Genomic DNA, 115,343 nt, shown 5'->3' on the forward strand with positions numbered 1-115,343 from the left:
AGCGCGTTGTGGAACTCCACGTCCTTGGCCGCGCGGTCGGGAGGCACACCCCGGCGCTCGGTGGCCGCGGTGTACTTGCCGTAGAGGGCGAGGGCATCATCGGGCCGCAGATCGTTCAGGGCCTTGGCGGCGTCGTTGAAGTAGGTCTTGCTCAGGAAATCGTACGCCTGCGCAGCGTTCTCGGTGTAGGCGCCGCTCCGGTCGTGGACCAGGCAGCGGTCAAGGCTGATCAGTGCGCTGTCCCGGTCGGCCTCCCCTTCCGGCGTTCCCGCCTTGGCCTTGTAGAGGTCCTTGAGGATGAAGCCACGCAACAGCCAGGCCTCGGGGTCGTGCTGGTGCGCCGTGTCCAGCACCGCCTCATCCACCAGGGCACGGGCCTCATTGAGGGCCCCGGCCTGGTACTTGCGCAGCGCTTCGGGCAGCAGGTCGGTCTGCGCCGCACCCATGAGGGGCAGTGCGAGCAGCAGAAGGGCTGTGTGGAGGCGGCCGCTCATGTCATTCCACCACGCGGTGGGCCAGTTGTTTGAGGGTCAGGGCCACTTCCAGCTTGTGCTTGCGCGCATTGGTCACGCTCAGCTCGTACTTCAGGGTGCTGGTCACCTTCACGAAGTTGGCCACCGCGCCGTCCTCCAGGGCGTCCGCATACTCGGTGACGATGAGGGTGGGCTTGTTGGCCAGATTGCGGTAGATCTCCGGCATCAAGGCCAGCTCTGACTGGCCGACGAAGAGGATATGGCAGCGATCGATGCTCGCCGAGCGAGGCAGCTTCCGCACTTCGATGGGCTGCTTCCCGATGGCCTTCGTGCTGTACTTCTTGATCAGCTCCTGGTACAGGTTGGCACCGCCGATCACGCCGATCACGAAGGTGCCGGAGCTCATGCCCGGGTCCTTCCATTCCACCAGCTTGGCGATGTTGTAGATGTAGCTGGCCTGCACGATGGCCGTGGTGTCCTTCTCCACGTCAAGCTGGGGCGGGGCCGCCGCCAGCACAGGACCCACCAGCAGGAGCATCAGCGCGCGCCACGCCCAGGTCGGCATCGTCCGCGGGCTACCTTTGCCCGTCGCGTCCCACATGGCCATGATCGTCCCCAACAGCGGGCAAAGTAGGCGCCTTTGGAAGGCTTGTCCGGTGCTGGCCCTCGGCATCTTTGCACACGGCGTTGTTCACGGACAGCACACCGATCTGACCCGGTTCGAGGTGGAGGCCCGTGAGAACGCACGGGGGTACGAATGGCTCGCCTGGAGCACCTCCGCCATCGGACATCGCCTCACCGGCAGTCCGCAGGGCGTGCGCGCCCAGGAGGCGGCCGACAGCCTCTTCCGCCTGGGCGGTGCGGGGCGGGTCTCACAGCATCCCTTCACGGCCCAGGCCTGGGCCCGCGGATCGGTGATGCTGAGGCTCAGCGATGGGGCCGGCGCCGAGCACCTGGCGGCCGTGGCCCTGGCACAGACACCGGACAGCGCCGATGTGGAGGGCGAGCTTCTGGACCTGGGCAACGGCCTGGCGGAACAGTACGCCCGGCTGAAGGACCGGGTGGCCGGTCGCGTGGTGCTGATGAACATCGGGCTCGTGGATGCGCCGCAGGGGACGGGGAACCTGCACCGCAGTGAGAAGGCCGCACTGGCCATCCGCCATGGCGCCGTCGGCATCGTGTTCGTCAACAACGTCGACGGCGGCGTGCTGCTCACCGGCACTGCGTCCATCGACGGGGCCACCATCCCCGTGCCCGCTGCCTGCATCGCATCGGAGGATGGCCTTCGGATCCGTGAGCGCCTCAAGGCCGGCACACCCCTGCGCATCGGCCTGCGCATGACCAACCGCATCGGCACCGTGCAGGCACGCAACGTGGTGGCGGAGATCCCGGGATCGGACCTCGCCCATGAGGTGGTCGTGGTGGGTGGCCACCTGGACAGCTGGGACCTGGCCACGGGCGCCACGGACAACGGACTGGGCGCCTTCTCCATCCTGGACATGGCCCGGGCCGTGGTGGCCAGCGGGCAGCGCCCGCGCCGCACCCTGCGCTTCGTGCTCTTCATGGGCGAGGAACAGGGCCTGCTCGGCTCCGAAGCCCTGGTCGCCGACCTCAAGGCCGGCGGCGAACTGGACCGCGTGCGGTGCATGATCAACATGGACATGACCGGCGATCCCTTCGGGTTCGGCGTGGTGGGACCGGACGGCTGGGGCCCGCTGGTGGACACCCTGATGACATCCATCCATGCGCTGGACACGACGTTCCGGATGGAACTGAAGGAGCAGGCCTGGCTGCACAGCGATCACCAGTCCTTCCTGCTGGCCGGCGTGCCGGTGATCAACCCGCTCTGCGATCTGGGCGGGCATGTGTACGGCTGCTACCACAGCAGCTGCGACGATGTGCACCTGGTCGACCCGCGGGACATGGTGAACAACGTGCGCTTCGTGGGTGCGTTGCTGCTGTTGCTGGCCGATGCGGACACGCTGCCGCGTCGCTTCACGGAGGAGGAGCTCGGCGTGCGGCTCCGCGCCGACGGGCTGGAGGAGAAGCTCCGGATGGCCGGGCAGTGGCGCTGGTAGGGGGCCGGTGGGATCAGGCCTTGCCCTCGCCCTTTTCCGGCGCGATCATGCCCTCCAGGTCGCGGTCGAAGAGGTAGAGCCCGCCCTTGTCGTTGCCGATCAGGTTCAGCTTGTCGATGAGGGTGCGGGCCAGCGCCTCCTCCTCGATCTGCTCGCTCACGTACCACTGCATGAAGTTGTGCGTGGTGTAGTCCTTCTCCTTCAGGCAGGTGTCCACCACCTGGTTGATGGTGGCCGTCACGTGCGTTTCGTGCTCCAGCAGGCTGCGGAAGATGTCGGTGATGCTCTTGAAGTCCGTGGAGGGCTGCTTGAGGGCCGGCACCACGGCGCGGCCGCCGCGCTCGTTCACGAACTTGATCAGCTTCAGCATGTGCATGCGTTCCTCGTCGCTGTGGCGGTAGAGGAAGGCGGCCGTTCCGCTGAGGCCCTGGTTCTCGGCCCAGCTGGCCATGGCAAGGTAGGCCTGGCTGCTGCTGGCCTCAATGGCGATCTGCCCGTTGAGGGCGCTCTCGATCTTCTTGGATAGCATGGGGCAAAGGTAGCGGGCCGATCAGCGGTTGTTGAAGTGGCCCATGGCCTGGGCGATGCCCAGCAGGCCCACCTGCACCACGGCCTTGGCGGCCAGTTCCACCCGCTCGGGCAGCAGGGCCTGTTCCTCCGGCGTCCAGCGGCCCAGCACGTATTCGCTCTGCCTGCCGCGGGGGAAGGCGCTGCCAATGCCGAAGCGCAGCCTCGGGAAGGCCTCCGTGCCGAGCACCTCGATGATGTGGCTGAGGCCGTTGTGGCCACCAGCCCCTCCACTGGACCGAAGCCGCACTTTGCCGAACGGCAGGGCCAGGTCATCGCTCACCACCAGCACACGCTCGGCCGGCACGTCCTCCTGGTCCATCCAGTAGCGCACGGCCTTGCCGCTGAGGTTCATGAAGGTCTGTGGTTTGAGCAGGATGAAGCTTCGGCCCTTATGGCGGAATTCGGCACGATCGGCGTAGCGCGCCGGCGCGAACCGCACCTCGAAGGCCCGGGCCAGATGGTCCACGACGTCGGATCCGATGTTGTGGCGGGTGCCGACATATTCCGGGCCGGGGTTGCCGAGGCCCACGATCAGGTGCTTCATGGGGTGCAATGCGCACGGACCCCGTGGGTGCGGGGTCCGTGCAGGGGGTGTGCGGCCCTGGGGGCCGGGTCATCACTTCTTGGCGGCGGGCTTGGCCTCGGCCTTCTTGGCATCCGCGGCCGGAGCGGCAGCGGCGGCCGGAGCGGCGGCGGCAGGGGCGGCTTCGGCCTCCTTCTTGGGCACGCTCACCTTCAGCACCACTTCCTCGGGCTTGTTCAACACCTCGATGCCGGCGAACTTCAGGTCGCGCACGCGCACGTTCTGGCCGATCTCCACATGGTCCACATCGTATTCCAGGTGTTCGGGCAGCTGGCTTGGCAGGCCCTTCACCTCCAGCTTGCGCAGGGTCTGGTTCAGCTTGCCGCCCTTGCGCACGCCGGTGGGCTGTCCCTTCAGGCGCAGGCTGAGGGTCACGCGGGCGGGCTTGTCCTCGGCCAGCTCGATGAAGTCGGCGTGGAGGATCTTGTCGGACACCGGGTGGAACTGCGTTTCCTGCAGCTTGGCCATCACCTTGCGGCCTTCCAGGTCGAGCTCGATGCGATAGGCGTCAGGGGTGTGCACCACTTTCCCCAGGGCCGCCTCGTCCGTGGCGAAGTGGGTGACACTGCCACCGCCGTAGAGGACGCAGGGCACCTGCTTCTCGCGGCGAAGCTGGTCGGCGTTCTTGGTGCCGGTGGTGGTGCGCACGGCGCCGGTGAGTTCTACCTTCTTCATGGGTCGGGGGGTTAGGCGATGATGAAATGGCTGCTGATGCTCTCGTGGCTGCGGACGCGCTTGATGACGTCGGCGAACAACTGGGCCACGGTGAGCTGCTTGATCTTGGTGGTGCGGGCCAGCTTCTCGGGCCCGATGGGAATGGTGTCGGTGACGATGAGCTCCGCCAGGCTGGAGCGCTGCAGCCGGTCGCAGGCGTCGCCGCTGAGCACGGCGTGCGTACACACGGCGCGCACGCTCTTGGCCCCCAGGTCGGTCATCATGTCGGCGGCCTTGGTCAGGGTGCCGGCCGTGTCCACCATGTCGTCGATCAGCACAACGTCCTTGTCCTTGACGTCACCGATCACGGTCATCTTCTCGATCTGGTTGGCCACCTTGCGCTGCTTGTAGCAGATGGCCATGTCGCAGCCCAGGTGCTTGCTGTAGGCATTGGCCCGCTTGGTGCCGCCGGTGTCCGGCGCGGCCATCACCAGGTCCTTCAGACCGAGCTCCTTGATGTAGGGCAGGAAGATGCTGCTGGCGAACAGGTGGTCCACCGGCACCTCGAAGAAGCCCTGGATCTGATCGGCGTGAAGGTCCATGGTCATCACGCGGTCCACACCGGCGGCCGTCAGCATGTTGGCCACCAGCTTGGCGCCGATGCTCACGCGCGGCTTGTCCTTGCGGTCCTGCCGGGCGAAGCCGAAATAGGGGATCACGGCCACGATGCGTTTGGCGCTCGCCCGCTTGGCGGCATCCACCATCATCAGCAGCTCGAACAGGTTGTCGCTGGGCGGAAAGGTGCTCTGCACGATGAAGACCAGTTCGCCGCGGACCGTCTCCTCGAAACTGGGCTGGAACTCCCCGTCGCTGAAGCGGCTGACGGAGACCTCCCCGAGCCGCTCGCCGGAAAAGGCGGCGATCTTCTCGGCCAGATACCGCGTGGCGGTACCGCTGAAGATCTTGGCGGACTCGTACATGGCTTCCCGCGAAAGGGCTGCAAAGGTAGTTATCTCCGGGAGGTTATCAACGATCGTTGGTGGACCCCGGGAAACAGGGAGGGCGCGGCTTTGAGCGACCTTCGTGGCCCACCCCGCCCCGGATGCCTTCCAGACGCCCCTCCCCCACTGACGGCCACCTGGCCCCCCGCGTGCTGGCGGCCGTGCAGCGCGCCGGCCATGCCGGTGTCACCAGCCAGCAACTGGCCCTGCAGTTGGGCTTCCGCGACAAGGGGCAGCGCTACCTGCTGTACGATGCCCTGGAGGCCCTGTTGGACGAGGGGCGCATCCGCAGCGGCAAGAAGGGACGGTACATCGCGTCCGGCGGGGCCGACACCCTGGAGGGCACCATCGACATCATCGGCAGCGGGGGCGGGTACGTGCGGCCCGATCCGGCGGGCGACACAGGCCGCGGCGATGTGTTCGTGCATCCCCGCAACGTGGGGACCGCCCTGCATGGCGACACCGTGCGGGTGAAGCTCACCGGCGGACGCGGCCAGCGACCCGAAGGCCGGGTGGTGGACGTGCTGCGCCGACGCCGGACGGAGTTCGTGGGCACGGTGCACATCCGCCAGGGCCGGCTGATGCTGGTGGCCGACGACCAGCGCGTGCAACGTCCCTTCCTGATCCCGGCCAACGAGGCCCGTGGCGCACGCGAGGGCGACAAGGCCATCATCGCTCTGGGCGAATGGAAGGACGCCCGCGACCTGCCGCGCGGCAGCGTGGTGCGCGTGCTGGGCCGCGCCGGCGAGCACCAGGTGGAGATGCACGCGATCCTCGCGGAGTTCGGCCTGCCGCTGGAGTTCCCCGAGAGCGTGCTCGCCGCGGCCTCCACGATCCCCGATGGATGCACGCCCCAGGAGATCGCACGGCGCCGCGACATCCGCAGCATCCCCACCCTCACCATCGATCCGGAGGATGCCAAGGACCTGGACGATGCCCTGAGCGTTCGGCAACTGGACAACGGCCATTGGGAGGTGGGCGTGCACATCGCCGACGTGAGCCACTACGTACACCCCGGCTCGGTGATCGACCTGGAGGGGTCGGCCCGCGCCACCAGCGTGTACCTGGTGGACCGCGTGGTGCCCATGCTGCCCGAACGGCTCAGCAACGACCTGTGCTCCCTGAACCCCCACACCGACAAGCTGAGCTTCAGCGCCATCTTCGAACTGGACGATCGCGCCCGGGTGAAGGCCGAGTGGTTCGGGCGCACGGTGATGCGCAGCCAGCGGCGCTTCGCCTATGCCGAGGCCCAGGCCATCATCGACGGGGCCACGGGTGAGTTCGGGGCCGAGGTGCTCACCCTGCACAAGCTGGCGCAGGTGCTGCGCAGCGAGCGCATCGCCAACGGGGCGCTGGAGATCGGCGGCAACGAGGTGAAGTTCCGGTTGGACGAGAAGGGGCGGCCGATCGAGGTGTACGAGAAGGTGATGGGGCCGGCCAACTGGTTGATCGAAGAGTTCATGCTGCTGGCCAACAAGCGGGTGGCCGCCTGGGTGGGCAAGCAGCGCAAGGGCGGTGTTCCGCCCTTCGTCTACCGGGTCCACGACCTGCCCGATACCGAGAAAGTGGAACAGCTGCGCGCTCTGGCCCGCAGCTTCGGGCACGAGCTCAGCATCGGCAAGGGCGAGGACCTGCCCCATGCGATCAACCGGTTGCTGCGGGCCGTGAAGGGTCGCGAGGAGGAGAACATCATCAAGCAGGTGGCCATCCGCAGCATGGCCAAGGCCATCTACAGCACCGACAACATCGGCCACTACGGCCTGGCCTTCGAGCACTACACGCACTTCACCAGCCCCATCCGCCGGTACCCGGACCTGCTGGTGCACCGGGCCCTGGCGCACTACCTGGGCGGTGGCCGCCACCTGGACAAGGAGGCGCTGGAGCTGAGCTGCCGGCACAGCAGCAACATGGAGAAGCGGGCGGCCGATGCCGAACGGGCCAGCATCCGGTACAAGCAGGCCGAGTACCTCCTGGCCCGGGTGGGCGAGCGGTTCGAGGGGACCATCAGCGGCCTCACCAACTGGGGCGTGTACGTGGAGCTGAAGGCCAACCGCTGCGAGGGCATGATCCCCCTGCGCGAACTGCCCGGCGACGCCTACCGCTTCGATGCCGAACGCTACCAGGTGGCCGGGCTGCGCACGGGCCGGCGCTTAAGGCTGGGTGATGAGGTGGCCGTCCGCATCAAGGCGGTGGACATGGACCGCCGCACGGTGGACCTGGTGCTGGACGAGGCGCGTGGGTCAAGGCCCCCCGCGAAAGGACGCACTAAACGAGCTTGAGGCGACGCGAAAGGTCGTCCTTGTAGCTGCCGCCGATCGGGATCACCTTCTTGTCGTTCTCCAGGATCAGGTTGGGCTGCTCGATGGCCACGATCTTGTCGATGCGCACGATGAAGGAGCGGTGCACCCGGGCGAACTCGCTCTCGGGCAGCTTGCCCTCGATGTCCTTCATGGTGCTGTGCACCGTGTAGCGTGCGTTGAGGGTGTTGATCACCACGTAATCCTTGAGCGCCTCGATGTAGTAGATGTCGCTGATGCGCAGCTTCACCAGGCGGCTGTTGCTCTTCACGAAGAGCAGGTCGTTGGCGCTGCCCTGGCTTTCCACCAGGTTGAACAACAGGTCGCGCTCCTTGAGCACCTCGGCCTCCTTCTTGTGCTTGTACAGCGCCATCTCGATCGACGTGTGGATGTCGATCTCCTTGAAGGGCTTGATGATGTAACCGTAAGGCTGGGTCACCTTGGCCTTGTTCAGGGTGCTTTCGTCGGCATAGGCCGTCAGGAAGATCACCGGGATGTTGGTCTCCTGGCGGATCTGCGTGGCGGCCTCGATGCCGTTCATCTCCCCCTTGAGCATGATGTCCATGAGGATGATGTCGGGCTGGGCCTCCACAGCGAGCTTCACGGCCTGTTCGCCCGTGGCGGCGGCACCCACGACATGGTAGCCCAGCTTCTTCAGGCTGTGCTGGATGTCCTTGCTCACGATGCTCTCGTCCTCAACGACCAGGACATTGGTCTGGGCCATGTGCGCGCGCTACTTGATGCGATCAAAAGTAAGGAAATACCGCACCCCCGGGCCGCTTTCGCGTTCCAGCCGGGCATCGAGCTGTTCGCTGAGGGTCGCCACCAGTTGCAGGCCCAGATTGGCATCGCGCTCGGCGTCGAAGCCTTCGGGCAGGCCGATGCCATCGTCGGCCACCTCCACGGTGACGCGCCCGTCCCGGCAGGAGAGGGCGATGGTGATGATGCCCGCCGCGCCGTCCGGATAGCCGTGCTTGAGGGCGTTGCTGATCAGCTCGTTGAGGATGAGGCCGCAGGGGATGGCCTGGTCCAGCACGAGCTCCACCCGCTCCAGGTCGGTGCGCAGCTCCACCTTGCCGCTGAGGCTGTAGCTCAGCACCAGGTTGCGGGCCAGGCGATCGATGTAGGACGACAGGTCGACGCTGCTGAAGGTCTTGTTCTGGTACAGGCTCTCATGGATGAAGCTCATCGAGCGGATGCGGTCCTGGCTCTCGCGGATCAGGTCGAGCATGCGCTGGTCGTGCCCCACATAGGCGGTCTGCAGATTGAGGATGCTGCTGATGATCTGCAGGTTGTTCTTCACGCGGTGATGCACTTCTTTGAGCAGCACCTCATTCTCGCGCAGGCGTTCGATCAGCTGGCGTTCGGCCTCCTTCTTGTCGGTGATGCCATAGGCCAGGCAGCTGATCTCGGCCACGCGCCCGTCCACGCGGATGGGGTTCAGGAAGTTCTCCACCCACCGGGTGCGGCCGTCGGTGTCGTGCATCTCCACCTCGAACTGGCGGGGCCGGCCCTTCATGGCGGCCTCGTAGTGGGTGCGGATGGACCGGCGTTCGGCCGGGGCCACGCGCTCCAGCATGTGCTCCAGGAAGGCATCGCCCACCCGCGGGGTGTAGCCGAAGGCCTCCGTGCTGCTGTCCCGGAAATGGTCGTTCAACGAGGTGATGCGGAACTCCTGGTCCAGGGTCCACACCATCATGTTGGCGCTGTTCTCGAAGATGGCCGTCAGGCGCGCGGCCTGCTCGCGCACGGTACGCTCGGCGAGCTTCTGCTCGGTGATCTCATGGCCCACGCCGAAGACCTCGCGCACCCGGCCATCCGCGCTGAACACCGGGCTCAGGAAGACCTCGTTGCTCACGTACCGGCCCCGGGCATCGGTGAGCTCGGTCTCGAACCGCAGCGGGCGGCCCGTGAAGGCCTCCCGGTATTTCTCCTCCCAGAACGCATGGTAGGTCTCGCTGGCGAAGCGTTTGCGCGGGATGTTACCATCCCGGTTGATCTCCGGGCGCGTGCCGTACAGGCGTTCGATCATCCGGGCGTAGCCCTGGTTGAAGCTCGTGAGGGCGATGCGCTCATCCACGCTCCAGAACATGTGCTCGCTGCTCTCGAAGAGGGCGCGCAAGGTGGCCTCCTGCTTCACCACCAGCCCGCGGGCCTCATGCTCCCGGGTGACGTCGCGGAAGATGCCGCGCGTGGCCACCGGACGGCCATCCACCCGGCGCACGTTGCGGTTGCCCTCCACGGTGATGCTGCGGCCGTCCTTGGCCAGCAGCACGGTGGTGATGGGCCCGCCCGGCTCGCCGGCGAAGGCGCCCTCGAACTGGGCACGAAAAGCCTCCCGGTGATCGGGATGCACCACGTCCCACACCGTGATGTGCGCGACCTCTTCGGAGGTGTAGCCGAGCGTGTCGCGCCAGGCCCTGTTCACGTACTCGAAGCGGCCATCGGGCGTCACGCTCTGGATCAGGTCCATCGCGTTCTCGAAAAGGTCGCGGTACCGCTCCTCACTGGCCCGCAACGCCTCCTGGTCACGCTTGGCGTGGGTGATGTCGCGGCTCACGCCCATGCTGCCCAGGAGCGAGCCCTGCTCGTCGTACAACCGGGAGGCGGCCAGGAAGGTGAGGAACACCTCCCCCTTGTGATCGACGTTGTGCACTTCGCCGGCGAAGGCCCCGTGCGCGTTCAGTTCCCCCTGGATGCGGGCGTGCTCCTCCCCGTGCGCGTAGAGCATGCGGGCGGGACGGCCCAGCACCTCATCCGCCTCGTAACCGAAGCGCACCATGGCCGCCGGGTTGAACTCGGTGATGAGCCCGGCCTCGTCCACGGCGATGATCATGTCCAGGGAGCTGTCCACCAGGCTGCGCGCGAAGCGCTTCGCGCGGCGCAGTTCCTCCTGTGTGCGGCGGTGGTCCATGATCTCCTGGCGCAGCACACGGTTCACTTCCTCGGCCATCTGGGCCCGCAGACCGGCCTCCATGGTGGCCCGCATGCGCCCGACGTCGCGCAGGTGCACCTGCACGGCGGGCGCACCTTCATGGAACGTGCGTGAGGCGGAAAGGAGCACACGCCCGCCGGAACCGTCGGCACGCCGCAGGGCCAGCTCCACGGGGGCGCCCTCACCCTCGCGGCGGGCTTCCTCCAGGCACGCGGCCAGCACCGGCCGATGCGTGGGTTCCACGGCATCGGCCAGGACGGTCCCGGTACTGGGCGCACCCATCAGCAGGTCGGCGGTGGGATTGCCGTACCGCACAAGGCCATCCTGCACGATGAGGATCCCCTCCGGGGCATGCTCCACGAGCCGGCGGTAGTTCTCCAGCAGCGCCTGCTGCTCCAGTTCGGCCTGCACCTGGGGCGACCGGTCGATCAGCGTGCCCGCGATGGTGGTGATCCCATCCTCGGAGCGGTCCAGGTAGACGTTCTCGAGCACATGCACCGTGCGACCGCTGAAATGGCGCAGGCGGATGGTGTGGTTGATGAGGTGCCCGCGTTCGGTGAGCTCCTTCAGGTACTCCGTGCGGTCCTCCTCGTTCAGGTAGAGCACCTTGGCGTTCACCTGCATCAAGGCATCCCGGTCCGGATAGCCCAGGATACGGGCCATGGAGGCGTTGCACTCCAGGAAACGCCCGTCCAGCGTGGTGCGGAACACGCCGGCCATGTTGCGGTCCACCAGGTCCTCGTACTGCCGGCGCAGCTCCAGATAAGCCCTGGCCAGCTCCTGGGTGCGTGACCCTTCCGCATCGGCCGTTCCGCTCATCGGGTCGAACTTACACAGGTGGTCGGTGACCGCAGCTGCGCTGGATCATGGGGCATCGCCACCGCTCTCGAACGGCGGGGGCACGCGGGTGCCATCGATCTTCACCTCCTGGCCGTCCTTGTAGCGGATGGTGATCAGCAGCTGTCCCTCGGGCGACCAGTGTTCGAAATCGCCCTGCTGCAGGCCCATGGCGTACCGGCCTTCCAGCCGCAACTGCCCGTTGGGCCACCACCACCGATGCCTGCCGTTGGGCTCACCGCCCACGAAGGAGCCCTCGAAACTGCGCTTGCCGCTCTCAAAGGTGTGACGCCACTCCCCCTCCTTCTGCCCGTCCTGGTAGGCACCCTCCTCGGTGTGGTCGCCCACGCGATAGAACCATTTGCCTTCGCGCTTGCCATCGATGTACTCGCCCTGCGTGATCACGTTGCCCTCCTCATCATACTCCACGGAAGCGCCGTCCTCCCGGCCCTTGCGGTAGTTCTCCTCGCGGTGCAGCTTGCCGCTCTCATAGAACCATTTCCAGAGGTTCTGCGCCTGCCCCGCCTGGTAGCGTCCCTTCTGCTCCACCGCGCCGCTGCGGTGGAAAAAGGTCCACTCCCCTTCCCGCTTGCCGTCCTTGTACTCGCCCTCCGCCCGCTTCTCGCCGGTCACGTAATACTCCGTCCAGCGGCCCTGCGGCACACCGCGCTCATCCACCGGTCCTTCCCGCATCAGGCGGTCGTCGGTGTAAATGGCCGCTGAGCGCACCTGGCCCTGCTCATCGTACTCGCGGAAAAGCCCTTCACGCATGCCTTGCTTGCTGTAGCTGCCGATGCTGGCCACCCGGCCGTTGGAGTGATAGGTGTTCTTGATGGTCAGCGTCATCGCCGCACGCGAACCGGTGTCCACCTGGTCCTGGTCGTACTTCACCATCTGCTTCAGGCTGCCGGCCGCATCATACTCCTTGTAGATGCCCTGCCGCTTGTCGTCCACATAGGTGCACTCCCACTTCACCTTGCCGTTGGCGTGGAATTCCTTCCAGGGTCCCTGCTTGAGCCCGGCCGCATCGATCCGGTTGATGGGCTCGCGCTTGCGGAGCATGCCGCCCCCGTAGCTCAACAGCGCCACGAGCCGGCCGTCCTCGGCGTATTCACCCCCCCTGCCCTCCTCCTTGCCCGCCACGAAGGGCACCACCTTGTGCACCTGACCGTTCGGGTGGTAGTAGGTGCTGTTGCCCTCGCGCACATCGGCCGCGTAGCGCTCCTCGCTCACCAGTGCGCCCGAGGCGTCGAACTTGCGCTGTGCCCCGTTCTTGCGGCCATCGGTGTATTCGATCGTGGAACTGAGCCATCCTTCCGGGGCGTAGAACTTCCACAGGCTGTCGAGCTGGAACCGGGTGCGTGCGCCCTCGGACCGCAGCACGCCGTTCTCGTAGTAGGTCTTCCAGATCCCCTCGGGCTTGCCGTCCACCAGCATGCCCTCGCTGCTCACCGTGCCGTTGGGATGGCGGTACTGGGTGAAACCGTCCTGACCGGCCGCCACAAAGGTGCAGCACAGGACGGCGGCCACCACGATCATCCGATGCCCTGCACGTATCCCATGAATACTTTCTTTAAAGAGAATAGATGATATAGTAAGGGCTGTGGACACGGTGGATGATCGGTGGGCCGCCCGCTTGCACGAACGGGTTATCAAAAGTAGTTCACCACGGCGGGCCGTCCTGTGGATAACGTGCAGAACGCTGACCCGCGGTGGACGTGGACCGGGCATCGGTCATCCACGATCGTGGATGATCACCGTTCCCTGGACCGGTTGAAAACCTGGAGCCGGTTGCCGACCCTTGGGCGGTGGGATCCCCCGTGCACAACCCGGTAGAAGATGCGCTTGCTGTTGACGATCCCCTGGCGTATGGCACGGTGGACAACTCGCAGGGCGGAAAAGTTGTTGATCGATCATCCACAGGGATCGACCGTGATCGACGATCGGATCGTGGACAACGGGGCCGGGGTATCTTTGAGGCATGGCACAACACATCGCCGTGGGCAGTGATCATGCGGGTTTGGACCTGAAGCACGCCGTGAAGGAACACCTGCGGGCACGCGGGGTGGAGGTGACCGACAAGGGCACCCATGTGCGGGAGAGCGTGGACTATCCGGACCATGCCCATGCGGTGGCCGCGGCGGTGGCCGCCCACCAGGCCGAGCTCGGCATCCTCATCTGCGGCAGCGGCAACGGCGTGGCCATCACCGCCAACAAGCACCGCGGGGTGCGGGCAGCCCTGGCCTGGCTGCCCGAGCTGGGCCGGTTGGCGCGCGAGCACAACGACGCGAACGTGCTGGCCCTTCCGGCACGGTTCATCAGTGTGGAGCAGGCCCTTGCCGTGGTGGATGCCTTCCTTGATGCCCGCTTCGAAGGAGGCCGCCATCAGGCGCGGGTGGAGAAGATCGAACAGGCATGAAGGGCCGCTTCGGTACGTTGATCGTCGTGCTGCTCGTGGTGCTGGGAAAGGTCCCGGCCCAGGTGGACAGCACGGCCCTGCGGTATGCGTCCACCATCACCGCGGCCGACCTCATGCAGCACCTGGGCATCCTGGCCAGCGATGCCTATGAGGGCCGTGAGGCCGGCCAGCGCGGGCAGAAGATGGCCGCGGAATACCTGCGCGAGCAGTTCCAGGCCTTCGGGATCCCCGAGGTGCCCGGCGGGGCCGAACGCGGCATCACACAGGGCTATTTCCAGCCCTTCGTGCTGGAGGTGCGGCGCCCCGGAGGCATCGTGGTGAAGGTGTCCGGCAAGCCGTACCGCTACCTGGAGGGGATGTTCTACTTCAATGAACGGTTGGAACAGGACCTGCGGGTGGAACAGGCGCTGGTGGTGTGTGCTCCCGCCGCGATGCGGCCCGATACCGTGCTGCGCGGCCGCGACCTCAAGGGCATGGCCCTGCTGGTGGTGGAGCGCGCACCAACAGGAGCCTCCCCACTGTCCGCCGTGAGCGCATGGACCACCGCGGCCGAACAGGCCGGAGCCGCGGTGCTGTTCTACGCCACACCGACATACGGGGAGCTGCGCAGCACCTACCAGCATCACCTGTCCAGTGCGCGTATGCGGCTGGCGGGCGATCGGGACGCGCGCGGGGGAAAGCGGCCGGAGCGGGCAGGTGCCTTGCAGGTGATCCTGGCGGGGCCCGACCTCCGCGATGCACTGCTGGCCGGTGCCGGATGGACGGAGGCCCGCCTGGTGAAACGCGCCCGGAAACGTCCGGTCACCGTTCCGTTCGCACCGGACCTGGTGCTGAGCGCCACTCCGTTGAAAAGCGAGCTCATCAGCGAGAACGTGTTGGCTTATGTGGAGGGCGGCGACCTCAAGGACGAACTGGTAGTGGTGACCGCGCATTACGACCACATCGGCAAGGAGGGCAGCGAGGTGTACAACGGGGCGGATGATGATGGCAGCGGCACGGTGGCGCTACTGGAAATGGCCGAGGCGTTCGCGCGGGCGAAGGCCGATGGTCAGGGCCCGCGCCGCAGCGTGCTCTTCATGCCGGTGAGCGCCGAGGAGAAGGGCCTGCTGGGTTCGCAGTACTACAGTGAGCATCCGGTCTTCCCCCTGGACCGCACGGTGGCCGACCTCAACATCGACATGATCGGACGCCGGGACAGTGCCCACGCCACCGGCGCACCGTACGTGTATGTGATCGGCAGCGACCGGATGAGCACCGAGCTGCATGCGCTCAACGAGCAGGCCAACCGCACCTACACCGGGCTGGAGCTCGACTACACCTTCAACGCACCGGACGATCCCAACAAGTACTACTACCGCAGCGACCACTACAACTTCACGCGCAACGGGGTGCCGGCCATCTTCTACTTCAGCGGTGTGCACGAGGACTACCATGGCCCCGGCGACGAGGTGGACAAGATCCTGCCCGACCTGCTGGAGCAACGCACCCGCCTGGTGTTCCACACCGCCTGGTTGCTGGCCAACCGGCCCGAACGGATCGTGGTGGACCGCCCCGAGGGCGGCAAGTAGGCCCTGCTAGGAGGCCTGCGCCGGTTCGGCCAGCAGGTCCTGCAGGAAGCGCTCGAGGTTGCGCTTGTAGTGCGTGTAGTGCTCGCCGGTGCCCGGCCCATAGAAGCCCGTGCGGATGCGACGCACCTTGCCCTGCCGGTCGATGATGATGCAGGTCGGGTAGCTCATCACGTGGTCCAGGAAGGGCAGCTTGGCGCTGGCCACCTCCTTGTTGGCGTTGCCGGCGTACACGATGGGGTAGTTCACCTGCAGGCGGTCGCGGAAGTGCTTCAATGCGGCGATGGAGCGGGCCTCGTCCTCGTACTTCTCGAAGGCGATGGCGATCACCTCCAGCCCATTGCCGTTGTACTTCGCATAGAGCTCGTCCAGCAGCAGGGTCTCGTCCACGCAGTTGGGGCACCAGCTGCCCATCACCTGCACCATCAGCACCTTGCCGGCGAAACGCGCGTCCTTGGGGCTTACCGTGCCGCCGTCGATCCCCGGGAAGCGGAAGTCCACCATGTCGTGCCCCTCCTTCAGGAAGGTGAGCGAATCGGGGTCGCGCAGGTGGAAGTGGGGATCGCGCACGGCCACCCAGGGTTCCTGCCAATGGGTGCCGCTCCAGTAGCGGCCGATGAGGCTGTCGTGGCGCAGCTGCGCTTTGAACAGGAAGGCGTGCGAGCCGTCGAAGCACGAGAGCTTCAGCGAATCCCCGTCCACCACGCCTTCCAGGAAGCGGTAGTCGCCCGTCTCGGTACCGAAGGTGCCCGTGAGCTGTCCGTCCCGCTGGGTGAACAAGCCCAGGGCATCGTAGGCCTCCGGGGTGCCGTGGCTGAAGTGGGTGCGCCATTGCCCGGAGAGGTCATCCAGTGCGCTGCGGGTCTGCGCGAACCGGCGGGCGATGCCGGCGGACGCCGTGAACGCGATGCGGTAGTCGGGACCCTTAAGGTAGTTGTGCCAGTGGCCGGTGATGGTGCTGTCGTTCAGCACGCGGCCGCGGAACTCCGAGTCGAACAGGGGCATCCGCACGCGGATGGAGTCACCATGCAGGGCGATGTCATCCACGGCGATGCGTTCCTCGCCGTTGTGCACCACCATGTGCCAGGTGCTGTCGTGCTCCAGGTCGAAGAGGAAGGGCAGTTCCTGCCCGTTGAGGTCCAGCGCCATGCGCCAGGGGCCGGAGCGCGGGGTGGCGGGCCCGTCCGCGGTCTTCGGTGCGCAGCCACCCCATCCGCAGGCGACGATGAACAGAATGAGGGCAGCGCGCAGGGCCATGGACAAGGCCGGCAAAGCTAGAAGCCTTGGCCGAGCGGCCATGGACGCTTGCTTCGGCAGCGGGGAAACCTACAGGTCGAAGGTGATGCCCTGCGCCAGCGGCAATTTGGTGCCGTAGTTGATCGTGTTGGTCTGGCGGCGCATGTAGGCCTTCCAGGCGTCGCTGCCGCTCTCGCGGCCGCCGCCGGTCTCCTTTTCGCCGCCGAAGGCCCCACCGATCTCCGCGCCGCTGGTGCCGATGTTCACGTTGGCGATGCCGCAGTCGCTGCCGGCCGCGCTCAGGAAGCGCTCGGCCTCGCGCAGGTCCAGCGTCATGATGGCGCTGCTCAGGCCCTGCTTCACGTTGTTCTGGATGGCGATGGCCTCGTGGAGGTCTCCGCCGTACTTCAGCAGGTACAGGATGGGCGCGAAGGTCTCCTCCTGCACGATGGCCATGTCCGGCGTGGCCTCCACCACGGCGGGTTTCACGTAGCAGCCGCTCTCGAAGCCCGCGCCGCTCAGCACGCCTCCCTCCACGGCCAGCTTGCCGCCCTGGGCCTTCGCGGCCTCCAGGGCCTTCAGGTACATGTTCACCGCGGCCTTGTCGATCAGCGGGCCCACGTGGTTGCGCTCGTCCAGCGGATCGCCGATGCGCAATTGGGCGTAGGCCTTCACCAGCTTCTGCTTGAAGGTGTCGTACACCGCCTCGTGGATGATAAGGCGGCGCGTGCTGGTGCAGCGCTGCCCGGCCGTGCCCACCGCGCCGAACACGCAGCCGATGAGGGCCATGTCCAGATCGGCCTTGTCGCTGATGATGATGGCGTTGTTGCCGCCCAGTTCCAGCAGGGACCGGCCCAGGCGCTCGCCCACCGCGGCACCCACGGCCTTGCCCATGCGGGTGCTGCCGGTGGCGCTCACCAGCGGGATGCGCGCATCATGGCTCATCCATTCGCCCACCTCGCGGCCTCCATTGATGATGCTGCTCACGCCCTCGGGCACGCCGTTGCGCGTGAACACCTCGGCGGTGATGTGCTGGCACGCGATGCTGCACAGGGGCGCCTTTTCGCTGGGCTTCCACAGCGTGACATCGCCGCAGACCCAGGCCAGGGCGGTGTTCCAGCTCCACACGGCCACCGGGAAGTTGAAGGCCGTGATGATGCCCACCAGCCCCACCGGGTGCCACTGTTCGTACATGCGGTGGTCCGGGCGTTCGCTGTGCATGGTGAGGCCGTGCAACTGGCGGCTCAGGCCCACCGCGAAGTCGCAGATGTCGATCATCTCCTGCACCTCGCCCAGGCCCTCCTGGTAGCTCTTGCCCATTTCGTAGCTCACCAGCTTGCCCAGGGCGGCCTTGTGCTTCCGGAGCTCTTCACCCAGCTGGCGCACCACTTCGCCCCGCTTGGGCGCGGGCCAGGCCCGCCATTCGGCGAAGGCCTTCTGCGCCGTGGCCACCACCTCGTCGTATTCCGCCCGCGTGGCACCGCGGACCGTTCCGATCAACGCGCCATCCACCGGGCTATGGCTCTCCAGCACCTCGCCGTGGCCGGGCAGCCACAGGATTCCGGTGGACACGCCGGGGTTCTGGTCGCGGACGCCGAGGGCGCGAAGCAGGTCTCCGATCCGCTGGGTGGGCAGGGTCATGGTGCTCATGGTCGTGCAAAAGGGCCGCAAAGGTAGATCCCCGGGAGAGGGGCTTCCGGTGCGTTCGGTCACCGGAACCAGGGCTCCACCCGTGGCGCCCGCCCGGTGTTCGCATAATGGTATGGTTATCAGCGCATTAGGCGGGTGGATCATCGACCTCGCCGATCGCGCCAGGATCGCCGATCAGCCACTCCGGACAGGTGCACTACTGCCCAAGGGCCTCCGTTGCGGCAGAGCGCAGAAAAACGCCCTTCTCAGACGGCCGCCTTCCGAAAGAGGTACAAGGAGCTCGAGGTGGGTCGGTCGGAGACGGCGCTCACGAGGTTGGACCAGGTTCCGAACAGCACACCGCGGAGGAGCGCCATCACCGGACCGTGGCCGCGGTACCGTTCGCTCAGCAGGGCGATGTAGGGGGCGTCCAGCCACATGGGCCGCACCGCGATGGGCTCGAAGCCATGTTCTGTTGCCAGGCGGTGGATATCCGAACGCCGGAAGTGGGAGAAGTGGCGGGGCACATCGTAGGCCGCCCAGGCGCTCCCGTAGTGCTGCGCATCCCAGCTTTCACGATCGGGCACGGCGATCACCAACAGGCCATCATCGGCGGTGAGGGCATAGAGGTGTTTCAAGGTGCCGCGCAGGTCGGGCAGGTGCTCCAACACATGCCACAGGGAGACCACATGGAACTGTTCCCGGCTTGGCACCTGGTCCAAGTGGGGCAGAACAGGGATGGCGTGGTGGGCGATGGCTTGTTCGCGGGCCTTCAGGGCGGGTTCCACGCCGGTGACGAGGTAGCCTTTCTGCTTGAGGTGACCGAGGAATTCGCCGGTACCGCAGCCCACATCCAAGACCCGGCCGTTGGTGCGGTGGGCGGCCACGAGGGCGTGTTTGCGCCTCAGGGCCCAGCGACGGGCCAGCTGGTACAGGCGGTCGGACAGCGTCCTGCGCGTGTTGCTGTGGCTGATGTAGTCGTCGCTCTCGTAGTAGCGGCCGATGGCCTGTGGGCCGGGTCTCGGGTTGGTGAACCGGAATCCACAGGTGCCACAGTCCATCAACTGGAAGCGCTCGTGCGAAATGGAGTGATCCTCGACCTGCACGGAAGGACGGGGGGCATCAGCCCCGCAAAGGGGGCAGCGGTCCAGGGTTTCGGTGGCGTGCTGTTCCACGTGGAACGATCGATCGGTCAACGGCCCATGTACACGAGCAGAACACTGATGTCGGCAGGGGAGACCCCGCTGATCCGGCTCGCCTGACCCAGGGTGGTGGGTCGCACCCGGTCGAGCTTCTGCCGTGCCTCCATGCTCAGGGAGGTCAGCTTCAGGTAGTCGAGATCCACGTCGAGCGGCACATGGTCCAGGCGGCTCATGCGCGAGGCGAGGTCACGCTCCCGCTCCAGATAGCCCTCGTACTTCACCTGGATCTCCACCTGTTCGATGGCCTCTTCCGCGAGGTCGCCAGCCTCCGCGCGCCAGGCCTCCCGACGCTCGAACAGGGGCTCCAGATCGGCGTAGCCGAGTTGGGGTCGGGTGAGCAGGTCGAAGAGGCGGGTGCGCTGTTTCACGGGGGTGGTTCCACGTGGAACGATCAGCGCATTCGAGGCCTCTGCGGCCGGGCTTTCCGCCTTGAGGCCGTCCACCAAGGCCCGGCTGAGCTGTTGCTTGCGCTCCACCCGCCGCATGCGCGCGTCGTCGGCCAGCCCCAGGGCATGGCTGCGCGGGGTCAACCGAAGGTCCGCGTTGTCTTGCCGCAGCAGGATGCGGAACTCGGCCCGGCTGGTGAACATGCGGTACGGCTCCTCTGTGCCCTTGGTGATCAGGTCATCCACCAGCACCCCGATGTAGGCCTCGTCCCGGCCCAGCACGAAGGGGTCCTTCTCCTGCAGCTTCAGGTGGGCATTGATGCCGGCCATCAGGCCCTGGCAGGCGGCCTCCTCGTAGCCGGTGGTGCCGTTGATCTGCCCGGCGAAGTAGAGCCCCTCCACCAGTTTGGTCTCCAACGTGTGCCGCAGCTGGGTGGGGGGGAAGTAGTCGTACTCCACGGCATAGCCGGGACGGAACATCCGGGCGTGGGCGAAGCCCGGGATCTTGCGCAGGGCCGCCAGCTGCACCTCCTCGGGCAGGCTGGTGGAGAAGCCGTTGATGTAGGTCTCCACCGTGTCCCAGCCCTCGGGCTCCACGAAGATCTGGTGCCGGTCCTTGTCCGCGAAGCGGTCGATCTTGTCCTCGATGCTGGGGCAGTAGCGCGGGCCGATGCCCCGGATGCGGCCGTTGAACATCGGGCTGCGGTCGAAGCCGGTGCGCAGGATGTCGTGCACCTCGGGGCTGGTGTAGGTCATCCAGCAGCTCAGCTGGCGGGCAAGCGGTGCCGTGGCGGGGGAGTAGCAGAACTTCCCGGGCCGTTCATCCCCGGGCTGCTCTTCCATCACGCTGTGGTCGATGCTGCGGCCGTCCACCCGGGGCGGGGTGCCGGTCTTCATCCGCCCGGCCTCGAAGCCGAGCTCCACCAGCTGTTCGGTGATGCCGTGGCTGGCCTTCTCGCCGGCCCGACCGCCCCCGATCTGGCGCTCGCCGATGTGCATCACCCCGTTCATGAAGGTGCCGCTGGTGAGCACCACGGCGCGGCAGGCGATGTCCATGCCGAGCCCGGTACGCACCCCGGTCACCCTTCCGCCCTCCACCGCGATGCGCACCACGCTGTCCTGCCAGAAGTGGACCTTCGGGGTCTGTTCCAGCAGGCGGCGCCATTCGGCGGCGAAGAGGTTGCGGTCGTTCTGGGTGCGGGGGCTCCACATGGCGGGGCCCTTGCTGCGGTTCAGCATGCGGAACTGCACGGCGCTGCGGTCACTCACCAGTCCGCTGTAGCCCCCCAGGGCGTCGATCTCGCGGACGATCTGGCCCTTGGCCACACCGCCCATGGCGGGGTTGCAGCTCATCTGCCCGATCACGCCCATGTTCATGGTCACCAGCAGCACGCGCGAGCCCAGGTTGGCCGCCGCCGCAGCGGCCTCGCAGCCGGCATGGCCGCCGCCCACCACCACCACGTCATAGGTGCCCAGGGTGCTCATGCGGCGATCGTGGAAAACCCGGTGTGTTCCACGTGGAACGATCGTGGAAAACCAAGACCCATCCTGCCCGGTCCGCGCCACGACGGAAGAGCTTGAGGAGGAGGTGCTAGCCGGTGGATCAACGGCTGTGGTAGAAAAGGAGGCTGGCCTTGGCCAGGGTGTTCGCGTTCAGCGTGTAGCCCACCAGGGCGGGACTGGCCTGGGCGTCCAGCCCCAGCTTCTCCACCCCCAGGGCATGCACCGTCACCACATACCGGTGGGCACCATGGCCCACGGGCGGACACGGACCCCCGTAGCCCTGGCCCCCGAAGTCGGTGCGGCTCTGCACGGCCACCTCGGGCATGCCGGGCATCCCCGGGGTGCCGGCGCCGGTTGGCAGGCCGGTGGTGCCGGCGGGCAGGTCGAAGACCACCCAGTGCCACCACCCGCTGCCGGTGGGCGCATCAGGGTCGTACATCGTCACGGCGAAGCTCTTGGTGCCGGTCGGAGCGTTCGTCCAGCTCAGCTGCGGGCTCTGGTTCTTCCCGGTGCAGCCGAAGCCGTTGTACACCTGCTGGTCGGTGGCCTGGCCGCCCACATCGGTGCTGCTGAGGGTGAAGGTCTGGGCCGCCAGGGTGCCGCTCAGCAGCAGCGGGGCCAGGCCGATCAGGGTGCGCATGGGGATGGAATGGATCCCCGAAGGTAACCCGCCGCGCGACAGCCTCAGGGGTTGTCCATGCGCCACCAGGTGATGCGGCGCGGGTGCAGCGCCACGCTGTACACGAAGGCGCCGATGAGGCTGCCCATGGCGATGCCGGTCATGGCGAAGAGCAGGGTGAACACATCGGTGACCGCCCCGGCGCCGGTGGCCAGGCCGGTGACGCTGCGCAGGCCGAAGCTGCCCGGGGCCAGCAGCCAGAAGGCGGGGAGCAGGGTGACGATGGCCGGTGGGCCGGCGAAGCGGAACTCGATCACCAGCGCCGTGATGGTCATGGCCGCCGCGCCGAAGAAGGCCGTGCTGGCCCCGTCGATCAGCTGCCCGCTGATGGACTGCGCGGCGTAGGCCGCCACCGCCGTCACCAGCATCCACCCGAAGGAGCGGCGCTTGCTGCTCTGGTGCACGTGCAGGCCCACGGCGAAGAGCAGCACCCCCAGCCAGGGCAGTGCCGCGTTGATGCGTCCGGGCCACGCCGGCAGGTCCACCGGGTCCGTGGGATGCTCGAACAGGCCGATGCCGCCCAGCACCCCGAAGGCCAGCAGCACCAGCTGGGCGAAGCCGGCCACCAGGCGGCTGGCCCCGCTGATGGTGTGGCTGTAGGCCAGCTCGATCACGGCCACCGTGAGGGTAAGCCCGGGCAGGAAGGTGATCAGCGGCGGGATCAGCAGGTTGGTGGCGCGCTCGGGAAAGCCCAGGTGCAGGGCATAGGCCACCACGGCGCTGAGGGCGAAGGAGGCCACCACGGGGGCCACCACGGCCCAGGCGGGCCGCTTGCGCACCGCGTGCATCAGCAGGGCGCAGGCCAGCGCCAGCGCGGTGCTCAACGCCAGGCCGTGCAGCGTGGGGCGCAGCAGCACGGCCACACCGAGGCTGGTGAGCAGGTAGCCGCCGATGGTGCCCCAGGCGCCGTACTTGTGCGGCCAACGCCACACCGCCTCCAGGCGCTCCAGCCCGGCCGCCGGGCCGTTCACCAGCTGACGCGCCTCGCGGGCGATCACCAGCACCTCCTCGATCTGGTCGAAGCGCAGCGTGCCGATGCGGTAGGGCCCCGTGGCCAGGTCCACCTTGTGCTGGCCACCCTCATCCAGCTCCAGGAAGAGCACCGTCGGCAGCACGAAGGCCGTGAAGCCCTGCACGCCATGGGCGCGGGCGATCAGCCCCAGGTCGCGCTCCACGAAGGGCGCCGCGTTGCCGGCCGCCAGCTCCGCCTGACCCAGCCGCGCCAGAAAGCGCAGCAGCACCTCCCGGTCCACCGGGGCAGCAGGCGTGTCCACGGGTCGAAAGTAGGGGAGGGGCGGTGCGTGATCGGCGCTGGGGTGACCAACCCCGGATGGACGCGGACCTTGCTTCGCGAAGGCGGAGTGCACACGCATGGGGTTCCGCGGTGGACCGGGTGGCGGCCGTGTCAACGACGAAGGGCCGCACCGGGCGGCCCTTCGGGGATGGACGCGGCGTGGCTCACTCCACGGGCAGGTCCTGCTCGCCGTGCAGGCGCACGGGATCTTCCAGCGGGTCGCCGGGGCCGGTCCCTCCGGCGCCGCTCTGCGCGGTGGAGAGGTCGGGCACCTGCTGCTGGGCCACGTTCGGCAGGCTGCTGCTGGTGCTGCTCACCGGCGTGTCGTTGCTCACGGCCACGTCCGTGCTGGAGAGGCCGGTGTTCGCGGCGGTCAGGTCGGCGCCCAGGCCCTGGGCATCGTTCACCAGCGCGGTGGGTGCGGCGCCTGCGGGGCGGTTGGGCTGCAGGGGCTCCTCTTTGGAGCAGCTGGCCAGCGTGGCGCAGAGGGTGAGGGCGATGAGGCTGCGGAGGGTGATGGCGGTGTTCATGGTCGTGTGGTGGTTGGTGTGGGTCCGTCGTTGATGACGGCACAAACGTTCACCGCCGCGGACCGCTTCCCATGCGGCGCCGCGCAGGTGGCGGGGGGCGGTGAGCAAGTGGTGGGGAACGACCAGCTGAACCGCCTCCGCCACATGCGCACCCGCGCCGGGCTTGACGATGCGACGAACGATTGGACCACACTGCCCACGCCCACCGGGCCGGATGCCGAGAAGTACCGCAGCAGCTACACCTACGACGCCAACGGCAACATCCGCACGGCCGAGCGCTGGGACCAGGCCGGAGCGCCCTACGACGCGCTGGCCTACGGCTACAAGGAAGCCACCGGGGCCAAGCTGCTGCGCAACCGCCTGTACCAGGTGGATGACCTGGCCGACCCGACCAACGCGCTGGTGAACGCCGGCCCCGGGGAGCAGGCCGTGGACATCCTCCACACCGGGCCCTCGGGCTTCGATCCGCAGGACCAGAGCATCGAGACGGCCTACAATTACCGCTACGACGAGCTGGGTAATTTGATCCAGGACCTGGAGGAGGAGATCGCCGGCATCGATTGGACGGTGGCCGGCAAGGTGAGGACGGTGACGCGACCGGGCGGCAGTACCTTGCAAGCCATGGAGTTCGCCTATGGGGCCGGTGGCCAGCGCACGGAGAAGACCGTGGGCGCCGGAGCCGATCTGCACCGCGAACACTATGTGCGAGATGCGCAGGGGAATGTGATGGCCATCTATCGCCACCAACCTGGCGGCGGCAGCTTTACGCTGAAGGAGCGTGCGCTCTATGGGAGCAGCCGCCTGGGCCGATACGTGGAGGAGGTGGAGTTCATCCCGGCACCCACCATCCCCCAGACCCAGGCCGCGGACGATCGCAGACTGCAGTACGAGCTGACGGACCATCTGGGGAACGTCAGCACAGTGGTCACCGGCCGGCTGCTGGTGGGCGACGGTGCCCCGCACGAGGCGCAGGTGCTGAGTGCGCAGGGGAATGAGCCCTTCGGGTCACTGCTGCCTGGGAGGAATTACAGCAGCGACGCGTACAGGTTCGGGTTCCAAGGACAAGAGAAGGATAATGAGCTCTTTGGAGCCGAAGGGACAGCGCTCAGCTTCGAGTACCGCGTGCATGATGCACGGTTGGGGAGGTTCCTGAGCATCGATCCGCTCGCGTTCTCGTTCCCATGGAACTCACCTTATGCATTCAGCGAGAACCGCGTCCTGGACATGGTGGAGTTGGAAGGGCTCGAAGCGGCACCGACGCCGGACAAGGTTGAATCGGAAGATCCCAAATGGGGACTTCCGGACGGTGGTGAAGGGTGGTCAGAGAGAAATTCGTACGACGACGGGAAAGGATTTTCTTTCAAGAGCTTCAGAGGTTCCGTTCCTGATGCTGGTGGTACGGATCCCCCGTCTTCGGCTTCTGCGGGGAATTCGCCAAGTCTGTTCCCTGGTGGAAAACCGCCCGTTCTCAAGCCTGGGGGAGGCGCAGGACTTCGTGGGCCAACAATCTCGCAAGGGAGACGAAATTATGCTCTCAACTATGAACGACCTAAGACTTCAGTTTCGACCAATGTGCAAAGCCGTTTCTCTATCGCTGGGGAGCTCGCCGGTGGCTTTGGTTTGTTGATGGAAGGAGCCGACAAGGCTCTCAGAGTCTCGGCCGCGAACACTCAATTCAAGTATGCTGTTCGGACGCCCACAGGAGTGCTTAACGCAGCACAGGCAACCAAAGCAGCGAAGATTGAGCTTCAAACTGCATCCAAGATTGCAAAAACGGCTGGACGTGGTTTTGGATTATTGGGCGCAGGGATAACAGCTATAGAAGCCTTTGAGGACGGGAATGTCACACTCGAAGAGGGTGCCAAAATTGGGATTGGAGTTCTCACGACTTTCACCCCTGTGGGATGGGTCTATGGAGCCGCAGATTTAGGATTCTCATTGTTCACGGGTAAAAGCCTTACTGACAGAGCAGGAGAAATGATTGACAATTGGTGATCCGTGAAGGTGTTCGACTACGTCTTCTATCGAGCGTCAACATTCTTCTTCAAGAATGACGGCCAGGATGCAGATCGCGCCATCTGGTTGGTGACGGCAATCCAGATTTTCTTCATTTTAGACGTATACCTGTCCATCGCCTTCTTTGCTTTTGAAGATCATGGAAAGCACTATCATCAACTTGTTGTAGCTTGCTGGATGGCATTGCTGGTAATAGTTTATATTATGAATCGGTTGCGTTATCGTGGCCGTTATGACGAACTTCAGGGCCGCTTTCAAGAGAGCGCTGCACGCAAAATCTTCTTTGGTGTATTGATAGTCAGTACTATGCTTTTCCTCTTCTTCTACCCCGTCTTCTTCCTGTCGCTGTTCGGCAAGTCCAAACCCTGACTCGCGCGAGCGTCCCGCTCGTGCGCTAGCGCTTGAAGAGCGAGAGCCAGCCGATCAGCGCGGAGAAAGCAACGGAGGACCTCAATCGCGCAACTCTACACTTGCCCATGATAAATCTCCGAAGAGGACTGAGCGGGACTGCAGGTGAACCAGATGCGCAACAGGCTCAAGGCCTACAACACTTATCGGCACTTGCGGTCCCGATCTCTGGCGCGGGAGTTCGGCGTGGGAGGGGGCGTGGGTCGTCAGGCCGTCCTCCCGTGCCATCAGTTGATGCGATCGGATCGTCCACGTCCACTGGGGACCGTCGGATGGAACCCAGGGACGATCGTTCATTCCGTTGAAGGCACGGGACACCCTCCCGTCCGCTCCGCGGCCGTGCAAAGGGTCGGCGAGCAGAGCTGGCGCGCGGGCCAGGGTCCCGACCTGGAGTTCGGTGAGGATCCACGCGCACGCTGCGACCGCCCGCCTCGGCCCGCCCCCACCCAAGCTGTGCATCCCCGGACCCTGTACATGAGCCTACCTTTACGCAACAATCCCATGCACATGGACATCGCAGCGATGAAGCTCGAACTGGTGCAGCGCATGCTTGCCGTTCGTGACACGGCCATACTCGACCGCCTGCGTGAAGTGATCGATATGGAAGTGGAAGACCGGGACATCACCGACGAGGAGGTTGCGGAACTCGAATTGCTCAGGGCAGAGCGCTTGAGCGGAGAAGGCGGCTCATATAGCTGGGAGGAAGTGCAGCGCATGGCGCGCGAGATGGTCAAGCAATGAGCCATAGGATGGCGCTGCGCGGCACGGCGGCCACGGACGTGCTCGAAGCGTTCTTCTGGTACCACACGGTCCGCCCCGTGCTTGCTGATCGGTTCATGGCCGCGTTGGGCGAGTGCTACGACTCCATCCGATCCAACCCGTACGGCTACCAACTGCGCAGGGGCAACTTCCGGCATGTGAGGCTGCGAAAGTTCCCGTACCGTGTGGTCTATGAGGTCGATGGACAGGACGTGTTCATCTATCGGGTGGTCCACACCAGCCACAGGCCCAGTAAGAAGTTCGGTCCATAGCCCTGGATCGCGTACGTGTTCGGCGGGCGGGGCTGGTGCGCGGGCAGGTCGCCTTCGCCAGGGCGCTACGGCGAAGACACCCGGACACTTGTGCGGAGGATGTCAAGAGAGCGGATGCCGGCCAGTTTGCTTGCCGCGCCGAAGCGCTTCGCGAAGGCGGTCAACGGGCCACCACGGCGAGCAGCTGGGCAACCTGACCCAGGACGCGGCGGCCTCAGCGGCAGGGCCCAGGCCGTACTACCTTTACACGACGAAGCACTCCGCCATGGACATCGCCCTGAAGAAATTGGACCTGATGCACCGCTTGATGTTGATCTGGGATGAAGCGGCGCTCGCGCGCGTGGCCAAGGCGATCGAGTCGGAGGTGCCCGAAGTGGAAGAGGATTACACGGATGAAGAGGTCGCCGAACTGGAGCGCCGTCGCGCCCGCTACCTGAGCGGGGAAAGCAAGCCTCACAGCGTGGAGGAATCCATGCGACGTGCACGAGAGGGCTCGAAGCGATGAGCTACACGGTCCTGGTGCTGCCCGAAGCCACAGAAGAGGTCGCGGAGATCTTCACCTACTATGAAGGCGAAAAGCCGGGTCTTGGGTATCGCTTCCAGGACGCATTGACCGACTGCTATCGGAGTTTGGCGCTGAACCCATCCGGGCAGAAGCGCAAAGGGGATTTTCGCCACGCCATGGTGCATCAATTCCCTTATCGCGTAGTGTATGAAGTGCGTGAGCACCTGGTGCTCATCTACCAGGTGAGGCATACACGACGGAAGCCGCATCCCCGGTTCGGGCCATAGAACGTGGCCGCCGGCCCTGGAGCGCGCACGTGTTCGGTGAGCGGGGCTGGTGCGCGGCAGGTCGCCTTCGCCAGGGCGCTGCGGCGAAGACCGCCGGTCACTTGTGCGGAGGATGCCAAGGGAGAGGATCCCGGCCAGTTTGCTTGCCGCGCCGAAGCGCTTCGCGAAGGCGGTCAACTGGCCATCACGGGAGCTAGCTCGGCAACCTGACCCAGGACGCGGCGGCCTCAGCGGCAGGGCCCAGGCCGTACTACGTTTACGCGACGAAGCACTCCGCCATGGACATCGCCACGACCAAGCTTGAACTCATGCGGCAACTCCTGTCCATCGCGGACGAAAAGACCCTGCGGAAAGTGGCCAGCTTTTTCAAGAAGGAGGTCGCGATCGAAGAGGACGAAGACCTCTCCGAGGAAGAGATGGCCGAACTGGAAGGGCGCTTCCAGGACATGGTGAGCGGGAAGGTCAAGCCCATCAGCGAGAAGGATTCCATCCGCATGATCCGATCGGCGGTGAAGCCCAAGGGATGAAGTACGCACCCCGTTAACGCTCGGGTGCATTCCCACTACACGGGTGTTGCCGCTCGCGTCGGCCGGTGCGGTGGGCTTGTGCGTCGCGAGTGGTGCAAGGTAGGGTAGGGCGTCCTCGCCCGCCTGTATTTTGCGGTCGTGTCCGAATTCCTCAAAGCCAACGAAGAGGGCGCGTGCTACTTCGTAACGCTGACCACCGTTGGCTGGGTCGATGTGTTCACGCGCAGGGAATACGTGGACATCATCTTCGACAACCTGGAATTCTGCCGCCGCAACAAAGGGCTTGAGGTATTCCACTACGTGCTGATGCCGAGCCACCTGCATATGATCGCGCGACGCGAACGGGGGCTGCTGTCGGAAGTACTGCGCGACTTCAAGAGCTACACGGCCAAACTGCTGCTCAAGGCGATCGAAGAGCATCCGCAGGAAAGTAGAAGGGAATGGATGATGAGGATCTTTCGCGAGCACGGCCAGGCATCGGCACAGAACAGCGTATTCATGTTCTGGCAGAAGACCAGCCACCCCGAACTGCTGTACAGCCCGGCGTTCTTCGAACAAAAGGCCGAGTACATTCGCAACAACCCGGTGGTAATGGGGCTGGTGACCGAGCCGGAGCACTACGCGTTGAGCAGTGCGCATGAACAGCCGATCATGAAGGTCGATGAGGAGTGAACGAGCCGGGGGAGCAGCCTTTGAGGCGGGCCGGAGGCCCTGCGAACCCCCTCACTCGGCACGCACGACCTTCCCACACGCCGAGCCGAGCGAGAACTCAACCATTGATGCCAGGGAGCATCCCGACCACGGGTGTTGCCGCTCGCGTCGGCCGGTGCGGTGGGCTTGTGCGTCGCGAGTGGTGCAAGGGCTGAGCTGATCTGACGGGCCGGAGGCCCTACGAACCCCCTCACTCGGCACGCACGACCTTCCCACAAACCGAGCCGAGCGAGAACTCAACCATTGATGCCAGGGAGCATCCCGACCACGGGTGTTGCCGCTCGCGTCGGCCGGTGCGGCGGGCTTGTGCGTCGCGAGTGGCGCATGGCCCTACGAACCCCCCCACTCGGCACGCACGACCTTCCCGTAGCCCGAGCCGAGCGCTCACCCGACCCCTGCCGACGGCCCCCGCTCCCCTACCGCTTCACCAGCACCCCGCGCAGGCCATCGGCCTCCACCACATAGAGCCCTGCGGCAAGGTCGCGCACGGGCAGTTCCACGCGCCGGTCGGTGATGGGGCGGGCGGGCAGGGCGCGCACCAGGCGACCGTGCAGGTCGGTGATCCGGATGTCGGTGCTGCCCTGTCGCGTGCCGCCCAGGTAGAGCAGGGCATCGCCGTCGGTGGGGTTGGGGTACAGCACGGCGCGGTCGTCGGTGTAGGCCAGCGAGGGCACGCGCAGCACCAGGTTCTGCCCGCTGATGAGCCAGGTGTCGGGGTCCAGCAGGGCACTGTCCGCAGGGAAGGGCAGCCAGAAGCTGAAGGCCTGGCCGCTGCTGGTGTGGTCCAGCACCATCTGGGTGTCATCCACCGCGTTCTTGAAGCGGATCGGCACGGGCATGTCGAAGAAGGCCACGCTGGGGTGCGAGCTGCTCTGGTGCAGCTGCAGGTCCACCTGTCCGCCGGCGTCCTGGGTCCATTCCACGGTGTAGGTGGGGTGCCCCTCCCCGGTGAACCAGTCGGCCATGAAGCCGTCGAGGTCCAGGCCGCTGGCGGCCTCCAGGTGGGCCTGCAGGTCGGCGGTGCGGGCGCTGCCGAAGGCCAGGGCGGGGTCGTCCAGGTAGGTGCGGCAGCCGGCGAAGAAGGCGCTGTCCCCGCAGACCCAGCGCAGCATGTGCAACACCAGGGCGCCCTTGCGGTAGGTGAGGCGGGCGCTGAAGAGCCGGGCGATGTCAGTGGTGTCGGTGACGAACACGCTGCCATCGGGCAGGGCGGTGATCAGGTCCACCTGGGCGCGCTTCCACCCGGCCCAGTACTGGGGGGCGAGGGTCTCGTAGCACAGGCCGCTGAGGTAGGTGGCGAAGCCTTCGTTGAGCCACAGGTCCTGCCAGCTGCCGCAGGTCACCTTGTCGCCGAACCACTGGTGCGCCAGCTCGTGCGCGGCCAGTTCGTAGTTCCAGCCCCCCATGAAGGTCATGGTCTGATGCTCCATGCCGCCGCCCCAGCCGAACTGGGCGTGGCCGTACTGCTCGTCGGCGAAGGGGTAGGTGCCGAAGCGCGTGCTGAAGAAGGGCATCTGCTGGGCCACATCGCCCGCCACCAGCTGGGCCATGTAGTCGTCCTGCGGGTAGGCGTAGGTCCACATGGGCACCGTGTCGTCCGGCAGGGGGATCTGGATCTGGCTCACCGCGTAGTCGCAGGTGGCCGTGGCGATCAGGTAGTAGGCGATGGGGTGGCGGTGGCGCCAGTGATGCAGGCGGTGCGTGCCGCCGTTCACCGGAGTGACGGCCACCAGCACCCCGTTGCTCACCGCGTCGTAGGCCGCCGGTACGGTGAGCAGCACGTCGATGGAATCGATCTTGTCGTTGAGGTCCTGCTTGCAGGGCCACCAGTCGCGGGCGCCGTAGGGCTGGCTCAGGGTCCACTGGGCGGTGTTGCCCTGCGGGGTGCCCACGGCGAAGGAGCCGAAGCCGCTGCCGCTGGGGGCGCCGCCGTACACCACCGTCACGCTGTCCACCGCACCGGGGGCCAGGGGCGTCGGCAGGTCGATCAGCAGCGCACCATCGGTGGTGTGCGACCAGGTGAGCGGGTCGGCGCCGTGCAGCACGGCGCTCACATGCAGGGCGGTGTCCGCATCAAAGCGCAGGGTGCTCAGCGGGGCCGTGGCGGTGAAGTGGCTGCGCACCGTGCCGCTGATGTGGTTCACCGCCGGGTCGAGCGACCACTCCATCCGGTGGTAGTGCAGGTCGTAGCCCCAGGTGGGCGTGCCGCTGCGCATCAGGAGGGCCACACCATGGCGCTCCCGCCAGGCCAGTTCGTCCAGCACGCCTTTGTCCCAGGCCACCTGGGCGGTGGCCGCGCAAGCGCACAGCAGGGTTTCGAACAGGGCGTACGGCCGCATCACCGAAAGGTACGATGATGTGCCCATCCCGCTGGGGCGGGACAGGTCGTGCTCGTGCGGCCATGTGCCCATCCCGCAGGGCGGGTCAGGTCGTGCGCATGCGAACCGATGGGCGGCGGGTCAGCGGACGGCCTTCAGGATGGCGCGGACGGCCTCGCTGCGGCCCATGGTGTAGAAGTGCAGGCAGGGCACGTTGCGCGCCATCAGCTCGCGGGCCTGCTGGATGCCCCATTCGATGCCCACACGCCTCACCTCCTCGTCGGTGCGGCACTTGGCCAGCTCGGTGCTGAAGGCCACGGGCAGGTCCAGGTGGAAGGTCTTCGGGATGAAGGCGATGTGCTTGCGGTTGGTGAGGGGCTTGAGGCCGGGGATGATGGGCACGGTGATGCCCTCGGCGCGGCAGCGGTCCACGAAGGCGAAGTACCTGGCGTTGTCGAAGAACATCTGGGTCACCAGGTACTCGGCCCCGGCCTCCACCTTCTGCTTGAGGTAGGCGATGTCGGTGTCCAGGTTGAGGGCCTCGGGATGCTTCTCGGGGTAGCAGGCGGCGCCGATGCACAGGTCGGTGGGTGCCGTCTCGGTCTCCTCCTCGTGCAGATACTGGCCGCGGTTGAGGGCGGCGATCTGGCGGATGAGGTCCACGGCATGGGCGTGGCCATCGCGCTCGGGCACGAAGTGGCCCTCGTTCTTCACGGCGTCGCCGCGCAGGGCCAGCACGTTGCCGATGCCCAGGAAGTTGAGCTCGATGAGGGCGTCCTCGGTGTCCTCCTTGCTGAAGCCGCCGCAGATCAGGTGGGGCACCGTGTCCACGCTGTACTTGGCCTTGATCATGGCGCAGATGCCCACCGTGCCGGGGCGTTTGCGCAGGCGCACCTTCTGCAGCAGGCCGTGGCCCATCTCCTTGTAGATCACCTCCTCGCGGTGGTAGGTGACGTTGATGAAGCTGGGGGCGAACTCCATCAGCGGGTCGATGCCCTCGTAGATGGAGCGGATGTCGCGGCCCTTGAGCGGCGGCAGGATCTCGAAGCTGAAGAGCGTGCCGGTGGCCTTGCGCAGGTGGTCGGTGACCTTCATGGAGGGCGGCGAAGATAGAGGAACGCCCCGCGGGGCGGGGCGCTCAGCTGAAGGGGCGGGCCTTCAGCGCAAAAGGGTCACATGTCCGGCGTATTCCTTGCCGTCGCTGCGGGTGAGCACGTAGTAGTAGGTGCCTTCGCTCACGTCCTTGGGCGACCACTGGTTGCGGTAGCTCGTGCTCTCATACACCTTCTGGCCCCAGCGGTTGAACACCTTGAGGTCCGAGTTGGGGTAGTACTCCACCCCGGTGAACTCCAGGTTGTCGTTGTCCCCGTCGCCGTTGGGGCTGAAGACGTTGGGCACGAAGATCTCCGTGGGGATCACGGTGAACAGGTAGGTCACCGTGTCCGTGCAGCCGTTGGCGGTGGTGACCAGCAGGGTGATGGGGTAGGTGCCGGGCTCGTCAAAGGTGATGCCGGCGGTGTTGGTGGTGCCCGAACCCTGCCCGGCAAGGTCCCACAGCCATTGGGTGATGGGGTCCTGGCTGGTGCTGCCGTCGCTGAAGATCACCGGCGTGTCGGGGAATACGGGCCCCGGAGGTGTGGCCACGATGCCGGCGTCCGGCACAGGGGCCGTCAGCACGTTCACCGGGGCCGAGGTGCCCTCACACCCATCGGCGCTGGTCACCGTCACCGTGTACGTGCCGGTGTTCACCGTGATGGTGGGGTCCTGCGAGCCGGTGCTCCACTGGTAGGTGGGGAAGGGCTGCGTGGTGCTCAGCACGGTGGGGTCGTCGCCGCAGGAGAAGAGGTTGCCGGCGATCACCGGCTGGGGGCTCTGGCCTTCCACCACCGTCACGGTGTTGCTGCCGAAGGTGCAGTAGCCGGCGGTGACCTCCACGCTGTAGGTGCCCGGGCCCACGAGCACGCTGTTGCCGTCGTAGCCGTTGCTCCACGAATACGTGTCGTACAGGGGCGGCACGGTGAGCACGGCGCCCTGCCCGCTGCACGCCACCGTGTCGCCGCTGATCACGGGCGCGGGCAGCGTGGTATAGAACACGTCCACCACGATGTCGATGGTGGTGGTGAGCGGCGGCGTGCCGTCGTCCGTGGCCGTGAAGGTGATGGTGTGGAAGCCGGCCTCCAGGGGCGTGGGGGTGAACTGGCCCTGCACGATCACCGAGTTGTTGCCGCTGGTGTTCAGCACCTCGACGTAGCCGGAGAGCGTGGGCGCCGAGGAGCTGGCCACGGTGACCTGCCCCTGTTCGGGCGCGATGAAGTTCATCTCGATGTCCACCAGTTCACCGGTGCACACGCGCACGGTGTCGCACAGGAAGGTGCTGCTGGCGATGGGCGGGATGTTCTGGGTGCTCACCGCGGTGGTGAACACGAAGTTCTGGTCGTCCAGCCAGTCCACCCCGTCCGGGTTGCCGAAGGGGCCATCGTAGGTGATGCCGGGCTGGTCGAAGGTGCCGAACTGGATGTAGTCCACCGCGTTGCCGCGGTTGGCGCCCACCACGGCGGGGATGCCTCCGAAGCCGTTGACGCCCTGCGAAGCGGCCCCGGTGGTCCACTGCATGTCCTTGTAGCAGAAGCTCACGTTCTTGCCCGCGCCGATCACCGGGTCGGTGCCGTCGGTGATGATCAGCTGGAAGGTGTTCTGCTTGTCCGTCTGCGAAGCGAAGTACCCCACGGCCACCCAGTTCACATACAGGGCGGTGGGGGTCACCTTGTAGAGCACCTGTCCGCCGTTCAGGCCGAGACCGTCGTCGCCGCGCGTGTCCACATCGGCCCAGAAGGGGGCCACCATGATGAACTCGTTGTTGGGGAAGGGCGAAGCGCTGAAGGTGAAGTAGGGGTTCTGGAAGGAGATGTTCCCGTTGTTGTTGATGTACAATGTGTTGTACAGGTCGCCGTACAGGTTGAACTGGAACGGGATGGTGATGGCGGCGGACGAGCCGTCGTCGTTCGGGGTCATCGCCAGCTGGTACGTGCTGTCGGGCGCCACCCAGCAATTGCAGTCACCGTTCACGCCGCCACCGCCCTTGGGGCGGGCGGGCGGGGCTTTGGACGCCTGCACGCGCGGGGTGATGGGCTCCTGGGCCGGCCGCACCAGCTCAAAGCTCCCGGGCAGCCGGCCTTCGGCCTTCAGGGCGTCGTACTCGGCCATGGTGAGCGTCACCTGGGCGCTTGCTGCGCAGTGCAGCGTCAGGGCGGTCAGCAGGAGGATCGTGGTTCGCATGTGCATGGTTCGGAGGTCACTTCAACAGGTTCACATGGCCCACCCACTCCTGCTTCTCGGCGGCGAAGACGGGCCGGCCGATCAGGCGCCAGGTGTACACGCCGGTGGGCAGGATCTCCCCGCCACCCTGTGCACGGCCGTCCCACCCCTGTTCGATGTCGTTGGTCTTGAAGATGAGCTGGCCCCAGCGGTCGTACACCTCGAAGGTGTGCTCCTCGGGCACCATGTCCGCCAGCACCGGCTGAAAGAGCTCGTTGAGGTTGTTCCCGTCCGGGGTGAAGGCGTTGGGGATGTAGATGGCGGGCACGTACACGGGCACCACCTTGCACAGGGAGTCGGTGCAGCCGTACTGGTCGGTGACGCGCAGGCACACCTCGTGGTCGTCGCCGATCACATCGCTGAATTCGTAGTAGAGCGTGCGGTCGGTGGCGGTGTCCGTGCCGTTGAAGGTCCAGGACCATTCCACGGCCTCGGGGTCATCGCTGGCGAAGTAGATGCTGGCGTTCTGCTCGGTGCCGGGGTTGGGGCTGAAGATGAAGGAGGCCACGGGGGCGGGGTCCACCGTGACGGCGCCGGGCACCAGCAGCTGGTCGGTGCAGCCCTGCGGGGTGGTGACCGTGAGGCCCACCGTGTACCAACCGGGCAGTTCGTAGAGGTGCGGCACACTGTCGCAGCTCAGCGTGGTGGCCCCATCGCCCAGGTCCCACACGCAGGTGCCGCCGAGGTAGATGCTGTCGGTGGTGTTGGTGAGGGTGGTCTGCAAGGGGTGGCAGCCACTATCGGGCTCCACGGTGAAGGAGATCACCGGCAGCGGGTTCACCGTCACCTGCACCAGCGCGGTGTCGGTGAGCAGTGAGCAGGTGCCGATGCCGTAGGCCACGTAGGCGTAGGCGCCGCTGGTGTCGGCCGCAGGGTCCAGCACCGGGGCGTGGGCCTGCAGGCCGGGATCGAACCAGTTGCCGCCCGTGTCCGGCGAGCCGCCCAGCAACGGGAACAGCTGCGTCACCGGCCCGTCGAAGCAGATGGCGAGGGTGGCGTCCTGGCCCGCATCGGGCAGCGGATCCACAGCAAGCGTCAGCGTGGCTGTTAGCGTGGGGCAGGGCGCCGTACCGGTCACCGTGTAGGTGTAGGCTCCGGGGGCGTCCGTGGCGGCCAGGAAGGTGCCGGGGAAGGGCTGCTGGTTGGGATCGTTCCACTGGCCGGTGGCGTCCGGTGTGCCGCCCAGGGTGGCGAGCATGTCCAGCGGGGGGGCATCGGCGCACAGGGTCAGGGAGGTGTCCGTGCCCGCGTCAACGGCCAGCGGGATGTCCACGGTCACGAAGGCGGTGTCGGTGGGGCAGGGGCTGGTGCCCGGCACGATGTAGCGGTACACCCCGGCGGGGTCGGCCCCGGGGTCCAGGGTGCCGGAGAACACGCTGCCGTTGGGGTATTGCCAGCCTCCGGAGGCCATGGGTCCGCCGGGGATGTTCAGGAACAGGTCGTCCTGCCCGTCGCTGCTGCAATAAGCCAGGGCCACGTCCTGCCCGGCGTTCACGCTGGCCTGGGTGGTCATGGTCACCGTGCCGCTGGCCGCGCAACTGCTGCCCTGCCCCACGGCATAGAGGTAGGCGCCGTCGATGTCCACACCGGGGTCGAAGGTGCCGCTGTGCACGTTGCCGTTGGGGTCGGTCCAATCGCCGGTGTTGGGCGGGTTGCCGCCCAGCAGGGTCAGCATGTCCACCGGGGCGTCCAGGTCGCATACGGTGAGGGAGCCGGGGGTGATCACCGCGCCCTGCTGCACCTCCACCACGATGTTGAGCGTGGAGGTCATGGAGGGCACACCGTCGTCCGTGCCCTCCACGGTGATGATGTGGTAACCCACATCGGCCGGCGTGGGCAGGATGTCGATGCTGATGGTGGCCGCCAGACCGGGCACCAGGCTGGTGATGGTGAAGTTGGTGAGGGTGGTGGAACTGGCCGAGGGTGTGGTGATCTGGTTGGGCTCCGGCGACAGGAAGGTGACGTCCAACGTGGCCAGGTCGCCCACGCACAGGATGATGGAATCGCACACGCTCTGGCCGCTGATCACCGGGGGCACGTTGGAGGTGGTGATGTCCGTGCTGAAGCTGAAGTACTGGTCGTCCAGGAAGCTCACGCCATCGTTGAGGCCGAAGGGGCCGTCGTACGCGGTGCCCGGCTGATCGAAGCGCCCGAACTGGATGTAGTCGACCCCGTTGCCCTCGTTGGCACCCACGCTGGCCGGTGTGCCGCCGAAGCCGTTGGTGCCGCCGCTGGCCGAGCCCGTGGTCCACTGCATGTCCTTGTAGCAGAAGCTCACGTTGGCGCCGTTGGGCACCACGGGGTCCGTGCCATCGGTGATGATCAGCTGGAAGGTGTTGACCTTGTCGGTCATCTGGCTGAAGTAGCCCACGTTCGTCCAGTTCACGTACATGGCCGTGGGCGTCACCTTGAACTGCACGATGTTGTTGCCCAGGCCGGGCCCGCGCAGGTCCACATCGGCCCAGAACGGTGCCACCATGGTGTAGCCGTTGAAGGGGAAACCGGTGGAGCTGAAGGTGCCGTAGTACTGGCCGAAGCTGACGTTGCCGTTGATGTTGATGTACACCGTGTTGTACAGGGTGCCGTACAGGTAGAACTGGAACGGCAGGATGATCGGCCCGTAGCTGCCGTCGTCCGCGTTGTGGAAGCCGCTGGCGTTCCACTGGGTGGTGTTGTTGATCGTGGTGTAGCTGGCGTCCGGCATCACCCAGCAGTCGCAGGTGCTGCTGCCGCCGCGCTGTACGTAAGGGTCCGGTGCGGGGGTGATGCCGGTGTTGGGAGCGGGCGGATGGTTGGCCAGCTTCCAGGCATCGTAGCTGGCCTGGTCGTGCGGAGCCTGTCCGGCGACGGTCAGTGCCGTCAGGATAGGAAGAAGGGTCGCGAGGTGCCGCATGTCCGGTTCAGCGGATGATGTTCACAGTGCTGCTGTAGGCCTTGGCCTTGCCCGCCAGGTCCTCCACCTCGATGGCGTAGAGGTAGGTGCCGCTGGGGCAGGGGTGGCCCTGCAGGTCGTTGCCGTCCCACGCACGAAGGTCGTTGGAGGTGAACACCAAAGCCCCGGTGGCCCCGCTGAAGATCCGCACGGCCACGCGTTGATAGTGGCTGCCCTGCGGCACCCACTGCTCGTTCTCCCCGTCGCCGTTCGGGGTGAACACGTTGGGGATGAAAAGCACCGGCTCGGCCACGGCATCGGCCGCGGTGGAGGGCTCCGGTTCGGCCACGGGCTCCTCATGCTGCGGCGCCTCCGTCCGCGCCGGGCGGTCCTCCGTGCGGGATAGCTCGCGCAGCACCTCCTGCACCACCTGCTGCCCATCGGGCTCGGACGCGATCGTCGTGATCGGTGCCGTTCCCGCCGTGGAGGGGACGTCCGGGTGTTCCTCCGTCCGTGCGGCTTCGGTGCCGGTGGCCGGGTCGGCCGGCTCCGGGGTGCCTGCCGGGTGCAGGTCCGGCATCCGGGCCTCGCTCGGCGGTGCGGGGTCCTCGTGCCGGGTGCGGGCGGCCGGCGGTGCGGTGGCGGTCGTCGTCGCTTCGGCCCGCGACGCCACGGTCTCCGCGGGGGCGGTGGAAACGGTCGTGCTGGCCGCCGCTGCGGCCGTGGGGGGCGCTGCCGGCACTTCGATCGTGGTGGCCGGAGCCTCGAGGGTGGCGACGGCACGCTCGCCCTCCGCGGGGGAGGGGCTGTCAGCGGTCAGGTACAGTCCGCCGGCCACCAGCAGGGCGGCGGCCCCACCGGCCACCCATCCGAGCAACGAGCTTCCGCCGGAGGCCGCCACGGCGCCCTGGCCCAGCTGGCCTTCGATCGCGGTCCACGCGGCAGGCGGCACAGGAGCCTCATGACCGGTGAAGCGGTCGCGCAAGAGGCTGTTCACCGGGTCGGCCTGGGCCACCTGGTGCTCGATGGCCTCCCACAGGCCGGGGTCCACCTCGGCCTCGTGGCCCGAGAACCGGTCGCGGAAGAGGTCGCTCACCAGGTCGGTGCTGGTGGCGGCGCCCAGGGCCAGCTGGCTGGTGATGGCGTCCCACGCACCGGGCGGCACGGCCGTCTCATGGCCGTTGAACCGGTCGCGCAGGACCTCGATCAGGTCATCCTTCCGCTCCATCACCGTAGATGTCGGCCGCCTCCTTGGGCAGCAGTTTGCGCAGGTAGGCCCGCGCCTTCATGAATTGGCTCTTCGAGGTGTTCTCGCTGATGCCCATCATCTCGCTAATCTCCTTGTGGGCGTAGCCCTCGATGGCGAACAGGTTGAACACGGCGCGGTAGCCGGGGGGCAGGGCCTGGATCAGCTCCATGAGCTCATCGGTGCTCATCTGGCCCAGCACCTGCGCGTCCTCGCTGTGCAGGTGTTCGGCCTCCGTGAGGTCCAGGCTGTGGTCGTAGGGCTTGTTGCGGCGGATGTGGTCCAGGGCGGTGTTCACCATGGTGCGGGCGATCCAGCCGCCCAAAGGACCGTCGCCGCGGTAGTGGTCCATCTTCTGGAACACCTTCACGAAGCCGTCCTGCAGGATGTCCTGGGCCTGCTCCCGTCCCGGGGCGTAGCGCATGCAGATGCTCATCATCTTGCGGGCGTAGGTGCGGTACAACTCCTTCTGGGCCAGGGGCTCACCGTTCAGGCATCCGGTCACGAGCTGTTCGTCCGTCATGGCGTCCGTGGGGAATGATGCGATCGGCGGGCAAAAGGTTGCCCGGGCCCCTGCAAGATACGGCGCGGGCGCGGGGTGGCGACCGGCAGGGCGCGCTGGGCGCGGAGTGGGTGAACGGAACGGAAGCCCACGTCCCAGGGCGACCACGCCCCGGTCGTCCGCAAGCGAGGCCCAAGTTGACCGGACCCAAGGGCTGTTCGGCCAGGGTCAATGCCCTGTTCCGGCGGACGTCGTCCGCGGGGCGCTCATCACATATTGGAAACGGCGATCCAGCGCCTCTGTGTCAAGGGTATCCAGCATCGCCTGCGTGACCCTCAACGGATACAGGCTGCGGTTCGCCGGCTGCTCCATCATCTTCAGCCACTTCGACTGTTCGATGTGCGGCGGGCGGTTGGCCTCCAGCACCGCCAAAGTGGGTGCGTTCAGAGGAGCGTGCGCGTTGGGCTGCTGCGCCCGAGATGCGCAGGGCCACGCGAGCAACAGAACGAAAAGCAGGTGCTTGATCATGGTTGAAGGATCACCCGAACTGCGGTGGACGTGCTGCCCCACCTGATCCGGAACTGGTACATCCCCGCAGCTCCGCTCAACTCCAAGCGGTGCATCTGGCTCCATGGCGGTATGCGCTCGCGGAGCACCAACTGACCGGTGAGGTCGAACACGATCAATTCACCAGCCCCGGCATGGGCGGGGTAACTCAAGGTAAACGACCCGTTGCTGGGGTTCGGGCATACCCTCAATCGCGCCTCCACCAGCGCAGCGGGCACCCCCGCGTTGATCCCCAAGCTGTCGCATACGCTGCCATCCACCGGGCCCAGGTGGTAGTTCGGGTGGTTGGGAAGGGAGTTGCTGAAGTAGCGCTGTAGATCGATCCCGTGCTGCTCGATGTTGCAGGCCAAACCCGCAGAATCCGGATCGTTGATCACATGCAGTTTGTCCGTGCTATTTCCGGTGCTGATGTAGATCTTGCCGTCCGGTGCGAGTTGCGCGATGTCAAAGAGCGTGGCGAACGGCGGGAAGGGCGAATAGAACCCGTCCCAATGCGCGATGTGTACCATGGATGCCCCGATGTCCGCAGCTTGCACATCGTATTGGTAAACATCCTCAACTGAGGAGACATAGAGGTAACGGCTGTTGGGTGAGAAGGCCACACCACCCATCTGGTCGTAGTCATCGATCAGGATATGCACCGGGTTGGTGAACAGGCCCGTGCAGCGATCGAAATCGAAGACCTCCAAGTCCTGGTTGAACTGGCCCCAGTAGTAGGCGAATTTGGATCCGTCGGGTGAGAAACAGACTTGCCCGCCATCCCGCGGCCGGATAACCCCAATGGCTTGTGTTCCATCGTTGGCTACTCCATTCGGGGTAACCAGCAAACGGTGGTAGATGTTAGTGGTCACCTTGTGGCAAAACATCCACCAATCCCGGCCGTTGGCATGCCGCACGGCGGTGATCTTGCCCACGTTCAGCGTATCACTGATCAGCACCTGGTTCTTCGTTATCACCCCACCTAGGCCACCGTCCAGGCTCATATCAATGGTGGTCAGGTAGAGGTAATTGGCTGTAGTTGTCACCTGGTCGTCTATCGTGCCATGGAAAAGATAATAGATACCCGGAGTGTCCGGCTTTGGCAGGATCAAACAGGCTTGCGAGAGATATAGTCCTTCGGGGAACATGGATGTGTAGCTGCTTGGGTTCAAACCGGTCCCATTCAGCAACGTATCACCCAAGCCGTTGGCGACGAACGACCCATTGGTACTGAATAGCAAATTCCCGTTCGCATCAGTGATGTTGGCGGAGGTCCTCCGATAGCCGATGGCGCGGGACATGGTCGAGATGACCATGCTCCCGCTTTCGAAATCCAGATCGACACCCCCAAAAGGTGGTGGGCCGTCGCTATCGAAGCCACCCACCCACAAGTTGTTCAACCCTTGAGCCTTCAACCCGACAAAACCGCAAAGGAGCAGAACGGCAAGCGCCGCAGACGCGACTCGTTCGTTGCTCGTGCGGCGGTACATGGATGCGGCGGCTGATCAGCGAACAATCGTGAGCTTCCCGACACCGATGATGCCCGACGGTCCGCGCACCTGATAGTGATAGATTGCAGGCGCCAGGGCTGCCGTGCTGAAGGAGATGCGCGGCAATTCCATAGGCATGATCTGTTGCATCACTTGCGCACCTATAGCATCGTACACTTCGAATACACCAAGTTCAACAAGCGGACGATTTAATATCAGGGTAACTTCGTCGCTTGCAGGGTTGGGTACGACCGTCATGCCGTTCACGGGCTGGACGGCCATGTCTTTAACGATGATGCCATGCGGCTGGCAGAGCAATGGATCATCGAAGTCGTAATCGTCATTGATGAGCCAGTACAGTGAACGGGCTTTGAACACGGCATTGCCACCCCTCATGGGGCACTGGTTCGCAATGGCGAAGAGATCATTCGCCTGGGTCGCAGTAAAGACGTTCAAATCCTTACCCACTGTCGCCAGGTAAATGTCGTTAACGACCTTCTCGTTCTCTTCGATCAGCTCGCTGGCTGCCACGCCAGCGTTCGCGTCCTGAATGTTATCCGCGTTCTGCGCTTTGGAATCGGCCACCACTTGCAAGGCTGTGTCATTCCATTCCGTCAGATTCTGGATGTTCTGACGGTAACCGTTCAAGCCGGCGAGGATCGCCTGTCGTTGAGCCGGGGTGAGCGTACTGTCGCCCAGATGTTCAAGACCATCATTTACCAAGGCAATTGCTTCCTCAATCTGGGCGCGGTTCGCGAGCAATTGCACCAATACCGTGCTGTTCAGATCGTATAGTGCAAGTTGATCGTCGTCGATCGTCTTGAAGGAGGCGGTGGGGCTGCCCTGCAGGTCGGCATAGAAATCCGATAGCAAGGGTAGGCTGTCCAGGAGTTCCGGCGCGTCATCGATCTTCCGGAAGAGGTCGCCCTTGAGCATCCATTTGGTCTCCTCGGTGTACGGGTCGTTCTCTAAACTGTCGCCGGCGATCTTCTCGTCCAGGTCGCGCAGACAGTCCAAGCAACGCTCACCCCCGAACTGGCTGCAATAGTCCGTTCCATGATGGTCGGCGCAATCGTAGTTCGTGCCAAAGGTGAAGTTGAACCAGTTGCTGGGCCACCACGAAGGCGGCTGAGTGGTGCCGCCGTTGATCGTAGCCGGACTGTAGTAGAAGGGATATGCAAAAGCACTGACGCTGTCCTCATACAAGGCCCCCCACACCGGCGCAGCGGCTGTTGGATCCCACAGGTTCCCCTTCAGCAACTGCGCATCGATGATCGCCGTGGCATCCAAGTGAAGGGGCCATTTGTGGTTGTGGAAGAGGTTGCCGCGCACATCGGTGCCGTAGGCCACGCCGTTGAAGAGAATACCGTTGGCCGTGCGGTCCATTTCGTTGCAACTGATGAGCGGCTGGCTGCCCATCATGCTGCGGATCGCGCTCTGTGCGGCGATGGGGTAGCCGGTGTCGCTGCTGCTGATCTGGTTGCAGCTCACCTCCGTGGCCCGGCAGCCTTCCAGTTGGATGCCCGTGCGGTTGTGGGCGTTGCTCACCAGCAGCACCGTGTTGTCGGCCACCAGCCAGGCATCGGCGGCGGTGAGGGCGATGCCGAAGCGCGAGGTGGCGGCGTTGGTGAAGTGGATGCTGTTGTTCAGGATGCGCGCGTCATGCGCCTGCTGGTTGCCCTCGGTGACCAGGATGCCCGAGTAGCCCTTGCAATTGGCGCAGGGGTGGTCGCCGAAGGTGATGTCGTTGCCTTCCACCAGGACGTGCGCCGCGCCGTCGTTGGCCCGCAGCTCCATGCCGTGCCGGTGGGCGGTGACCGCGTTGTTGCGGATGTCCACATCGCGGTAGCCGCTGCGCTCCACATGGTGGGCGGTGCCCATGTCCAGCATGCGGTTGTCGGTGCTCAGCACGTTCATGTACTCGGTGTAAACGCCCCAGTGGCAGCTGGTGAAGCTGGGGGTGCGGGCCATGCCGGCGAACATCACCGCCATCTCGACAATCGTGCGCAAAATCACCGCACAAGGATATATTGGAACCTCCTGTCCAGCAGCCGCCCATCCAGGGTATCCAAGGTGGCTGGTGTGATCCGCATCGGGTAGAGCGAGCGATTCGCCGGCTGCTCCATCATCTCCAGCCACTGGGTCTGCTCGATATGCGCCGGGCGGTTGGCCAGGAGCACGGCGAGCGTAGGCGCATTGATGGGCTTGGGTTCTTGAACAGGCTTGGAGCCTGGGCCCTGGGCCAGGGCCATGATAGGCAACACGGCCACTGCGAGGAAGGTGCTGCGCTTTCTCATGGCTCGGCGAGGATGATGCGTGTGGTAAGCGACGCTGTGCCCCAGGTAAGACGACACTGGTACATGCCTACTGCCTCCTTTAGCTGAACAGCACGCACCTGACTCCATTGCGGGATGCGCTCCCGCAGCACCAACCGCCCGCTCAGGTCGCGCACCTCCAGCTCGCCAACATGGGGTTGTGCGGGATAACTCACCGTGAACGCACCGTTGCTCGGGTTCGGATACACCTTGATGCCCGCCTCCAACAAGGCAGCGGGCACCCCCGCGTTTATACCCAAACTATCACAGATGCTCCCATCCACCGGGCCCAAATGGTAGTTGGGGTGGTTGGGAAGGGAGTTGATGAAATACCGAGGGAGTTCCAAACCATGCTGCACCATATCGCAGGCCATGCCACCTTCATCCGGGGCATTGATCACGTGTAAGTGGAACGTGCTATTGCCTGTGCCGATGTAGATCTTGCCATTGGGGGCGAGTTGTGTAATATCAAAGAGTGTCGCTAGGGGCGGGAATGGAGAATAGAATCCATCCCAATGGGCGATGTGGACCATGCTCGCTTCGATGTCCGGCGCTTCCGTGTCGTATTGATATACGTCTTCAACAGATGAGATGTAGAGGAAGCGGCTGTTGGGTGAAAAGGCCACACCGCCCATACTGTTGGCATCGCTGATGAGGATATGCACCGGGTTGGAGAAGAGGCCCGTGCAGCGATCGAAATCGAAGATCTCCAGGTCCTGGTTGAACTGGCCCCAGTAGTACGCGAATCTGCTGCCGTCAGGACTGAAGCAGACCTGCCCAACATCTGGCGGGCGTGTAACACCAATGGATTGCGTTCCATCCATGCTGATTCCTTGCGGCGTAAGAAGCAACCGATAGAACATGTTCGTGCTCACTTTGTGGCAGAACACCCACCAATCCCGCCCGTTCGCATGCCGCACGGCCGTGACCTTTCCTACGTTCAGCGAATCACTGATCAACACCTGGTTCTTCGTTACCACCCCTCCCAGCCCGCCGTCCAGGCTCATGTCGATCGTGGTCAGATAGAGGTAGAGAGCGTGCGGACCTGTCTGGTCATCAACGGTGCCATGGAAGAGGTGGTAGATCCCTTGGGTGTCCGGCTTGGGCAGGATCAGGCAGCCTTGCGAGATGTGCAAACCTCCAGGGTAGTTGGAAGTGTATGTACTCGGATTGAGTCCTGTGCCATTGAGCATCGTATCCCCGGTGGCGTTGGCGATAAAGGCCCCGTTGGTACTGAAGAGCAGGTTGCCGCTCGCATCGGTGATGTTAGCGCTGGTGCGCCCGAATCCAATAGCCCTGTTCGTAGTCGTGATCACCGCACTATCACTTTGGAAATCAATATCAACACTGCCCCATGGCGGGGCATCCTCTCCAAAATACCCGCCGAGCCAAAGGTTGTTCAACCCTTGAGCCTTCAGATCGACAAGACCGCAAAGCAGCAGAACGGCAAGCGCCGCTAACACGACTCTCGTGGTGCTCATGCGGCGCTTCATGGGTGCGAATGTGATCAGCGAACGATCGTCAACTTCCCGTTACCGATGACGCCTAATGGGCCACGCACTTGGTAGTGGTATGGGGCGGGTGCGAGCGATGCTGTTGTGAAGACGAAGCGGGACGTTTCCAACGGTATGGAATGGCGCATCAACTCTCCGCCAAGCGCATCATAGACCACGAACACGCTGGGTGCATCCAAAGGCCGCTCCAGCACGAGGGTGGCCTCGTCGCTGGCGGGGTTGGGGATCACAGCGGTGGAATTGATCGGGGACTCGGTCAAGCTCTTCACGATGATGCCGTATGGCAGGCAAAGCACAGCATCGTCGAAATCGTAGGTGTCATCAATAAGCCAGTACAGCGAACGCGCCTTGAAGACAGCGTTGCCACCGAGCATCGGACATTGGTTGGCGATGTCGAATAAGGAAGCCGCTTGCGCGACAGTGAAGCTATCCAGGTCCTTACCGACGGTGGCCAGGTAGATGTCGTTCACCGTTTTCTCGTTCTCCTCGATCAGCTCGCTGGTGGTCACCGTAGTGTTCGCTGCTTTGACGCCATCGGCGGTCACTCCTTTCGATGCCGAAGCCGCTTGCAACACCACTGAGTTCACGACCGATAGATCACGGATGCTTTCACGGTAGCCGATTATACCGGTAAGGATGGCTTGCTGTTGCGCGGCCGTCAAGGTGCTATCCCCCAACTGCTCCATGGCATCCTTTACCAGATCCATCAAGCCTTCCATCTGCTGATAATCCTGCCGTAGCTGCATCGCAACCGTGCTGTCGAGATCATACAGATGCAATTGCTCATCGTCGATCAGCTTGAAAGCTTCCGTGTTACTCCCCTGCAGGTCTTCGTAGAAGTCTGTCATCACTTGCAGGCTGTCCTGCAAGTCCGGGTTATCGTAGAGTTTCTTGTATAAACGGCCTTTGAACATCCACTTGGTCTCATCCGTGTAGGGGGCATTCTCCAAGCTGTCACTAGCAATCCGCAAATCCAGTTCCGTCAGCCGTTCTTCACCGCGCTCTTGGAACTGGCTGCAATACTCCTCGCCATGGTGGTCGGCGCAATCGTAGTTCGCACCTGGCGCTACATTGAACCACCCAGACGTGGGCCACACGGATGGCGGTGCGGTGGTACCGCCGCTTATCGTAGCAGGGCTATAGTAGAAAGGATTCAACACGGAGTTGGTCGTGTCCTCATACAGCGCCCCCCACACTGGCGCAATGGCCGCAGGGTCCCAGAGGTTCCCTTTATGGTCCTGCACCCCGATGATGGCCGTAGCATCCAAATGCAGGGGCCACTTATGGTTATGGAAGAAATTGCCGCGCACATCCGTGTCGTAGGCCACACCGTTGAAGAGGATGCCGTTGGCCGTGCGGTCCATCTCGTTGCAGCTGATCAGCGGCTGGCTCCCCATCATGTTGCGGATGGCGCTCTGTGCGGCGATGGGGTAGCCGGTGTCGCTGCTGCTGATCTGGTTGCAGCTCACCTCCGTGGCCCGGCAGCCCTCCAGCTGGATGCCCGTGCGGTTGTGGGCGTTGCTCACCAGCAGCACCGCGTTGTCGGCCACCAGCCAGGCATCGGCGGCGGTGAGGGCAATGCCGAAGCGCGAGGTGGCCGCGTTGGTGAAGTGGATGCTGTTGTTCAGGATGCGCGCGTCATGCGCCTGCTGGTTGCCTTCGGTGACCAGGATGCCCGAGTAGCCCTTGCAATTGGCGCAGGGGTGGTCGCCGAAGGTGATGTCGTTGCCTTCCACCAGGATGTGCGCCGCGCCGTCGTTGGCCCGCAGCTCCATGCCGTGCCGGTGGGCGGTGACCGCGTTGTTGCGGATGTCCACCTCGCGGTAGCCGCTGCGCTCCACGTGGTGGGCGGTGCCCATGTCCAGCATGCGGTTGTCGGTGCTCAGCACGTTCATGTACTCGGTAAAAACGCCCCAGCGGCAATTGGAGAAGCTGGGTGTGCCGGCCATGCCATAGCCCTGCTGCCGCAGAAAGTGGAAGCCCTGGTCGCCCCGGGCGAAGATGCCCGCGCCGTTGCCCGAGAGGGTGTAGGCGCTATCGGGCTGGATGTTGAACATCCGGCAGGCGCTCACCTGCACATCGCTCTGGTGGGCCACGATGCCATTGCTCAGGGTGTGGAGGGTGTTGTGGCCGCCGGCGAGGTCCAGGGTGGTGCGGTGCACATCGAAGGCCGCGAAGCCCCGGTGGCCCACGGTGCTGGTCTGGCCGGGGTAGGGCAGCGGCATGGCGCCCGCGCTGTAGAAGGTGCTGTTGCTCACCCAGCAGGCCACGTTGTTGTACGGCAGGCCCACATCGGGGATGCCCAGGCCCACGCGGTTGTTGTGGAACTGGGTGCCATCGATCCACACGGTGGAGCCGTCCAGCGCGGACACGGCACTTTCCGCATCGTCCATGAAAGATCCCCGGATGCGCATGGTGGCCCCGTCCTCCGCCGTGATGCTCTTCCACATCACGCCGTTGCAGGCGGTGAAGGAGCTGTTCTCGATGTCGAGGGTCCAGCCGTTCTGCACGATGATCTCCGCGCCGGGTTCAAGGCGCACTTCGGCGTTCTGGAAGAGCACATCCACATCCACGAAGAACCTACCCTTGATGTTCACCGTACCGATGAAGACATCGCCCACCAAGCTCGCGAAGGCACTGTCGGGGATCACGGTGCTGGCATAGCAGGAGGCATCGCTCACACACGGTGCAATAGGAAGGTTGATCCCGGTGCAGGGGTCCCAGACGTCGATGGTATCGGGGAGGTCGTAGAAGGGTTTGCAGGGCGGGAAGTTGCCGCCATAGCTGGTGAGGATCACCGTGTCCGCATAGCAGTAGGTCGGCCAGCAGGGTGGGCTATCGGTGCCGAACGGGGTCACGTACATATCGCCCGGCCCGCCATTGCGCACCTCATAGGGGATGTTGATGGTGAGGCCCGTGACGGTGGCGTGATCCACGGCGAGTACCTGGGTCTGGGCAGTGCAGCGCTCTCGGCCGGTGTTGACGAAGGTGCAGTGGGTGGCGGTGACATAGCGGGCATCCTGCTGGGTACATTCCGGTCCGATACAGATGCCGGTGGATCCCGTCGGGCAATGCGTGAACGTGCTATCCAGGTTCGATCGGCCCTTCAGCCGCACCATGCCGTGGCAATTGGTGTAGAACCCGCAGCTGTCGAAGGTGACCTTGGCGCGCCCGCCGCCCACCAGGTCCAGCTTGTGCGGCCCGCCCCCGCAATTCAAGGGGTCGGCCTTCAGATACGACCAGTCATCATCCTCTTCATAGAAATCGGTCTTGCGGAACAGCAGGTCGAAGTCGGGGTCGCGGGGCAGGTTCTCGGCCTGCTCGAACAGTTCGTCCACATAGCCGTAGATGGCGCACACGTGGAACTCCATGTCGCGGGCTTCGACCCAGAGCGCCAGCCCGGCCTCGCCCGCTTTCACCGTGCAGTCGATGAAGGTGAAGCCCTGCTGGCCGATGCACTCCGACTGGTCCGAGAGGATGCCTGCGCTGTAGTTGTGCAGAAAGCGACAATCGGTGAACAGCCCGTGGCGCACCCGCAGCGGCCCGCCGATGCCTTCAATGTCCAACCCCGCGCCTGGGCTGCTGCTCCAGCGGCCGCAGCCGTTGTAGTTGAGGTCGCAGCCGCTCATGGTCAGGCCGGCCAGCGCGGTCCAGGAGAAGCCTTGCCGCCCGTTCCAGTTGAACTGGCTGCTGAGGATGCGGTTGTTGAACAACACGGTACGGTTGCCCAGGATCGTCGCGCTGTCGGCGGGGTCGATGTCCACGTGGAGGTCCGGGTATGCGTCCGCGAAGGGGGTCGCTGTATCGGCATACTTGCCCCAGAGCACCAGGCCATCGCGGCCGAAGTGATGGGCGTTCACGTTCTCGATGGTCGTGTGGCTGGACTCGAACACGGCGATGCCGTCATAGTCGGTCTGAATGCCGTCCCACGAACTCTTGCCGCCCAGGAGCGCGCCGTCGATGTTGCCGTCCAGCTCCACGTCGCGGACAGTGACCGAATCGCAATGCGCGAAGGTGAACATGGCGCCCACCTTGGCGTGCACAAGGCTATCCACGATGAACAGGCGCACGCTGTCCTGGCAGGTGTAGCACGAATCGATGCCGGTTGCGGCCAGCACATCGTCCGTGCCGGGTACTCGAAAGAAGCTGCCATAATACAGGCAGTCGCGGTAGCGGATACGGGTGTTGCTCCCGCCCTGCACGGTGAACTGCGCACAACCGTCCAACCGGAAACCCGGCTGTAGGGCCACCAGGGAGGGACAGCTGCCCGGGATCGACCCTTCAGGGTAGTTCCAGTTGATCCAGTCAGGTCCGGGCAAGGGGCTGCCCGGCGTGTACAGTTGCTGAAGGCCCACGATGTATTCCCCGTCCTCCAGCACCAAGGTGCCATAGCCACCCCGTGCCTGGAAGAAGGCGGCGGCCTTCAGCAAGGCCGGCTGGTCGTTGATGAGGTCGTTGGGGTGGCCGGAGCCGAGGGTGTCGAACTCGTGCAGGTACTTGGTGACCATGGGCGGCTGGGCCACCAGGACCGCCGGTGCGGCAACGAGCAGAAGGAGCAGAACCCATGGGTGGCGAAGCATGCGCATGGGAAAGGGGGTGATGCTCGAAGGTACGCGTTACGCGCTCATCCGCGTCAGGGGGTGGGCAGCAGGCCAGGGGCTACCTTTGCACGCCTTTTCCGGACCCGGCCATGGAACCCATCCGCCTTCACCCCAGCCCCCGGCCGGTGTGGTCCCCCGGAGCCAAGGCCACGGCCCACCCTCATCCCAGCGACCCCCATGTCACAGGTTTCGGCGGATAACATCCGCAACTTCTGCATCATCGCCCACATCGACCACGGCAAAAGCACGCTGGCCGACCGGCTGCTGCAGATGACCGGCACCATCGCCGACCGCGACATGCAGGCCCAGGCGCTGGACGACATGGACCTGGAGCGCGAGCGGGGCATCACCATCAAGAGCAAGGCCATCCAGATGGACTATGCCCTGAACGGCAAGAAGTACGTCCTGAACCTCATCGACACCCCGGGCCACGTCGACTTCAGCTACGAGGTGAGCCGCAGCATCGCCGCCTGCGAGGGCGCCCTGCTGATCGTGGACGCCACCCAGGGCATCCAGGCGCAGACCATCAGCAACCTGTACCTGGCCCTGGAGCACGACCTGGAGATCATCCCCATCCTGAACAAGATGGACCTGCCCAGCGCCAACCCCGAGGAGGTGAAGGACCAGATCGTGGACCTGCTGGGCTGCAAGCGCGAGGAGATCCTGCCGGCGAGCGGCAAGACGGGCCAGGGGGTGGACAAGGTGCTGGAGGCCGTGGTGGAGCGCATCCCGCCGCCGAAGGGCGACCCGAACGCCCCGCTGCAGGCGCTCATCTTCGACAGCGTGTTCAACAGCTTCCGCGGCATCATCGCCTACTACCGCGTGATGAACGGCACCATCCGCAAGGGCGACCAGGTGAAGTTCTTCAACACCGGCGTGGAGTATGGCGCCGACGAGGTGGGCATCCTGAAGATGGACATCAGCCCGCGCCCCGAGGTGAAGGCCGGCGATGTGGGCTACATCATCAGCGGCATCAAGACGGCCAGCGAGGTGAAGGTGGGCGACACCATCACCCACGTGGACCGCCCCTGCGCCGAGGCCATCCATGGCTTCGAGGACGTGAAGCCCATGGTGTGGGCCGGCATCTTCCCGGTGGACACCGACGACTACGAGGAGCTGCGCGACGCCATGGAGAAGCTCAAGCTCAACGACGCCAGCCTCACCTGGGCGCCCGAGACCAGCGCCGCGCTCGGCTTCGGCTTCCGCTGCGGCTTCCTGGGCCTGCTGCACATGGAGATCATCCAGGAGCGGCTGGAGCGCGAGTTCAACATGACCGTGATCACCACCGTGCCCAACGTGAGCTATGTGGTGACCAAGACCAACGGCGACGTGCTGGAGGTGCACAACCCCAGCGAGCTGCCCGAGGTGATGCACATCGAGACCATCGAGGAGCCGTACATCAAGGCGCAGGTGATCACCAAGGCCGAGTACACTGGGGCCATCATGACGCTGTGCATCGAGAAGCGCGGCATGCTCACCGGGCAGAACTACCTCACCACCGACCGCGTGGAGCTCACCTTCGAGATGCCGCTGGGCGAGGTGGTGTTCGACTTCTACGACAAGCTGAAGACCATCAGCCGCGGCTACGCCAGCTTCGACTACCACCCCATCGGCATGAAGGAGAGCGACCTCATCAAGCTCGACATCCTGCTGAACGGCGAGCGCGTGGATGCCCTGAGCGCGTTGATCCACCGCGACCACGCGCAGGAGCTGGGCCGCAAGATGTGCGCGAAGCTCAAGGAGCTGCTGCCGCGCCAGCAGTTCGAGATCCCCATCCAGGCCGCCATCGGCGCCAAGATCATCGCCCGCGAAACGGTGCGTGCCCTGCGCAAGGACGTGACCGCGAAGTGCTACGGCGGTGACATCAGCCGCAAGCGCAAACTGCTGGAGAAGCAGAAGGAAGGGAAGAAACGCATGCGCCAGGTGGGGACCGTGGAAGTGCCCCAGGAGGCCTTCCTCGCGGTGTTGAAGCTGGACTGATCCGGCCTTCCCGGGGTGCACGGGGGCGTATCAGCGTTCCTCCTTGCTTCCCGTCGCCTACTCCACCACCACCCGCACCGCGCCGATCACCGCCGCGCCGCGCAGCACCCGCACGGTGTACGCCCCGGCGGCCAGGCCGTCACGATGCAGCACCACGGACCGCCCGCTGGGCCGCAGGCTGCGCAGGACCCGTCCGCTCACGTCCACCAGCTCGAGGCGATCCCCGTTGGCAAGGGCTTCGGCGAGATGGATCACGGCCGTTCCGTTCATCGGATTCGGCTGCACACGCAGGGCCGGCGCGTCCTGGCTGCCGATCGCGGTGAAGATGTAGGTGTAGGGGGCGCTCAGCGCAACGCATCCGTAGGCGCTGGTCACCTGCACGGTGTAGTCACCGCTCAAGGAGGGCATCAGTTGCGGCAGCGTGTCGCCGGGCAGCTGCTGCCCGTTCAGGAACCACTGGTACTGGATCCCTGCGCCGGCCTCCAGGACGTCCGGCGACGGGGAGCTGATCAAGGCCTCATGCAGGCTGCAGTCCACCAGGGTGTTCAGCACCGTGTTGGTGATCACCGGCGGATTGAGGTCGAAGTAGATGGCGGCGCTGTTGGTGATGGCGGTGAGGTGCGGTGATCCGGCGTTCGGCTTGATGCGGTACTTGACGAAGCCGTGGCTGGCGGCCTCGTTCACGTTGCTGTCCGGCAGCAGGATGCGCTCGAAGCGGAACAGGGCCACGCGCTGCGCGTCCACCTGGATCTGCGTGAGGTCATGCGAAGCGGCCAGCACCTCCATGGTGAGCGGATCGAGATCGGCGTCCAAGGTGTCCAGCAGCTGCACGGTGAAGGCGGTGTCCGTCCCGGTGTTCTGGAAGCGCACGGTGTACTCCAGCCACTCCTGGTCGATGGGCACCGCGCCGGCCGACCCGAAGCCCTGGGGCGTCACCAGCTTGTCGTTGGGATCGTAGGCGCACGAGACCGTGAAGAGGAACGGAGGCTGCTCGAAGAGAATGGGCAGGTTGGCTGCCGTGATGGTGTACCCGAAGCCTGCCGTTGAGCCCACCGGGCCCACGGTGAGCGCGATCGATGCTTGGAACTCCTGGAACCAGCCCAGGCTGTCCACGCTCCAGTAGAGGTGTTGGCCCACGATGGAGTCAGGAGCGGGGAAGGTGCCGTCCAGCGTCATGTCCGGGGCCAGCTCGAAGTCGATGAGGATCCCTTCGGGGATGAAGGTGCCGTTGTTCCGCAGGGTCAGCCACAGGGTCACCTGGTCGTCGCAGCGGAACACGCCGGACTGCGTGAGGGTGGCGAAGGGCAGGGTGTCCCCGATGGCGGGCGCCAAACCGATATCCAGGCCTGTGGCGATGGGTTGCTGGGCTGTGAGGGTGGCCTGAAGCGTGTCGGGGTCGTTGGTGACCTGATAGATGGACGGCGGGCTGTGCCACACCTTCCAGGTGCCGGTGTCCGCAGGGAGGTCGTAGGCGCCGTCGCTATTGGTCCACACAAGGACATCGTTCGCGTCGGTGCGCACCAGCCGGTAGGGCACCGTGTGGTCGGTGGGGTCGAACGTGGCGTTCAGGTCGTAGTCGATGAACACCGATCCGCGCAGGCGGAAGGCGTTGAAGAAGAGGTTCTCCTGCCAGCTGATGCTGCGGAAGCGGGCCGTCACCAGGTCGGGCACGGCGTCGTTGTTGAGGTCCTCGTACACCATGGCGGCCGCGCTCTCCGCGGTGGGGTCGATCAGCGCGTTGGGGCCCAGCTGGCCGTTGCCGAGGTTCAGGGTGTAGTAGGTCTGGTGTGTGTAGCCGTTGCTCAGGGCCCACACCGCGTCCAGGAAGCCATCGCCGTTCACGTCGCGGAGCATCAACGTGCGGGGCACCCCCGCCGGTGTGGCTTGGGTGCCGGCCGCGATGAGCGCGCCGGTGCCATCGTTCAGGTAGGCCGTGAGCAGGGTGCTGGTGTAGTTCACGGCGTCCACATCGCCGTCACCGTCGAGGTCGCCCACATCGAACACGCCGAGGGACGGGCCACCGGGCACGGTGACGAAGGTGCCGCTGCCGGTGTTGAGCACCACGGTGCCGCCGAACACCAGGTCCATCATCCCGTCGCCGTTCATGTCGCCGGCGCGCACGGTGCCCGCTACGAAGGCCGGCTCCATCTGCATGGCGAACTCGCCGTTGCCGTCGTTCTCATACCAGCGCCCACTGCCGATGAGATCGAGGTCGAGGTCTCCGTCCAGGTCCACCTCGGCGCGGCTCACGCCCAGGCCGGGCAGGGTGTCCGGGGTCCAGGAGCTGCCGCCGGCCACGTTCCACAGGATGGCCCGGTCGGCCTTGTTGCTCACGATGTCCAGCAGGCCATCGGCATCCAGGTCGGCCAGGCGGCTCGCGGACACCTGGTTGGCGTGCTCGGTCACCACCTGCTGCCCGTTGAAGGTGCCGTCGCCGTTGTTGGCATACCAGCAGATCCAGTCGCCGGTGTAGCTCGCGGTCACCAGGTCCTGGTCGCCATCCAGATCGATGTCGCCTGCGCTCAGGTCGAACGCGGCCGCCATGGTCTGGCAGAAGCGCTCACGCGGGGCGAAGCTGCCCGCACCGGTGTTCGGGTACCAGCCGGCCAGGTCCATGCCGCTGCATTGCAGCAGGTCCACCAGGCCATCGCCGTTGAGGTCGGCGCCGTGGTAGCTGGTGCCCACCAAGTTGTAGCCGCTCACCTGCTCCACGTTGGTGGTGGTCCACACGCTGCCGCCATCGTTGCGCAGCAGGCGCACATCGCAGCTGGTGCCGCTGTCCATGGTGAGGTCCACATCGCCATCGCCGTCGAAGTCGCCCAAGGCCTCGGGCATGCCGCTGGGGATGGTGTCACCGACGGTGAAGGTGCCGCCGCCGTCATTGGCGAACCACACGGTGCCGCCCGGCAACCCGAAGGCGATGAGGTCGTTGTCGCCATCGGCATCCACGTCACCGCACACCGGTGTGCTGGGCTGCGCCAGCGGGTTGATGGCTTGCTGCGGGCCGAAGGCTCCACCTCCCAGGCCCTTGTACCAGCCCTGCTGCGCGTTGGTGCCGCCGATGAGCAGGTCCTTCTCCCCATCCCCGTCCAGATCGGCGTGAGCCACGGCCAGGCTGGTGGTGATGCCGGGAGCGCCCAACGATGCACCCACGGTGAAGGTGCCACCACCTTGATTGATGAGCAGGTCCACGCTGTTGGCCTGCCGGATCACGTCGTCCACATCCCCGTCCCCGTCCAGATCCTCGAGCAGGCGCGCCGGGGTGCCCGTTGGGCAGTAGGCCCCCATCAGGGTCACCGCGCCGGTGCCGTCGTTGCGGTACCAGGTGTTGTCCACCACCAGGTCCGCGAAGCCGTCGGCATCGATGTCGCGAAGCATCGTCACGGCGCTACCGCTGATGCTTCCGGTGAACATGATCCGCATGGGTCCGAAGGCGCCTCCACCCAGGTTCTCGAACCAGCGCAGGGTGTAGGTATAGATGCTGCCCGTCCCGGAGTTGTAGGTCACTGGGTCCAGATCACCATCGCCGTCCACATCGCCTGCTAGAACGCGTGAGGGGTACTTGGCCTCGCTTTCGAACAACAGGTTCACCGGCCCGAACTGGGCATGGACGAGGGTGAACGCGGAAAGCGCAACGAGCGCGCAGAGGCTCCGGTGGTGAACGTGCATGGTTCGGGATAGACGCGGGGATCGGTAAAGGTTGCGCGTGGGGTTCTATCGCCACTCGTGGACCGTGGCGTTCGGAAGGCGGAGCGCGGGTTCCATCGCGTTGCGGAGTGCGGGCCCCCAGGCCCGTGCACACCGGTCGGTCGCGGCGGTGTCCGGGCCCAGGACCACGACCGCGTCCACGAAGCGTTCCGGCGGTGTGCGGGCCATGTGGCGCAGCCAGTAGCCGTCGCACATCCGTCCGGCGAGGAGCACACGCATGCGTTCGGCCTCGGGGGTGCCTCGGGCATACCACTGGTTGCCGCGATCGGCGAGCACCAGGCCGCTGTGCAGCGTGGACAGGTCGGCCACGGCATTGTGGGTCAACCAGTCCGTGCCCCTGTGCGCCACGGCCACCACGCTGCCCGGCGGCAGGGCACGTGCCACGGCCACCAGGTCCTCCTGCGCGGCGGCGTAGGGCGCCCATCGGCGTTCCAGCAGCAGCAGGCGGGCGGCCTGCGCCAGGCACATCCCGATCAGCAGGACGAACACGAGCCGACGGGGCGGGAGCCGCACCGCCACGCCGAGGGCGAACAGCAGCAGGGCCAGCCACAGCGCCCGGTCGGGCAGGTAGAGCAGGCCGCTCATGCGGGTGCGCACCACCAGCGCGACGAGGGCCATCAGCGCGGCCATGCCCCACAGCACCAGGTGTGCCCTGTGGGGTGCGGCCGTACCGTGACGCAGGGCGATCGCCCACAGGGCCAGCAGCAGCAAGGCGGTGCCGATCAACAGCGGCCGCTCGGCCTCCGCATCCAGCAGCAGCAGGGGGTGCAGGCCCGCGATCGCGGCCCAGGGGTCCACGGAGCGCGCGGGCTCCAGCGGTACGCGCTGCAGGGCCTGCCACACGGGCATGGCGGAGCAGGCGAGCGACACCCCCAGGCCCAGCGCCCACCATCCGCGTCGGCCGTCGGGACCACGGCGGTGCAGCAGCTCGCTCAGCATCACCAGGAGCACGAGCAGCAGCGGTGCCGAACGGTGGCACCAGGCGGCGGCGAGCGCGAACCCCAGGGCCGTGATCCATCGGCGCGGACGGCCTTCCCGCCAGGCGCACCAATGGTCCCACGCCAGCAGCGTGCAGGCGACCCCGAGCAGAAAGCCGAAGAAGCCATGCACCAGCAGTTGACCGGTGGCCACGGGCAGCACCAGGAAGGCCGCCCAGGGGTTGTGCGGGTTCAGCCGTCGCGCCACACACCAAGCGGCAAGCAGCACCAGCCCGATGGCGGTCACCACCAGGGCACGCTGCGCAGCGAACGGTCCGGCCAGCCGCAGCACCGGCAGCGCGATCAGGTCCGTGGCGCGGGGCAGGGTGCGCGACAGGTCCACGTGCAGACCCTGTCCCCCGGGCGCGTCACCGGCGAGCCGGTGCCCCAGGTGGTCCGCATGCAGCACGTGCAGCGGCCCGTCCAGGGTGCGGACATGGCGGAAGGCCAGCGGCGCCAGGGTAAAGACCAGCAGGAGCACCAGCGCGGGCCAGGGTCGGGACATCGCGGGCGAAGGTCGTTCAGCGGGTGCTGTAACTTTCACTGCGCACCACCGTCCCACGAACAGCGAGGACCCCCTGCCTCCATGACCGTAGCCGACTACAACACCGCTGTGGACGCCCATTCGGACGGCATCTATCGCTTTGCGCTCAAGCACCTGCGCGATGCGGACCTCGCCAAGGACGTGGTGCAGGAATCGTTCGCGCGGTTGTGGGTGAAGGTGGAGGAGGTGGAGGCCGCCAAGGCCAAGAGCTACCTGTTCACCACGGCACACCACATCATGGTGGACGAGGTGCGCAAGGGAAGCCGCAGCACGCGCATGGAGGATCACCACGAGGACCTGCAATGGAGCAGCCAGTCGCAGCCCGATCTGCAGCGTGTGCTGGAGGCCGGTCTCGCGCAGCTGCCGCAGGTGCAGCGGAGCGTGGTGCTGCTGCGCGACCTGGAGGGCTACAGCTACGAGGAGATCGCGGAGCTCACCGGGCTGAACCTCACGCAGGTGAAGGTGTACATCTACCGCGGACGCACCGCCCTGAAGGACTACATCGGCAACCTCGAGCTTGTACTGTGAAGCTGGACCGCACGACATACGAAGCCTGGCTGCTGGACCGCCTGGAGGGCGCGCTCAGCCCCGCGCAACTGCGGGAGCTGGACGAGTTCCTGCGCGTCCACCCCGATCTGGCGGCGGAGGCGGAGCGGATGGGCGTGGAGTGGCCGAAGCTGGAGGCCGATGCGCCGCACTTCCCGGACAAGGACGCCCTGCGGCGCACCCTTCCCCCGCAGGGCCTGCCCACGGCGGCCACACTTCAGGACTTCCTGGTGGCCTTGGTGGAGGGCGACCTGACCGGCGAGCAGCACCGTGCCCTGGAGGCCTATCTGCAACAACATCCTGAAGCGCGCAACGACGCGCGGCTGATGGCCCTGGCGCGGATCGCTCCGGGCCTGGCATCCCTGCCCGGCCGTTCGGACCTGCGGCGCAGCTTTCCGCCCACCGGCACGGTGGACCGCCACCGGCTGACCGACTTCCTGATCGCCGAGGTGGAAGGGGAGCTTGGCGCGCAAGAGCGCAAGGCGCTGGAGGCGTACCTGGCGGCGCACCCCGAGGCGGAGCGTGAGCGCCGTCTGGTGGCCGCCACCCGGATCCGCCCCGGTGCGGTGACCTATCCCGGTCGCGCCGGGTTGTACAGGCGGGAAGGCCGGGTGGTGCCGCTCTTCGGCGGCGCGTCCCTGCGGAAGCTTGCCGCCGCCGCCAGCGTGGCCCTGCTGCTGGGGCTTGGCATCTGGGCCCTCACCCGAGGCCCACAGCCCACGGACGTGCAAATGGCCGAACGGCCCTCGACCCCGGCACCCACACAGCTGCAGCGCGCGCAGGAGGCCATCCCCTCGGTCGAACTGCAGGAAGCTGTTCCACCGATCGAACGTCCCGCCTCCTCCACGACCGGCGTGTCACGTTCCGAAGGAGCGACGAACGCCGACGGAACGGCCCGGTCCACCGGGCACGACCGCCCGAACGATCACCCACAGCCCGCCCCTGCACGGGACCTGACGCTGCTGGCGCGCGTGGAGCCCGCCCGCCCGATGCTGCCCCCGGCCGCCACGCCTGCTCCGGTATCCGTGAAGCCGGTGGTGCCCGCGCCGCTCACGCCCGCACCGGAGGAACTGCTGGCGACCACTGCGGGCGGCGCTCAGGCCCCGCCCACGCTGGCCGGGTTGCTGGCGCAGCGCGTACGGGGCGAGGTGCTCGAGCAGCGCGACCCGGACGCGCGACCGCTCGACGAAGCGGACGCCGTGGCCGCCGTGGACAAAGGCCTCAAGCGGCTGGGGGGCGCACAGGCCGGCCTGGACGTGCAGCGCACCGGTCGGCGCCTCACCCGCCTCGACCTGCGGCTGGGCAATGGCCTGGCCTTCACCGCCAGCCGCGGCCGCTGACCGGCCGTGCAGGATGCCGCTCATCCCGGCGCCGCTTCCGCTCATCACAAGACCCCCGTACGGCTGTAACAGCAGGCCGTCCGGCGCCGTCCCATGAGCACAGACCACCAACACCGACCGCCATGAACGCCGCCATCCTCAAGAAGAGCCTTCTGCTGCTCGCCACCGTGTTCACCTACGGGTATGCCCGTGCCGCCGAGCCCCTGCGCACCAGCGTGGACCACGCCACCTCCCTGGAGCGTGCCGTGGAGCGCCAGCTGAACCGCCACGTGGTGTTCCCCGTCCTGGAGCGCACGCACGACATGACCGGCGAGGTCACCGTGAGCTTCGTGGTGGACCGCGAAGGCCGCCTGGAGGTGCTGGAGTGCGTGTCCGCCAACGAAGCGCTGCGCCAGTATGTGCTGGAGAAGCTCGCCAAGGTGGACGTGGGCGAGAACCCCGATGGCATCTGGAAGACCAGCCGGGTACGCTTCGTCTTCCGTCCGGAGCGGGCCTGAAGCATCGACGAACGATGAGCACGGGCGGCCATGCGGCCGCCCGTGCTCATTTCCGGCGCCCCCCAAGGGTCCACCGTTCATCACGCGCCCAACGCCGCCCGTACCGATCGGGTAACAAGGCCCCCGCCCCCGCCGTCCAACGCCTACCAACACCAACGCCCCACAGCCATGCGCACGCTCATGATCCGCACCGCCCTGATCGTACTGACCCTGTTCTCCACCGGCCCTGTTCTGCGCGCCGCCGAGCCCGCCCGCACCACTGGGGCGGACAAGCTGGAGCTGGCCGTGGAACGCGCCCTCAACCGCCATGTGGTGTTCCCGCTGCTGGAGCGCAAGCACGACATGACCGGCGAGGTCACCGTAAGCTTCGTGGTGAACAGCGAGGGCCGGCTGGAGGTGCTGGAATGCTGGTCCGCCAACGAGCCGTTGCGGCAGTACGTGCTCAGCAAGCTGGCCAAGGTGGATGTCGGCGACAACCCCGATGGCATCTGGCGCACCACGCGCGTGCACTTCGTCTTCCGTCCGGAGAAGGCCTGAACGAATTGGTAGGTAGGTTGGAAAGGGGCGCCCCGGGAGGGGCGCCTCCTTTTTTCACAGCGGCCTGTAACTCGCGTGAGGTGCGCCCGTCCTACGAACGAGCGGCGGCCTCGGCCCCGCACCGAAAACGAGAAGACCATGCGCACCACGATCATCCACACCACCCTCCTGCTGGCCGCCTTTGCCGGCCTGTCCGCGACCGCCCAAGCCCAGGACGACAGCACGGCCACGCGCCGCAACACCCTGGAGCTGGGAGTGGACGCCAAACGCGGACCCTACGCCCAGGTGAAGGGCAAGGACGACACGGACACCGAGGACAAGCCGGACACGATCACCTTCCAGACCAAGCGGAAGATCATCACCATCCTGACGGAGAACAAGGCGATGGACACCACCGGCACGGCCGCCGCCGAGCGCCTGCGCGAGCTGCGCCGCGAGCGCCGTAACGCCTTCACCTACTGGACCGGGGTGGAGATCGGGCTCAACAACTTCATGAGCCCCGACGGCGGCTTCGACCTGCCGGAGAAGGCGCGTTTCATGCAGCTGGAGGATGCCAATTCGCGGTTCTTCGCCCTCAATGTGGCCGAGTACAAGGTGGAGTTCGGCAGCCATCACGCGGGGCTCTTCACCGGGCTGGGCCTGGAGTTCGTGAACTACCGGCTCAGCAACAATGTGCGGCTGGCCTACGACCGCGACTCGGTGTTCGCGCAGACCGTGGTGGAGCCCGACCTGCGCAAGAACAAGCTGCGCCAGATCGGCCTGCGCGTGCCGCTGATGTTCGAGTTCAACACCAAACGGTCGCCGCTGCCCACCGAGGAGGAGCTGCGCGGCGGCGCCTGGAAGAACAGCGGCTTCTCGCGGAAGAACAACTTCCACTTCGCCTTCGGGGTGGTGGGCAGCTGGTACTTCGACACCATGTACAAGGTGAAGTACCGGCAGGACGGCGAGATGGAGAAGGAGCGCAGCAAGGGCAGCTTCAACCTGCTGAACTACCGGCTGGCGGCGCGGGCCCAGGTGGGCTGGGGCGGCCTCAACCTCTTCGCCGAGTACGCGCTCACCCCGCTGTTCCAGGAAGGCAGGGGTCCGGAGCTGATCCCGGTGAACGCCGGCATCGCGCTGGTGGGCTTCAACTGACGGACGGAGGGCCCGCGGGCGCAACAAGGGGAAACGCCGAAGGGCACACCGGTCCGTGCGGGCCGTGCGGGCGATCGTCCCGCGCGGCCTGCGTATTTTCGCGGCCCACCGAACGAACCCGCGCAGCCATGGGCCGCATCTTCGAAAAACGCAAGCACAAGATCTTCGCCCGCAACGCGAAGCTCAGCAAGCTCTTCACCCGCATCGGCAAGGAGATCAGCATGGCCGTGAAGGCCGGCGGACCGAGCCCCGAGGCCAACATGCGCCTGCGCATGGCCATCCAGAACGCGCGCGGGGCCAACATGCCCAAGGACAACATCGAGCGCGCCATCAAGAAGGCGGCCGGTGGCGGCGAGGCCGACTACGTGGAGGTCACCTACGAGGGCTACGCGCCCGGTGGCGTGGCCGTGTTCGTGGACGCCAGCACCAACAACGTGAACCGCACGGTGGGCAACGTGCGCAGCTACTTCACCAAGTGCGACAGCAACCTGGGCACCAACGGCTCGCTGGCCCATGTGTTCGACCGCAAGGGGGAGTTCGTCATCGAGACCGCCGCGCTGAAGGGCCGCGATGCCGATGAGTTCGAGATGGAGCTGATCGATGCCGGCGCCGACGATGTGATGCGTGACGAGGAGGGCTTCGTGGTGCTCGTGCCCTTCCAGGGCTTCGGGGCCATGCAGCAGAAGCTGGACCAGCTGGGGGTGGAGAGCAAGAGCGCCGAACTGAAGCGGTATCCCCTGACCACCATCCCGGCCGACCTGACCACGGCGCGCAACGTGATGCGGCTGATCGACATGCTGGAGGAGGACGACGACGTCAACGCCGTCTTCCACAACATGGAGCTCACCGAGGAGGTGGAGGCCGAGCTGGCCCAGGGCTGATCGATCTAGCGCGGCCGGAAGCGGATGTGGTAGCGGGTGCCTTCGGCTCCGCTCTCCACGGTGAGCAGCCCGTTCATCTGTTCCACCAGGCTCTCGATCAGGCTCACCCCCAGGGTGGTGCCGTCGCTGCTGATCTTGTGCGGGGGGATGCCCACCCCGTCGTCCGCGTAGATGAGGTCGAAGGCCTGCTCATCCACGCGCTTCACCGTGAGGGTGATGCGCCCGGAGGGCCGGTCCTTGAAGGCGTGCTTGAAGGAGTTGGTGATGAGCTCGTTGAGCACCAGTCCCAGGGGTACCATGGTGGTGAGGTCGAAGGTGATGCCGGGGTCCACCTCCGCGCTGTAGCGGATGGTGTCGCGCACGTTGTTCAACTGCACCAGTTCGGCGAAGAGCTCCTGGATGTACAGGGCCAGGTCCAGGTGCACCAGTTCATCGCCGCGGTAGAGCTTCTCGTGGATGAGGGCCATGGAGGCCACGCGGCTCTGGCTCTGGTCGAACACATGCTGGAGCCGCTCATCGTCCACCGTGGCCCGCTGCAGGCGCAGCAGGCTGGCCACCACCTGCAGGTTGTTCTTCACCCGGTGGTGGATCTCCTTGATGAGCACGTTGATGCGGGCGTTGGCCTGCTGGAGCTTGGTCTTCTCCTCCTCGAGGGCCTTCTTCTGCTCGGCGTCCAGGTCGCGGGCGGCGCGCAGGTTCTCCTTCATCCGGCTGAGGGCCATGCCCAGCACGTCCCCGGCGCCGCGCACGGGCACGGGGGTGTCGTAGTTGCCCTTGCCGATGGCCTCGGCGCTGGCGCTCAGGGCGCGCACGTTCTCGATCATGCGGTTGAAGCTGCGGGCCATGTTGCCGAACTCGTCATTGCTGGTCACCGGCACCTTCACGCGGATATCGCCCTCGGCGAGGGCGCCGGCGGCGTGCGTCACCTCGCTCACGGTGCGGCGCATGCCGCGCAGGATCACCCAGGCCATGAAGATCACCGCGGAAAGCACGCCCACAAGGGCCACCAGCACGAGGAGCAGCCGCTGTTCGGCATCACGCCGGTTGGCGTCGGTGGATTCCACGATGCGGTCGATGGACCGGTCGGCCAGCCCATTGAGCAGGGCGAGGGTGCGGTCGCTGCTGAGGCGCCACTCGGCGGGGTCCACGTTGAGCCCCTCCAGGGCCCGCTTCTCCTGCACGGTGCCCATGATGGTGCGCACGAAGTTCACCTCAGGCCCCTGGAACTCCTGCTGGTAGGCCGCCAGCACCTCGCCGGGCGCGTCGCGTTCGAACAGGTAGAGGTTGGTGGCGTACCGGGCCATGGCATCGCTGAGCTCGCCCAGCTCGGCCACCGGCAGCCAGCCCCTGGTGAAGCCCTGGTCCAGCGTGGTGCGCACGCCGGCCAGGGCATCGATGGCGTTGAGCAGGCTGAGGTGCGAGTACAGGCGGTCCTTGGTCTCGGGGTCCAGGGCCAGCTTGGCCACCCGGCTCAGGTCGTTGAGCAGCGTGGCGCGCATGGCGCGGTAGGCCATGTCCACATCGCTGCTGCCGATGCGGCGCTCCTGGGCCCGCTGGCGCAGCAGGCCGAGGCCGGCGAGCACCGAGGCCCCCTCGATGTCCTGGCCCAGCACCAGCTCGGGGTCGTTGAGGGCATCGGCCGCGGCATTGGTGCGCACGTACTGCAGGGAGAGCCGGGCCTGGTTGTCCTGCACGCCGGAGAGGTAGGCCAGCGTGGCGGCGTTCTCCTCCTGGAGCTCATGCAGCAGTCCGCTCAGGCGGCCGATGTTCCGGGTCTGCAGGTTGATGTAGCGCAGCACATCGCGCCGCTTGAGGCTGCCGTCCACCTGCTTGCCGATCAGCAGCACCAACCCCACCATGGGGATGGCCAGGGTGATGAGCAGCTTGGTGCGCACCGGCAGGTCCGCGAAGCGCAGCGCCATGCCCGCAAAGTACGCGAAGGGCCGGGCCGGGCCACGGCACCGCCCGTTAACTTGGCCGCCCTTCGCAGCCCCGCCCCCGATGAACGACGCCTTCAAGACCCTCGCCGACCGCACCGAACAGGCCCTGCAAGGGGGTGGTGCCGACCGCATCGCCGCCCAGCACAAGAAGGGCAAGCTCACCGCCCGCGAGCGGGTGGACATGTTGCTGGACGAGGGCAGCTTCCAGGAGATCGGCCAACTGGTGACCCACCGCAGCACCAACTTCGGGCTGGACCGTCAGGTGTTCCTGGGCGATGGGGTGGTCACCGGTTACGGCACCATCGATGGCCGCCTGGTGTACGTGTTCAGCCAGGACTTCACCGTCCTGGGCGGCTCGCTGGCCGAGGCGCACGCCGAGAAGATCTGCCGCATCATGGACCTGGCCATGCAGAACGGGGCACCGGTCATCGGCCTCAACGACAGCGGGGGTGCGCGCATCCAGGAGGGGGTGGTGAGCCTCGGCGGCTACGCGGACATCTTCTACCGCAACGTGCGCAGCAGCGGGGTGGTGCCGCAGATCAGCGCCATCATGGGCCCCTGCGCCGGCGGTGCGGTGTACAGCCCGGCGCTCACCGACTTCGTGATGATGGTGGAGGGCACCAGCTACATGTTCGTCACCGGGCCCAACGTGGTGAAGACCGTGACGCATGAGACGGTGACCGCCGAGGAGCTGGGCGGCGCCGCCACGCACGCCAGCAAGAGCGGGGTGGCGCACTTCACCGCGTCCAACGAGCTGGAGGCGCTGCAGGCCCTGCGCCGCCTGGTGTCCTTCATCCCCGGCAATTGCGAGGAGGAACCGCCCGCGCTCCCCTACACCGCCGGCGACGAACGTCGGCCCGAGCTCGACACCATCATCCCCGCCAACCCCAACCAGCCGTACGACATCCGGCAGGTGATGAACGCGGTGATCGATCCCGACAGCAGCATGGAGGTGCACGCCGACTTCGCCCGCAACATGGTGATCGGCTTCGCCCGTGTGGAGGGCCGCACCGTGGGCTGTGTGGCCAACCAGCCGGCCGTGCTCGCCGGGGTGCTGGACATCGACGCCAGCATCAAGGCCGCGCGCTTCGTGCGCTTCTGCGACGCCTTCAACATCCCGCTGCTGGTCTTCGTGGACGTGCCCGGCTTCCTGCCCGGCACCGACCAGGAATGGCGTGGCATCATCGACCACGGCGCCAAGCTGCTGTACGCCTTCAGCGAGGCCACCGTGCCCCGCATCACCGTCATCACGCGCAAGGCCTACGGCGGCGCCTACGACGTGATGAACAGCAAGCACATCGGCTGCGACATGAACTACGCCTGGCCCAGTGCGGAGATCGCGGTGATGGGGGCCAAGGGCGCCGCCGAGATCATCTTCAAGAACGAGATCGCGAAGGCGGCCGATCCGCAGGCCAGGTGGCAGGAGAAGGAGGCCGAGTACAAGGAGCAGTTCGCCAATCCGTACGAGGCGGCCGCACGCGGCTACGTGGACGAGGTGATCCGCCCCAGCGAGACACGCATCAAGGTGATGCACGCCCTGCGGATGCTGCGCAACAAGGTGGACAAGCTGCCGCGCAAAAAGCACGGGAACATCCCGCTCTAGCCCGCCTTCAGATCACCCCCGCCAGCAAGCCCGCCGCGATGGCCAGCAGCAGCACCGCCACGGCGAGCTGCACCCCGCGGTAGGTGAGGGAGGGCAGCAGCTTGCGCCCCCACCACGCGCCGGCGAGGGGGGGGCGGCGATCGAACGGACATCGGCTGTTAAGATCGGCGGATCTCCATAGATCCCCTTGGTCAAATTCGGTGAGCCTTGCCTATTCCGTTGCTTTGGTACATTGTTGCGGATCGTCTATTCTTGACCTGCAATAAAGGCTTGATCATGAGAACATGGCCACTTATCCTGTTGATGGCACTCACCACTGTGTGCCATGCGCAGGATATCGCGGAGTCGAATGGCAAGGGGCTCAAGGGTTTCTTCGCACGGAACAAGGGTTTCCGACTAGGCCTCAGCCTCGGTCCACGATTCCTCCCAGGAGGTGGCGGCGATGTGGAGGTGCGGTACATCGACCAGTCACCAAGCCGGGATAGCTTGCGGCAAGTGATCAAAGTACCTACGGTCAAGACCGTGATGGCCTACCAGTTCTATGCGGAAGGCAAACTGAACCGGTTCTTCCTTCAATTGGGCGTCGAGGGCTTCTTCGGCAAGTTCAACACCCACGCACCGTTCGTGGGCATCGGCATCACGCCGTTCCGTTGGAAGAGCTGGGACGTCCGCGCCAGCGCGCGATTGACCTATGGCGGTGGCCGGCTTAAGCTCGGTGACGTCGAGAACAACTCGGTCTATTTCTTGATCGGCGACCAGCAGATCTACGACGACTATTTGCGGATGAACTACCGGGACCGGTATGTGGGTATCGTTCCTGCGATCGGCATCGACAAGTCGTTCGGCCGACATTGGGCGGTACACGCCAGTGCGAACCTGTTCATCACCGTCAGGCATGATACGCGAGTGGAGTTCTATGGCCATGACGGTGATGGTCGGAATACGGCTGCCAAGAAGAAGAACCCCTTCAGCTTAAGCGGTACCAGAGATAGCACCAGCGAAGTTGAGCTGGATGATGTCGACCTGGACTTCATCTTGGACGGTGAAGTGATCGATAAACTGCCTCAGTACTACACTGGGTTATCCCTCCTTGCCGGGGTGTGCTATATGTTCTGACGAACGGCGTGCCCTGGGCCTCTCAGTGCGGGAGGCACCCGCCACCTGGTGCTCGTCGCCACGGCCGGCTTTTGGGCCGGCCGCCCTCAGATCACCCCCGCCAGCAAGCCCGCCGCGATGCCCAGCAGCAGCACCGCCACGGCGAGCTGCACCCCGCGGTAGGTGAGGGAGGGCAGCAGCTTGCGCCCCCACCACGCGCCGGCGAAGGCGGCCAGCACGCACACCGCAAGCAGGCCCGCATGCATGCCCAGCGCCGCGATGTCCAGCGCCGTGAGGTACACCGGGATGCGCGCCAGGTCCACCAGCAGCCCGATGGCCGTGCCGGTGGCCACGTAGCCTTCCTTGCTGAGGCCGCCATGCACCAGGAACATGCTGCGCAGGGCGCCCTGGTGGCCGCTGAGCCCGCCGAAGAGGCCACTGACCAGCCCGCCCACGGTGCGCCAGCGCGCATCGAAGCGCAGGCTCTTGAGCGCAGGCGATAGCTCCAGCAGGGCGAAGAGCGCCATCAGCAGGGCGATGGTGACCTGCAGGGGCCCCACCGCGTGGCGGGTGCCATGGTACAGCGGTTCCAAGCCGCCAAGCCTACCCAGCATCCAGGCCCCCAGGAAGGCGCCGGCGATGGCCGGCAGACCGAAGGCCAGCAGGGTGGGCCGGTGCACATGGGTGCGCAACAGCGCGAACTTGAAGGCGTTGTTCAGCAGATGGACCACCGCGGTGAGGGCCACGGCCTGTGGCAGGGGCAGGAAGAGCGCGAAGGCCGGCAGCAGCATCGTGCCCAGGCCGAAGCCGCTCACGAAGGTGAGGAGCGAGGCCGCCAGGGCCACCAGGGGCAGCAGAAGCGTTGCGGACACCGGTCGAACTTACGGAGGACGGCGGGATGCGTTCGGGCGATCCGCTCCTTGGCATCGCATGGTCCACGGGCCGGTACGTGTACCCATCCCTCCCCGGCATCCGTGGGATACCTTCGAAGGCGCCATGCTCCCCTCCGCCACCACCGAGCCCCGCACCGTGTACGCGCTGGGGCAGCTGGCCCGTGCCGTGCAGCGGCAGATCGAGGCGGCGGCCGGAGGGCGCAGCTTCTGGGTGCGGGCCGAGGTGGCCGGCCTGAAGGTGAACCGGCACGCCTACCTGGAACTGGCCGAACACCGCGCCGGTGTCCGCGTGGCCGTGATGCGGGCCGTGATCTGGCAGGACGCGCTGGCACGCATCCGCGAAGGGCTGGGGGCCGAGGCCGACGCGATCCTGAAGGAAGGGGTGGAGATCCTCTTCGAGGCCCGCGCCACCTACCACCTGGTCTTCGGCCTCAGCCTGGTGATCGAGGCGGTGGACCCGGCCTTCAACCTGGGCGCGCTGGAGCGCCGCAAGCAGGAAACGCTGGCCACCCTCCGGAAGGAGGGCCTGCTGGACCTGAACCGCACCGTGCCGGTGCCGCGCGTGATGCAGCGCATCGCCCTGGTGACCTCGGTGGGCTCTGCGGCCCATGCCGACTTCACCCGCCACCTGACCGGGAACGAGCATGGCTTCCGTTTCCACGTGCAGGTGTTCGCCTCGGCCGTGCAGGGCGACAACGCGGCCTACGAGCTGGGCCGTGCCGTGGCGCGCATCGACCCCGCGCGCTTCGATGCGGTGGTGCTGGTGCGCGGCGGCGGCAGCAAGCTGGACCTGGAGGCCTACAACGACCTGGTCCTGGCGCGGGCCGTGGCGCGCCTGCCCGTGCCGGTGCTCACCGGCATCGGGCACGACGTGGACACCACCGTGCTGGACCACCTGGCCGGGCGCGCCTTCAAGACCCCCACCGATGTGGCCGACCATCTGGTGGACCACGCGCATGCGTTCGAGCGGGTCCTGCTGGAGCGGATGACCAGCCTGCGGCATCATGTGCAGAGCTCCTTCGCGGAACATCGAACGCTGCTGTTCGCCCGACAGGGCCAGCTGGCCCATGCGGCCGGCGCACGGGTCATGCGCGAGCGGCGCCGGGTGGACAGTGCCACCCAGGACCTGCGCATCGCCCCCCTGCGCCGCCTGCGGCAGGTGGAACGCCCGCGCCTGGAGGAGGCCCAGGCCACCGTCGTCCGCTCGGCCCAGCAGGGTCTGCACCTGCTGGCCACGCACCTGCGCGGCATGGAGGACGCCATCGGCCTGCTGCGTCCGGAGAAGCTCCTGGAACGCGGCTTCAGCATCACCCGCCTGCACGGCGCCGCGGTGAACGATGCCAGCGCCCTGCGGCCCGGCGACGAGGTGGTGACGACCTTTGCGCACGGACACACCCGGAGCACCATCACCTCCGTGGAACACGATGGCTGACAAGCGGCTCACCTACGACACGGCGTACGCCGAATTGGAGCGCATCATGCAGGACCTGCAGGAGGACCGCATCGGGGTGGACGAGCTCACCGCCAAGGTGAAGCGCGCCGTGGAGCTGGTGGCCTTCTGCAACACGCTGCTGCGGGCCACCGAGGAGGAGGTGGAGCGCATCGTGAAGAAGCTCGGCGACGGCTGAGGGGCCTTCTACCTTCGCCGCATGTCCGTCGCGTTCACTCCCCGGGAAGAGGACACCGAACTGGCCACGGTCCGATGCACGGCCGCCGACCGGGTGGAGGTGCATTTCAAGCCCGGACACACGTTCACGGTGGCCGGCATCCAGGAGATGATGCAGGCGCGCCAACGGCTCGGAGAGGCCAGCGGCCCGCACAAGGCGCTCATCTTGCTGCCCGATCATGTGGATTTCGACATGGACATGATCAGCACCGACCACTTCCGGCAGGTGCCGCAGCCACATACGTTGGCGGTGGCCTGGGTGGCGCGGAACGAGCGCAACGCCACGTTCACCCGGATGTACCTGGCCTACTTCCCGCCACCCTTTCCATCGGAGGTGTTCCTGACGGAGGACGAGGGACGGGCCTGGCTGGGCTGGTGATCGAAGGCGTGCCGCCCACAGCGCCCTGTTGATCTTCCCCGGGTCCGTGCCCGCGCTGCAGCCAAGGCTCGCTGGACCTTCGCCGCGCTTCCATGACCGACCGCTCCACCGTTCTGCTGCTCGACCGCCTGAAGGCCCTGGCCGCCCGCAAAGCCCGCTTCGCCTACGATGTGCGCGGCCACAGCTACGTCACCACCGGTGTGGTGGCGCCCTACGCCCCCGAGAGCGGCCGCGAGGAGGGCACCGACCTTGCGGCCGTGCTGCGCCATGCCCTGGAGCACGACGGCGTGGTGACCGGAGTGCGCGGTGCGGACGGGCGCGTGCGCTTCACCAGCTGCCGGCTCTTCACCGACGTGCACAACGCAGTGGTCTTCGCCCGTGGACAGCGCCAACCGGCGGTGTACAACTGGAACCGGGAGGAGGAGGTGAGGGTGGAGGGGGTGGTGCAGGCGCACACCTGACCCACCAAGCCATCCGCTCGGTTCACACATCCACCCTCCCGATCCGCACGAAATCAGGGGCGCTTCGCCCCGATCCGCCTAGGTTGCTGGACCATCGAACGCCCATGCGCACGCTTCTTCCCGCGTTAGTGATCCTGTTCGCCGCCTGTGCTGGCACGCCAAGGGCCGAGACCACCGCCCCGCCCGACCGCGGCCCGCTGGGGCGCGACAACATGGCCTATCGCTTGGGTGGCGTGGTGCTGGAGGGCACGGCCAACGATACGGAGCACAACAAGCCGCGCCCGCCGGTGAACAGCCGCATGGTGGCCCTGCCGATGATCGCGCAGTTCGACGCCTGGAGCCGGTACGACAGCGTGGCCGAGCCCGTGCACCTGAAGGCCGACCGCCGACCGGCCGCGGAGCGCACGGTGACCAACAAGGAGAAGGCCATCAGCTACGCGGTGTGCCGCACCCTCTGCGTGGTGTATCCGGCGGACAGCGCCCTCTTCCTGGGGCGTTTGAAGGAGTTCGGCTACGACCCCGACGACCGCAGCCTGGACCCCGCCACGCCACAGGGCATCGGCAACCTGGCCGCCCGCAGCGTGATCGAGGCCCGCAAGGACGACGGCAGCAACATGTTCGGCACCGATGCCCGTGCCGACACCATCTACGGCGACTACACGCACTACACCCCGGTGAACCCGCCGGACAAGATGAACGACATCAACCGCTGGCAGCCCAAGTATTTCTCCCTGGAAGGCAAGCGCTGGGCACCGGGTTGCCTGTCGCCCCACTGGGGTCATGTCCGTCCCTTCGCGCTGGACAGCGCCGGCCAGTTCCGGCCGCCCGCCCCGCCGGTGATGGGCGACAGCCTGCTGGAGGCCCAGGTGCGCGAGGTGGTGGCCCTGCAGGCCGCGCTCACCAACGAGCAGAAGGCGCTCGTGGAGTTCATGCGCGACGGCCCCCGCAGTGTGCAGCAGGCGGGCCACTGGCTCATCTTCGCCCGCGATGTCAGCATCCGCGACCAGCACGACCTGGACCAGGACGTGAAGATGTACTTCGTGGTGGCCACCACGGCGATGGATTGCTTCATCGCCTGCTGGGACGCCAAGATGTTCTACGACAACAGCCGGCCGTATCAACAGGTGCACGCCTTGTTGGGCGACGAGGACATCGTGGGCTGGGGCGGTCCGCACAAGGGCATGGTGAAGATGAAGGGCCGCGACTGGCGCCCCTATTCCCCGGATTACTTCCTGTGCCCGCCCTTCCCGGCCTATCCCAGCGGCCACAGCACGGTGAGCGGTGGTTGCAGCAAGGCGCTGGAGCTGTTCACCGGCAGCGACCGCTACGGGGTGCAGGTGCGCCTGCTACCCGGCTGGCTCACCGAACCGGGCATCACCCAGGACAGCATCACCCTGGACTTCCCCACCTTCAGCAGCACCGCCGAGCAGGCCGGTTTCAGTCGCGTGCTGGGCGGCTACCACATCCAATTCGACAACGTGGAGGGCTTGGAGCTGGGCCGCCGCGTGGCCGAGGTGGCCTACGCGAAGTGCAAGGCCCACATCGAGGGCCGCGCCAAGCCTGAGGTCTGATCGGTAGCCTCAGCGGTCCAGCCAGGCGAGGTACTTGTCCTCCAGGGCGCGCATGGCGGCCTTCTGCGCCTTGGTGCGGTCGGTGTGGCCCAGCAGGTGCAGCAGGCCGTGCACCATCACGCGGTGCAGTTCGTGCCGGGCGCTTACCCCGAACGCCGCAGCGTTCTCACGGATGCGGTCGGTGCTGAGGAGCACATCGCCGCTGGCCCCGTTGCTGCTCTCCACCGGGAAGGTGATGACGTCCGTGTAGTCGTCGTGCTGAAGGTAGGTGCGGTTGTAAGCCAGCAGGGCTTTGTCGCCCATGGCCACGAAGCAGACCCGGTCGATGCGGCTGCCATGGTCGGCGGCCACGCGCTGCAACCAGTGGCGCAGACGCGTGCGGTCGCGGAAGGGGTCGGGGACGTCCTGGACGAGGAAGGTGACCGGGGGGGCCATCACTCCTTCACCGCGGCGGTGCTGAAGGCCATGGCCACCGTGGCGCCGTTGTCGCTGAAGGCGATCTCGTCCGCCAGCGCGCGCATCAGGAAAACGCCGCGTCCGTGGGGCTTCTCGATGTTCTCCGGGTCGGTGGGGTCGGGCAGGTGGTCGTGGTCGAAGCCCGCGCCCTGGTCCTTCACCACGAAGACCACGCGGTCGCCGTCCACGTGGTAGCCCACGGTGACCTGCCTGGCGGGGTCCTGCCGGTTGCCGTGGTGGATGGCGTTGTTCACCGCCTCGGTGAGGGCGATGAGGATGTTGCCATAGTGCGACTCGTGGACATTGAGCCGCCCGCACACATCATCGATCATCTTCTCCACCAGGGCGATGTTCTCCGCCCGGCTGGGGAAGTCGATCCGCTCGGTGAACTGCACATCCTCGGTCAGCGCCGTCATCGCGTGGTTCAGGGTGTGTCAAAAGTACCGAAATAGTCGTTCACGCGGTCGCGGTAGTACGGCTTGAGGCCGGCGGGCACGGTGCGGAGCAGCTCCGCTTCGCGGGCCTTGCGCTGCTGGTAGTCGAAGAAGCGCGCGGGATCCTCGGCGGGACGGTCGCGGCCTTCGTTGCTGGTGCGCTTCTGGTCGAGCTCCCGTTCGCGCTCGGCCTTCTCGGCCTCCAGCAGGCGGGTCATGATGTCCTGCTGGCGGCGCAGGGTCTCGGGGGTGATGTTCTTGTTGACGATGTCCTTCTCCTGTCGCTCCATCTGTTCGGCGAGCTTGTTGAGGCCGTTGCCGGCGCCGCTGCCGTCCTTGTTGAGCTCCTGGGCCATGCGCTGCATCTCCTTGCGGATGGCGGCCTGCTGGGCGGCGAGCTGGGCGAGCTGCTGGCTCATGCCGGGCATCTTGCCGCCGGGGTTCTGCTGACCGGGTTTCTCACCCTTCTTCTTCCCCTCCTCCATGGCCTTGCGCATGGCGTCCAGCTGTTTCTGCATGGCCTCCTGCTGGGCCTTCATCTTGGCCATGCTGGGCTTCTTGCCTTGGCCGCTGCCGGTGCCGCCGGGTTTGTTGCACTGGCCGTTGCCGGGCATCTGGCTCTGCATCTGCTGCTGCATCTGCTGGAGGGCCTCGTCCAGCAGCAGGGCCAGGTTGTTCAGGGCGGTCATGGCGCGCTGCTGGTCGTCGGCGGCCATCGGCTTGTGGCGCTCGTTGGCGCGGGCCTCGCCCACATGCTCCAGGGCCTGGTCCATGTGGCCGTTCACCGCGTTCATCTCCCGGTTCACGGTGCCCTGGATCTGGGGCACGCGCTTGCTGAGGGCGAAGAGGCTGTCCTCGATCACCTTGGCGCTGCCGCGCAGTTCGCGCTGCTCGCGGCCCAGTTCCAGGAAGCGCGGGTCGCGTACGCCGGTGGCCTTCAACCCGTCCATCACCCGCTCCTGGTCGAAGCTCAGCTCCACGATGTTCTCCAGCAGCTGACGCAGCGCGTCCATGTCCTCCTCCTGTTGCTGCTGCTGGCCGCTCTGCATGCCGCTCTTCATCTGGAAGGCCATCTGCTTCATCTGGTCGGCGGCGTTCTGCTGGCTCTGGCCGGCCTTCTGGTTCTGCTTCTTTTCCAGCTGCTCGCTGCTCTGCTGCTGCTGTTGCTGGATCTGCTCCTCGGAGGGTGCGGTGTCCGGCAGGTCCAGCGGTTTCTCCAGTTCCTGGTTCTTCTTCTCCAGTTCATCCACCTGCTCGCGGATGTCCTCGAAGGCCTTGTTGAGCGAGTCCTGCCGCTGCTGAAGTTCGTCCTGGGGCTGGTCGCCGGCCTTGGTGTCCTCGGCCAGCTTCTCCTGCTCGTCCGCCAGCTTCTCCAGCTGCTCGGCGATGTCCTCGGCGCGTTGCTCCACCTCCATCTGCTTGAAGAGCTCCAGGCTGCGGTCGAGCTCCTTCTCGATGTCCTCCTGGCTCATCTTCATCTCGTCCATCTTGTCCAGCAGCTTCTCCTTGTCCAGCTTGTCGAGCATCTCCTGCATCTGGCGGTAGAGCTCCTTCATCTCCTCGCTCAGCACGTCCTCGAAGAGCTCCTGCAGGCGCTGTTGCTTCTCCAGCACGCGCTCGTCCACCTGCCGGAACTCCTGCTGCTGCTGTTGCTGCTGGCGCAGTTGTTCGGTGGAGCGTTCGATGTTGCGCTCCAACTGCTTCTGCCGGTCGAGCAGTTTCTGCATGCGCTGCTGGTCCTGCCAGTCGGGTTGCTTCTTGTCGAGCAGGTCGCGGCGCATGCGCTCCAGTTCGCGCTGCAGGTCCTGGGCCTCCTTGATGCCCTGCTTGAGGTCCTGGGCGATGGCCTCGCTCTGTTCGGCGCGCTGCTGGGCCAGGGCCTCCAGGGTGGGCGCTTCGAAGACCAGCGTGGCGCTGCGGGTGCGCTTGGCGCCGTTCACCCCGTCGTTGTCCCACACCTCGAACCAGTACTCCACCTTGTCGCCGGGCTGCAGGGGCAGGTCGATCAGGTCCCAGGCGTGCAGGAACTCCTGCCTCACCTGGCGGCGGTCCACGGAGAGGTCCTGCACCCCTTCACGCCGGTCGGCGGGCACGCTGTCGCCGCCGGTGATGAAGCGGTAGGCGAACTGCAGGCGGGTGAAGCCGTGGTCGTCGCCGATGGTGCCGCGGAAGTAGCGGCGCTTGAGGGCGGCGCTGTCCACGCGCTCCTCCACGGCGATGGTGGGGTGCAGGTCGGGCACCACCTCGATGCGGTGGTCGGGGGCGTTGGCGGGGCCGCGCTCGCCGTGGCGCGGGAGCATGCGGTAGGTGAGGGGCTGCAGCACGCGGCGGCTGGCGGCGAAGCGGTCGTCACCGGTGGGGCTCAGGCGGTAGGTGCTGTCGGCGAAGGCCATGTCGAGCTGCTGGGCGCTGCGCGTGCCGATGCTCCAGGTGAGGCGGCTGCCGGCCGGCACGGTGGCATCGCCGGCGGTGCGCAGTGCCTCCCTGGGCAGACCCAGGTAGGCCGGCGGCTCCACGGTGAGCACCACGTCAAGCACAGCGGGATCGGGGACCACCGTGAGCATGAAGTCGTCGCTGGTGAAGCCTTCGGCGGTGAGCTGGAACGGCGTGTCGCTGCCCACGTTGCGGAACCGGTGGCGGAAGCGGCCCACACCGTCCTTCACCAGCGGGATGGCGCGGCCGTCGACCAGCACGTCCACCTGCTGGGGCAGCACGGCGCCCTCCACGGCCACCTCCAGTTCGAAGTCCTGCTGCTCGGGCACCTCGAGGGCGGGGTTGCGCACCACGAAGCGGAACGGCGCTTCGGGGGCGAAGGTGCTGCCGTGGCGGATGAGGCGTTGTGTGGGCCCGGTGATGAAGGAGGGGGCGGCCACGAGGAGCAGCAGCAGCACCATCAACGGGGGCAGGGCGAAGCGGAGATAGCGCGTGTTGCGGCGCAGGTCGATGGCGTTGGCGAAGGGGATGGGCCCCAGTTCGCGGCTGCGCTGGGCGATGCTGGCCTCGATGAGGTCGCGGTGGCGGGGGTCATGCGCGGCCTGGTCCTTCAGCTGCAGGGTGTTCAGCAGCTTGTCCTTCACCTCGCCGAAGTGGGCGCCGATGATGCGGGCGGCCTCGGCGTGGCTGATCACCGGTCCCAGGCGGAAGAGCTTCACCAGGGGCCAGGCGACGAAGCGCGCCAGCACGGCCGTGGCGGCCAGCAGGTAGCCGTAGAAGAGGACGGTGCGCACCCCGGTGCCGAAGCGGCCCACGTATTCCAGACCGGCGGCCAGCAGATAGGCCAGCACCAGCAGGCCCACGCTGTACAAGGCCCCGCGCAGCAGTTGGTCCTTGTAGTACTTGCGCGTGAACGCGTCGAGCTTGGCGATCAGCAGGTCGTGGTCGGAGGCCATCGGCAGTGGCGCAGGAGCGCCATGGTGTAAAGGTAGGGGAGTGGGCAGGGGGCGCGGACCGCCATCGGTACACCGCAGGGTGTTAAAAGGATCGAAGGCGGGGCGGACCGGTATATCATGACTGGATCCTAGCCCCACTGTGGCCCAAGATCAAGCTAGGTTCAGGTCCGAAATTCCCCGATGTGAGAGACTGTTCAGTAAAGTGTGTCAGGCCGGATTGCGAACTTCAACACCTGACCCATGGAGGACAAGACGGACAAGTTCGATTACGAAGCCTTCGAGAAGGAGGCCATGAAGCAATTGCTACTGGGCAAGCCCTTGAGCGGCAGCGATGGGGTGCTGACCCCGCTGGTGAAGCGACTGATGGAGGCCTCGCTACGGGGCGAGCTGAGCGCTCACCTGGCCGAGGAGCCGCCTGGAGGTAACCGGCGCAACGGACATGGGCGCAAGCGGGTGAAGACCGCCCACGGAGAGGTGGAGATCGCCACGCCGCGCGACCGTGAGGGAACCTTCGACCCGGTGCTGCTGCCCAAGCGCGAGCGCGTGCTGAACGCCGAGCTGGACATGAAGATCATCAAGCTCTACGGGCTTGGGATGAGCCAGCGCGACATAAGCGACCATGTGCGGGACCTGTACGGCATCGAGGTGAGCGAGGCCACGATCAGCGCGGTGACCGACCAGGTGATCGCCGATGTACAGACCTGGCGGCAGCGGCCCTTGGAGGCGCGCTACGCGATCGTGTGGCTCGATGCCATCCACTTCAAGGTGAAGCAGGAAGGGCGCGTGGTGAACAAGGCCGTATACACCGCCTTGGGCGTTGGCCCCGATGGCCACAAGGACCTGCTGGGCCTGTACGTGGGGCAGAGCGAAGGGGCCAAGTTCTGGCTGGGCGTGCTGGGCGACCTGCGCCAACGCGGCGTGGAGGACATGCTGATCGCATGCATCGACAACCTGAGCGGCTTCTCCGACGCGATCTCCTTGGTGTACCCACAGAGCGATATCCAGCTCTGCATCGTGCACCAGGTGCGCAATACCCTGAAGTACATCAGCTACAAGCACTACAAGGAGGTGGTCAAGGACATGCGGGCCATCTACCGGGCCCCTGGTGAGCAGCAAGCGCTGCATGCCCTGGAGGTCTTCAGCGACAAATGGGGGGAACGCTACCCGCAGGCGGTGAGCTCCTGGCACACCAACTGGCCGCTGCTGGCCAGCCAGTACCGCTACAGCGAGCGCATCCGGCGGCTCATCTACACCACCAATCCCATCGAGGGCTTCCACGCTCAGCTGCGCAAGTACACCAAGACCAAGCGCGTCTTCGACAACGACATGGCCCTGCTCAAGCTGCTCTATCTGGCCCAGCAGCGCATCGTGGAGAAAATGGCCGCCAAGCCCATCTTCGCTTGGAGGGAGATAGCCGCCGAGCTACGCCTGCTCTTCGGCCCACGCTTCGATCCACAGGCGATCAACACCGATCAACAGGTTCTGAGTCTCCCCCGGACCCCCTCGTTCAAAACCCAACAACATCAACATCATCAGCAATAACGATGATGACACACTTTATCTAACAGACCCCGATGTGATGAAGTGCAGCCCCTCCTCGCTCCTCTTACTTGTGTTCGCCGCATTGGCGTGCCCGGCGCATGCACAACGGTTGCTCCCCTACGGTCAGGACATGGTGGGCACCTTGGGCATTAGCGACATGGTCATCCATAACGGACGGCTTGTCGTGGGTGGGGGATTCAGCAGTTTCCTTGGGAATGTCCGTAACAACCTACAGGGTTGGGATGGTCAGAACCACCACAATTATGTTGGTGCGTTCACCGGCCCATCCCAGCATGTGCGTGCACTGCAGATCTTCAACGGTGAGCTTGTGGCGGCCGGGAACGATGCCAGCCTAGGCCATGTGGCGCGATGGGATGGTGCGACCTGGCAGTCGCTCGGCGGCGGGCTCAACAGTACGGTCGTGGCCTTATGTCAGCATGGAGGCGACCTAGTAGCAGCCACCAGTGGGCACCAGGTGTATCGCTTGGTGGGCGGCACCTGGCAGACTCTGGGTCAGGCCTTCGATGCGGATGTGAGCGCACTGGCGTCCCATGGCGGTGAACTCTACGCGGCGGGTGGCTTCGTACAGGATGCGAACAGCATCCCTTTCCGGCGACTGGTACGTTGGGATGGGTCCGCTTGGCAGGAAGTGGGTGGTGGGCTCAACGGCGCGGCGCGCGGTCTGCTTTCCACCAATGCAGGACTGGTGGTGGCCGGCGGATTCACGAGCGACATGGCTGGAACGCTCGTTCTGCCCTTGTGGACCATCTGGGACGGCGTTTCATTCAGTGAGCCGACCGTCTCGTTGCCCGGTGCTACTCTTTTGAACGCGGTCTGCGCGCATCCCGCAGAGGGATTTCTATTGGCCGGTATTCAGGAAGCGTTCTGGGTGCGGGATCAACAGGCCTTTCGGATCCGCTTCAGCAACCTGCGGGCGGCGCTGGCTTTTGGTGGACGGAACCTGCTCGGCGGATTGGAAGGCCGGTCGTACGCCACATCGCGCTTGGTGGCCGAGTTGGCGGAGGGGGTGGACGAAGCCTATTTAGATGTGAATGAAGTGAAGGCCATGATCACCCCGTCAACCAATTTCTTCAACCGCGATGGGGCGCCTCAGTACGAAGTTCCCCAAGGGAGCGGGACCCACGCCGTGTTTTCTTCGTCGCCGTGGATTTGCGGGCGGGAACAAGGGATATTCCAGGTGGCGGCACCTAGGTTCGATGCTGTGGTCGCACCCCAGGCCGGACCGTATGCTACGGTGATGGACGAGTCATTCTTGGCGAAGTACCATCAAGTGTGGAAGGTGGATATACAGATGATCATGGACCACTTCCAGCACTGGAACGATCCCGGCTACATCATTCCGCATGCCATCGCCACTTGGCCAGGCAATGGCGAAGTGGGGAATGGGGAACCGGCACAACTGGCGCCGTTTGCCGACCTGGATGCCGATGGTATCTACGAACCACAGAACGGCGAACATCCCGCATTCCCTGGTACACAAGCGGTGTACAGTATACTGCATGCGGAGCAGGCGATCAACAACATTCATCCGCTTATCCCAGTGGATCTGCATGTGATGCATTATGCCTATGATGCACCGAACGACCCCGTGCTCAGCAACAGCACCATGGCCTCGGTGACCTTCGTGAACCGCGGTGCAACCGACTACGAAGATGTCCGCATGGGGGTGTTTACCGACTTCGACCTCGGCCACTTTGAGGATGATCATGTGGGGTGCGACTCGTTGCGGAGCATCGCATATGTCTACAACGGGGATGCGCTCGATGAGAGCAGCGTGAGCGGACCGGGCTACGGTACGGACCCGCCCGCCCAAGGGGTCGTGTTGTTGAACGCCTCGCTCAGCGCGCATCGGGCGTTGACAAACTCCGCGCTCTTGCCTGCTCCCACAATGGAGGACATGTTCTACGGGCTGGACATCGGGCAGCCGTTCACGCAGTTGGGCTACCCCAGCCATTTGGAGTACCCTGGAGGGTCGTGGACCGAAGCCAGTGCAGGCAACCCGCCTGGTGATCGACGGAGCGTGGCTACCATTGGGCCTTTCACCCTGGATGCCGGGGAGGGAGTGTGCCTGGACCTGGCATATGTGCATGCGCGGGCAAGTGGAGGAGGCCCGTCCGCCAGCGTGGACAGTCTCCTGGTGCGTGCCGAGGCGGTGCGCACCTGGTACGCCGGCACCCTGGGCTGTGCGGCCTCGCAGGGCGGCGGACAGTCCGTGGTTGGGCCTGAAGCGGCTCAGGTCGTCATATACCCCAATCCGGCGGAGGACTGGGTGACCCTGGAGTTCGACCGATCAGTTGCCGGAAGCATGGTGCAGCTGCTCGATCTCACGGGCCGCGTGCTTCTGCATGAGCAGATGCAGGGTGCACGACACGAGCTCTCCACGCGTGACCTCGCAGCGGGCACCTACCACGTGCGCATGGTCGGCCCGGGCCGAATTGTCTCCGCCACACTGCTGGTGGCCCACTGACGCCTAAGCGGACCGTTCACCGCAGCACCACGCGCTGCACGGCGCGCACCCCGGCCGCATCGCTCACCTCCAGCAGGTAGCTGCCCGCCGGGGTGCCGCGCAGGTCCAGGTCGACCGCCTCGCCGGGTGCAAGCTCCACCGGCAGTTGGCGCGTCGTGCGGCCGCCCAGGTCGAGCAGGCGCAGGAGGCCGCGCCCGCGGCTCAATCCTGTGGTCAACAGGGTGAAGCGGCCATCGCTGGGCACGGGGAAGACCCGCAGGCGCGCACCATCGGCCACCTCCGCAACGCCCACGGTGACCAGCTCGTACGTGGCCTCCAGGGTGCAGCCGTCCACGGTGGTCGCCGTCACGGTGTAGAGCCCATCACCCTGGCTGAACACGAAGGCACCGTCCGCATTGGGGAGTACCGTGCCGTTGTAGGTCCAGGCGTAGGTGCTGAAGCCGTTGTCCGTGAAGAGCACACCGGCGTCGTAGGTGATGGCGATCACCGGGCAGACCACGAGGGTGTCGCTGGTGCCGCCGCATCCGAAGCCGTTCACGCCCGTGGCCCAGTAGCTGCCGGCGCCCAGCGCCTGGATGCACAGACCCGATCCCGGCAGCGTGTCGCCGTCCAGGTACCACACCACGCTCACGAGGGTGGTGTCCGTGAGGCAGAGCGTCTGGGTGAGCTCGCTGTAGCTCAGCGTCATGTCCGGAACGCCATACACCACCACCACATCGGTGTCGTGGAACACCTGCTGCACGCTTTCGGTGACCACCAGGCTGCCCACCGTGCCGCCGGCGATGCTGAAGGGATAGGTGCCAGCGCCGTTCAGCGGCAGGTTGTAGGTGCCCAGCGCATCGTCCTGGCTCACCGGGTCCTCGTCGAAGAAGGCGATGGAGTATGGGCCGTCGTTCAGCGGCAGGCCGAGACCGGTCCAGGTGGCGTTGTCGGTGTCGTCCTGGGTGCTGCCGGTCACGGACTGGCCGTTGCCGTCGGTGAGCACGAAGTACAGGTCGGGGCTGCCCGTGCAGCCCACCAAGGGCAGGTCGGGCTCCTCCACATCACCGCACCAGTTCTCGTTCACGCTCACCAGCGTCGCCGCGTCCAGGGTGTAGCCGCCGATGGTGGTGGCGAGGGTGGTGGTGTAGGTGCCGGGCTGGTCGTAGGTCACCGGTGGCGGCGTGGGGCCCGTCGCGGTCTGGCCACCGCCGAAGTCCCAGCTGTGCGTGGTGGGGTCCGGGCTGCCGTCGATCAGCGCGGTGTAGGCCACCGTGACGGGCGCGCAGCCGGTGCTGGGGGTGAAGCTGAAGCCGGTGTTGCCCCCCGTGCCGTGCAGCACGTTCAGCAGCACCGCGAAGCTCTCGGGCACGCTCACCTGGATGCCGTTCAACGACACCTGCGCCAGGATGTCGATGGTGATGGCGTAGGTGCCTGCGCCGAGCGCGGTGCCGCAGATGCGCGCGCAGCCGAACTGGGCCTGTTGCGGGTAGTACACCCCGAGCGGATCGCTGGTCTCGATGGCCAGGCCGAAGGGCACGCCGGTGATGCCGGTGATGGTCATCTGCTCGAAGTCCACCGTGAAGCCGGTGCCGGGGTCGGTGAAGGAGGGCGGCAGCCAGAAGGTGAGGTCGGCCTGGTAGGGCACCCCGGCCGTGGCGTCGGGCGGCTGCAGCGGGCACAGCGTGGGATAGGCGGGGCTCACCGTGCAGCTGCTGTCGGGCGCACAGCCGGGGCATTGCCCGCGGGCGATGGTGGCGAGGAACAGCAGGAGCGCGGGGGCGATGAGGCGCAGCATGGGGTGCGGGTGGTCGCCCAAGATATCCGGATCGGGCTCAACGGCTCCGTGAACCGACCGGGCTCACTTCGCTTCGTACCGCGTGGTGTTGGGGTGGAAGGTGCGCCAGCTGTGCCAGAATTCTTGGTTGATCGGGATGTTGTTCTGCTCGAACAGTCTCTGTACCTCTCCGGTCGCTTGGTCCTCGATGATCTCGACCAACTTGATACCGAATGCGGAACAGTCGAGTGGTCCAGGACCATGGGTTAATAGGACGCTGTCTCCTCCAAGTGTGTCGCCGATAATGGTGTCTCGTACAAGCTCATTCCAATCATACGCCCGCGCCACGCCTTTATGCACCACCCCCACCACCCAACTCTTCGGCTGCCAGCTTGCGGTGTCGCGGCCTTCGAGCGAGGAAGCCATGGTGCCCTCGTCGTAGTCTTTCAGCCCTTCATATTCCTTGGTGAACGCAGGATCGGGCTGCATCACCAGTCCTTGCTGGTGAAAACGTGCGAACGCGCCGCGCGTCATCTGCATGCACGGCACCTCGGCCAGCACGGCGCCCTTCAGCGGGCCCGCGATGCACTCCCCGTTCACCTGCCGCCACCAGCTGCCCGTGCGGCTGTCCTCGAATAGCGCGTTGAAATGGTCCATGCCCACCAGGCGGAAGGTCTCCGGCTGGCCGTTCACCACCGGGCTGAAGGCGCGGCCCGTGCGGCACACGGTGCAGTAGGTGATCATCACCGCCTCACCGCCGATGGTGTCGAGCACCTGGTGGTGGTAGCCGATGAGCTCGATGGGGTAAGCACGGGCCTCACCGTTGCGTTCCACCGCGAGCACCAGGTCGTTCGCTTCGCCAGCGTCCTGTGTCACAGCCGCCATCACCTTGTGCTCCACCGGCAGGAACATCGTGTCGGCCATGAACCTGAAGTTGAACAGGGTGAACACGGTGGCGGCCAGGGCCAGCGGCAGCAGCACCGCGATGCGCTTCAGCCAGCCGCCGTTCCGCAGGTAGTGAAGCGAGGGGCCCGCCACCAGCGCCAGACCCAGCAGCCGCAGCCACCACACGTTGTGGTGCAGCCAGTAGGCGAGGTTCACCTGCCGCAGGTCCGTGGCCACATCCTCCTGGCTGCCGGGGAAGGGCATGATGAAGTAGACCCTCAGGAACTCGGGTATGATGAGCAGGAGGCAGCCTGCAAACAGGAGCAGCGGACGCATGGCGGCAAGCTAGGTGCGGTGTGGTCCGGCCGGTGGGCCGCAAGGACGAACGGCCCGATCGGATCCACCGGACCGGCCTCCGGATATCTTCGCCGGCCATGGCATGGCGCAAGAGGCTGGTGAACGTGCTGCTGCTGGTGGGGTCCACGACGCTGGCGCTGCTCGCGGCCGAATGGGTCTACCGGCGCATGCTGTTCAGCACGCAGCCCGCCTTCGCCAAGCTGCGCGACGCGAACCTGTACGCCGACTCCTTCAACGAGGCCGACCACTGGAAGCTGTACACCCTCTTCGGGGGGGAGTACCGTCCACCCGAGGACCCGCACCCCCTGCTGGGCTGGCGCGGCGCGTTCAAGGCCAAGAGCCTGCTGCATGACGATGCCCGGAGCGTCGGGGCCAAGCGGCCCGTGCTGCTCTACGGCGACAGCTACGCGCAATGCATGCCGGAGGTGCGTTGCTTCCAGGACCTGCTGAACACCGACACGTTGTTCAACCGGGAGCATCACCTGCTCAACTACGGGGTGGGCGGCTACGGCGTGGACCAGATCACCTTGCTGTTCGAGCAGACCTTCCTGCGCTACGACCGACCCTTCGTGGTGTTCAGCCTGATGGTGAGCGACATGGACCGCTCGCCGCTGGACTGGCGCACGGGGCAGAAACCCTGGTTCGCGCTGGAAGGTGATGGACTGCGCCTGCAGGGCGTGCCCATCGACCCCGACCCGGACCACTACCTCGCCACGCATCCGGTCACCATCGGCTCCTACCTGTGGCGGCGGTTCCTGTTCAGCCCCGCCAACGTGCTCCCGGCCTGGGCCAACGACCGGTTGAAGGGCTGGTCGGCGCACACCGCGCACAAGCAGGAGCTCAACACCCGTATCCTGGACCGGGCCATCGAGCGGCTGAAGGCCAGCCGGGTCGACTTCGTGGTGCTGGTGTTCCACTACCTGACGCCGGACCAGGAGGAGTGGATGGTGGGGCGCGAGGACAACTGGCGCGACCGCCTGCTCCGCGAGCGGCTCACGCACCATGAGGTGCCGACCATCTGGAGCAAGGACCTGATCCTGGCGGACCCGGCGTGGACCGGCAGCAACCTCGACACGTACATGCTGCTGGACAACGGGCATCCCACCACCTACTTCAACACGCTGATCGCCGCGGAGATCCGGAAGCATGTGCTGGAGGCGGCGGGCCACAGGGATCCACGGCGGCCGCTCTTCGCCCCGCCCACCTACGTGGACATGATGGAGCGCACCGCGCAGGCCATCCGGCAGGACAGTGCGTGGCTGGCCTCGGTGCGGACGAACGCCGAGCGCGACGGCCAGGCGCTGGAGGACCGCATCCTCGAGGAGGCCTGGTTCGTGGTGCGCGAGGACCTCGACGTCACCGGCGAGGCCATCCGGGCCTACACGCGCCCCTGACCGGCACCCGCTACCTTCGCGCGCCTGTCCGACCCCGCGTCCGGCCCATGCCACCGGAGCGCACGTGCGGATGAGCCCTTGATCCCATGTCCGTTCGAGTTCGCTTCGCCCCCAGCCCCACCGGCCCCCTGCACATGGGCGGTGTGCGCACGGCCCTGTACAACGTCCTGTTCGCCCGTAAGCACGGCGGGCAGTTCCTGCTCCGCATCGAGGACACCGACCAGCAGCGCTTCGTGCCGGGTGCCGAGGCGTACATCCGCGAAGCGCTGGACTGGTGCGGGCTGACCCCGGACGAGAGCCCGTGGACGGGCGGGCCGGACGGTCCATACCGCCAGAGCGAGCGCAAGGCGATGTACCGGCAGTACGCCGAGCAGCTCCTCGCCGCGGACAAGGCCTACTACGCCTTCGACACGCCCGAGGAACTGGAGGCCATGCGGGCCCGCCTTCAGGCCGCCGGTGTGGCGGCCCCGGCCTACAACGCGGTGACCCGCGAACACATGAAGAACTCCCTCAGTCTGAGCGCGGACGAGGTGAAGGCCCGCCTCGATGCCGGTGAGCCTTATGTGGTGCGTCTGAAGGTGCCGCGTCACCAGGAAGTACGCTTCGAGGACCTGATCCGCGGATGGGTGGTGGTGCACAGCGCCAACATCGACGACAAGGTGCTATTCAAGAGCGACGGCATGCCCACCTACCATCTGGCCAACATCGTGGACGACCACCTCATGCGGATCACGCATGTGATCCGCGGGGAGGAGTGGCTGCCCAGCGCACCCCTGCATGTGCTGCTCTACGAGGCCTTCGGGTGGGAGCGTCCCGCCTTCGCCCACCTGCCGCTGATCCTGAAGCCCGACGGCAACGGCAAGCTCAGCAAGCGCGACGGCGATCGCCTCGGCTTCCCGGTGTTCCCGCTCGACTGGCACGACCCCTCCAGCGGTGAGAAGAGCAGCGGCTACCGCGAGCGCGGCTACTACCCCGAGGCCTTCATCAACATGCTGGCCCTGCTGGGCTGGAACCCTGGCGGCGATCAGGAGCTCATGAGCATGGCCGAGATGACCGCTCTGTTCGATCTGGGTCGGGTGCACAAGGGCGGCGCCCGCTTCGATCCGGAGAAGACCAAGTGGTTCAATCAGCAATACCTGCGCAGGCAGCCCGATGCCGTGCTGGGCGGGCAGCTGCTCGAACGCCTGAGGACCGCGAAGGGCATCGACACCACTGCGGACCGGGCCACGCACGCCGCCGCCCTGCTGAAGGAGCGCGCCACCTTCGTGGACGACATGCTCGAGGGGCTGTACCTGTTCACGGAGGGCTCGCCGCTGACGGGTAACGCAGAGGCCGAGGCGGAGCTGCGGAAACGCTGGAAGAGCGAGGCCGCCCCGGCGCTCGAGGCCTACATCGCCAAGCTTGAAGGCATGGCCGAGCTGACGCCCGCCACCCTGGAGGCCGCCTTCAACGACGTGCTCGCCGCCCAGGGCCTCAAGGTGGGCCAGGTGATGCCGCTGTACCGCCTGTTCGTGGCGGGCCGCATGCAAGGGCCGGGCATGTTCGATGTGAGCGTGTTGCTGGGCCGCAACGAAGTGGTGGCCCGCCTGAAGGCCGGACTGGAGCACTGCCGCGCATGGGACTGATCGAGGTGAACGGCATCCGGGTGTTCGCCTACCACGGCTGCCTGGAGGAGGAGGCCCGCATCGGCGGTCGATACCGTGTGGACGTGCACGTGCAGGGCGATCTGGCGCGGGCCGAGGCCAGCGATGCCCTGGGCGACACCATCGATTATGGCCGCATCACCGCGCTGGTGAAGGAGGCGATGGCCCAGCGCAGCCGCCTGATCGAGCATGTGGGCCGCCGCATCCTGCACGCGCTGCAGCGCGAATGGCCGGGTCCGTACCGCTGGCGCGTGCGTGTGGAGAAGGAGGCCCCGCCGGTGAACGGCGATGTGGACCACGTGGCGTACACGGTGGAGGGTTAGCCCGCCTCGCGCCCTTCGCCTATCTTCGCGGCCGCCCGCTCACGGGCAGCTTCAGGGTCACGTGGCCGAGTGGCTAGGCAGAGGTCTGCAAAACCTCGTACAGCGGTTCGACTCCGCTCGTGACCTCCGACAGGATCCCCCGCCACCGGGGGATCCTGCTTTTCGGCCCGTCGCTACCTTGTGCCGGACAACGATCGGCCCCGTTCCGCGTTAGGTGTGCGCCCGTTCCCGACCATGAGCCTGCTCCGAACCCTGCTGCTGCTGTCCCCCGTCCTGTTCATCGCGCCCAGTGCGGCGCAGCTGGCCATCGGGGAGTGGCGAGACCACTTCCCCTACCGGCAGACGCTGGCCGTGGTCGAAGGGGAGGGCAAGGCCTGGTGTGCCACGCGCAACGCGGTGTTCACCTACCACCGGCCTTCCGGCGAGATCGAGCGGTTCACGAAGGTGAACGCCCTGAGCGATGTGGATGTGAGCGTGCTGAACTACAACACGGCCGTGGGCGGCCTGCTGGTGGCCTACCGCAACGGCAACCTCGACCTGCTGCGGGCCGGCACGGCCAGCAACCTCAGCGACATCAAGCGCAGCAACATCATCGGCGACAAGGGCATCTACGACATCCACTTCGAGGGTGCGGTGGCCTACCTGGCCTGCGGCTTCGGCATCGTGGTGGTGGACCTGGAGGCCCTGGAGGTGCGCGAGACCTGGTTCATCGCCCCGGGCGGCACGCAGGTGAAGGTGAACGATGTGGCCTTCGTGGGCGACTCGATCTATGCGGCGACGAACGCGGGCCTGTTCGCCGCCTACCGCTTCGCCCCCAACCTGGCCGCGTTCACCTCCTGGCAGCAGCGCACGGAACTGCCCACGCCTGCGGGGCCCTTCAACGCGGTGGTGGAGGTGGGCGGCCGCCTGGTGGTGAACTACCACAACGCCGGGGCCACCGACCGTGATACGGTGTTCTACCGCGATGCCGGTGTGTGGCAGCGGCTCACCCACGCCTTCGGTCGTCAGAACATCGATGTGGCCACCAGCGCGGACGGATCGACCCTCCTGCTCTGCCAGAACGACGCTGTGGCGCGCTATGATGCCACCCTTGCCTTCGTAAGCGTGTACAGTGGTTACGAGAACAACGAGTCCATGTCGCCGGCCATGGCCATCCCGGCCGCTGATGGAACGGGCATCTGGGTGGCCGACCGCGCCCGTGGGCTCGTGTTCCAGACCAACGGCATTTCGGGGGTGCCCGTGTTCCCTCCGGGTCCGAGCACGGTGTCGGCCCAGCGCATGTCCGCGGCCAAGGGCGGCCTGCATGTGATCACCGGAGGGGTGCAGAGCAACTGGACGAACCAGTTCCGCAAGGAAGGGGTGCACCGGTTCGTCGGCGGACAGTGGACCACGGTCGACAAGTCCAACGACCCCCTGATGGCCACGGGGGAGAACCCGTACGGCGGCGCGGTGAACGACCCCATGGCGGTGGCCACCGATCCGGAGGATCCGGACCACGCCTTCGTGGGCACCTGGGATGACGGGGTGCTGGAACTGCGGGGTGGAGCGGTGCAGACCATCTTCAACGAAGGGAACAGCAGCCTGCAGGTGAATCCCGGCTTCGGCACCGAGAACGCCGTGCAGGTGGCCGGCCTGGCCTACGATGCCGAAGGCGACCTGTGGGTGACCAACAGCAATTGCGCGGCCCCGATCAGCGTACGCACGGCCGGCGGCACGTGGCGGTCCTTCGCTCCCGGTGCGGTGCTCAACAACAACGCCTTGATGAGCGACATCCTGCCCGCGCGCGAGAACAGGCTCAAATGGATCATCAGGCCCCGCGCCAACGGCATGCTGGTGTTCACCGACAACGGCACGCTCAGCGATCCCGGCGACGATCAATACAAGGCGCTCACCACCACCGAGGGTAGCGGTGGGCTGCCGTCCATGGAGGTGTACAGCATGGCCGAGGACCTCGATGGCGAGATCTGGATCGGCACAGGGAAGGGCGTGGCGGTGTTCTATGTGCCGGATGCGGTCTTCAGCGGTGGCGACTTCGACTGCCAGCAGATCCTGATCGAACAGGGCGGCAACGTGCAGATCCTGCTGGAGACCGAGGCGGTGAGCGCGATCGCCGTGGACGGGGCCGACCGCAAATGGCTGGGCACCCTGGGGAGCGGTGTCTTCCTGGTCTCCCCGGATGGTACCGAGCAGCTCTTCCACTTCACCGCCGAGAACAGCCCGCTGCCCAGCAACACCATCACCAGTCTGGCCATCGATGGCGAGAGCGGCGAGGTGTTCTTCGGCACGGACCAGGGCATCGTGAGCTACCGTGGCACGGCCACCGAAGGCGGTTTCACCAACGCCTGTGCGAAGGTGTTCCCCAACCCGGTGCGCGAAACATACAGCGGCCCCATCGCCATCACCGGCCTGGTGCGCGATAGCGATGTGAAGGTGACCGACGTGGCCGGCAACCTGGTGTACCGCACCACCTCCGATGGCGGACAGGCGGTCTGGCCGGGCACCGACATGAGCGGCAACCGCGTGAGCACGGGCGTGTACCTGGTGTTCGCCTCCGATGCGGACGGCAATACCAAGTGCAACACCAAGGTGCTGGTGGTGCGCTGAGGCCGCGATGCTGCACACCACCAAGGCCCTGGTGCTGCGCACCATCCGCCACACCGACAGCACCCTGGTGCTGAAGGCCTACACCGAGGCGTTCGGGCTGCGGAGCTATCTGGTGCGAACGCCGAAGAGCGCACGGCGCCCCGGCACCGCTGCGCTCCTGCAGCCCCTCACCCGTCTGGAACTGGTGGTGGACGAGCGGGCCGACCGCGACCTGCATCAGGTGCGGGAGATGAGGCTCCGCCGGCCCTACCTGCGCGTGCCCGGGGATGCCCTGCGCACCGCCCTGCTGCTCTTCATGCAGGAGCTGCTCGCCCGCACCCTGCGGGAGGAGGCCGGTGATGTCGGGCTCTGGTCCTTTCTGGAGGAGGCGTTGGAGCTGCTGGACACGGCCGGCGATGTGCGCGACCTGCCCGTGCGCTTCGTGCTCGGGTACGCCGCCGTCCTGGGCTTCGCCCCCGCACCACCGGAGAAGGAGCTGCCCTATTTCGACCTGGTCGAAGGACGCTTTGCAGGGCAGCTGCCCCTGCACGCCCAGGCGATCGCCCCGCCGCTCACCGCCGTGTTCGCGGCGTGGCTGCCGGGTTCATTGGACGATCCCGCGCCGATGGCCATGGCCGCCGGTCAACGCCGGGAGCTGTTGGATGTGCTGCTGCGCTATGTGCGGCTGCACGTGCCCGGCGCCCAGGAGCTGCGCTCGCCGGATGTGCTGCACCAGGTGCTTGGGTGAGCCACGGGTATCTTCGGCCCGGCCGCCAGCCCATGTCCACGCACCCGCTCCTGTTCCTGGGAGGCCTGCTGGCCCTGGTCGCCTGCGCCGACGCCCCGCCTAGGATGACCGCACCACAGCCTCCCACAGCCGCGCGCGAACCGCACGCCATCACCACGCACGGCCATACGCGCCAGGACCCCTATTTCTGGATGCGCCTCTCCGAGGCCCAGCGTGAGGCGGCCGAGCCCGATGCCCACACACGCCGTGTGGTGGCCCACCTGGAGGCGGAGAACGCCTACACCGATGCGATGCTCGGCCCGGTGAACACCCTGCGCGAGGACCTCTTCAGGGAGATGAAGGCCCGCATCAAGGAGACCGACCTCAGCGTGCCCTATCGGGAGAACGGCTACTGGTACAACCATCGCTACGAGGAGGGTCGTGAATATGCGATCCACATGCGGGCGCCGGTGGGGCCCGACCGCGACCGCGTGCCGGAGACGTTCACCGACATCTTCGACGAGAACGCGATGGCCGAGGGCCAGGAATACTTCGATCTGGGCGACTATGAGCCAAGCCCGGACAACCGGCTTGCGGCCTACAGTGTGGATACCGTGGGACGGCGGCAGTACGGCATCCGGTTCCGCGACCTCGGCACCGGACACGACCTGCCTGACGTGATCACCAACACCAGCGGTGGTGGGGCCTGGGCCGATGACCGCACCTTTTTCTACACACGCAAGGACCGCACCCTGCGCAGCTACAAGGTGTTCCGACATGTCCTGGGCACCGATCCCAAGCAGGACGTGGAGGTATACCACGAGAAGGACCCGGCCTTCAGTTGCGAAGTGTACCGCAGCCGCAGCGACCGCTTCGTGATCATCACCACCGAGAGCACGCTGGCCAGCGAGCACTGGCTGCTGCCGGTGGACCGTCCGCTGGATGCCTTCACGCCGTTCCTGCCGCGCGAGGAGGAGCACGAGCACAGCGTCTTCCATGTGCCGGCGCACGATGGCACACCGGGCCATTGGTACATCCTCACCAACTGGGAGGCCAGGAACTTCCGGCTGATGCGCTGCGCGGAAGCGGACCACGCGCACAAGGATCGCTGGGCCGAGGTGATCCCCCACCGGGAGGAGGTGCTGCTGGAGGACGTGGACCTGTTCCGCGACCATCTGGTGGTGAGCGAACGCCGCGAGGGCCTCACCCACCTGCGGGTGCGCCGCCTGAGCACGGGCGCCGAGCACGAGATCGCCTTTCATGATCCGGCCTACGTCACCTACACGGGCACGAACCCGGAGTGGGACACCCATCTGCTGCGGTACGGCTACACGAGCCTGACCACGCCGAGCGGCGTGTACCAGCACGACATGAACGCCGGTACGGACACCCTGCTCAAGCAGCAGGAGGTGCTGGGCACCTTCCGCGCGGAGGATTACACCAGCGAACGCACCTGGGCCACCGCGTCGGACGGCACGCGCGTGCCGGTGAGCCTCGTGTACCACAACGGCACCGCGCGCAACGGCACCGCGCCCACGCTCCTATACGGTTACGGCAGCTACGGCATCAGCATGGAGCCCACCTTCAGCAGCGCCCGCCTCAGCTTGTTGGACCGGGGTTTCGTGTTCGCCATCGCCCATGTGCGCGGTGGCGAGGAGCTCGGCCGCGCCTGGTACGAGAACGGCCGCATGGAGCACAAGATGAACACCTTCACGGACTTCATCGCCTGCGCCGAGCATCTGGTGAAGGAACGTTACGCCGACCCCGCCCGCCTGTTCGCCATGGGCGGCAGTGCGGGAGGCCTGCTGATGGGCGTGGTGGTGAATCTCCGGCCCGACCTGTGGAAGGGCATCGTGGCCGAGGTGCCCTTCGTGGACGTCGTGACCACGATGCTCGATGACAGCATCCCGCTCACCACCGGTGAGTTCGACGAGTGGGGCGATCCCAAGGAGGAGGTGGCCTACCGGCGGATGCTCTCCTATTCACCCTACGACAATGTGAAGGATGCGGCCTACCCCGCCATGCTCGTCACCACCGGCTTCCACGACAGCCAAGTGCAATACTGGGAGCCCGCCAAGTGGGTGGCCCGTCTGCGCGACCATCAGCAGGGCGCTGCGCCGATCCTGCTGCACACCAACATGGACGCCGGCCATGGCGGGGCCAGCGGGCGCTTCGAGCGGCTGAAGGAAGTGGCCCTGGACTACGCGTTCGTCCTCTGGCAGGCCGTGCAAGCGGAAGCGAAGTGAGGACCGCCGTTCAGATGGCGATGCGCTCGGCGTGCACGATCTCCTCGGGCACCATGGGGATCACCGAAACGGGCTGCTGCGGGTCGCGCTGGAAGCGCTCGTAATCGCGCACGCTGGCGAAGAAGATGCGCTGCACACCGCCGCTGTCCACTTCCCACACCACGCCGAAGACCTCCTTTCCGGAGCGCAGCTTGAAGCGGCAGTGCTTGTGATACAGGGAGCGGATGTCAGGGCGTTCCATGGAATGGAAGGACACCCGAAAAGTAGCGGGATCGGCAGGCGGCACGGTGTGCGTTTTTTGAACAGGAGCGGCCCTCCTGTTGATAAAACGCCGGGCCGGCCGGTGCTAGTACTTGGCCGTCAAGCGCATGCGCCGATCAGCCCTGCTGCTTCGCCACTTTGATCTTCTTGCCCGGGGCCAGTTGCTTGGAGTTGAGCCCCTGGTTCAGCCGCTTGAGGTCCTCCACCGTCACCCCCGGATAGCGCTGCGCGATGCCCCAGAGCGTATCGCCCGGTTGCACGGTGTGGTAGATGTAGTCCTCCACCGAAGGCTTGCGCGGCGCTTCGGCCTGGGCCGGTGCGGCCGTGGTGGGGCGCTGTTCGGCGGTGGCCGTCACCCTGCGTTCGATCCGGAGCCGCTGCCCGGGCTTGATCCGGTCGCCGCGCAGGTCGTTCCAGGCTTTCAACTGCGCCACGGTGACCCCATTGCGCGAGGCGATCAGCCCCAGGGATTCGCCGCTCCGGACCACATGGGTGCGCACCACGAGCTCCTGTGGAGCGGCCGCGGCGGCCTGCGGCGCCACAGGCGTGGCCATGCCCGCGAGGTAGCGGTACCGCAGGCTGTCCTCCCGGTCGATGAAGGCGCCCACGATGTCGCGCGGCATGTACAGTGTCACCGGCTGGTCGGGGTCGGGCACGAAGCCCTGCTTGAACACCGGGTTGAGCTCGCGCAGCATCGTTTCGTCCGAACCGGTGAACCGCGCCAGGTCGGCCATGGTCAGCGGGTAGCATACCTGCACGGTGTCCACCTCGTAGGCGCAGAAGTTGGGCGCGATCGGATAGAGGTTGTGGTCGGCCGCGTGCTCGAAGATGTAGTTGACGGCAATGAAGGCCGGCACGTAGCCGCGTGTCTCGCGCGGCAGGTGGTCGTACACCTCCCAGTAGTCCATGCGGCCGCCGCTGCGACGGATGGCCTTGTTCACGTTGCCGGGCCCGCAGTTGTAAGCGGCCAGGGCCATCTCCCAATCGCCGAAGATGCGGTGGAGGTCCTTCAGGTAGCGGCAGGCGGCCTCGGTGCTCTTGTACACGTCGCTGCGTTCATCCACGTAGCTGTCCACGCGCAGGCCGTAGAGCTTGCCGGTGCCCACGATGAACTGCCAGAGGCCCACGGCGGCGGCGCTGCTGCGGGCGCCAGGATGCAGGGCGCTCTCCACCACGGCCAGGTACTTCAGTTCATGCGGCAGGCCGTGACGCTCCAACGCCTCCTCGAACACCGGGAAGTAGAGCTGGGCCAGGCCCAGCATGCGGCTCGTCTGCTCCCGCTTGCGCACCGCGTACAGATCGATGTATGACTGCACCACACTGTTGTACGTGAGGGCGAACGGAGTGCGGTGGTCCAGCACGGTAAGGCGCCTGCGCATCTCCTCGGGCGGGTAGCCGGGCACCGCGTGGGCGGGGAAGCCATGCAGGTTGAGGGCGGCGGTGTCGGCCGTGAAGCGGTCGTTCATCACCCAGGGCAGGTGGGCCAGGTCGTCCAAGCGCTGCAACACCGGGTCGTCCGCCGGCAGCGGAGGGGCATCCTCGGCCGGTTGGGCGGCGATCGCCAGGGGCAGGGCCGCGCACAGCAGCGCCGCCAAGCGCAGGGCGATGCCGGATCCCGTCGGGTGGCGAAGGACGTTCATCATCAAGCACAAAGTAAGGTTAGTACGCAGGGCCGGCCGGCTTGTTATCCGCGCCGGTCGTCCACGGTGCACTGTGGATGGCACAAGGACCGGGCCACTGATCCGCCTCAGGCCCTCTCCTTGCGCTCCTTCTCGCGCTTCTGCGGCTGCAGGGGGTTGGCGCCGACGGTCTTGAAGTGCTCGCGGGCGCGCAACACGTCCACGGCGAGCCATACCGCGTGGCGGAAGCTGCCTTCATCGGCCACGCCCTGGCCGGCGATGTCCAGCCCGGTGCCGTGGTCGGGGCTGGTGCGCACGATGGGCAGGCCGGCGGTGTAGTTGACCCCGTGGCCGAAGCTCAGCGCCTTGAAGGGCGCAAGCCCCTGATCGTGGTACATGGCCAGCACGCCATCGAAATGCCGGTACGCACCGCTGCCGAAGAAGCCGTCGGCAGCGTAGGGGCCCATGGCGGTGATGCCCTCGGCCACCAGCTGGCGCACGGCGGGCAGGATGCGCTCGCGGTCCTCGCTGCCCAGGGTGCCGCCATCGCCCGCGTGCGGGTTCAGGCCCAGCACGGCCAGGCGCGGGGTGGCGATGCCGAAGTCGCGCAGCAGGCTCTGGTGGAAGAGGCGGGCCTTGGTGAGGATGCGGTCGGTGGTGATGGCCGCGGCCACATCCTTCAGCGGGATGTGGCCGGTGACGGTGCCCACGCGCAGGCCGTCGGCCACCAGCACCATCAGCACCTGGTCCACCCCGGCCACATGGGCCAGGAACTCGGTGTGTCCGGGATAGGCGAAGCCGGCGGCCTCCATGCTGTGCTTGTCGATGGGCGCGGTGACCAGCACGTCCACCTTCCCGGCGGCCAGGTCCTGTGTGGCGGCCTCCAGGCTGCGGATGGCGTAGGTGGCGAGCGGTCCGCTGGGGCGGCCCAGCTCCAGCGGGAGCTCATCGTCCCACAGGTTCACCAGGTTCAGCTTGCGGGGCAGCGCGTCGGACGCATCGTTCACGCGGTGGAACTGCACCTCCTCCAGACCGAGCTGTTTGCGGTGCAGGCTCACGGCCTTGGCCGAAGCATAGAGCACGGGTGTCAGTTCCTGCAGCATGCGGGCATCCTCGAAGGTCTTCAGCACCACTTCGATGCCGATGCCCTGCAGGTCGCCACAGCTGATGCCCACGCGGACGGGGCGGCGTTCGGTGCTCATGCCTTGGCGCGGCGTTGGAGGAAGTCCACCAGCAGGCGCACGCCCGTGCCGGTGCCGCCCTTGGGGCGGTAGCCATCGCGACGGGTGAGGAAGGCCGGGCCGGCGATGTCCAGGTGGATGAAGGGCCGCGTGGTGAAGCGCGCCAGGAACTTCCCGGCGGTGATCATGCCCGCGCTATCGCTGCCCAGGTTCTTCATGTCCGCGATGTCGCTGTCCAGCTCGCGGTCGTACTCCTTCCAGAACGGGAAGTGGGCGATGCGCTCGTGCACATGGTCCCCGGCCGCCTTCAGACGGTCGAAGGTGCGGTCGTCGGCGGTGCCCATGGCCACGATGCCCTGGGTGCCGATGGCGCGTGCGGCGGCCCCGGTGAGGGTGGCCACCGTGACGATGGTCTCGGCCTCGTAGCGTTCGGCATAGCTCAGCGCATCGGCCAGCAGCATGCGGCCCTCGGCGTCGCTGTTCATCACCTCCACGGTGAGGCCGCTGTGCATGCGCACCACGTCGCCGGGGGCGAAGGCGTTGCCGCCGGGCCGGTTGTCGGTGGCGGGCACCAGGGCCACCACGTGCACGGGCAGCTCCAGCAGGGCGGCCGCAGCGATGGCGCCGGCCACGCACGCTCCGCCCGCCATGTCGCACTTCATGTAATCCATGCTGTTGGGCGTGGGCTTCAGGCTGAGGCCGCCGGTGTCGTACACCACCCCCTTGCCCACGAGCACGATGGGCTTGGTGTTCACGGCTTTCTTCGGCTTGTGCTCCAGGATGCTGAAGGTGGGCGGGTCCACGCTGCCCTTGTTGACGGCGAGCAGGCCGCCCATGCCGAGGGCCTCGATCTGGGCCTTGTCCAGCACCTGGAACTTCACCTGCGCATTGCGGCTGAGGGTGCGCAGTTCGCTGGCGAGCTGCACGGCGTTCAGCGAGCTTGCGGGTTCGTTCACCAGATCGCGCACGGTGCACACGGTGGCCACCAGGTCGTTGAGGCGCTCCACGGCCCGGCGGTCGACGTGCGGGTGCACCAGGCGGATGCGCTCGGGACCAACGGGGGCTTTGCCGGTCTTGAACTTGCGGAAGCTGTAGGCGCCCAGGGCCAGCCCTTCGGCCAGGGCCAGCAGAAGCTCCACATCCTCGTGGAGCCCCAGCAGCTGGGCCTCGGTCCGTTTGGCGGCGGCCAGCCGCTCGGCCATCAGGGCCCCGGCGCGGCGGGCGTTCTCCAGCACTTCAGCGCGCGCGGCCTTGGCCGGGTTGTGGGCCAGCACCAGGCGGCCGCCGATGTCCAGGGCGGCCAGGCCGTCCTCATTGGCGAGCTGCTCACCGAGGTAGTGCTGGTCGATGCGCTCCAGCGCCAGCTCGCGCAGGCGTGTCTTGCCGGCCACCAGCGCCAGCGTGTCGGCGCCGGCGGTGGGTTTGGTGGCCTTCTCGAAGGTGATCATGGGCGGGGGATGACCGCACAACGGCGGTGCGGCCAAAGATAGCCGACGCCCTTCCGGCACACCCGGCCGCGCACCAAGCGCCGCCCTTGCACGTTCCATTCCCACCGGCCGTCGCTCTGCACGCGCGCGCGGCCCGGAAATGGCGACCTTTGACCGACGATGCCCCGCCTGCGTCCGTTCCTCCTCCTCTTCGCCCTGCTCACAGCACTGGGCGCCCGGGCCACGCACAACAGGGCGGGGGAGATCGTGTACTGCGTGGACCCGGACAACCCGCTGCGCTACTTCGTGCAGATCATCACGCACTCCAAGACGAGCGCACCCGCCGACCGGCCCGAGCTGGAGATCAACTGGGGCGATGGCAGCAGCGACACGCTTCCGCGCATCTCCATCACCGCCATTATCGGGGCGGACGCCCAACGCAACGTATATGAGGGGGTCCACGTGTACAACGGACCGGGCCAGTACATCCTGAGCTTCGAGGACCCCAACCGCAACGAGGGGGTGCTCAACATCCCCAACTCGGTGAACCAGACTTTCTGTGTGAAGTCGATGCTCACCATCGGTCCGCTCACCGGGGGCAACTGCAGCGTGAACTTCCTGAACAGCCCCCTGCAGGACGCCTGCCTCAACACGCTGTGGGCGCACAATTCGGTGGCCTTCGACGCCGATGGCGACAGCCTGAGCTACGAGCTGTTGGTATGCGCCGGACTGGGTTGCGATCCCATCCCGGGCTACGAGTACCCGCAGGAGGTATCGCCCGCTCCGGACATCTTCCAGATCGATGGCTTGAACGGCACCCTGTTCTGGGATGCGCCGCAGATCACCGGGGAGTACAACATCGCCTTCCGGGTGCGGGAGTGGCGCAAGGTGAGCGGCATCTATTACGAGGTGGGCTGGGTGGTGCGCGACATGCAGGTCACCGTGGGCCCCTGCAGCAACCAGCCGCCGGTGGTGGAGCCCGTGCCCGACACCTGCGTGGTGGCCGGCACCGTGCTCACCGTCAACGTGCAGGCCAGCGACCCCGATGCCGCGCAGAACGTGACGCTTTCGGCCCTGGGCGGCCCCATGGTGCTGCAGCAGAGCCCCGCCACCTTCCTGGCCGGCGCACCGGACAATCCCGTGAGCGGCGTGTTCTCCTGGAGCACGGTGTGCGCCCACGTGCGGCTGCAGCCCTACCAGGTGGTGTTCCGCGCCAGCGACAACGGCAGCCCGGTGGTGCTGGAGGACTATGAGCCGATGAACATCACCGTGGTGGCGCCCGAGCCCGAGAACCCCACCGCCACGCCGGTGGTGGACGCCATCCAGGTGGGCTGGGATGCCAGCGTGTGCACCAACGCCGAAGGCTACCGCATCTACCGAAGGGTGGGCCCCTTCCCCTTCACCCCGGCGCATTGTGAGACCGGCGTGCCGGCCTACACCGGCTATCAGTTCATCGGCAGCGTGGCCGGCAGCGGCACCACCAGCTTCGTGGACGACCAGGTGCTCTTCGGCGTGCAGTACTGCTACCGCATCACCGCGTTCTTCAGCGACGGCGCCGAGAGCTACAGCAGCGAGGAGGTCTGCGCCTTCCTGGAGCGCACCGTGCCGCTGATCACCAAGGTGAGCGTGGGCATCACCGACGGCACCACCGGACAGGACACCGTGCAGTGGACCAACGCGCTCGACCTGGACACCGTCGCCAACCCGGGACCGTATCAGTTCCAGCTCTATCGGGGCGATGGCTTCGGAGCGGCCAGCACGCTGGTGCACACCAGTGCACTGCACCCCTTCCTTCTGCACCCGGACACGGCGTTCGTGGACAACGGGCTCAACACGGCAGGTCAGCCCCACACCTACCGGGTGGAGCTGTTCGGCTCGGGCGGCACGGTGCGCATCGGCAGCAGCGACCCCGCATCCAGCGTGTTCCTGAGCCTGGCGCCGGATGATGAGCGCATCGACCTGAGCTGGCAGGCCAACGTGCCGTGGACGAACGCGAGCCATGCGGTGGACCGCTTCGACGGCACCCAATGGGTGCAGATCGCCACCACCACCGAACCGCTGTACACGGACACCGGCCTGGTGAACGGGCAGACCTACTGCTACCGCGTGCGCACCATCGGTGCGTACGGCGACCCGTCCGTCATCGCGCCGCTGATCAACTTCAGCCAGGAGGCCTGCGCCGAGCCGCTGGACCTGACGCCGCCCTGCGCCCCCACGCTCACGCTCGACAGCGACTGCGAGGCCCTGCTCAACAACCTGGCCTGGAACAACCCCAACAACAGCTGCGCGGACGACACGTGGTCGTACACCATCTGGTTCACCGACTCGCTCGGCGGCACCCTGGTGCCCATCGCCACCCTCTTCGGCGCCACGGACACCACCTTCACCCACGTGAACGGCAACAGCGTGGCGGGTTGCTATGCGGTGACGGCCACCGACAGCGTGGGCAATGAGAGCCTGTTGAGCGACACCCTGTGCGCGGACAACTGCCCGCTGTACACACTGCCCAACGTGTACACCCCCAACGGCGACCGCACGAACGACTTCTTCGTGCCCTTCCCTTACCGTGGGGTGGAGCGGATCGACCTCCAGGTGTTCAACCGCTGGGGCAATGTGGTCTTCACCACCGAGGATCCGGCCATCGGCTGGGACGGCACCAATCAGAACAGCGGGGAGACCTGTCCCGACGGGGTGTACTTCTACATCTGCACGGTCACCTTCGCGCGGCTCAGCGGGCCCGAGCAGATCCAGTTGAACGGGTACGTGCACATCCTGCGCGGGCAGGGCAGCGGCAACGTGAACTGATGTTCACCGGCATCGTGGAGGAGGTGGGGCGTGTGCTGGCCGTGCGGCCCGAGGGCGGCAACCTGCATCTCGACATCGCCGCGCGCATGGCGCCCGAGCTACGAGTGGACCAGAGCGTGGCCCACAATGGCGTCTGCCTCACCGTGGTGGCGCTCGCGGGCGATCGGTACACGGTGACCGCCGTGCAGGAGACCCTGGCGCGCACCACCCTAGGCACTCTGCGGCCCGGCGATGGCGTGGACCTGGAGCGCAGCATGCGCCTCGGCGACCGGATCGACGGCCACTTGGTGCAAGGCCATGTGGACGCGGTGACGACCTGTCTCGAGGTGCACGAGGAGGACGGCAGCTGGCGCTTCACCTTCGCGCTGGACCCTGCACACCGCCGGTTGGTGGTGGCCAAGGGCAGCATCTGCCTCAACGGGGTCAGCCTCACGGTGGCCGCCTTGCACGAGGACCGGTTCGCGGTGGCCGTCATCCCCTACACCTACCACCACACGGTGTTCCACACCCTGCGGCCGGGCGACAGGGTGAACGTGGAGTTCGATGTGCTGGGCAAGTACGTGGAGCGCATGTTGGCCGGGCGGATGACGGTGTGACCCCGATCCCTGAACGAAGCCCGCGGATCTCGGATGCGGGCAGCGAGGTTGTGGATCCTTTTGCAGAGGGTTTGCCGGCCTGCTGTGCCGAGGATCCCAATGACCGAAGGATCGGACGGTGTGCAGCCCGCCGGTACGCCGGCGCACCCTGATCACCGCGCGCTTGCGCTGGGCGTCACGCACCAAGGACACCACGGCGGTGACCTACGGCCTTGGCCTGCTCCAGGGGTTCGGTGAGGCGGACCCGCTGATCCGTTCGGCCGCCGAACGGATGCTGGCACAAGCCTACGGCACACGGGGCTTCTTCCGCGAAGCGGACAGCCTGTTGGTGCTGGCGATCGCCGATGCCGAACGGATCGGTGACAGCACGGCCATCGCCGTCGCCCGCGGTGATCGGCGGCAGGCGCTGGAGCACTACGAGCGTGCCGGGTCCATCGATGAGGCGCTGGGCCTGCAGGAGAACAACCCCTACGTGCTTGACCGGAAGAGGCGTATGCTGAAGGATCCGGGGCGGTTGCCGGAGGCGTTGACCACCGGACGCTTCGACTTCACCGTGGAGGTGGATCCAGCGCTCGATACCGCTCGGGTGACCGTGCCCCCGCTGGTGGTGCAGCCGCTGCTGGAGAACGCCATCGAGCAGGGGGGGACCGCTGGAGGGCGGAGGGCGCATCACGCTCGGGGCCGGCCTCCGCGACGGCTCCCTGGTGCTGAGCGTGGAGGACAACGGGATGGGTCGCCAGGCGCCACCAGTGGCCGACCGCCGACCACGCGAAGAGCTCGCTGAGCACGGGCATCATCCGCGAGCAGCTGAAGTTGCTGCGCGAACGCACGGGCCGCAGGGCCGAGCTGCGCACCATCGACCTGCCGCAGGGCACGTGGGTTTAGGTGCTGCTTCCGGTGTGAACGCCGGGGGCGCATCGGAGACCGCCGCCTTCCAGATGACCTGGTGAAGCGCACCATCGTGGAGCAGGCGCCAGGGGGCGATATGTGCACCAGCGATGATCACGTGAAAAACCACTTTGCCTACAGCCTCTTCGTCGGTGCACGCGATGCCGTGGGCAAGCGCTTCGGCCTGTGGACGGAGCTGGCCTACGGCAACGCCTGGTGGAACTTCGGTGCAAGCCTCACGCTCTGATCGACCGGTGGTGCGGCCACCCGGATCGCGAGAGCGGAAGTGGATGCCGCATTCCGTGTGTCATCCGCCGAATACACCGTAGGCTCCACCGCCTTGTGGCCTTCGCTCGCCGGATCCCTGTTCCGGATGGTCCCGGATCCTGGGCATGGAACACGAAAAAAACTCCGTGGAACACGCTTTATTCAACGAACATGGATAGTTTTCCAGCGATGAACCCCACCGCCTACGTCGTGGAGGATGAGCCGCAGGCCCGCGAGCTGATCCGCGCGCTGTTGACGAAGCGGCATCTGCGCATCAAGCTGGTGGGGGAGGCGGGTGATGTGCATACCGCCGCGGATGCGATCCGCGCCGCGGCACCGCAGGTGCTCTTCCTGGACGTGGACCTCGGCGGACCGGACGGGGTCGACCTCCTGCGTCGCATCGCGCCGGTGGACGATCTGCTGTACCGCACCGGCGACAACAGCCACACGCTGGTGCACCGGCGCGGCGAGGCGCGTCCGCTGGTGGTGAGCCGCGGCATCGTGGCCTTCGACGAGGCGCCGCGCGACCAGGGCTTCGTGCGCATCCACCAGCGGCACCTGGTGAACCGCAAGCACATCCGGCGCTACATCAAGGGCGAGGGCGGCGAGGTGATCATGAGCGATGGCGCCAGCCTGCCCGTGAGCCGCCGCCAGAAGGCCGACCCGATGGAGGCCCTGGAGCGGCTTTGACCCGAATTCTCGATCAACCCCACCACGCTCACGATCTTCCATCCGGCCCCGACCGGCAGCCCTCACCTTCGATCCACGATCAACACACGAACCCATGAGAACATTCTTCCTTCTGGCCCTTGCGCTCGTTACCAGCATGATGGCGAACGCCCAAGGCGTGATCACGCGCCAGTTGAACGGGCAGTCCTTCTTCTATTACGCTGGTGAACTGCAGCAGGTCTTCGATGATGCGGAGACCTCCATCGGCCAGGACACCATCATCCTTGCCGGTGGGCAGTACGTCACCAGCACCGACCTCTTCATCCGCACCCCGGTCGTGCTTGTGGGCAGCGGCTTGTTGACCGATAGCGTAACGGCCTATGGTGGGACCACCACCATTTCCGGAAGCGGATTCCGATACTTCAGCATCATGGAGGATGCGGACGGAACCGAGCTTCACGGGATCGCCTTCGTGGGCAGCATCGCCGTAAGGCTTGGCACGAGCGTTCCCACCTCGGACGCGGACGACGTGTTCATCTCGCGCTGCGAGATCACCTCCTTGACCATCGGGTCCGGTTCTTTCGGCTCTTTGGCCAACAACGCCTTGGTGGAGCAGTGCATCATCACCAACCTGGACTTGAATGAATGCACCGACCCCACGATCCGCAATTGTGTGATCGGCAGCATGGGTGGGGGGATATCGACCACCAACGCGCAGATCGAACAATGCATGTTCTTCAACTTCGCACTGAACAGCAACGTTGGCAACGAGTACACCAACTGCATCTTCATCCGCAACCAGTCCAGTGCGTTCGCGACCAACGAAACGGACGCCATCTACCGCAACAATCTCTTCGTGGGCCAAAGCGGGTTCTCATTCACCATTGGAGGGGTGAACGCCACGGACGCCGGTGGCAATGTGGTCGACAGCCCGATCAACACCGTGAACGGGGCCTTCCCCCAGTTGACCTCCACCAGCTACACCACGTTCGCCCACGGGGACGACTACACCCCGGCCGCACAGTGGTTGACCGCAGGCCTGGGCGGTACCCAGGTCGGGATCTACGGTGGTGCACGGCCGTGGAAGAACGGTCTACTGCCCTTCAACCCGCACTGGATCGAGCTGATCGCCCCGAGCACCACGGTGAACGGCACCTTGCAGGGGGTCCAGATCAAGGCCAGCGCACAACAGCCCTGAGCCATGGGACGCGCGCTTCTGTTCGTGTTGCTGTTGGTCCCGATAGGGGCCATCGCACAGGTGCCGGACCTCTCCGGGTATGAGTATTGGTACGATCAGGCGGATGCGGACAACGAACGGGTGTTCGTGCCCTTCACCTCGCCCGGCCAGACCGTGAGCTTGAGCAGTGAACAACTGGCCGCGGCGGGGCTTGGCGTCGGCCAGCATCGCCTGCACATCCGCCTGCGCGATCAGGCGGGCCGCTGGAGCAGCACCTTGTTCCGCTCTTTCCTGATCCATCCGTCCGGCCCCTTCCAGGTGATCTCCGGCGAGTACTGGTTCGACCAGGACGATGTGAACCGCCAGCCGTTCGCCCTGACCCCCGGGGGCAGTGTGTCCATCACCCTGAACACACCTGCAGCTGGACTTACGGTGGGCCAACACCGCGTCCATTACCGCTTGCGGGATGACCAGGGGGCGTGGAGCAGCGTGCTGGCGCGAAAGTTCCTGTTGACCGCCGAAGGTCCACATGAACTGGTGCTCCTGCGGTACTGGAGCGAACCCGTTCCACAGAGCCCCGGCGATCTGACGGAAGTGCCCATCACTCCCGCCGTGCAGGTGCTGGACATCATCGACGACGTGCTCTTCTGCAACTGGAGCAGCACGGGGCAGACCGATGTGTACTTCCAGCTGCAGGACAACCTCGGGCAGTGGAGCTCGGTGATCACGCGCGGCATCGACGTGGATGCGGTAAGTGCGCCGCCTGCGGCGACCGCAGTGTCGGGCCCGGCCGTCGTGCTGGACAACAGCGCGCAGACCTACACGGCCGCCACGGTACCCGGCGCCTCGTACTATGTGTGGACCCTGCCGACAGGATGGTCGGGGACCAGCACCGGCAATTCGATCAATGTGACGACGGGCGCGCCTGGCGAGGATGGATGGGTGGTCGTGACCGCCGGCAACGGATGCGGCCTTGGAGATCCGGACAGCCTGTTCGTGACGATCACCGGTACGGGCATGGCGACTGAAGGAACGACAGGCATCTTGCTTTTCCCGAACCCCACCACCGGCCTGGTGACCATCGCACTGCCGGATGTGGCGGGCGTGGAGGGCCTGATGGTCGTGAGCAGCACCGGCCAGCGCATCTACGAGACGGGCAAGATCACAACGGACCGCCACACGTTGGACCTGAGCGCGGAGGCCGGTGGACTGTACACCGTGATCTTGACAAGGGGAACACAACACACCAAGCTGCACGTGATGGTGCAGCGGTGATAGGGGACCCGCCGGATAAGCTCCGCATGACCCGCCTTCTACCGCCTCTGCTCTTCGCCGCCGCGCTGGCCTGCCTCTTCCTGGGCTTCGCCGAACTGCGCACGGCCGAAGGCCCTGCCGGGCGGCAGAGCGGCTGGGACCGCCTGCTGGGCCGGGTGCCCGACCTGAGCGCATGGGCCACCGGAGAGGAGGTGGACGAAGCGGAGGTGGACGGCGCTCCGGAGGTCGTGCCCCCGTCCGAAGCGAACGAAAGCCCCGCCGACCGGGCCCGGCGCCTGTTGCGCGAGCAGCGGTCCGGGGCTTCACAAGACCCGGTCCAGGCCTCTTCGGACGTGTTGGATGTGGAGCCGGGGGTTCCGATGGACCCGTGGACGGGCGTGGCGATGCTGTGCGCGCTGCTCGGCCTGGCGGGTTTGGCACTTCGTGCGACCTGGGTGCCGGTGGCCTTCTCGGCACTGGGCATCGTGGGGGCCGGTGCGCTGGCGATCGGCCATTGGCAATGGGCCACGCAGCTGGCGGAGCAAGGGCTGCCCGCGTTGCGCATCGACGCCGGGGTGGTGGAAGCCCTGCCGGCCACCGGCCTATGGGCCGCCGTGGGCTTCCTGGTGGTCGCCGCCATCGCCGGTCTTGTGCCCCTGCTGCTGCACGAACGTCCGTCCTCCACCTCACCGGTGACCCGCGGACGATCGGGCCCGCCGCCAACGGCCCCACCAGCACGTCCCGCTCCGCACGCCGCACCTGCCGCCCGTACGCTGCCCGATCCGCCGAAGGTCCCTGCGTCCTCCGCACCTCTGCGTGAGGCCAGCGCTTCTTCTGCGAGCGGCAGCGAGCCGCTACGCACTGCTGCTCGTCCGGGTGTCCCACCTTCGGGAGAAGGGCCACCCCCTGCGTCCTCTGCACCTCTGCGTGAGACCGGTGTTCCCTCCGCGAACCCCGGCGTGCCCCCGCCGCCCCCCGACCGCCCCACTGTCCCCTCTTCGGAAGAAGCCCCTCGCCCTGCGTCCTCCGCGCCGCTGCGTGAGGCCCGGCCCGAAACCTCTTCTCCTGCCACTGCCCCCAATCCGCCTCGCATGGATCCTCAGCACGCCCCCCACAGCACACCGCCACCGGCCGCCGCCACGCCGCTGGACCTCTTCACCGGCTTCGCCCGGCCCTACTTCGCGCTCATCGATGGCGGCGCGTTGTTCCGCAAGCCCTTCCGCATCCTGTACATGGTGCTGGCCGCCCTCAACCTGTTGAGCATTCTCGGGGTGTTGGCGGTGATGTTCAAGGGGGGCGTGGGTGGCATCCTCATCGGCCTGTTCGGCATCTTCGGGCTGTGGATCGGCTTCCAGCTGTGGTGGGACCGCAAGGACCGCATCAACCAGTATGTGAACCAGGGGTCGGAATTCGTGGCGCTGCCGGTGTTCGCGCATTTCTTCCAGACCTGTGGGGAGTGGTTCGGCACCCTGATGGCCATCGTGGGCACGGGCGCTTCGTTGGTGATGGCGCTTCTGGGCCGAAGCGGTGGGCATGGCCGCAGCCCCCTGGACATGTTCACGGCCATGGCGGGTGATGCGCCTTTGGTGGGGTTGATCGCCAGCCCGCTGCTCGGCTTCCTGATCATCATTCTCACCCGCGCCATCGCCGAGCAGATCCGGGCGCTGGTGGCCGTGGCCAACAACACCAAGGCCATCGAGGTGAACACCCGCAAGGGCTGAGCCGCCGCTTTCCCGATCCGGCCGCCGCCTTCGCAGCGGCGCATGCCGAGGATGTCCATGGGTCGGTGCTTTGGGGCATCAACACGAACGCCATGAACCCCAAGCCCCTCCTCGCCAGCCTGCTGATGACCACCGGCTTCTCTGCCGCCGCCCAGGTGATCCTGGCCCCGCTGCCCACCCACGCACCCCAGGGCCTGGCCACCCAACTACAGGCCGCGCTGACCCCGGCGCTCGCGTCCATGACGCCCTGCACGGTGCGGGTGGCGGAGGTCGCTGAAGGCCGCCACGGCAGCGGCGCCGCGCTGGTGATGGGCCAGGCCCCGGCCCTCTGGCTGGTGCTCGCGGTAGAGCGGACGGATGCCCTGGGACAAGTGCGGCGCACCGAACTGCACATGCAGGGCAGGGATACCGCGGACCTGATGGAGGCGCTGGCCGACCGGATGGAGGCCACCTTCGGGACCTTGGCCCCAGTCCCGCCGGATGTCGAAGAACCCGTTCAGGCCCGCCGCGCACATTGACACACGGTGAACTGTGGATCAAGTCCTGCGGAACTCTCGTTCGATGTGGAATGATCCCGCGAACTTTGACCGGATGTGTCGTTCCATATTGCCTCGCATACTCCTGATTTTCGTGCTGCTCCTGGTCGGTGCGGCGCGGGAGGTGATGGCGCAGTGCACCGTGACGATCAACAATCCGGTCGCTTCACCTTGCCTGGGCGACACGCTTGCCCTTTCGGCAACGGCGAACGGCCAGAACGGACCGTTCATCTTCGCCTGGACCGTCACGGCTGGGTCCGGTGTGTTCTCCTCGACGAACACGTCCAACACGCTCTTCAGTCCCTCGACATCCGGAACGGTGACCGTGCAGGTGACCGTGACGGACACCAACGGAACGGTCTGCGCCACGGACCTTCACAGTTGGAGCGTGACGAATGCCTCGGTGGCGTCGCTGACCTGCACGAACGCACCATCGGTGACCTTCGATGGCCTGACGACGTTCAGGAACTGCACGCCACAGAACCAGTTCCTGTTCAATTTCCAGGAGAACGGGTCCATCCTGGGCAACGCGCAGGTGACGATCGACTGGGGCGATGCGAGCCCGGTGTTCACCTCGACCGGGGCTTGGCCGCCGCAGGGGCACCTGTATTCGCCGCCGGGCCTGTACACCATCACCTACACGGTGGATGATGGTGTGTGCGAGGACACGCAGTTCTACAACGTCTTTCTGGGCGTGAATCCTGGCGCCCAGTTCGGCCGGCCGAACAATGCTCCGGTCTGTGACGGGGCCACGGTGGACTTTCTGATCACGCCGGACGCCACGAACGTGCCGGGCACCACGTACACGGTGTACTATGGTGATGGGTCGAGCGCGGTGTTCACCCACCCGCCACCCGCTACGGTGAGCCACACGTACACCGCCAGTTCGTGCACGGGCGGGTCATATACGGTGACCTGTGGCGGTAGTCAGTTCCCGGTGGTGCCCGCGGCGAACACCTTCACGGCCTGCTTGTGCGTGGAGAACCCCTGCGGCGGTTTTCCTCCGACGGCGCCGAACATCATCGTGCACGAGGCGGCGAACGCCGGCTTCAATGCGCCGACGACGGCCTGCACCACGGCCGGGGTGGCCTTCAGCAGCACAAGCACCGGCGGGGTGATCGGCGCTCCGTGTGGCACGCCCTACCACACCTGGTCGATCAGCGGTCCTGGTGCCTACAACCTGCAGGCGGGGAGCCTGGGGCCCTTCGGATCGACCGGCCTCACCGTGCAGTTCCCTGTGCCTGGGGTGTACACCGTTTCCTTGACCGCCGAGGGGGAGATCTGCCCGGCGGACACGTATGATCAGCAGATCTGCATCGAACCGCCCCTGGTGCCCACCTTCGATACCACGCAGGTGGGGCTGTGCGATCCGGTGACGGTGGCCTTGCAGAACACCACGGACCTGACGGACAACTGCAGTGTGCAGTGGGACTGGGTGGTGAGCGGTTCGGGCTTTTGCGGGGCCGCGGCCGCCTGGCAATGGACCAACGGCAACGCCACGAGCGCATCGCCGAGCATCCAGTTCACCGCGCCGGGCACCTACACCATCCGGCTGCGGGCATTGAACAGTTGCGGCTGGCAGCAGAGCGCACCGGTCTCCGTCACCGTGTTCGATGACCCGCAGATCCAGATGGGTGCGGCGCTCTCGCTCTGTGAAGGCGACGGGGCCAACCCCATAGCCACCTACACCACCTGCGGCACACCGATCACCAGCTACCTGTGGAACATGCCGTCGGCCACGCCATCGAGCTCCAACCTGCCGCTCCCCGGTCCAGTGACGATCAACTCAAGTGGAACGATCTCCGTCACCGTGACGAGCGTGTGTGGATCGGTGACGGCTAGCAACCCGGTCGTCGCTAACCCGGACCCACCGGCGAGCACGGTACCGCCCGGGCCGATCTCCATCTGCCAGGGACAGCCGCTCACCCTCGGCGCCACGAACGTGCCTGGTGCCACCTTCGTGTGGACCTCTCCCTTGGGCGTCACCTATGCCATGGATACGGTGGTGATCCCGGCCGCAGGACCGGCAGAGGACGGGCTGTGGACCGTGGTCGCGTTCCTGGGCGTGTGCGAGGGGCCGCCCGCCACAGTCGACGTGAGCATCATCCTGGCACCCGTGCTCGGCGTGGTGGCGAACCCATCGTCGATCTGCGTGGGTGACAGCAGCACGTTGGTCGCGGTGAACGCCACCAGCTACGCGTGGACCATCGGCACCACGCCCGTGGGTACGGGCAGCACCTTGGTGGTGGCGCCGACAAGCACCACCACGTACACCGTGGAAGGCGATGTGGGTGGCTGTCCCGGAACGGATGACATCACCGTCACCGTGAACCCGCTGCCTGTCGTGAACGCTGGTCCGGACCTGAGCCTCTGCGACCAGCCCATCCCCGAACTGCTGCAACCGGTGACCGCTGGCGGTACATGGGGCGCACCCGTGGTGGGCGGCCAATACACGCCCAACGGGCAGGGCGTGTTCGAGGTGGCTTACGACTACACGGATGCCAACGGCTGCTTCAACAGCGACACCATCACCATCACCGTCGGTCCGCCCCCCGCGCCGGTCACCGCCGGTCCGGACACGCTGATCTGCATCAACAGCGGCACCGTGCAACTGGTGGCCGACCAACCTGGCGGAACATGGAGCAACAGCGTGTGGGTGAACGGTGCGGGCGAGTTCACCCCGGGAGCGGTGTCCACGGAACTTGTGGTGTACACAGTGGGCGCCGGTACCTGTGCGGTGGACGATACGGTGCAGGTGCAGGTGGTGCCGGGCGCCACGGTGGAAGCGGGGCCGAACGACCAGCTGTGCGCGAACGACCCGGCGCTGCAGCTCGTGCCGAATCCACTGGGCGGCACCTGGAGCGGCAACGGCGTCAGCATCACCGGCCTCTTCGACCCCGCGCAGGCCGTGATCGGGCCCAACGTGCTCACCTACACCTACCCGGACCCGAACGGCTGCATCGTGGTCGACCAGCTCACCGTTCAGGTGGACCCGCTGCCTGTGCTCACCGTCACGAGCGACACCACCTTCTGCGTGTCGACCATTTCGCAGCAGATCATGCATTCCCCGACAGGCGGTACGTGGAGCGGTCCCAACGTGGATCCCGTGAGCGGCCAATACACGCCGGTGGCCACTACACCGATCGGTTCGCCGGACGTGCTGGTGTACACCTACACCGACGGCAATGGCTGCACGAACACCGCCTCCGTGCAGGTGACGGTGATCGACCCGCCCTTCGTGGCCTTCGCGGGCAACGACACGGCGGCCTGCGTCGGCAATGCACCCTTCCCGCTGGTGGGTGACGGGTTGGGCGGCGACTGGAGCGGTTCGTTCGTGCTGCCGGGCTACGCCTTCGATCCGTCCGTGGTGGGCACCTGGACGCTCACCTACACCGTCGGCACCGCCTCGTGTGAAACGCAGGACCAGGTGGACATCACCGTGGACCCGCTGCCGCCCAGCTTCGCTGGCGCACCGCTCACCGTGTGCGTGTACGATGCCGTGCAGACGCTGCAAGGCACGCCCGCCGGAGGCGTGTGGGACCGGCCGAACACCTTCGATCCGGACACGATGCAGCTTGGGCCCACCACCTTCTGCTACACCTACACCGACCCGATCACCGAGTGCGACAGCACGCACTGCACCACCGTCACCGTGGAGCCCATTCCCGTGGCGGACTTCAGCCTGCCCGACAGCGCGTGTGTGAACACGCCGGTGAACTTCACCAACATCACCGCCTGCGGCTGCACCTGGACCTGGGACTTCGGCGACCTCAGCCTACCCAGCACGCAGCAGGACCCGCAGCACACGTATGGGGCCACCGGCACGTACACCGTGCAGCTGGTTGCCACCTCCGGCGCCGGATGCATCGACACCATCACGCACGCCCTGGTGATCACCGAGGCGCCCACCGCGCAGCTCACCTGGAGCGTGGCCGACAGCTGCGGGGACGGCCTGGTGCAGGTGACCAACGACCTGGTGATGGCCAACACCACGCACACCTGGTGGGTGAACGGAACGGTCGTGAGCAACGCGGTGCAGCCGGGCTCCTTCGCCCTGCAGGGCCCTGTGCTGGCCGACACGCTGTACACCCTGGTGTATGAACAGGCCAACTTCTGCGGCGCGGACCGTGATACCCTGCTGGTGTGGTTGCATCCGCTACCCGTGGCCTCCTTCGGCACCGACCAGCTGATCTATTGCCTGGCGGACACGGTCTACATCGGCAACGACAGCTACGGCCTGGTGGACTCGGTCTTCTGGCAGCTCGGCGACGGCACCGTCAGCACCAACGGCTCGCCCACCTGGTTCCACCAGTACGTGCAGGACAGCACCTGGACGATCACCCTGGAGGTGTACAACGAATGCGGTGCGGACACCGCGAGCTGGAGCGTGACCGTGCTGCCCAACCAGGTGACGGCCTTCTTCAGCACCGACACGGTGATCGGCTGTGCGCCACTCACCAGCACCTTCACCAACTTCAGCGTGGGCGACACGGCGAGCATCTGGTACTTCGGCGACTCGTTGAACACCACGAGCATCAGCACGAACACCGGCTTCACTTACACCGACCCCGGCACCTACACCGTGCAGCTGGTGGCCCTGGGTTGCGGGGTGGATACGGCCACGCAGGTGATCGAGGTGCTGGCCCTGCCGGTGGTGGACGCGCTGAGCGACCCCACCGTGTGCCTGGGCGATGCGGTGAGCTTCAGCGCGAGCGGCGCGGGCCTTGTGGGCCTGCTGTGGTCCTTCGGTGATGGCGACTTCGACTCGATCCCCAACCCCACGCACACGTACGCCAACGCCGGCACGTACGACGTGATCCTCACGGTGGTGAGCAACATCACGCTGTGCCCCTCGGCGGACACGATCCAGGTGGAGGTGGTGGAGGCGCCGGTGCTTTCCCTGAGCGCCGCGGACACGGTGTTCTGCGTGCCCTTCGACCTGGCGTTGAGCGCCGCCGGCACCACGGGCAGCAACCTCGCCTACGTGTGGACCCTGAACGGCGACACCGTGTCATACAGCCCCAGCCCGCTACCGCAGCCGATCCCCGCGCCGGGCAGCTACGTGCTGGCGCTCACCGTGGAGGACCTGCTCACCGGCTGCAGCGACAGCGCCAGCTTCACCGTGGTGGGCTTGGAGACGCCGGTGAGCGGCCTGCTGCTGGACCCCTACGACCCCTGCGGCGACCCCGCGCAACTGGTGGCCACCAGCACCGCCACACCGCCGCAGGCCACGCTCGCCTGGAACATCAACGGGCAGCTCGTGGGGCAGGGGCCCGTGCTCGCCACCGCCTACAGCACGCCCGGCACGCACACCCTGGCGCTGATCGCAGAGCTGCCCGGTCCCTGTGCGGACACGGCCACCACGACCTTCACCCTGCTGGAGCGCCCGCTGGCCGGTTTCGACACCGGGCCTGTCTGCCTGGGTCAGGCCATCCCGATCACCGACACCAGCAGCAATGCGGTGGCCTGGTGGTGGTACCTCAACGGGGCCTTCGTGGGCAATGACCCCGGCGGCAGTGGCATCGTGCCCTCCTCTCTGGGCAACGACACCATCGCCTTGGCGGTGACGAGCCCCGATGGCTGCCGCGACAGTACCTGGGTGGTGGTGGATGTGAACGCTCCGCCGCTGGCCGAGCTGCTCGCCGAGGCGCAGGCCGATTGTGAGACCGTGCTGCTCACCGCCGCCTTCGCCCCCAACAGCACCTACGTGTGGTACGTGAATGGTCAGCCCTACAGTGAGGAGCGCTCCCCGCCCTACTACCTGCCGCCCGATGCCACGGACGATGTGGAGTTCGCCCTGGTGGTCACGAACACGGACAGCTGCAGCAGCACCGACATGGCCACGGTCTACCCGCCCACCTGCGTGAACGTGCCGAACGCCTTCACGGTGGACGGCGACGGCAACAACGAGCTCTTCTTCCCAGTGGTGTATCCGGTGGTGCGCTTCCGCGAGTTCCGCATCTTCAACCGGTGGGGCGAGGTGATCTTCCGCACCAGCGATCCGAACACGGGCTGGGATGGTACCTACGGCGGTGCACGCGCGCAGGACGGCGTGTACGTGTGGAAGCTGCGCTACAGCGACGGCAACAACAACGAGCTGGAGAAAGTGGGGCATGTGACCTTGCTGCGATGAGGAAGGGGTGCCACATCGATCGGGTGAGGCGGCGGAGCCGACCGCTTCATCAGGTGGCCATGGTGACATCCATAGTGGGAGCGCTCGCAGGATGCGGCGGAGATGGAGGTGCAACAGTGAGTGAGCCGACCGTGGCGGATACCACCCGGTATCGCATTCTATGTGAGACGGTGCGGACCGTGTACCGCACCCACCCGGATAGTGCATGGGTGTTACTCGAGCAAGCGGAATCAACAGCCGCGCGGATCGGAGGGGACGATCTGCGCTACGATGTCGAGGATCTGCACTATGAGGTTCTTCAGGCCCGATATGACAGTAGCGCCCTTCAGTACCAATTGGGTCGGATCGCCGATCGCGAGCGCAACGGTGCACGCGAGCCGCTAATGCATGCTTGGATGAACTTGGCCCTGAACCGTCTCCAAGCGGGCGCCTTCCCGGTTGCGGACAGCCTGCTTCGCCTCGCTCGCCAGGAGGCGATCTCTCTGAACGACAGCATGGATCTGGCCCAGACCGGGTGGATGTTGATGAACGTGCTGAGCATGACCGGTCGTCAGGATTCGGCCATTTCCATCGGCAGAGAGGTATTGCGGATCCCCCCGACCGGATCCCTCAGGCCGATCATCGAACTGGTGCGCCTGGATCAGGCCATAGCCTACATGGGGAACGGGGATGTGGACAGTGCGGACCACCTTTTCCGGGCAGGCCTATCCTCGGACTGGGTGCAGAACAACCCGCATATCTGGCAGTCCGGCGCGGTGAACTATGCCGAACTGAAGACGAACCAAGGAGATCTTGCCGGAGCGTTGGACCTCCTCCTCGCGGCCGAAACGAGGTTGGCCGCCTTGGGCGATACCCTTCAACTCGCGGTCCTGAAGATGAACATGGGCAGCCTGCTTGCCGCTTTGCATCGACCCGAAGAGGCCCTCGTGGCGTATGCGGATGCGCGGAAGTACGCCATGGTCGTGGGCATGCAGGACATCTCCACCACCTCCCAGGGACTGATGGCCCTGCTCAAGTTGAAAGGGGACTTGCACATCAACAGCACGCCGGCCTTGGTTGGCGAAGCATCTATCCGCTCGGACCTGATCGTGTTGCAGAAGGCGCTGGGTGCGGCGCGCGCGAACGGCAATCAGCGCTTTGTGGATCTCTTTCTGACGGGTATTGGATCCGCATTTCTGCGGCTCGGTGACCTCCATCGTGCACGAGTGGCGGTGGATAGTGCACTCTGGGGGGCTCGGGACAGGCGGGATCGGAGTGTGCTTCGGGAAGCACTCCTTGTGTCGGGAGACATCGATGTATCCCAAGGCTTGCTGAGGGAAGCCGACCACGCCTATTCGGAGGCGTTGCAGATATGTCGTGATGTCGGTGAGAAGCAGCAGACCATCCGGACATTGGACCGATTGGCCCACGTGTACGAAGCGTCGGGGCGATCGGGGTCGGCACTTGCGGCCATCAAAGAGGCCAAGGACATCCAGCTCCAGCTCTTCACAGACAGCACCATGAATGAGGTGGCCCGGCTGGAGGCCCGGTCCGCATTCGAGAGGAAACAGCTCGCCGACAGCCTCGCCCACGTCCAGCAGCTCGCCCTGGAGCGCGCCGAGGCCCAGGCCCGCATCGACCGCCAGCACACCCGCACGCTGGCCGCAATGGGCGGAGGAGCCGTGTTGCTCATGGGGGGTGGTGTGGCGTTCGCGATGGACCGCCGCCGCCGGCAGGCCCGCTTCGCGCAGCAGGCCGCCGAGCTGGAGCGCGAGGCCGCCCGCTTCGAGACGCAGGCGCTGCGCAGCCAGATGAACCCGCACTTCATCTTCAACGCGCTCAACTCCATCGCCGGCTATGTGCAGGGCAACGACCCCGATCGGGCGCAGAGCTTCCTGGCCCGCTTCGCCAAGCTGATGCGGGCCGTGCTGGAGAACAGCCGCGTCGCCGAAGTGGCGCTGGCCCGGGACCTGGAGGTGCTGCGGGCCTACATGGAACTGGAGCGCGTGCGTGCGCAGGGCAAGTTCAGCTACACCATCACCGTGGCGCCCGACGTGGACGCAGAGGCGGTGCTGGTGCCGCCGCTGCTGGCGCAGCCCTTCGTGGAGAACGCGATATGGCACGGGGTGGCGGGCAAGCAGGGCGAAGGGCACATCGCCGTGCACGTGGAGCGGGCCGAAGGTCAATTGCGCATCCGGGTGGAGGACGACGGGGTGGGCCGTGCGCAGCAGCGGAGCGCGGTGAGCAAGGAGAAGACCAGCCTGGGCACGGCCATCACGCGCAGCCGGCTGGACCTGGTGGAGAAGCAAAAGGGCGCCCCGGCGGGCTTCCGCTACGTGGAGGTGCCGGTGGGCACGCGGGTGGAGATCCACCTGCCGCTCGAACTGGCGGCGTGAAGGGCGCCGCGGTCAGGCCGGGTGCAGGGCTTGTGGGTGACCGGCCCCCACCGTAGCTTCGGATCGCCAGCGATCAACCGGACAGCATGTCGGCATCCGCCCCCACCGCCGTCCTCATCGACGATGAGTCCATCTGCATCACGGCGCTGCAGGCCATGCTCACGCGCCGGCACCCGGAGCTGGTGCTCGTGGGCACCGCGGCGGACGTGCCTTCCGGCGTGGCCCTGGTGAAGGACAAGCGACCCGACCTGCTCTTTCTGGACGTGGAGCTCGGGGACATGACGGGCTTCGACCTGTTGAAGGCCATCGCCCCCCTGCGGCCGCAGGTGATCTTCACCACGGCCCACGAGAGCTACGCCGTGAAGGCGATCCGCTTCAACGCGC

Annotated in this window: 86 protein-coding genes, 1 tRNA gene and 1 pseudogene (2 of these 88 running past the window's edge); 47 read left to right on the forward strand and 41 right to left on the reverse strand. The window is 66.2% G+C overall.

Annotated elements, in window-relative coordinates:
* Together IPM49_11575 and IPM49_11580 are read right to left on the reverse strand one after the other, a co-directional pair.
* Positions 1–494: the 5' portion of a hypothetical protein gene (locus IPM49_11575; GenBank protein ID MBK9275160.1), read on the reverse strand. Its footprint begins 394 nt before the window's first position; only the first 494 of its 888 coding nucleotides appear in the window; it begins with the start codon at positions 492–494; the stop codon falls past the left edge of the window.
* Position 495: 1 nt separating this feature from the next.
* A complete protein-coding gene (locus IPM49_11580; GenBank protein ID MBK9275161.1) occupies positions 496–1,038 on the reverse strand; it encodes a YfiR family protein in 543 nt (180 codons plus the stop codon).
* A gap of 34 nt (positions 1,039–1,072) precedes the next feature.
* On the opposite strand from IPM49_11580, the gene IPM49_11585 reads away from it, so the two are divergent.
* Entirely contained in the window at positions 1,073–2,551 is a 1,479-nt protein-coding gene (locus IPM49_11585; protein ID MBK9275162.1) for a M20/M25/M40 family metallo-hydrolase, read from the forward strand.
* 13 nt (positions 2,552–2,564) lie between these two features.
* On the opposite strand, the gene IPM49_11590 is transcribed toward IPM49_11585, so the two are convergent.
* From IPM49_11590 to IPM49_11605, 4 genes are all read right to left on the reverse strand, one after another.
* The gene (locus IPM49_11590) at positions 2,565–3,080 is read right to left on the reverse strand and encodes a ferritin (protein ID MBK9275163.1); all 516 of its coding nucleotides are present in this window, start codon (positions 3,078–3,080) and stop codon (positions 2,565–2,567) included.
* A gap of 21 nt (positions 3,081–3,101) precedes the next feature.
* Complete coding sequence (locus IPM49_11595) at positions 3,102–3,665, reverse strand: aminoacyl-tRNA hydrolase (GenBank protein MBK9275164.1); 564 nt, start codon at positions 3,663–3,665, stop codon at positions 3,102–3,104.
* A 72-nt stretch (positions 3,666–3,737) separates the two neighbouring features.
* The gene (locus IPM49_11600) at positions 3,738–4,379 is read right to left on the reverse strand and encodes a 50S ribosomal protein L25 (GenBank protein ID MBK9275165.1); all 642 of its coding nucleotides are present in this window, start codon (positions 4,377–4,379) and stop codon (positions 3,738–3,740) included.
* Between the two features lie 11 nt (positions 4,380–4,390).
* On the reverse strand, positions 4,391–5,338 hold the full coding sequence (locus tag IPM49_11605) for a ribose-phosphate pyrophosphokinase (GenBank protein MBK9275166.1): 948 nt from the start codon (positions 5,336–5,338) through the stop codon (positions 4,391–4,393).
* A gap of 122 nt (positions 5,339–5,460) precedes the next feature.
* Between IPM49_11605 and rnr the strand changes: the two genes are divergently transcribed.
* Positions 5,461–7,638 carry a ribonuclease R gene (gene rnr / locus IPM49_11610; protein ID MBK9275167.1) on the forward strand — a complete coding sequence of 726 codons (2,178 nt, stop codon included), beginning with the start codon at positions 5,461–5,463 and terminating at the stop codon, positions 7,636–7,638.
* Here rnr and IPM49_11615 read toward each other — a convergent pair.
* The 3 genes from IPM49_11615 to IPM49_11625 are packed head-to-tail and all read right to left on the reverse strand — an operon-like array spanning position 7,625 to position 12,967.
* Positions 7,625–8,380: a response regulator gene (locus tag IPM49_11615; protein MBK9275168.1), complete on the reverse strand. Its 756-nt coding sequence runs from the start codon at positions 8,378–8,380 to the stop codon at positions 7,625–7,627. The two genes, rnr and IPM49_11615, sit on opposite strands and share 14 nt — an antisense overlap.
* Positions 8,381–8,389: 9 nt before the next feature.
* Positions 8,390–11,410: a PAS domain S-box protein gene (locus tag IPM49_11620; GenBank protein ID MBK9275169.1), complete on the reverse strand. Its 3,021-nt coding sequence runs from the start codon at positions 11,408–11,410 to the stop codon at positions 8,390–8,392.
* A 45-nt stretch (positions 11,411–11,455) separates the two neighbouring features.
* Positions 11,456–12,967 carry a toxin-antitoxin system YwqK family antitoxin gene (locus IPM49_11625; protein ID MBK9275170.1) on the reverse strand — a complete coding sequence of 504 codons (1,512 nt, stop codon included), beginning with the start codon at positions 12,965–12,967 and terminating at the stop codon, positions 11,456–11,458.
* 442 nt (positions 12,968–13,409) lie between these two features.
* On the opposite strand from IPM49_11625, the gene rpiB reads away from it, so the two are divergent.
* A complete protein-coding gene (rpiB, locus tag IPM49_11630; GenBank protein ID MBK9275171.1) occupies positions 13,410–13,847 on the forward strand; it encodes a ribose 5-phosphate isomerase B in 438 nt (145 codons plus the stop codon).
* A gap of 701 nt (positions 13,848–14,548) precedes the next feature.
* On the forward strand, positions 14,549–15,415 hold the full coding sequence (locus IPM49_11635) for a M28 family peptidase (GenBank protein MBK9275172.1): 867 nt from the start codon (positions 14,549–14,551) through the stop codon (positions 15,413–15,415).
* 6 nt (positions 15,416–15,421) lie between these two features.
* Here the strand turns inward: IPM49_11635 and IPM49_11640 are convergent, their stop codons facing one another.
* From IPM49_11640 to IPM49_11670, 7 genes are all read right to left on the reverse strand, one after another.
* Positions 15,422–16,669 (reverse strand): TlpA family protein disulfide reductase, encoded by a 1,248-nt coding sequence (locus tag IPM49_11640; GenBank protein MBK9275173.1) that lies wholly within the window; start codon positions 16,667–16,669, stop codon positions 15,422–15,424.
* A 69-nt stretch (positions 16,670–16,738) separates the two neighbouring features.
* Complete coding sequence (locus IPM49_11645) at positions 16,739–18,298, reverse strand: aldehyde dehydrogenase family protein (GenBank protein ID MBK9275174.1); 1,560 nt, start codon at positions 18,296–18,298, stop codon at positions 16,739–16,741.
* 245 nt (positions 18,299–18,543) lie between these two features.
* The gene (locus IPM49_11650) at positions 18,544–19,452 is read right to left on the reverse strand and encodes a class I SAM-dependent methyltransferase (protein MBK9275175.1); all 909 of its coding nucleotides are present in this window, start codon (positions 19,450–19,452) and stop codon (positions 18,544–18,546) included.
* A 17-nt stretch (positions 19,453–19,469) separates the two neighbouring features.
* On the reverse strand, positions 19,470–21,350 hold the full coding sequence (gene mnmG / locus IPM49_11655) for a tRNA uridine-5-carboxymethylaminomethyl(34) synthesis enzyme MnmG (protein ID MBK9275176.1): 1,881 nt from the start codon (positions 21,348–21,350) through the stop codon (positions 19,470–19,472).
* A gap of 118 nt (positions 21,351–21,468) precedes the next feature.
* The gene (locus IPM49_11660) at positions 21,469–22,008 is read right to left on the reverse strand and encodes a YbhB/YbcL family Raf kinase inhibitor-like protein (GenBank protein MBK9275177.1); all 540 of its coding nucleotides are present in this window, start codon (positions 22,006–22,008) and stop codon (positions 21,469–21,471) included.
* A gap of 44 nt (positions 22,009–22,052) precedes the next feature.
* A complete protein-coding gene (locus tag IPM49_11665; GenBank protein ID MBK9275178.1) occupies positions 22,053–23,321 on the reverse strand; it encodes a threonine/serine exporter family protein in 1,269 nt (422 codons plus the stop codon).
* Positions 23,322–23,505: 184 nt separating this feature from the next.
* Positions 23,506–23,871, reverse strand: a complete 366-nt coding sequence (locus IPM49_11670) for a hypothetical protein (protein ID MBK9275179.1) — start codon at positions 23,869–23,871, stop codon at positions 23,506–23,508.
* A gap of 144 nt (positions 23,872–24,015) precedes the next feature.
* Here IPM49_11670 and IPM49_11675 point away from each other — a divergent pair, with 144 nt between their 5' ends.
* The 8 genes from IPM49_11675 to IPM49_11710 all read left to right on the forward strand — a co-directional run bounded on the left by IPM49_11675 (position 24,016) and on the right by IPM49_11710 (position 29,317).
* Positions 24,016–25,866, forward strand: coding sequence for a hypothetical protein (locus IPM49_11675; GenBank protein MBK9275180.1), 1,851 nt, complete (start codon positions 24,016–24,018; stop codon positions 25,864–25,866).
* A 3-nt stretch (positions 25,867–25,869) separates the two neighbouring features.
* On the forward strand, positions 25,870–26,256 hold the full coding sequence (locus IPM49_11680; GenBank protein MBK9275181.1) for a hypothetical protein: 387 nt from the start codon (positions 25,870–25,872) through the stop codon (positions 26,254–26,256).
* Positions 26,257–26,796: 540 nt separating this feature from the next.
* Positions 26,797–27,036, forward strand: a complete 240-nt coding sequence (locus IPM49_11685; GenBank protein ID MBK9275182.1) for a hypothetical protein — start codon at positions 26,797–26,799, stop codon at positions 27,034–27,036.
* Positions 27,033–27,326 carry a type II toxin-antitoxin system RelE/ParE family toxin gene (locus IPM49_11690; GenBank protein MBK9275183.1) on the forward strand — a complete coding sequence of 98 codons (294 nt, stop codon included), beginning with the start codon at positions 27,033–27,035 and terminating at the stop codon, positions 27,324–27,326. The genes IPM49_11685 and IPM49_11690 overlap by 4 nt, the downstream gene beginning before the upstream one ends.
* Positions 27,327–27,591: 265 nt before the next feature.
* Positions 27,592–27,831, forward strand: a complete 240-nt coding sequence (locus tag IPM49_11695) for a hypothetical protein (protein ID MBK9275184.1) — start codon at positions 27,592–27,594, stop codon at positions 27,829–27,831.
* Complete coding sequence (locus IPM49_11700; GenBank protein ID MBK9275185.1) at positions 27,828–28,118, forward strand: type II toxin-antitoxin system RelE/ParE family toxin; 291 nt, start codon at positions 27,828–27,830, stop codon at positions 28,116–28,118. Before IPM49_11695 ends, IPM49_11700 begins: the two co-directional genes overlap by 4 nt.
* Before the next feature lie 308 nt (positions 28,119–28,426).
* Positions 28,427–28,645, forward strand: coding sequence for a hypothetical protein (locus IPM49_11705; protein MBK9275186.1), 219 nt, complete (start codon positions 28,427–28,429; stop codon positions 28,643–28,645).
* A gap of 138 nt (positions 28,646–28,783) precedes the next feature.
* Positions 28,784–29,317: a transposase gene (locus IPM49_11710; protein ID MBK9275187.1), complete on the forward strand. Its 534-nt coding sequence runs from the start codon at positions 28,784–28,786 to the stop codon at positions 29,315–29,317.
* 455 nt (positions 29,318–29,772) lie between these two features.
* Here IPM49_11710 and IPM49_11715 read toward each other — a convergent pair whose 3' ends face one another.
* The 12 genes from IPM49_11715 to IPM49_11770 all read right to left on the reverse strand — a co-directional run bounded on the left by IPM49_11715 (position 29,773) and on the right by IPM49_11770 (position 50,060).
* Positions 29,773–31,695 carry a peptidase M1 gene (locus IPM49_11715; GenBank protein ID MBK9275188.1) on the reverse strand — a complete coding sequence of 641 codons (1,923 nt, stop codon included), beginning with the start codon at positions 31,693–31,695 and terminating at the stop codon, positions 29,773–29,775.
* A gap of 120 nt (positions 31,696–31,815) precedes the next feature.
* On the reverse strand, positions 31,816–32,769 hold the full coding sequence (gene metF / locus IPM49_11720; protein ID MBK9275189.1) for a methylenetetrahydrofolate reductase [NAD(P)H]: 954 nt from the start codon (positions 32,767–32,769) through the stop codon (positions 31,816–31,818).
* Between the two features lie 63 nt (positions 32,770–32,832).
* On the reverse strand, positions 32,833–34,950 hold the full coding sequence (locus IPM49_11725; protein MBK9275190.1) for a gliding motility-associated C-terminal domain-containing protein: 2,118 nt from the start codon (positions 34,948–34,950) through the stop codon (positions 32,833–32,835).
* A gap of 16 nt (positions 34,951–34,966) precedes the next feature.
* Positions 34,967–37,882, reverse strand: coding sequence for a gliding motility-associated C-terminal domain-containing protein (locus tag IPM49_11730; GenBank protein ID MBK9275191.1), 2,916 nt, complete (start codon positions 37,880–37,882; stop codon positions 34,967–34,969).
* 7 nt (positions 37,883–37,889) lie between these two features.
* Positions 37,890–39,089, reverse strand: a complete 1,200-nt coding sequence (locus tag IPM49_11735) for a gliding motility-associated C-terminal domain-containing protein (GenBank protein ID MBK9275192.1) — start codon at positions 39,087–39,089, stop codon at positions 37,890–37,892.
* Positions 39,073–39,630, reverse strand: a complete 558-nt coding sequence (locus IPM49_11740) for a sigma-70 family RNA polymerase sigma factor (protein MBK9275193.1) — start codon at positions 39,628–39,630, stop codon at positions 39,073–39,075. Before IPM49_11740 ends, IPM49_11735 begins: the two co-directional genes overlap by 17 nt.
* A 207-nt stretch (positions 39,631–39,837) precedes the next feature.
* On the reverse strand, positions 39,838–40,137 hold the full coding sequence (locus tag IPM49_11745) for a hypothetical protein (GenBank protein MBK9275194.1): 300 nt from the start codon (positions 40,135–40,137) through the stop codon (positions 39,838–39,840).
* Complete coding sequence (locus IPM49_11750) at positions 40,134–41,645, reverse strand: T9SS type A sorting domain-containing protein (protein MBK9275195.1); 1,512 nt, start codon at positions 41,643–41,645, stop codon at positions 40,134–40,136. Before IPM49_11750 ends, IPM49_11745 begins: the two co-directional genes overlap by 4 nt.
* Before the next feature lie 15 nt (positions 41,646–41,660).
* On the reverse strand, positions 41,661–43,655 hold the full coding sequence (locus IPM49_11755) for a right-handed parallel beta-helix repeat-containing protein (GenBank protein ID MBK9275196.1): 1,995 nt from the start codon (positions 43,653–43,655) through the stop codon (positions 41,661–41,663).
* Positions 43,656–43,657: 2 nt separating this feature from the next.
* On the reverse strand, positions 43,658–43,942 hold the full coding sequence (locus IPM49_11760) for a hypothetical protein (protein MBK9275197.1): 285 nt from the start codon (positions 43,940–43,942) through the stop codon (positions 43,658–43,660).
* Complete coding sequence (locus IPM49_11765) at positions 43,939–45,453, reverse strand: T9SS type A sorting domain-containing protein (GenBank protein ID MBK9275198.1); 1,515 nt, start codon at positions 45,451–45,453, stop codon at positions 43,939–43,941. Before IPM49_11765 ends, IPM49_11760 begins: the two co-directional genes overlap by 4 nt.
* A gap of 14 nt (positions 45,454–45,467) precedes the next feature.
* Positions 45,468–50,060 carry a right-handed parallel beta-helix repeat-containing protein gene (locus IPM49_11770; GenBank protein MBK9275199.1) on the reverse strand — a complete coding sequence of 1,531 codons (4,593 nt, stop codon included), beginning with the start codon at positions 50,058–50,060 and terminating at the stop codon, positions 45,468–45,470.
* 192 nt (positions 50,061–50,252) lie between these two features.
* Between IPM49_11770 and lepA the strand changes: the two genes are divergently transcribed.
* The gene (gene lepA, locus IPM49_11775) at positions 50,253–52,055 is read left to right on the forward strand and encodes an elongation factor 4 (protein ID MBK9275200.1); all 1,803 of its coding nucleotides are present in this window, start codon (positions 50,253–50,255) and stop codon (positions 52,053–52,055) included.
* Between the two features lie 57 nt (positions 52,056–52,112).
* Here lepA and IPM49_11780 read toward each other — a convergent pair whose 3' ends face one another.
* Positions 52,113–55,724 (reverse strand): VCBS repeat-containing protein, encoded by a 3,612-nt coding sequence (locus IPM49_11780; GenBank protein MBK9275201.1) that lies wholly within the window; start codon positions 55,722–55,724, stop codon positions 52,113–52,115.
* Positions 55,725–55,769: 45 nt separating this feature from the next.
* On the reverse strand, positions 55,770–57,245 hold the full coding sequence (locus IPM49_11785; GenBank protein MBK9275202.1) for a hypothetical protein: 1,476 nt from the start codon (positions 57,243–57,245) through the stop codon (positions 55,770–55,772).
* Between the two features lie 81 nt (positions 57,246–57,326).
* Here IPM49_11785 and IPM49_11790 point away from each other — a divergent pair, with 81 nt between their 5' ends.
* From IPM49_11790 to IPM49_11815, 6 genes are all read left to right on the forward strand, one after another.
* On the forward strand, positions 57,327–57,812 hold the full coding sequence (locus tag IPM49_11790; protein ID MBK9275203.1) for an RNA polymerase sigma factor: 486 nt from the start codon (positions 57,327–57,329) through the stop codon (positions 57,810–57,812).
* Positions 57,809–59,170: a hypothetical protein gene (locus IPM49_11795; GenBank protein MBK9275204.1), complete on the forward strand. Its 1,362-nt coding sequence runs from the start codon at positions 57,809–57,811 to the stop codon at positions 59,168–59,170. Before IPM49_11790 ends, IPM49_11795 begins: the two co-directional genes overlap by 4 nt.
* 122 nt (positions 59,171–59,292) lie before the next feature.
* A complete protein-coding gene (locus tag IPM49_11800) occupies positions 59,293–59,667 on the forward strand; it encodes a hypothetical protein (GenBank protein ID MBK9275205.1) in 375 nt (124 codons plus the stop codon).
* 168 nt (positions 59,668–59,835) lie between these two features.
* A complete protein-coding gene (locus tag IPM49_11805; GenBank protein MBK9275206.1) occupies positions 59,836–60,204 on the forward strand; it encodes a hypothetical protein in 369 nt (122 codons plus the stop codon).
* Between the two features lie 138 nt (positions 60,205–60,342).
* Positions 60,343–61,338 carry a hypothetical protein gene (locus IPM49_11810; protein MBK9275207.1) on the forward strand — a complete coding sequence of 332 codons (996 nt, stop codon included), beginning with the start codon at positions 60,343–60,345 and terminating at the stop codon, positions 61,336–61,338.
* A 128-nt stretch (positions 61,339–61,466) separates the two neighbouring features.
* Positions 61,467–62,219: a YebC/PmpR family DNA-binding transcriptional regulator gene (locus IPM49_11815; protein MBK9275208.1), complete on the forward strand. Its 753-nt coding sequence runs from the start codon at positions 61,467–61,469 to the stop codon at positions 62,217–62,219.
* Positions 62,220–62,224: 5 nt separating this feature from the next.
* Here IPM49_11815 and IPM49_11820 read toward each other — a convergent pair whose 3' ends face one another.
* Entirely contained in the window at positions 62,225–64,141 is a 1,917-nt protein-coding gene (locus tag IPM49_11820) for a HAMP domain-containing protein (protein ID MBK9275209.1), read from the reverse strand.
* Between the two features lie 79 nt (positions 64,142–64,220).
* On the opposite strand from IPM49_11820, the gene IPM49_11825 reads away from it, so the two are divergent.
* Positions 64,221–65,762 carry an acyl-CoA carboxylase subunit beta gene (locus tag IPM49_11825; GenBank protein MBK9275210.1) on the forward strand — a complete coding sequence of 514 codons (1,542 nt, stop codon included), beginning with the start codon at positions 64,221–64,223 and terminating at the stop codon, positions 65,760–65,762.
* A 303-nt stretch (positions 65,763–66,065) separates the two neighbouring features.
* On the forward strand, positions 66,066–66,878 hold the full coding sequence (locus IPM49_11830) for a hypothetical protein (protein MBK9275211.1): 813 nt from the start codon (positions 66,066–66,068) through the stop codon (positions 66,876–66,878).
* Between the two features lie 86 nt (positions 66,879–66,964).
* On the opposite strand, the gene IPM49_11835 is transcribed toward IPM49_11830, so the two are convergent.
* Positions 66,965–67,714 (reverse strand): sulfite exporter TauE/SafE family protein, encoded by a 750-nt coding sequence (locus IPM49_11835; GenBank protein MBK9275212.1) that lies wholly within the window; start codon positions 67,712–67,714, stop codon positions 66,965–66,967.
* A gap of 139 nt (positions 67,715–67,853) precedes the next feature.
* Here IPM49_11835 and xseA point away from each other — a divergent pair, with 139 nt between their 5' ends.
* From xseA to IPM49_11860, 5 genes are all read left to right on the forward strand, one after another.
* Positions 67,854–69,182, forward strand: coding sequence for an exodeoxyribonuclease VII large subunit (gene xseA / locus IPM49_11840; GenBank protein ID MBK9275213.1), 1,329 nt, complete (start codon positions 67,854–67,856; stop codon positions 69,180–69,182).
* On the forward strand, positions 69,175–69,378 hold the full coding sequence (gene xseB / locus IPM49_11845; protein MBK9275214.1) for an exodeoxyribonuclease VII small subunit: 204 nt from the start codon (positions 69,175–69,177) through the stop codon (positions 69,376–69,378). Before xseA ends, xseB begins: the two co-directional genes overlap by 8 nt.
* Positions 69,379–69,399: 21 nt before the next feature.
* A complete protein-coding gene (locus IPM49_11850; GenBank protein MBK9275215.1) occupies positions 69,400–69,795 on the forward strand; it encodes a hypothetical protein in 396 nt (131 codons plus the stop codon).
* A gap of 92 nt (positions 69,796–69,887) precedes the next feature.
* On the forward strand, positions 69,888–70,256 hold the full coding sequence (locus IPM49_11855; protein MBK9275216.1) for a hypothetical protein: 369 nt from the start codon (positions 69,888–69,890) through the stop codon (positions 70,254–70,256).
* 104 nt (positions 70,257–70,360) lie between these two features.
* Positions 70,361–71,827: a vanadium-dependent haloperoxidase gene (locus IPM49_11860; protein ID MBK9275217.1), complete on the forward strand. Its 1,467-nt coding sequence runs from the start codon at positions 70,361–70,363 to the stop codon at positions 71,825–71,827.
* Between the two features lie 9 nt (positions 71,828–71,836).
* Here IPM49_11860 and ybeY read toward each other — a convergent pair whose 3' ends face one another.
* The 3 genes from ybeY to IPM49_11875 are packed head-to-tail and all read right to left on the reverse strand — an operon-like array spanning position 71,837 to position 76,106.
* A complete protein-coding gene (gene ybeY / locus IPM49_11865; protein MBK9275218.1) occupies positions 71,837–72,262 on the reverse strand; it encodes an rRNA maturation RNase YbeY in 426 nt (141 codons plus the stop codon).
* Positions 72,262–72,699 carry an ATP-binding protein gene (locus IPM49_11870; GenBank protein ID MBK9275219.1) on the reverse strand — a complete coding sequence of 146 codons (438 nt, stop codon included), beginning with the start codon at positions 72,697–72,699 and terminating at the stop codon, positions 72,262–72,264. Before IPM49_11870 ends, ybeY begins: the two co-directional genes overlap by 1 nt.
* Positions 72,700–72,707: 8 nt before the next feature.
* Entirely contained in the window at positions 72,708–76,106 is a 3,399-nt protein-coding gene (locus IPM49_11875; GenBank protein MBK9275220.1) for a DUF4175 domain-containing protein, read from the reverse strand.
* 240 nt (positions 76,107–76,346) lie between these two features.
* Between IPM49_11875 and IPM49_11880 the strand changes: the two are divergent.
* Both IPM49_11880 and IPM49_11885 read left to right on the forward strand, forming a co-directional pair.
* Positions 76,347–77,570, forward strand: a pseudogene (locus IPM49_11880) (IS256 family transposase).
* Between the two features lie 235 nt (positions 77,571–77,805).
* Positions 77,806–80,136, forward strand: coding sequence for a T9SS type A sorting domain-containing protein (locus IPM49_11885; protein MBK9275221.1), 2,331 nt, complete (start codon positions 77,806–77,808; stop codon positions 80,134–80,136).
* Positions 80,137–80,152: 16 nt separating this feature from the next.
* Here the strand turns inward: IPM49_11885 and IPM49_11890 are convergent, their stop codons facing one another.
* On the reverse strand, positions 80,153–81,913 hold the full coding sequence (locus IPM49_11890; protein MBK9275222.1) for a hypothetical protein: 1,761 nt from the start codon (positions 81,911–81,913) through the stop codon (positions 80,153–80,155).
* 63 nt (positions 81,914–81,976) lie between these two features.
* Positions 81,977–83,113: a DUF3179 domain-containing protein gene (locus IPM49_11895; GenBank protein ID MBK9275223.1), complete on the reverse strand. Its 1,137-nt coding sequence runs from the start codon at positions 83,111–83,113 to the stop codon at positions 81,977–81,979.
* A 98-nt stretch (positions 83,114–83,211) separates the two neighbouring features.
* Here IPM49_11895 and IPM49_11900 point away from each other — a divergent pair, with 98 nt between their 5' ends.
* The 7 genes from IPM49_11900 (at position 83,212) to IPM49_11930 (ending at position 92,050) form a co-directional block, all read left to right on the forward strand.
* Positions 83,212–84,528, forward strand: coding sequence for a hypothetical protein (locus IPM49_11900; GenBank protein ID MBK9275224.1), 1,317 nt, complete (start codon positions 83,212–83,214; stop codon positions 84,526–84,528).
* Between the two features lie 86 nt (positions 84,529–84,614).
* Positions 84,615–86,153, forward strand: coding sequence for a glutamate--tRNA ligase (locus IPM49_11905; protein ID MBK9275225.1), 1,539 nt, complete (start codon positions 84,615–84,617; stop codon positions 86,151–86,153).
* Positions 86,144–86,494, forward strand: coding sequence for a dihydroneopterin aldolase (gene folB / locus IPM49_11910; protein MBK9275226.1), 351 nt, complete (start codon positions 86,144–86,146; stop codon positions 86,492–86,494). The genes IPM49_11905 and folB overlap by 10 nt, the downstream gene beginning before the upstream one ends.
* 55 nt (positions 86,495–86,549) lie before the next feature.
* Positions 86,550–86,620, forward strand: a tRNA-Cys gene (locus tag IPM49_11915).
* A gap of 108 nt (positions 86,621–86,728) precedes the next feature.
* On the forward strand, positions 86,729–89,098 hold the full coding sequence (locus IPM49_11920; protein ID MBK9275227.1) for a hypothetical protein: 2,370 nt from the start codon (positions 86,729–86,731) through the stop codon (positions 89,096–89,098).
* Positions 89,099–89,105: 7 nt separating this feature from the next.
* Positions 89,106–89,825, forward strand: coding sequence for a DNA repair protein RecO (locus IPM49_11925; protein ID MBK9275228.1), 720 nt, complete (start codon positions 89,106–89,108; stop codon positions 89,823–89,825).
* 104 nt (positions 89,826–89,929) lie between these two features.
* Positions 89,930–92,050 carry a S9 family peptidase gene (locus IPM49_11930; GenBank protein MBK9275229.1) on the forward strand — a complete coding sequence of 707 codons (2,121 nt, stop codon included), beginning with the start codon at positions 89,930–89,932 and terminating at the stop codon, positions 92,048–92,050.
* Positions 92,051–92,060: 10 nt separating this feature from the next.
* Here IPM49_11930 and IPM49_11935 read toward each other — a convergent pair whose 3' ends face one another.
* From IPM49_11935 to IPM49_11950, 4 genes are all read right to left on the reverse strand, one after another.
* Positions 92,061–92,291 carry a hypothetical protein gene (locus IPM49_11935; GenBank protein ID MBK9275230.1) on the reverse strand — a complete coding sequence of 77 codons (231 nt, stop codon included), beginning with the start codon at positions 92,289–92,291 and terminating at the stop codon, positions 92,061–92,063.
* A gap of 136 nt (positions 92,292–92,427) precedes the next feature.
* Entirely contained in the window at positions 92,428–93,954 is a 1,527-nt protein-coding gene (locus IPM49_11940; GenBank protein MBK9275231.1) for a LysM peptidoglycan-binding domain-containing protein, read from the reverse strand.
* A gap of 104 nt (positions 93,955–94,058) precedes the next feature.
* A complete protein-coding gene (gene pdxA, locus IPM49_11945) occupies positions 94,059–95,132 on the reverse strand; it encodes a 4-hydroxythreonine-4-phosphate dehydrogenase PdxA (protein ID MBK9275232.1) in 1,074 nt (357 codons plus the stop codon).
* Positions 95,129–96,559 (reverse strand): leucyl aminopeptidase family protein, encoded by a 1,431-nt coding sequence (locus tag IPM49_11950; protein ID MBK9275233.1) that lies wholly within the window; start codon positions 96,557–96,559, stop codon positions 95,129–95,131. Before IPM49_11950 ends, pdxA begins: the two co-directional genes overlap by 4 nt.
* A 159-nt stretch (positions 96,560–96,718) precedes the next feature.
* Between IPM49_11950 and IPM49_11955 the strand changes: the two genes are divergently transcribed.
* The 12 genes from IPM49_11955 to IPM49_12010 all read left to right on the forward strand — a co-directional run.
* Complete coding sequence (locus tag IPM49_11955; GenBank protein ID MBK9275234.1) at positions 96,719–99,343, forward strand: gliding motility-associated C-terminal domain-containing protein; 2,625 nt, start codon at positions 96,719–96,721, stop codon at positions 99,341–99,343.
* Positions 99,343–99,939: a riboflavin synthase gene (locus tag IPM49_11960; GenBank protein MBK9275235.1), complete on the forward strand. Its 597-nt coding sequence runs from the start codon at positions 99,343–99,345 to the stop codon at positions 99,937–99,939. Before IPM49_11955 ends, IPM49_11960 begins: the two co-directional genes overlap by 1 nt.
* Before the next feature lie 163 nt (positions 99,940–100,102).
* Positions 100,103–100,723 (forward strand): hypothetical protein, encoded by a 621-nt coding sequence (locus IPM49_11965; GenBank protein ID MBK9275236.1) that lies wholly within the window; start codon positions 100,103–100,105, stop codon positions 100,721–100,723.
* Positions 100,724–100,885: 162 nt separating this feature from the next.
* A complete protein-coding gene (locus IPM49_11970; protein ID MBK9275237.1) occupies positions 100,886–101,074 on the forward strand; it encodes a hypothetical protein in 189 nt (62 codons plus the stop codon).
* A 209-nt stretch (positions 101,075–101,283) separates the two neighbouring features.
* Positions 101,284–101,784 (forward strand): DNA-binding response regulator, encoded by a 501-nt coding sequence (locus IPM49_11975; GenBank protein ID MBK9275238.1) that lies wholly within the window; start codon positions 101,284–101,286, stop codon positions 101,782–101,784.
* A 94-nt stretch (positions 101,785–101,878) separates the two neighbouring features.
* Entirely contained in the window at positions 101,879–102,961 is a 1,083-nt protein-coding gene (locus IPM49_11980; GenBank protein MBK9275239.1) for a hypothetical protein, read from the forward strand.
* 3 nt (positions 102,962–102,964) lie between these two features.
* Positions 102,965–104,215, forward strand: coding sequence for a T9SS type A sorting domain-containing protein (locus IPM49_11985; GenBank protein MBK9275240.1), 1,251 nt, complete (start codon positions 102,965–102,967; stop codon positions 104,213–104,215).
* A 1,124-nt stretch (positions 104,216–105,339) separates the two neighbouring features.
* A complete protein-coding gene (locus IPM49_11990) occupies positions 105,340–105,915 on the forward strand; it encodes a hypothetical protein (GenBank protein MBK9275241.1) in 576 nt (191 codons plus the stop codon).
* Positions 105,916–106,007: 92 nt separating this feature from the next.
* Positions 106,008–106,433: a hypothetical protein gene (locus IPM49_11995; protein ID MBK9275242.1), complete on the forward strand. Its 426-nt coding sequence runs from the start codon at positions 106,008–106,010 to the stop codon at positions 106,431–106,433.
* A 112-nt stretch (positions 106,434–106,545) separates the two neighbouring features.
* Entirely contained in the window at positions 106,546–112,584 is a 6,039-nt protein-coding gene (locus tag IPM49_12000; protein MBK9275243.1) for a PKD domain-containing protein, read from the forward strand.
* Between the two features lie 395 nt (positions 112,585–112,979).
* The gene (locus tag IPM49_12005) at positions 112,980–114,959 is read left to right on the forward strand and encodes a histidine kinase (GenBank protein ID MBK9275244.1); all 1,980 of its coding nucleotides are present in this window, start codon (positions 112,980–112,982) and stop codon (positions 114,957–114,959) included.
* 86 nt (positions 114,960–115,045) lie between these two features.
* On the forward strand, positions 115,046–115,343 hold the 5' portion of the coding sequence (locus tag IPM49_12010; protein MBK9275245.1) for a response regulator transcription factor. It continues 458 nt past the right edge of the window; only the first 298 of its 756 coding nucleotides appear in the window; its start codon is at positions 115,046–115,048; the stop codon falls past the right edge of the window.

Source organism: Flavobacteriales bacterium, from assembly GCA_016715895.1.
Lineage (GTDB): Bacteria > Bacteroidota > Bacteroidia > Flavobacteriales_F > PHOS-HE28 > PHOS-HE28.

Coding starts and splice junctions, on each gene's coding strand:
- IPM49_11810 (MBK9275207.1), top strand. CDS start 60,343: ATGCGCACCACGATCATCCACACCACCCTCCTGCTGGCCGCCTTTGCC.
- IPM49_11640 (MBK9275173.1), bottom strand. CDS start 16,669: ATGGCCCTGCGCGCTGCCCTCATTCTGTTCATCGTCGCCTGCGGATGG.
- IPM49_11820 (MBK9275209.1), bottom strand. CDS start 64,141: ATGGCGCTGCGCTTCGCGGACCTGCCGGTGCGCACCAAGCTGCTCATC.
- IPM49_11745 (MBK9275194.1), bottom strand. CDS start 40,137: ATGATCAAGCACCTGCTTTTCGTTCTGTTGCTCGCGTGGCCCTGCGCA.
- IPM49_11955 (MBK9275234.1), top strand. CDS start 96,719: ATGCCCCGCCTGCGTCCGTTCCTCCTCCTCTTCGCCCTGCTCACAGCA.
- IPM49_11870 (MBK9275219.1), bottom strand. CDS start 72,699: ATGACGGCGCTGACCGAGGATGTGCAGTTCACCGAGCGGATCGACTTC.
- IPM49_11930 (MBK9275229.1), top strand. CDS start 89,930: ATGACCGCACCACAGCCTCCCACAGCCGCGCGCGAACCGCACGCCATC.
- IPM49_11890 (MBK9275222.1), bottom strand. CDS start 81,913: ATGCTGCGCCTCATCGCCCCCGCGCTCCTGCTGTTCCTCGCCACCATC.
- IPM49_11985 (MBK9275240.1), top strand. CDS start 102,965: ATGGGACGCGCGCTTCTGTTCGTGTTGCTGTTGGTCCCGATAGGGGCC.
- IPM49_11715 (MBK9275188.1), bottom strand. CDS start 31,695: ATGCGGCCGTACGCCCTGTTCGAAACCCTGCTGTGCGCTTGCGCGGCC.
- IPM49_11615 (MBK9275168.1), bottom strand. CDS start 8,380: ATGGCCCAGACCAATGTCCTGGTCGTTGAGGACGAGAGCATCGTGAGC.
- IPM49_11905 (MBK9275225.1), top strand. CDS start 84,615: ATGTCCGTTCGAGTTCGCTTCGCCCCCAGCCCCACCGGCCCCCTGCAC.
- mnmG (MBK9275176.1), bottom strand. CDS start 21,350: ATGAGCACCCTGGGCACCTATGACGTGGTGGTGGTGGGCGGCGGCCAT.
- IPM49_11670 (MBK9275179.1), bottom strand. CDS start 23,871: ATGAACACCGCCATCACCCTCCGCAGCCTCATCGCCCTCACCCTCTGC.
- IPM49_11700 (MBK9275185.1), top strand. CDS start 27,828: ATGAGCTACACGGTCCTGGTGCTGCCCGAAGCCACAGAAGAGGTCGCG.
- IPM49_11600 (MBK9275165.1), bottom strand. CDS start 4,379: ATGAAGAAGGTAGAACTCACCGGCGCCGTGCGCACCACCACCGGCACC.
- IPM49_11815 (MBK9275208.1), top strand. CDS start 61,467: ATGGGCCGCATCTTCGAAAAACGCAAGCACAAGATCTTCGCCCGCAAC.
- IPM49_11690 (MBK9275183.1), top strand. CDS start 27,033: ATGAGCCATAGGATGGCGCTGCGCGGCACGGCGGCCACGGACGTGCTC.
- metF (MBK9275189.1), bottom strand. CDS start 32,769: ATGAAGGTCACCGACCACCTGCGCAAGGCCACCGGCACGCTCTTCAGC.
- IPM49_11895 (MBK9275223.1), bottom strand. CDS start 83,113: ATGCGTCCGCTGCTCCTGTTTGCAGGCTGCCTCCTGCTCATCATACCC.
- IPM49_11760 (MBK9275197.1), bottom strand. CDS start 43,942: ATGAGAAAGCGCAGCACCTTCCTCGCAGTGGCCGTGTTGCCTATCATG.
- IPM49_11705 (MBK9275186.1), top strand. CDS start 28,427: ATGCGGCAACTCCTGTCCATCGCGGACGAAAAGACCCTGCGGAAAGTG.
- IPM49_11685 (MBK9275182.1), top strand. CDS start 26,797: ATGCACATGGACATCGCAGCGATGAAGCTCGAACTGGTGCAGCGCATG.
- IPM49_11605 (MBK9275166.1), bottom strand. CDS start 5,338: ATGTACGAGTCCGCCAAGATCTTCAGCGGTACCGCCACGCGGTATCTG.
- IPM49_11940 (MBK9275231.1), bottom strand. CDS start 93,954: ATGATGAACGTCCTTCGCCACCCGACGGGATCCGGCATCGCCCTGCGC.
- IPM49_11875 (MBK9275220.1), bottom strand. CDS start 76,106: ATGGCCTCCGACCACGACCTGCTGATCGCCAAGCTCGACGCGTTCACG.
- IPM49_11860 (MBK9275217.1), top strand. CDS start 70,361: ATGCGCACGCTTCTTCCCGCGTTAGTGATCCTGTTCGCCGCCTGTGCT.
- IPM49_11580 (MBK9275161.1), bottom strand. CDS start 1,038: ATGCCGACCTGGGCGTGGCGCGCGCTGATGCTCCTGCTGGTGGGTCCT.
- IPM49_11925 (MBK9275228.1), top strand. CDS start 89,106: ATGCTGCACACCACCAAGGCCCTGGTGCTGCGCACCATCCGCCACACC.
- IPM49_11850 (MBK9275215.1), top strand. CDS start 69,400: ATGTCCGTCGCGTTCACTCCCCGGGAAGAGGACACCGAACTGGCCACG.
- rnr (MBK9275167.1), top strand. CDS start 5,461: ATGCCTTCCAGACGCCCCTCCCCCACTGACGGCCACCTGGCCCCCCGC.
- IPM49_11885 (MBK9275221.1), top strand. CDS start 77,806: ATGGTCATCCATAACGGACGGCTTGTCGTGGGTGGGGGATTCAGCAGT.
- IPM49_11695 (MBK9275184.1), top strand. CDS start 27,592: ATGGACATCGCCCTGAAGAAATTGGACCTGATGCACCGCTTGATGTTG.
- IPM49_11785 (MBK9275202.1), bottom strand. CDS start 57,245: ATGTCCCGACCCTGGCCCGCGCTGGTGCTCCTGCTGGTCTTTACCCTG.
- IPM49_11935 (MBK9275230.1), bottom strand. CDS start 92,291: ATGGAACGCCCTGACATCCGCTCCCTGTATCACAAGCACTGCCGCTTC.
- IPM49_11920 (MBK9275227.1), top strand. CDS start 86,729: ATGAGCCTGCTCCGAACCCTGCTGCTGCTGTCCCCCGTCCTGTTCATC.
- IPM49_11750 (MBK9275195.1), bottom strand. CDS start 41,645: ATGTACCGCCGCACGAGCAACGAACGAGTCGCGTCTGCGGCGCTTGCC.
- IPM49_11620 (MBK9275169.1), bottom strand. CDS start 11,410: ATGAGCGGAACGGCCGATGCGGAAGGGTCACGCACCCAGGAGCTGGCC.
- IPM49_11855 (MBK9275216.1), top strand. CDS start 69,888: ATGACCGACCGCTCCACCGTTCTGCTGCTCGACCGCCTGAAGGCCCTG.
- IPM49_11980 (MBK9275239.1), top strand. CDS start 101,879: ATGAGAACATTCTTCCTTCTGGCCCTTGCGCTCGTTACCAGCATGATG.
- IPM49_11730 (MBK9275191.1), bottom strand. CDS start 37,882: ATGCGGCACCTCGCGACCCTTCTTCCTATCCTGACGGCACTGACCGTC.
- IPM49_11675 (MBK9275180.1), top strand. CDS start 24,016: ATGCGCACCCGCGCCGGGCTTGACGATGCGACGAACGATTGGACCACA.
- IPM49_11740 (MBK9275193.1), bottom strand. CDS start 39,630: ATGACGGACGAACAGCTCGTGACCGGATGCCTGAACGGTGAGCCCCTG.
- lepA (MBK9275200.1), top strand. CDS start 50,253: ATGTCACAGGTTTCGGCGGATAACATCCGCAACTTCTGCATCATCGCC.
- IPM49_11645 (MBK9275174.1), bottom strand. CDS start 18,298: ATGAGCACCATGACCCTGCCCACCCAGCGGATCGGAGACCTGCTTCGC.
- IPM49_11660 (MBK9275177.1), bottom strand. CDS start 22,008: ATGCGCACCCTGATCGGCCTGGCCCCGCTGCTGCTGAGCGGCACCCTG.
- IPM49_11595 (MBK9275164.1), bottom strand. CDS start 3,665: ATGAAGCACCTGATCGTGGGCCTCGGCAACCCCGGCCCGGAATATGTC.
- ybeY (MBK9275218.1), bottom strand. CDS start 72,262: ATGGCCCCCCCGGTCACCTTCCTCGTCCAGGACGTCCCCGACCCCTTC.
- IPM49_11975 (MBK9275238.1), top strand. CDS start 101,284: ATGAACCCCACCGCCTACGTCGTGGAGGATGAGCCGCAGGCCCGCGAG.
- IPM49_11780 (MBK9275201.1), bottom strand. CDS start 55,724: ATGCACGTTCACCACCGGAGCCTCTGCGCGCTCGTTGCGCTTTCCGCG.
- IPM49_11900 (MBK9275224.1), top strand. CDS start 83,212: ATGGCATGGCGCAAGAGGCTGGTGAACGTGCTGCTGCTGGTGGGGTCC.
- IPM49_11625 (MBK9275170.1), bottom strand. CDS start 12,967: ATGATCGTGGTGGCCGCCGTCCTGTGCTGCACCTTTGTGGCGGCCGGT.
- IPM49_11590 (MBK9275163.1), bottom strand. CDS start 3,080: ATGCTATCCAAGAAGATCGAGAGCGCCCTCAACGGGCAGATCGCCATT.
- IPM49_11995 (MBK9275242.1), top strand. CDS start 106,008: ATGAACCCCAAGCCCCTCCTCGCCAGCCTGCTGATGACCACCGGCTTC.
- IPM49_11830 (MBK9275211.1), top strand. CDS start 66,066: ATGGCACTCACCACTGTGTGCCATGCGCAGGATATCGCGGAGTCGAAT.
- IPM49_11765 (MBK9275198.1), bottom strand. CDS start 45,453: ATGAAGCGCCGCATGAGCACCACGAGAGTCGTGTTAGCGGCGCTTGCC.
- IPM49_11790 (MBK9275203.1), top strand. CDS start 57,327: ATGACCGTAGCCGACTACAACACCGCTGTGGACGCCCATTCGGACGGC.
- IPM49_12005 (MBK9275244.1), top strand. CDS start 112,980: ATGAACTTGGCCCTGAACCGTCTCCAAGCGGGCGCCTTCCCGGTTGCG.
- pdxA (MBK9275232.1), bottom strand. CDS start 95,132: ATGAGCACCGAACGCCGCCCCGTCCGCGTGGGCATCAGCTGTGGCGAC.
- IPM49_11585 (MBK9275162.1), top strand. CDS start 1,073: ATGGCCATGATCGTCCCCAACAGCGGGCAAAGTAGGCGCCTTTGGAAG.
- IPM49_11960 (MBK9275235.1), top strand. CDS start 99,343: ATGTTCACCGGCATCGTGGAGGAGGTGGGGCGTGTGCTGGCCGTGCGG.
- folB (MBK9275226.1), top strand. CDS start 86,144: ATGGGACTGATCGAGGTGAACGGCATCCGGGTGTTCGCCTACCACGGC.
- IPM49_11800 (MBK9275205.1), top strand. CDS start 59,293: ATGAACGCCGCCATCCTCAAGAAGAGCCTTCTGCTGCTCGCCACCGTG.
- IPM49_11825 (MBK9275210.1), top strand. CDS start 64,221: ATGAACGACGCCTTCAAGACCCTCGCCGACCGCACCGAACAGGCCCTG.
- IPM49_11770 (MBK9275199.1), bottom strand. CDS start 50,060: ATGCGCATGCTTCGCCACCCATGGGTTCTGCTCCTTCTGCTCGTTGCC.
- rpiB (MBK9275171.1), top strand. CDS start 13,410: ATGGCACAACACATCGCCGTGGGCAGTGATCATGCGGGTTTGGACCTG.
- IPM49_11735 (MBK9275192.1), bottom strand. CDS start 39,089: ATGGAGCGGAAGGATGACCTGATCGAGGTCCTGCGCGACCGGTTCAAC.
- IPM49_11805 (MBK9275206.1), top strand. CDS start 59,836: ATGCGCACGCTCATGATCCGCACCGCCCTGATCGTACTGACCCTGTTC.
- IPM49_11725 (MBK9275190.1), bottom strand. CDS start 34,950: ATGCGAACCACGATCCTCCTGCTGACCGCCCTGACGCTGCACTGCGCA.
- xseA (MBK9275213.1), top strand. CDS start 67,854: ATGCTCCCCTCCGCCACCACCGAGCCCCGCACCGTGTACGCGCTGGGG.
- xseB (MBK9275214.1), top strand. CDS start 69,175: ATGGCTGACAAGCGGCTCACCTACGACACGGCGTACGCCGAATTGGAG.
- IPM49_11950 (MBK9275233.1), bottom strand. CDS start 96,559: ATGATCACCTTCGAGAAGGCCACCAAACCCACCGCCGGCGCCGACACG.